Origin of the sequence: Phenylobacterium sp. (genome assembly GCF_036563385.1) — a bacterium.
Taxonomy (GTDB): domain Bacteria; phylum Pseudomonadota; class Alphaproteobacteria; order Caulobacterales; family Caulobacteraceae; genus Phenylobacterium.
Genome location: NZ_DATCML010000011.1, coordinates 387,814 through 495,073, shown reverse-complemented (window position 1 = coordinate 495,073; position 107,260 = coordinate 387,814). Strand labels below are relative to the sequence as shown.

The following is a 107,260-nucleotide window of genomic DNA, read 5'->3' as shown; positions in this document are numbered from 1 at the left end:
CTCGTGCTGATCGGCACCTGCACGCACCTGGGCTGCGTGCCGACCTTCGGCGGCGGCGACTACGGCGGCTGGTTCTGCCCCTGCCACGGCTCGCACTACGACACCTCCGGCCGGATCCGTAAGGGCCCCGCGCCGCGGAACCTGGAAGTGCCGACCTGGGACTTCCTCACCGACACCACGGTCAAGATCGGCTGATCCACAGATGAGCGGACATTCCACTTACGAGCCGAAGACCGGCTTCGAGCGCTGGCTCGACATGCGGCTGCCCATCGTCCGGATGGCCCACGACACCGCGCTCGCCTTCCCGACCCCGAAGAACCTGAACTACTGGTGGACCTTCGGCGGCATCCTGGCGGTCATGCTGGTGGTGCAGATCGTCACCGGCATCGTGCTGGTGATGCACTACGTGCCCCACGTCGACTACGCCTTTGCCTCGGTCGAACGCATCATGCGCGACGTCAACTTCGGTTGGCTGATCCGCTACATGCACGCCAACGGCGCCTCGATGTTCTTCGTGGCCGTCTACATCCACATCACCCGGAACCTCTACTACGGCTCCTACAAGGCGCCGCGGGAGATCCTCTGGATCCTGGGCTGCGTGATCTACCTCCTGATGATGGCCACGGCCTTCATGGGGTACGTCCTGCCCTGGGGGCAGATGAGCTTCCACGGGGCGGTGGTGATCACCAACCTGCTGGGCGCCCTGCCGATCGTCGGCGAGCCGATCACCACCTGGCTGTGGGGCGGCTTCGCGGTGGACAACCCGACGCTCAACCGCTTCTTCGCCCTGCACTACCTGCTGCCGTTCATGATCGCGGGCGTCGTCGCCCTGCACATCTGGGCCCTGCACGTGCCGGGGAACAACAACCCCACCGGCGTGAACGTGAAGTCGGTCGAGGACACGGTGCCGTTCCACCCGTACTACACGGTGAAGGATGGCTTCGCGATCGCGGTGTTCTTCCTGCTGTACGCCAGCTTCGTGTTCTACAACCCGAACATCCTGGGCCACGCCGACAACTACATCCCGGCCAACCCGCTGGTGACGCCCTCGCACATCGTGCCGGAATGGTACTTCCTGCCGTTCTACGCCATCCTGCGGGCGGTGCCGGACAAGCTCGGCGGCGTGCTGCTGATGTTCGGCGCCATCGGCGTGCTGTTCATCCTGCCCTGGCTGGACACCTCCAAGGTGCGCTCCATGCGCTACCGGCCGACGGCGCGCTGGTACTTCTTCATCTTCATGGTGGCGGCCCTGGTCCTGGGCTTCTGCGGCGCGAAGCTGCCCGACGACCCGGTGATCCCGGGCCTGGCCAGCTTCACGCTCTTCGACGCCGAGCTGAACAGCTACGTCTGGCTGAGCCGCATCGCCACGCTCTACTACTTCGCTTACTTCGTCGTGATCCTGCCCATCCTGGGCCTCACCGAGACCCCGCTGCCGGTCCCGGACTCGATCTCGGCGCCTGTCCTGTCGCATCCCGCCACCACGCCTGCGGGCGCCGTGGCGTCGCCTGAAAAGAGGGGTTGAGCCTAAGATGCTGCGCAAAGTTTCCGCGCTCGCGGCGTTTGGGCTTGCCCTGATCACGGCCGCCCCGGCGTTCGCCGCCGCCCAACCGGAGAAGCCCCACGACGTCACCTGGGGTTTCGAGGGGCCGTTCGGCCGCTTCGACAAGGCCCAGCTGCAACGGGGCTACAAGGTCTATCGCGAGGTCTGCGCCTCCTGCCACGCGATGAACATGGTGTACTTCCGCAACCTCGGGCAGAAGGGCGGGCCGTTCTACGACCCGAAGTACCCCAACCCGAACGACAACCCCTATGTGAAGGCGCTCGCCAAGGACATCCAGGTGGGCGACATCGACAGCGAGACGGGGGACGCGATGCAGCGCCCCGCGACCTCGGCCGATCGCTTCCCCTCGCCGTTCCCGAACGAGGCGGCGGCGCGGGCCTCGAACGGCGGGGCCTATCCGCCCGACCTGTCGGTGATCGCCAAGGCGCGCTCGGGTGGGCCGCAGTACCTCTACTCGCTGCTGGTGGGCTACGAGAACCCGCCCCCGGGCCTGACGGTGCCGCCGGGCCAGTACTACAACCCGTTCATGCCAGGTGACGTGTCCGCCTTCTACAAGGGCGACCATCACCACGTGCCGCCGGGCGGCTTCCTGGCCATGCCGCCGCCGCTGGGCACCGACAAGGTGACCTACGACGACGGCACCAAGTCGACCGTGCACCAGCAGGCCATGGACGTGACCGCCTTCCTGACCTGGGCCGCCGAGCCCAAGATGGAGGAGCGCAAGCAGTTCGGCCTCGGCGCGATGATCTACCTGCTGATCCTGACGGTCCTGCTGTGGTTCAGCTACCGCCGGATCTGGCGCAACGTCGCTCACTAGGCGGCGCGGCTGAAAGACCTGAGAAGGCCCTGGCGCAAGCCGGGGCCTTTTTCGTTGCGTGTCAGGGGGCGGGGGCCAGGCGAAGCTCGCCGGCCGGGAAGTCGAAGCGCAGTCGCCAGCGGTCCAGCACCGGCGCGCCCACGACGCCGGCGATGGCGTCCGGGGCAGGGGGCGTCAGGCCGGCAGGCACGGCGGCGGTGAGCGCGTCGCCGAAGGACAGTAGCGCCAGCCGCGGGCGCAGCACGCCGTAGGGCAGCAACTCGTCGGGCTTCGCGGCGCCCGGCACGGCGGCGAAGTCGCTGGAAAGGCGCACGGGGGCGTCCAGGCCCGTGGAGGGCACGAACGGGCCCCGGAGCGCGATCCTGCCGTCCGCGGCCCCGGCCATGACCACGGGCCGCCCTTCGGCCCAGGCGAGCGGCAGGGTCCGGCCCTGGAAGCGGGGCGCGCGCCCCGGTGCGGACAGGCGCACCCGGCAAGGCGCGAAGCTCACGTCCACCACCTGGCCCCTCAGGGCGTCGGCGCCGATGACGCCGGCGATGGGCGTGGGAAAGAGGCCGGTGCGCACGTCGAGGTCGGCCACGGCGATGGGCAGCGCCGGCAGGCTCGAGCCCGCGAGCGTCACGCGCCCCAGAACCTCAGGCTCAACGTAGCCCATCTCCAACGCCTGGGTCTCGGCCAGCTGGGTGCGGGCCTGGCCGGTGTCGAGGATGAAGTCGCCGACGAAGCCCGCCACCTCGGCGGTGACCACGACCACGCCGTTCTCGTACCAGCAGGCGGCCTCCCCCGCGCGGGCGGGCAGGGCGGCGGCTGCGGAGAGCAGCAGGGCGGGCAGGAGCGGCTTCACGGCGGCTCGACCATAGCCAGGACGCAGGCTGGCTGCGAGGGCGGTGCGGCCACACCTTCGCGGGCGCCTTACGCCCGCCGCAGGGCGCGCCAATATGGGGGCCATGGCCTACACGCGCGCCTGGACCAACTTCAAACGGATGCAGGACATCACCGTGGCTGTCGCCTCGCTGATCTACGCCGGCGCCGTGCTGCACGCCTTCCAGCGCCTGCCAGGCGGGATCGCGCTGATCGCCGAGCGCACGCTGGTCTGGCCCGGCGCCTTCCTGTTCTTCTCGCTGGCCATCCCGCTCGCCGTGGGACCGTTCCGACGGGGGCTGACCCGCTATGTCTGGATGAGCTTCCAGGCCGGGTTCGGCCAGACGGCAAGTTCGGTGCTCACCGGGGTTGGCCTTTTGGCCGGCGCGGCCCTGTTCATGTACTGGCAGGTGGCGGGGGCCGCGAGCGGCGGGCGCTATCCGGCGGGGGTGTTCTCGGGTTATGCGGCCGGGATCGGCATCCTGGCCGCCCAGGCGGCCCTGGTGCGGGTGCTGGAGCACGTGCCGGAGGTCCGCCGCGCCATCGAGCTTCGCGACTAGGTTCAGATCTCGCTGCGGCCTGCGCCGTTCAGGGCGAAGAGCTGCAGGGTGCGCAGCCGTCCCAGTCGGGCGCTGTCGGGGTGGTAGTCGGCCCGGCGGTCGGAATTGAAGCCGTGGCCGGCTTCATAGAGGTAGATCGGCAGATCCGGGTGCTTCTCCCGCATCTCGTCCACCTTCTCCATGGGGATCGAGGCGTCCGCCTTGCCGAAGTGCAGGATGGTCGGGCAGCGCGGCGTCTCGTCTACCAGTTCGCTGATCCGCCGGCCGTAGAAGGCCGAGGCTGCGGCCACGCCCATGCCGCGGCAGGCCACCAGCCAGGTCGCGGCCCCGCCCCAGCAGTAGCCGGTGACGAAGACGGGGGCCTGGAGGGCGTCGATGGCGGCCTGGGCGTCGCCCACCACCTGCTCCCAGGGCGTCGCCTGCGAATGCTGCACGCCCTTCTGGATCGCCTCGGGGCTGTAGTCCGCGGCGAAGCCGCGCTCCAGCCGGTCGTAGAAGGCCGGGGCTATGGTCTCGTAGCCGTCTTCGGCGAAGCCGTCGCAGAGCTCGCGGATATGGTCGGTGACGCCGAAGATCTCCTGGATCAGCAGCAGGCCGCCGCGCCGCGCGTCCGTCGGCTTGGCGTGGTAGGCCTCGAATTCGAAGCCGTCGAAGCGGCTGGTCAGCCGGATGGTCTCGCCCACGGCTCAGGCCCTGTCGAACAGCTCGAGGGTGCGGTGCCGGGCCAGGTCGGCGGCTTCCGCGTTGTAGCGCTCCGGGCTCTGGTTGTTGAAGCCGTGGCCGGCCCCTTCGTAGATGTGGACAGGCACGTTGCTGTGGTGCTGGGCGATCGCGCTCGCCACCTCGTCGGCGTCGATGCCGGGGTCGGTGCGGCCGAGGTGGACGACGGTCGGGCACTTCGGCGTCTCGGCGGCGAACTGCTTCACCAGGCTTCCATAGTAGCTGGCGGCGGCGGCGATGCCGTCCAGGCGACAGGCGGAAAGCCAGGTCAGCGACCCGCCGTAGCAGTAGCCCACGACGCAGACCTTCTCGCCGCGGGTCTTCAGGAAGTCGCGGCAGGCGACGATGTCGGCCAGGGCCTGGTCGAGCGGCGTGGCGCGGGCGTGGGCGACGCCCGCCTGGATGCCGGCGTCGTCGTGCTCGGCGTGGAAATCCCGCTGGCGGCGGTCGAACAGGGCGGGGGCGACCGCCTCGTAGCCCATCTTGGCCCAGCGCTCGACGTCGGCGCGGATGTGCCGGTCGATGCCGAAGATCTCCTGGATGATCACCACGCCGCCCTTGCGCGGCGTGAAGGAGGGCTCGTGGTAGGCGGTGAACTCGAAGCCGTCGGCCCCTGCGATCTTGATCGTCTCGCCCATGCGCGCCCTCCCGGGGTGTTCGTCAGACGTTGAAGCGGAAGTTCATCACGTCGCCGTCCTTGACGACATACTCCTTGCCTTCCGAGCGCAGCTTGCCTGCGTCGCGGGCCCCCGCCTCGCCGCCCAGGCGGACATAGTCCTCGAAGGCGATGGTCTCGGCGCGGATGAAGCCCTTCTCGAAGTCGGTGTGGATGACGCCGGCCGCCTGCGGGGCGGTGTCGCCCTTGTGGATCGTCCAGGCGCGCGCCTCCTTGGGCCCGGCCGTGAAGTAGGTCTGCAGGCCGAGCAGGTGGTAGGCCTCGCGGATCAGCTTGTTGAGCCCGGGCTCGGTGAGGCCCAGCGTCTCCAGGAACTCGGCGCGCTCCTCCGGCTCCAGCAGCGCGATCTCGCTCTCGATCTTGGCCGAGATCACCACGCTGTCGGCGCCGTCGCGGGCGGCCCGCTCCTGGACCTGGCGGGACAGCTCGTTGCCCTCGGCGGCCGAGGCCTCGTCCACGTTGGCCACATAGAGCGCGGGCTTGGAGGTGAGCAGCTGGAGCATGCGCCAGGCCTTCTCGTCCTCGGCCGAGATCTTGGCGACGCGGGCGGGGCGGCCCTCGTTCAGCTCGGCCAGGGCCACGTGGACCAGGCGCAGCGTCTGGGCGCTTTCCTTGTCGCCGGTCTTGGCCCGCTTCTCGAGGTTCGTCACCCGCTTCTCGAGGCTCTCCATGTCGGCCAGCATCAGCTCGGTCTCGATGGTGTCGAGGTCGGCGAGCGGGTCGATGCGGCCCTCCACGTGGGTGATGTCGTCGTCGATGAAGCAGCGGGCGACGAAGGCCACGGCGTCGCAGTCGCGGATGTTGGCCAGGAACTGGTTGCCCAGGCCCTCGCCCTTGGACGCGCCGCGCACCAGGCCGGCGACGTCCACGAAGTTCATGCGCGCCGGGATGATCTCCTTGGAGCCGGCGATCTTGGCCAGCGCCTCCAGGCGCGGCTCGGGCACCGCCACGTCGCCCACGTTGGGCTCGATGGTGCAGAACGGGTAGTTGGCGGCCTGGGCGGCCGCGGTCTGGGTGAGCGCGTTGAACAGCGTCGACTTGCCCACATTGGGCAGGCCGACGATGGCGACTTTCAGGGCCATGTAGATCGGGTTCCTCTAGGAGCCGCGGGACCTAGCACGAGCGCGCCGGAGGGACAAAGGCGGCGGGCTGACCGCCGGGCCGGGAGGTGATGTGCGGCGACGTCGTCAGCCCGCGCGTTCGTGTTTTGTTCGACTCTGGAGCTGAGCTGTGAGATAGTGTCGTTCTACGAGAGGGGGCGGCATGGCCAGAGCATACAAGGTGGGTCCCGACGAACTGGAGGGCGAGGCGCTCGCCCGTTGGTACCGACGGGCGCCGGCGGACCTGGAGGCGGAGCGGCAGCTCGCGGCACAGGCGGCGCATGATGAGTTCTTTGGCGGCGAGCGCTCGCCGCCTAGCTCCGGGAGCAGCCCGGCGCCGAATTGGCGCGAGGCGAAGGTCGGCGTCGCGCCGGCCAGGCCGCTGCAGCCGCCGCGCGCCGCAGACGCCGCCCCTGAGGGCGTCAAGCCGCCTGGCCCGGCCGTAGGCCGCTTCTTCGAGGGCGCGACGCGCGTGCCCGGCGGAGCCCAGGGGGCGGACGTGTACATCGGCCCGGCGTACCCGCTGAACCAAGTTGTTCCGATGTGGAACGGCCGGTTCCAGCTCGCCGACGGCTCCGTCGTGGACGGCGGGGAACTAGACAGGCTGTACGGTGAGCAGGTGGCGCAGCTCACAGGAACGGATGATCCCGAGCCCACGGGCCGGGTCCGTACCGTCGACCGCTGGAAGGACGGCGAGATTCCCCGCGCCGATCAGGTGGGCAAGAGTGAGCGGGAGCTTGACGCCACCTGCCACCCCGACGGCGGCTGGGAGGTGGATCCACAGTTTCCGTCCTACCCTCAGCATACGCGCGACTACGAGGTCCAGATCACGCGAGCTCCTGGCCTAGACTATGTGGTCCGCAGGACGGGGGAAAAGCCGGTGAAATTCGACGGCTGCGCCGTGTGGACGCCGGGTCACGAACTGCTGGAAGCCAAGGGGCCGGGCTTCGCCCGCCTCCTTCCAAGAGCCCTGCGCTGGGGGTTCGCCAAAGGCATGGCGGAGAAGTGGAACGGTCAAGCCGGTCGGCAGGCCCGTGCGGCTCAAGGGCGACCAGTAGAAGTTCACGTGGCAGAACGGGAGGCGGTCCCGTTCTTCAGGCAAAGCACGCATGTTCCGCCCCTGACGGTCGTGCACACGAGGCCGCAATGAACGAGCTCCCCCCGTTTGCCCATGACCCTCGACTGGGGGAGCGCACGTTCGCCTTCGGGTGGGGGGCCCGTCCGGCGACGGCGGACGACGTCGCGGCGCACCTGACGGAGACCGTCGAACGGCTCGCAGAGATCGAGCCCGCATGGGCGGAGGTGCGGTTCCTGTTCGAGATGCGAGCCCTTCGAGCGAGCGACCCCGGGCCTGTGCTGACCCTGGGCGACGATCTCGCGCGCCGCATCGATCGTCGAGGGCGCTTCGAGGCCCCTGCCGCGCCCCGCCCTGTCGGCCCATGGGGCTATTCGTTCGTTCTCGACAACCAGCGCAAGGAAGACGATCCCCTCTACGTCGCTCTGTTCATCGGCGCAGGGGCCACCGCCGAGGAGAAAGGGAATCAGGTCTACTTCAAGCTGCCAGCCCAGCACCCAATGTGGCGCGATGTCGAGCAAGGCCTCAGGGTGCTGCGCCTCGGCGCCGCGGTGTGGCGGGCCGATTGCGCCCAGGTTTCCGCGCTCGTGCCGGAGGGGCAATACCTTCCCCGCCCATGGCTCAACTGGACCCGCCACGGGGCCCCGCCGTTGCCTGTGCTATCGGGGAAATACCTCACCTATCCGGCCGAATATGAAGCCTTCCCGCACGAGACAAGGGAGGCCTTTGGCGGCCTGCTAAAGGTCTGGCCGTAGGGCTGCTGGCGTGGCCGCCCGCGGCTTCAGTCGCCGCGGGCGGCCTTCCGCGGGTCGGCTTTCTCGGCGGGCGCCAGGCGCATGACCTCGGCCTGGTACTTCTCGTCCTCGCCGACGGCGAGCAGGGGCAGGGCGTCCGCGCAGGCCTCGAGCAGGGGCTCCACCCACTTCATCTCGACCTTGTGGAAGTCGGAGAGCACATGGCCCTGCACCAGCTCCTTGTGGCCGGGATGGCCGGTGCCGAGCCGGGCGCGGCGGAAGTCCGGGCCCACCTGGGCGGCGACCGAGCGGATGCCGTTATTGCCGGCCGCGCCGCCGCCGGTCTTCACCCGGAAGCGGCCGGGGGCAAGGTCGATCTCGTCGTAGAAGACCACCAGGTCGGCGGGCTTCAGCTTGAAGAACTTCAGCGCCTCGCCGACCGCCCGGCCGCTCTCGTTATAATAGGTCTGTGGCTTCAGCAGCAGTGCGCGCACCGGACCCTGCGGGGTGTCGATGGCGCCCTCGGAAGCCAGGCTCTGAAAACGCGAACGCGCCGGTGAGAAGCCCCACCGGCGCGCGATCTCGTCAACGGCCATGAAGCCGATGTTGTGGCGGTTCTTGGCGTAGGCCTGGCCGGGATTGCCCAGGCCGGCGATGAGCAGCATCTCGCCCTCGCGCGAACCGCCCCGTGAGGCTTAGGCCTCGGCGCCTTCCGCGGCTTCGCCGTCGGCGGCCCCGACCTCGGCCATGGCGCCGGCGATGCTGGCCACCACGGTGTCGCCGTCGACGGCGGCTTCAACGCCGGCCGGCAGCTTCAGGTCGGCGACGCGGATGGTCGCGCCGATGTCCAGCGCCGCCACGTCGAACACGATCTCTTCCGGGATGTGGTCGGCCGCGCAGGCGACGGTCAGGGTGTGCAGGGCGATGTTCAGGGTGCCGCCGCGCTTCAGGCCCACCGAGTCTTCCTGGTTCTGGAAGTGCACGGGGACTTCGATCTTGATCTGTTGGTGCTCGTCGACCCGGTACAGGTCGAAGTGCCACGGCTCGTCCGTCACCGGGTGCATGTCCACGGCCTTGGCGATCACCGGCTGGGTCTCGTCGCCGTACTTCAGGGTCACCAGGTGGCCCAGCAGCTTGCCGGTGTAGAGCGCCTTGCGGAACTCGTTGGCCTTCACGGAGATGGCCACCGGGTCCTTGTCGCCGCCGTAGAGAATGCCCGGGACGAGGCCCGAGCGACGGGCGTCACGGGCGCCGCCGGTGCCGGTGCGCTCGCGCACTTGAACGTTCAGGATGATCTCGGCCATCGCCATGCCTCAAAACGAAGCCGCCGCGCGTGTGCCGCGCGGCGACGCAATCTGCGACCCGCAGGTCGAAAGGGTGCGCGTAGATACACAAAAGCCCCGCCCCATGCAACGGGGCGGGGCCGGTGTTTTCGTCCCCGCTCAGCGGGTGCGGGTGGAGGTCCCGGCGGCCTTCTTGTCCGAGGCCACGGGGGTGGTGGTCGCGCTGGTGGCGACCGCGATCCGGCCGTCGGTCGGCTCGGGCAGGCCGGACCCCTTGAGCAGGCACTTGCCGGTGTCGATCAGCACGTGCTGGCCCAGGCAGAAGACGTCCTCGTAGTGCGGCTTGGCCACGGCCAGGCACTGGTAGAGGTTCAGCTTGGACATGTTCAGGCACGAGGCCGAGGTCGGGTCGGCCAGCAGCGGCATGACCTGCTCCAGCGCCGCGTCGTCGCCGTAGCCGAGGTTGGCGAGGGCGGCCACGGCCATGGCGCGGATCACGACCGGCGAATACGGCGGGGCGGCGGGGGAGGCGACGAGGCTGAGGGCGGGCGCCCCGACGGCGGCGGCCTGGAGGCGCGAGGTCTCCCCCACGTCCGGCATGGACGGGGTGGCGGAGAGCTGCTTGGCGAGCATCAGGCGGGCCTCGCGGCCGGCCACGTCGGCCTTGGACCACGGCGAGCGTTGCACGTCATAGGCGGCCTGCTTCACCAGCCGGCCCTGCTCGAGCAGCTTCTGGCCGTCGCCGCCGATTGCGGCGATCACCTGTCCGGCGGCGCTGGCGGAGCCTGCAATGCCGACCACATAGGCCGGGTCCTTCATGATCTCGTAGGCGATGTTGCGGCGGCGCTCCGGGTCGGTGGCGTAGCTGCGCACCCCGGCCACGAAGGCCTGGTCCTGCATGGCCGCGACCGCGCCGTAGGCGATCGCCCCGCGGACCAGCTGCTGCGGCTCGTAGGCGGCGCCCGTGCGCACCGCGTCGGCCACCGACTGGCCGTTCGTGAACATCGGCGAGATCGCCTGGGCCTTCAGCACATAGGCGCGATAGGCCGAGGCCTGCTCGATGACCCGCGGCGAGAGCGCCGCGGCAGGCGGCGGCGGCGGGGCCTGCGGAGCGGGCGGCTCGGCGCACGCGGCGAGCACCGCGGCGGCGGCGAGCGCGGCGTGGGTGAGGGTCCGGCGGACCCGGAACGCGAACGACATGGACGGAGAGCCTTCCCCCTGAAGATCAGTGGAGCGGAACATACACGGCCCGCGGGCGAGAATGTGGCCCGTCATGGTAAACTCTTGCTGACCAAGCGTGGCCTTGGAGCCGCGCCAAAGTCCCTCAGTCGAAGAGTTTCGACACGCTCTCTTCATTGGCGATGCGGCGGATCGCCTCCCCGATCAGCGGGGCGCAGCTGACCACCCGGACCTTGCCGCTGCGCGACACGGTGTCGGTGGCCTCGATAGAGTCGGTGACCACAAGCTCGTGCAGGACCGAGTTGTCGACCCGCTCCACCGCCCCGCCGGACAGAACGCCGTGGGTGACGTAGGCCGAGACGTCGGTCGCGCCGGCGTCCTTCAGGGCCTGGGCCGCGTTCACTAGCGTGCCGGCGGAGTCGACGATGTCGTCGTAGAGGATGCAGTGGCGGCCGGCGACGTCGCCGATGATGTTCATCACCTCGCTCTGGCCAGGGCCGGAGCGGCGCTTGTCGACGATGGCGAGGTCCGCCCCCAGCCGGTTGGCCAGCGCCCGGGCGCGCACCACCCCGCCCACGTCGGGCGAGACGATCAGCAGGTCGTCGAGGTTGCGGTGCTTCTCGCGGATGTCCTCGGCCATGCGGCGCGAGGGCAGGAGGTTGTCGGTCGGGATGTCGAAGAAGCCCTGGATCTGGCCGGCGTGCAGATCCATCGTCAGCACCCGGTCGGCCCCGGCGCGGGTGATCAGGTTGGCCACCAGCTTGGCCGAGATCGGCGTGCGGCCGCCGGTCTTCCGGTCCTGCCGGGCGTAGCCGAAGTAGGGAAGCACCGCGGTGATCCGCACGGCGGACGCGCGCTTCAGCGCGTCCATGCAGATCAGCAGCTCCATCAGATTGTCGTTGGCCGGGTAGCTGGTGGACTGGATCACGAAGACGTCCTCGCCGCGGACGTTCTCGTCGATGGTCACGAAGACCTCGTTGTCAGCGAACCGGCGCACCTGGGCCCGCGTCAGGGGCACGTCCAGGTAGTCGGCGATCGCCTGGGCCAGCGTACGGTTGGAGTTGCCGGCCAGCAGCTTCATGAGGTCCCCCGCAGCGATGTCGCTTACGGGCGGGCCTTGTATCAGGGGAGCGGGATGAGTCTATCCCCTCAGGGCGTCAGCACGATGGCCGAGAGCAGCCGCCCGTAGTCCGGCTCGCCGAGCTTGAAGGCCCGCCGGTTGGAGAAGAACAGGTCGGCCTCGGCGCAGGTGTCGCGGCCCACCCACTCGCACTGCTCGACGCCGGCCGCGCGCAGGCGGGCGAGCACGAAGCCCGGAAGGTCGAACATCCGTTTGTCCGGCGTCGCGCCGGGGCTGAAGAAGCGGCCATAGGCCCGGTCGAAGTGGACGAAGCGCTCCAGGAACTCGACGCCCACCTCGTACGACGCCGGCGCGATGCAGGGTCCGATGGCCGCGCGTATGCGGTCCCGGGAGGCGCCCAGCTCCTCCATCCGGCCGACGGCGGACTCCACCACCCCGGTGAGCGCGCCCTTCCACCCAGCGTGGGCGGCGGCGACCACCCGGGCCTCCGGATCGGCCATGAGCACCGGCGCGCAGTCGGCGGCCAGCGCCCCGCAGACGACGCCCGCCGTGGCGCTGACCACGCCGTCGGCCTGAGGCGGGCCGGCCGGCCAGGGGCCGTCCGCCACCAGGGCGCTGGCGGAATGCACCTGATAGGCCGTGACCAGGGTCTCGGCCCCGAAGTGGGCGGCGCAGCGGCGGCGATTCTCCTGCACGGCGTCGGCGTCATCCCTGGAGCCGACGCCCACGTTCAGGCTGGCGTAGATCCCCTTGGAGACGCCGCCCTGGCGGGTGAAGAAGGCGTGCCGGACTCCCGGCAGGTCGAGCAGGGGCGAGGTGATCGCGGGCAGGTCCATGGGGGCGTGCTCTAGCGTGATCACGCCGGCGCGTCATGGCGCATGGGGCCCGCAAAGTGGGAAGGGAGGGTCTAGGCGTCCTCGAAGGCCGGGGGCTTCCAGCCCGGGGAATAGATGATCGCGGCCTTGAAGAGCTCGCCCATCTGGTCGGCGGCCACCAGGCGGTTCAGCTGGCGGCCGATGACCGCGGCCTTCTCGGGCCGGGCGCGGACCAGGGCCTCCGCGCGTTCGCCGACGCCCAGGCGGGCCAGGAACTCGCCCTGGGTCAGCAGGCCGGTCTCGGCGCCCTCCGCCCGGGCTGCGGAGAGCACCGCCGGGAAGTCGGCGTGGACGGTGAGGTCGGCCTCGCCCGGCGTTGCGAGCGGGTCGACCTTTTCGTGCCGGCGGAGCGCCTGCAGGGTGTCGCCGAAGCCGGGATGGGCGCGGCCGTAGTCGATCAGCAGGGCCGCGCCGCCGTCCTGCACGATGCGTGCGCCGATCTCGCGCCCAAGCGCGTCCTGGGCGGCGGACTGTTCCCAGACCGCGCCCACCGGCGCATCTGGGAACGGCAGTTGCGGGGCGTTGGCGAGGCCGAAAGCGAGCGCGCCTTCCGCGTCCAGCCCGACCACCTGTTCGGCCCAGCCGGTGGCGGTGCGCACGAACTGGCGGGCCGGCAGGCAATCGAGCAGTTCGTTGGCCACCAGCAGGAGCGGGACGCCTCCGGGGACCTCGGCGAGGGACCCGGCCCAGCGGACGGCCTCGCCGAGCAGCCGCGCCTGCCTGACGCGGAGCGGCTCGGAAACCTCCACCAGCCAGACCTCGGCGGCGGCCAGGAACGCCGGCGCCATGCGCGCGGCGCGCAGCAGGTCGCTCATCAGCGTGCCGTCGCCCGGGCCCATCTCCACCAGCCGGACCTTGGGCGGCGCGCCCAGCGCCTGCCAGGCGGCGACCGCCCACACCCCCACCAACTCGCCGAACATCTGGCTGACCAGGGGGGCGGTGATGAAGTCGCCGTCGGGGCCGAGCGCCGGCCGGGTGGCGTAGTAGCCGTGCTGCGGGTCATGCAGGCAGCGGGCCATGAACTGGGCGACGCTGATCGGCCCTTCCGCGGCGATCTCCGCGGCGAGCCGCTTACGCAGGCTCATCGGCGACGCGCTTGGCCTTGGCGTCAGGGACGCGGGCGTCCTCCGGCAGCGCCGGCGGCAGGGGCTCGTTCAGCCCGCGCCAGATCAGCCAGGCGCCCCACAGGATCATCGGGATCGAAAGCATCATTCCCATGGTCAGGCCGAGCGGGAAGTCCGGCATGTAGACGTCGGGCTCGCGGACGGTTTCCAGGCTGACCCGGATCAGGCCGTAGCCCGCCACGAACAGGCCCATCACCACGCCGCGGCGGTTCAGCAGCTTGGCGCGATAGACGGCCCAGGCGAGCACGAGGAAGAGCAGGACGCCTTCCAGAGCCGCCTCGTAGAGCTGGCTCGGGTGCCGCGGCTCGGGCCCGGCGGCCGGGAAGACGAAGGCCCAGGGCACATCGGTGGGCCGGCCCCACAGCTCACCGTTGATGAAGTTGGCGATGCGCCCGAAGAACAGGCCGATCGGCACCACTGGCGAGACCACGTCGCCCAGCCGCCAAAGGTCGATGCGGTTGCGCCAGGCGAAGATGATCATGCCGATGAACACGCCGATCGCGCCGCCATGGAAGCTCATCCCGCCCTTCCAGACCTGGAAGACCTGCACCGGGTCCTCGGCGATGATGCCGGGCGTGTAGAACAGGACGTGGCCGAGGCGGCCGCCGACGATGATGCCGATCGTCACCCACAGGATCAGGTCGTCGATCTGCTCGACGGTCACGGGCGGGGGGCGGTTGATCCAGAGGCGGCTGTCGCGGACGAGCGCCACGGCGTAGCGCCACCCCAGCAGGATGCCGGCCACATAGGCCAGGGCGTACCAGCGGATGGCGAAGGGTCCGATCTGCACCAAAACGGGGTCGAGATCCGGGAAGGGCACGTTTCTTGCGGCTCCAGCGTTCAGGTTACGAGGGTTTAGACGACAAGCCCTTCGCTTTCACCCCCCGCGGGGCCATATAGGAGACAAGGCGGCCGTCCCGGCCGCTGGCAGAGCGCAAGATGCAGACCCAGAATCCGTTCCTCGATGAAATGGCCAAGCTGACCTCCGCCGCCATGGGCCTGGCCCAGGCGGCCGGCGAGGAAGCCAAGGCCGCGCTCCGCTCCCAGGCCGACCGCGTGGCCGCCGAGTTCGACCTCGTGCGACGCGAAGACCTGGACGCGCTGCGGACGGAAGTGGCGGCGCTCCGCGCCGAGGTCGAGGCCCTGCGCGCCGCCGCCGGCGGGTCCCACGCGGCGCCTTCGCCGACGGACGTGCCCTGAGGCGCGGGCGCTGACTTACCCACAACTCATCACGCGAAAGCGGGTCGCCGGCCACAAGAACGTGGTGACGGCCCCGCTGCAAAGCGGACTACCTTCAGTATCGCAGGCGATTCGAGCGCGGTTATCCGTGTTCCGCCCCTTGCGAAAGGACCTCGGGTCTCATGGATATCACCCAGTCTGACGACAGCGTCCTCCTCGGGAACGATCCCCTGGACGTCGTTGAACATGTGCTGACGGCGGAAAACCTGCCGTTCGACCGTACAGAAGACGGGGATCTCGCCTTCGCCCTCGCCGGCGACTGGAAGGACTACGAACTCTGGTTCGCCTGGCGGCCGGAAGCCGATTGCCTGCAACTCTGCCTCTCCATGGATCTGGCGGTGGCCAAGGACCAACGGCAGGCGGCCCAGGAGCTGATCGCCCAGATCAACCCGCGCTGCTGGCTCGGCCACTTCGAGCTGTGGGAAGACGGCGAGATCATCTTCCGGCACGGCATGGCCCTCATGACCGGCGAGCAGCCGAGCCTGGCGCAGGCCGCGGCGATGATCGACGTGGCCGTGGAGGCGGGCGACCGCTTCTATCCGGCCTTCGATTTCCTGGTCCGTGGGGCCAAGTCGCCGCAGGACGCCATCGCCGCCTGCATGTTCGAGACGGTCGGCGAGGCCTAAGTCCGAGGTTGTCACGGTCGCGGCCCCCGTTAGGGTCGCGGCCATGATCACGCCCATCCTGATGCTGGGCGCCGGCCGAATGGGCGGCGCGGTGCTCGACGGCTGGCGGCGCGCGGGCGCCTACCAGGCTTCTGACCTCATGATCCGCGACCCGGCGCCGGGGCCCCAGGCCGTGGCGCTGGAGGCGGCGGGCGCGCGGCTCAACCCGCCCGACGCCGAGCTGGCGCGGGCCAAGACGGTGCTGCTTTGCGTGAAGCCGCAGCTGTGGCGCGACGCCGCCGCCGAGACCTCGCCGTGGCTGGCCTCGGACGCGGTGATCGTCTCGGTGGCGGCCGGCGTGAAGGCGCAGGATATCTCCAAGGAGTTCGGCGGCCGCTGCGTGGCCCGTGTGATGCCGACCACCGCGGCCGCGATCGGCCAGGGGACGGCCAGCCTCTATGCGGACGATCCTGCCGCGCTGGCCCGCGCCCATGCGCTGTTCGAGCCCTTGGGGGCGGTCGTCGATCTCGCCGACGAGGGGCTGATGCACGCGGCCACCGCCGTCTCTGGCTCGGCGCCCGCCTATCTGTACGCCTTCGTCGAAGCGCTCGAAGGCGCCGGCATGGCGGCCGGCCTGCCGGAGAAGGAGGCCCGCCGCCTGGCGCGCTCGACGCTCACCGGCGCGGCCGCGCTGCTCGCACAAAGCGGAGGGGAACCCGCGGAGCTCCGCCGGCAGGTGACCTCGCCGGGCGGCACCACGGAGGCGGCGCTGAACGTGCTGCTGGGCGCCGACGGCCTGCCGAGCCTGCTTCGCGAAGCCGTGGCGCGCGCCGTGAAACGCTCGAAGGAGCTCGGCGCCTAGCCGGCGCGGCGCCAGGTCTGCGCCCGGCAGATCATCAGCACGCAGCCCTCCAGCTTCAGCGTCCGATCAGGGTTCAGCCTGAGCTTGGAGTCGTAGGTCTTGCCGCTCTCGGGATCGTAGATCTTGCCGCCGGTCCAGCGGCCGGGATCCGCGCGCTTGAAGTCCCGCAGGAAGGGCAATCCCACCACGGGGCGGGCGCGCAGCTTCGCATCGGGATTGTGGATGTCCAACCGGGGCCGGCCGGTCGCCGGGTCATTCGGATCCTTGAGCGAGAGGATGGTCCCGCACAGCCGGTCGGCGGCGGCCGGGCAGGGCGCCAGCCGGATCCGCGCGCGGCCGCCTTCGCTCAGCCACTCGCCCTCGACGGGGTCTGCGGCGATGGCGGGAGCTGCGGACAGGAGGAAGCCCGTAAGGGCGGCGGCGGCGGCGCGCATTCGGGAGAGCTCCGGTGAACGAGCAGGACTTCGAACCTAAGGCTCGAGCCTGACCGAACGGCGCGAGCGGCGCAACTCAGCCGGGCAGGCGCAGCACGGCGCGGAGCCCGCCCAGAGGCGAGCGGTCGAGCAGGATGTCGCCGCCGTGGCCGCGCGCCACGTCGCGCGCGATCGCAAGGCCCAGGCCGACGCCCTTGGTGTTCTGGTTTCGGCTCTCGTCGAGCCGCCCGAAGGCCTTGAAAGCCTCCTCGTACTGGTCGGCCGGGATGCCGGGACCGTCGTCGTCCACAACGATCTCCACCCCGCCCGAAGGCCGCGGGCGTGCGGCCACCTGTACATGCTCGCCATGCACGGCGGCGTTCATCACGAGGTTGGACAGCGCCCGCTTCAGCGCGTTCGGCCGCACATTGGCGGTGAGCTCGGCGTCGGCCTCCAGACCCACCGCGGCGCCGGCCCGTCGGGCGCCTTCCGAGACCTCGTCGAGGAGGTCGCGCAGGCGCACGGTCTCAACGGCCTCGCCGCCCTCGCCGCGGGCGAACGCGAGATACTCGTCGATCATGTGCTCCATCTCGGCCAGGTCTGTCTTCATCGCCGCAGTCCGGGCTGAGGGCTCGGCCAGGGCCAGCTCGAGCTTCAGCCGGGTCAGCGGGGTGCGCAGGTCGTGGCTGACCGCCGCGAGCAAGGTGGTGCGCTGGTCGATGTGACGCTGAATGCGGCTGCGCATGTCGATGAAGGCGTGGGCGGCGCGGCGCACCTCCCGGGCCCCGTGCGGCTTGAAATAGGGCACGTCGGTCCCGCGCCCGAAGGCTTCGGCGGCGTTGGCCAGCCGCTCGATGGCGCGCACCTGGTTGCGGATGAAGACGATGGCGATGCCAGTCAGAAGGACGGTGGCCAGGGTCATCCAGAGCACAAAGATGTGCCCCTGGGTGGCGAAGGCGCGCTCGCGCGGGGCGAGCACGCGCATCACCCCGCCCGGCACGGCCACGCGGATGTCCACGTAGGCGGGGTAGCGGGTCGTGTCGAACCAGTAGGGGGCGTCGAGGCGGGCTTCCAGCGCACGCTCCAGCGAGCGGTCGATGGGGGCGAAGAACGGCTCGAGCGCGGCCGGCGGATCGCGCCGCCGCGCCGGCAGCTTGCGGCCGGGCTGCAGGGCGATCGACAGCCCCATCGACTCCTCGGCGCGCTCGGACAGGCGCGCGAACGCCTCGGGCCCGGGATCGTCGCCGTAGCTCTCCACGGCCCAGGCGATGTCGCCGGCCAGGCCTTCCGAGAGGCGGCTGGTGACGGTCTGCCAGTGGGCGTCGAAGAAGATCCACGTCACCGCGATCTGCATCAGGGCGACCGGCAGGACGATGATCAGCAGCGACCGGCCGAAGAGGGTCTTCGGCATCTGGCGCTTCAGCCAGCGGGCCAGCACGCGCGACGGGACGAGGCGCATCAGTCCGGGGCCAGTCGGTATCCGACGCCGCGCACGGTCTGGAGATAGCGGGGGGCCTTGGGATCGTCCTCGATCTTGCGGCGCAGGCGGGTGACCTGCACGTCCACCGCGCGGCCCGAGGGATCCACCGTGTCGCGGGCGAGCTCGAGCCGGTCCACCGGCTCGTGCGGCGTGCGGGCGAGCTGGCGCAGCAGGGCGACCTCGGCCTCGGTCAGGCGAACGGGTTCGCCCTCGCAGGTGAGCTCGCCCCGGTCGGGATCGAACTCGCAACGGCCGAGCGACAGCGGCCCCACCCCCGAGGGCTTGTCCCGCGCCCGGCGCAGGATCGCCTCGATCCGCAGCAGCAACTCCTCGGGCTCGAACGGTTTTGGCAGATAGTCGTCGGCGCCCAGCTTCAGGCCCTCGATCCGGTCGCCCGGCTCGCCCTTGGCGGTGAGCATCAGGACCGGCGTCTTGCCGGCCGGGCCGCGCTGGTCGCGCAGCCAGCGGGTGAGGGAGAAACCGTCCTCGCCCGGCATCATCACGTCGAACACGGCGAGGTCGAAGTCGAAGCTCTCGATCAGCTTGCGCGCCGGGACGCCGCCGTTCGCAGCGGTCACCCGGAACCCCGCCCGGGCGAGATACTCCTTGAGCAGTTCGCGGATGCGGTCGTCGTCGTCGACGATCAGCAGGTGGCGGCCCTTCCGGGCGGCTTCGGTCAGGGTGGTCATGCCATGCCTCCGCTCGATCCCGGGCTGCGGATCCGTCCGCCGGCCAGGGCGGCCAGGATGCGCCGGGCCCCCGCCACGCCGTCCAGTCCGGCTGTACGATACGCCCGCGCCAGCTGCCCCCGAAGCCGCTCGGTGATCGCCGCCTCGAAGGCCCGGCCCTCCTCGGTCAGGGCGGCGCTCCGCCGGCGGCCGTCCACGTCGGCGGCGGTCTTCTCCACCAGCCCCTTAGCGGCGAGGTCGACGACGATGCGGCTGGCGGCCTGCTTCGACAGGCTCGTGAGGTGGGCCAGATCCTGGACGCCCAGGCCGGGCCGCCGTCGCAGCAGAAAGGCGGCGCGCCAGTGCGAACGTCCGAGCCCCAGGCCGGCGGCCTCCAGACCCCCGTCGACGGCCGACCAGAGGGACGCCTCGGCGAGCATCAGCAGCTCCAGACCGGCGTCGAGCTCGTCCTCCCGGAGGATCAGCCGCGGATCGGCCGGCGCGTTCATGCCGCATCCCCAAATCGTTTGACGCGGCGGCGCGCGGCGGCTTCAAGGGGAACCCCACGAAAGGAGGTCGCACCCTCATGTCTCTCGTTCCCTTCGACGATCGCGACGGTTGGATCTGGCTGGACGGCCAGTTCGTGCCCTGGCGCGAGGCGAAGGTGCACGTACTGACCCACGGCCTCCACTACGGGTCGGCCGTGTTCGAGGGTGAGCGGATGTACGGGGGCGAGATCTACGAGCTGACTGCGCATACCGAGCGTCTGTTCAAGTCCGCCGAGATCCTGGACATGGAGATCCCGTTCACCGTGGCGGAGATCGACCAGGCCTGCAAGGACACCTGCGCCAAGAACGGGCTGACCGACGCCTACATCCGCCCGATCGCCTGGCGCGGCTCCGAGATGATCGGGGTCTCGGCCCAGAACACCAAGATCCATGTGTCCATCGCGGTTTGGGACTGGCCGAGCTACTTCAAGCCCGAGGAGAAGGCCAAGGGCATCCGGCTGACCTGGGCGAAGTACAAGCGGCCGAGCCCGGAGACCGAGCCGGTCCACGCCAAGGCGGCGGGCCTCTACATGATCTGCACCCTCTCCAAGCACGCCGCGGAGAAGGAGGGCTACACCGACGCGATGATGCTCGACTACCGGGGCTACATCGCCGAGAGCACCGGCTCGAACGTGTTCTTCATCCGCGATGGGGTGATCCACACGCCGGTGGCCGACTGCTTCCTGAACGGCATCACCCGCCAGTCGGTGATCAAGCTGGCGCGCGCCAAGGGCTTCGAGGTGGTCGAGCGCCACATCAAGCCGGAGGAGCTGGGCGGGTTCTCGGAGTGCTTCGTCACCGGCACCGCGGCCGAGGTCACCCCGGTGGCCCAGATCGGCGAATTCACCTTCAAGCCGGGCAACATCTCGCTCAGCCTGATGGACGACTACGCCAAGATGGTCCGCCGGGAGCTGGTGAGCGCGTAAGTCCAAGTCCCTCCCTTGATGGGGAGGGACGACTCGCGGAACGCGAGCGGGGTGGGGATCGAGACTCCAAGCTCCGAGCTTGGCCGCGACTTCCCCACCCGTCCCGGGCTGCGCCCGGTCCACCCTCCCCATCAAGGGGAGGGACGAAGGCCCTAGGCCAGCCAGGCGTGCGGCCGCGGGTAGGGCTCGTCGCGGGCCAGGTAGATGACGCCGAGGATGCAGCGGAGCGCCCACCAGACGCCCACGGCGGCCATGATGAAGATCCCGATGGCCAGGAACGGCAGGCCGATCAGGATGATGGAGAAGATGCCGCCCCAGACGACCAACGCCCCGCCGACGATCCACCAGACAATGGACATCCAGAAGGTGCGGATCAGGAAGGTGTAGTGGGTGCGGGTGCGCGCGCCGGCGCCTTCGCGCTGGGAATAGGCGATGATCAGGCCGATGAAGGCGGTGACCACCGTGGCGAAGGCCAGCAGGTAAAGCCCGTAGACCACGGCCGGCATCGTCCGGTCCTCGGTCGCCCCGTACTCCAGTCGATCGGTCATCCCGCCCTCCATCGGCTCAGGCGAGTCATGTGCCCCCGATTTGGCGGATTGCAACAGCGCCGCTCGCTCACCGGACGACGGTGATCTCTACTCCGGCTCCGGTGGCGTGCGGTGCGAGCGCCAGCGGCTTCTCCACCCGGACCCGGGCGCGGGTGACGCGTGGGTCGGCCAGGCAACGGCGGGCGACCCGCTCGGCGAAGGTCTCCACCAGCCCGATGTGGCCCTCGGCGGCCACCTCGCGGGCGGCCTGCAGGATCGTCTCGTAGTTCATGGTGTCCGCCAGGCGCTCGGCGCCGGCGGTGGGCACATCCAGCTCCACGTCGACCACCAGCGGCTGCAGGCGTCCGATCTCGTGTCGATAGACGCCGATCTCGGCCTGCACCTCGACGCCGGTGACGAAGACTTTGGTCATGACGACGCGCGCTTCGGGCGCTGGATCTTGCAGGGTTTCAGGGGCGGGGGAGGCGGCCATGGCGCGGCCCCTTTCAGCTCTTCCAGGCCAGGTGCTGGCCGGCGTCGACCGCGATCATCTGGCCGGTCACGGAGGGGGCGTCAATGAGGTAGCGCAGGGCGGCGGCGATCTCCGCCGGGTCCACGGGCCGCTGCATCAGGGTGGCCGCGGCCTCGGCGTCGAAGGCGGCCTGGTCCTGGTGGATGGAGGGCAGGGTCGGGCCCGGGCCAATGCCGTTCACCCGCACGCGCGGCGCGAGCGCCTGGGCCATCATCTTCGTGGCGTCCCACAGCGCGGCCTTGCTCAGCGAATAGGAGAAAAACTCAGGGGTGGGTTTCAGCACCCGCTGGTCGAGCAGGTTGACGATCAATCCGTCCTGGCCTGCCGGGAGGCGGCGGGCGAACACCTGGGCCAGCACCAGGGGCGCGCGCAGGTTGGTGTCGAGGTGCAGGTCCCAGGAGGCCCGGTTCATGTCGGCGAACGCGTCCTCCTCGAACACGCTCGCGGAATTCACCAGCAGGGTGACCGGCCCCAGCTCGGCCTCGGCCTCGCCGATCAGGGCGACGGTCTTGCCTTCCTGGCGCAGGTCGCAGGTGAGGAGGGCGGCGCGGCGGCCGCGGGCGCGGACCTCGCCGGCGGCGGCTTCCGCCTCGTCGTCGACGCTGCGGACGTGGATGGCGACGTCATAGCCCGCGTCGGCCGCCGCCCGGACCAGCGCCCGGCCGATCCGCCGCGCGCCGCCGGTGATCAGCGCCGCGCCGCGGCTGGCCACGTCGCGCGTCCCTTAGTCGAGGCGGCCGAACTCGAAGATGTTCAGCGCGGCCATCACCACGAGGAAGATGACGATGGACAGGATCCCGATCATGGGGCGGCTCCGCAAAAGACAGTCGTGCGGCCTTTAGCGAGGCTCCGCTTCGGCCGCAAGGACGCTTGTCCAACGGCCAAAGGCGCCGTCAAGCTTCCGAAAAAGGGGAGACGCCATGCCGCTCACACCTATTCCCACCTCGGCCTTCGAAAAGATCGCGCTCGGCATCGACCGTCCGGAGGACGTCGTGGTGGCCAAGGACGGCCGCGTGTACGCCGCCGACCACCAATGCGCGGTGGCCGAGCTGCTGCCGGGGGGCGCCTTCAAGCGGATGGGGCCGAAGGGCGGCGCGCCCAATGGCGTCAACATGGACGCCCAGGGACGGATCGTGATCGCCAACTTCGGCATCTACGATCGCGAGCCTGGCCCGCTGCAGCGGTTCGATCCGGCGACCGGCGTCCACGAGACCCTGCTCACGGAAGTGGAGGGCCGGCGGCTGACCTCGGCGAACTATCCGGTGATCGACCGGGCCGGAAACGTCTGGTGCGCCAACTCCACCCACGCCGAGACCTGGCCGCAGGCGCTGGACGGGCGGCCGGACGGCTTCCTCTTCGTCCTGCGCCCGGATGGCTCCGCCTCCGTGGTCGCCGAGGGCCTGAAATTCCCCAACGGCCTCGCCCTGTCGGCCGACGAGGCGCAGCTGTTCTGCGCCCAGACCAGCGCCGCCGACGTCCTGGTGTTCGACATCCTCGACGGCGCGCGCCTGGCGCCGGGACGCCGCTACGGGCCGGTGCTGGGCGAGCTGATGCGCCCGGACGGCCCGGCGCCCGATCCCTCCGACCTGGGCTATACCGACGGCGTCGGCCTCGACGCCGAGGGCAATCTCTGGGTCTGCCTGCCGGGCGCGAACAAGGTCGTGGCCATCACGCCCGCCCTGCAGGTGGTGACGTTGATCCACGATCCATCCGGCAAGATGGTCAACCATCCGACCAACGTGACCTGGGGCGGTCCGGACCTGCGCGACCTCTATATCGGCTCGATCCGGGCCGACTACGTGCTCAAGGCGCGCTCGCCGATCGCCGGCCAGCCGCAGATCCATCAACTCTGACCCTGCGGCGCCCCTTCCCTGCTTACCGCTGATCATTAAAATGCTTGTTTGAAGTCGGGCCGCCCTCGCGGCCCGACATGCCGGCTTGAAGCCACAAGCAAAGCGGTCCGGGAGGTCCCATGCGCGAATACCTCAAGTTCTATATCGACGGCCAATGGGTCGATCCGGTCGAGATGAAGACCCTCGACGTCGAGAACCCCGCCACCGAGGAAGTCGTCGGCCGCATCGCCATCGGCTCGGCCGCCGACGTGGACAAGGCCGTCAAGGCCGCCCGCAAGGCGTTCGCCACCTGGTCGCAGACCAGCCGCGAGGAGCGGCTCGAGGTGCTGCAGCGCATCCTGGCCGAGTACCAGAAGCGCTTCGGCGACCTGGCCACCGCGGTGACCGAGGAGATGGGCGCTCCCGCCAGCCTGGCGCAGCGCGCCCAGGTCCCGGCCGGCATGGGCCACCTGGCCACCGCCGCCCAGATCCTGAAGGACTTCAAGTTCGAGGAAGACCGCGGCGCGACCCTGATCGTGAAGGAGCCGATCGGCGTCTGCTCCTTCATCACCCCCTGGAACTGGCCGCTGAACCAGATCGCCTGCAAGGTGGCCCCGGCCATCGCCACCGGCTGCACCATGGTGCTGAAGCCGTCGGAAGTGGCGCCCTTCAGCGGGCACATCTTCGCCGAGATCATGCATGCCGCCGGCGTTCCGGCCGGCGTGTTCAACCTGGTCCACGGCGACGGGCCGGGTGTCGGCGCGGCGCTCTCGTCGCACCCCGAGGTGGACATGGTCTCGTTCACCGGCTCCACCCGGGCCGGCATCGAGGTGGCCAAGGCCGCCGCCCCGACCGTCAAGCGCGTCCACCAGGAACTGGGCGGCAAGAGCCCCAACATCGTGCTCGACGACGACGCCTTCTCGAAGAGCGTCGCCCGCGGCGTGCAGCACGTGATGACCAACTCCGGCCAGAGCTGCAACGCGCCCACCCGGATGCTGGTCCCGTCCAAGCGGATGGACGAGGCCGCCGCTGTCGCCAAGGCCACCGCCGAGCAGATCAGCGTCGGTGACCCGAACGGCAACCACAACCTCGGTCCCGTGGTCTCCAAGGTGCAGTGGGAGAAGATCCAGGGCCTGATCCAGAAGGGCGTCGACGAAGGCGCCACCCTGGTGGTCGGCGGCACGGGCCGTCCGGAAGGCCTGGAGAAGGGCCACTATGTGAAGCCGACGGTGTTCGCCGGCGTCACCCGCGACATGACCATCGCCAAGGAAGAGATCTTCGGCCCGGTCCTGTCGATCATGGGCTACGAGAGCGTCGACCAGGCCATCGAGATCGGCAACGACACGGAGTACGGCCTGGCCGGCTACGTGAACGGCGCCGACCTGGAGCAGGCCCGCAAGGTGGCCAGCCGCATCCGCGCCGGCCAGGTGTCGATCAACGGCGCCAGCGACATGACCGCCCCCTTCGGCGGCTACAAGATGAGCGGCAACGGGCGCGAGTGGGGCGACTTCGCCTTCCACGAGTTCCTGGAGACCAAGGCGATCATGGGCTACGCGCCCAAGGCCGCCGAGTAGGCTCGGACACCAAGAAGGGGCCGCCCGCAGGGCGGCCCCTTTGCTTTACGAGAGGCGTCGCATGAGCGTGATCGATCCGGACTTCCGCCTGTTCCTCGAGGCCCAGGCCGAGGCGCTCAAGGCCAGTCCCATGCCGCCCCTCGACCAGGTTCCGCCCGAGATGCTGCGCGCCGGCTACCGCATGCAGCGCCAGGGCCAGGACCAGAACGCGCCTCGGGAGCTGGACGTCCGCGACTTCGCCCTGCCCGGGCCGCACGGCGACATCCCCGTTCGCCTGTACGAGCCGCACGGTCTGGCGCGGCCGTCGGGCCTGCTGGTCTATTTCCACGGCGGCGGCTGGACGATCGGCGACCTCGAGACCCACGACGGCCACTGCCGCCGCATGGCCGCCTGGGGCGGCTGCCGCGTGATGGCGGTCGACTACCGGCTGGCGCCCGAGAACCCGTTTCCCAAGGGGCACGACGACGCCCTGGCCGCGGTGCGCTGGGCCTTTGACCACGCAGCGGAGATCGGCGCAGACCCGGCCCGCATCGCCGTGGGCGGCGACAGCGCGGGCGGCAATCTGGCGGCCTCGGTGGCGCTGGACCTGAAGGCTGATCCGCAGCGGAAGATCGCCTTCCAGCTGCTGCTCTACCCAGCCACCACGTCCGAGTGGAAGACGGAGTCCCGCAAGACCCTCGACGGCCCCACCCTGACCTTCGAGGTGATGCGCTGGTTCGAGAAGAACCTCGCATTCCCCGGCCACCCCCAGGCGCACCGCCTGTCGCCGCTGGACGCGGAAGACGTGTCGGGCGTGGCGCCCGCCCTGGTCGTCACCGCCGGCTACGACTGCCTGAAGGACGAGGGCTTCGCCTACGCCGAGCGGCTGAAGGCGGCCGGCGTCGAGGCCCGTCATGTGGAGTACCCGGCCCTGCCGCACGACTTCTACATCATGGCCGACATCTCGCCCGCCGTGGCCGTGGCGGCCCGCGAGACCGCCGAGGCGCTGAAGGCGAAGATCGGCTAGGCCTCGCGCCGGCGGGCGTTGCTCCAGGCCAGCACCGCCCAGCCCAGCAGGGCCGAGGCCAGCGATCCGGCGAGGACGCCGACCCGCACCTTGGCCTGGGCCAGCTCGTCGGTGGCCGGGAAGGCGAGCTCGCCGAGGTACAGGCTCATGGTGAAGCCCACCCCGCAGAGCACCGCCACGCCGTAGAGCTCCAGCCATTTGGCGCCTGTTGGCCGGCGCGCCAGCTTCAGCCCGATGGCGAGCGCGCTGGCGCCGAACACCCCCAGTTGCTTGCCCAGCAGCAGCGACAGGCCGACCCCGAGCGCCACCGGCGCAGTCGGCGTCTCGGCCGGCAGGTCGGCGAACGAGAAGCCGGCGGCGGTCAGCACGAACAGCGGCAGGACGAAATAGGCCACGTAGGGATGGAGCGCCGCGATCAGCTCGTCCAGGACGCCCTGGCCGCCCTGGCGCTTGGGCCGCAGCGGAACGCAGAACGCGGCCGCAAGGCCCGCGGCGGCGGTGTCGATCCCCGCCTTCAGGGTGAAGCCCCAGAGCAGCACGAACCCGACGGTCCAGAAGACGTAGGGCGCGGTGCGCCAGCGCCCCATGCCCGCCAGCAGGGCGAGCGTCGCGGCCGCCCCGCCGATCATCCACGGGCGAAGGTCGCCGGCGAACAGCACGGCGGCGAGCCCGATCGCCACCACCAACTCCACGAGCGTGACGGTCAGCAGCAGCACCCGCAGCGTCGGCGGCAGCCGGCGCCCGGCGATGGTCAGCACCGCCAGGGCCGCGGCGATGTCGGTGGCGGCCGCCGTGGGCCAGCCCTGGGCGACGCCGCCCTCGCCAGCGTTGATCGCCAGATAGATCAGGGCCGGGGCCAGCACGCCGCCGGCGGCCGCCAGCAGAGGCAGGGCGAGCCGTCGCGGGTTGGACAGCTCGCCGCGCACCGCCTCGTTCTTCACCTGAAGGCCCAGCACAAAGAAGAACACGGGCATCAGCGCGGTCTTGATCCAGCGGGCGAAGCTCATGGTCTCGCTGAACGGTCCGAACTGCACCGTAACCGGATGGGCGATCAGGCGAGCGTAGCTGTCGGCCCAGGGCGAGTTCGCCCAGGCCGTGGCGAAGAGGGCGACGGCCGCGAGCAGCAGGCCCGCGCCGGTCTCGGTTCTCAGGAAGGCCAGTCGGGCGCGCGTGGACACCGACCCTGCGTAGCAACGCTGGCGGCGGGCCGCCAACGAATCCGTGTGGCGCCCCGGCCCGCGCCCGCTAAGCTCGCGGCCACGGCCCGGCAGAGGCCAAGGGGAGAACCGCCATGAGATTGAGCCGGCCGCGCATCGCGCCGCTTTCCGACGACCAGCTGAACCCCGAGCAGAAGGAGGCGCTGGAGGCCTTCCGGCCCGGCCCGGTGCTCAACATCTTCCGCACCCTGGCGCACGCGCCCAAGGCGCTCACCCGCTTCAACGCCTGGGGCGGCTATGTGCTCTCCCGCCGCAACGACCTGCCGCCCCGCGAGCGGGAGATCGTGATCCTGCGGATCGGCTACCTCTGCCGCTCCGGCTACGAGTTCACCCAGCACACCCGCATCGGCCTGCAGTCCGGCCTGACCGAAGACGAGGTCGCCCGCATCAAGCAGGGCCCGGACGCCGGCTGGAGCCCGGCCGACGCCGCGCTGATCCGCGCCAGCGACGAGCTGCACCACGACCAGTTCATCACCGAGCCCACCTGGACCCAGCTTCGCCGCCACTTCAGCGAGAAGCAGTGCATGGACCTGGTGTTCACCGCTGGCCAGTACACCCAGGTCTCGATGATGCTGAACACGTTCGGGGTGCAGCTGGACGAGGGCCAGACCCTCGATCCCGAGCTGAAGGGCTACTGAGGTGGCGGGCCGGCTGGCCGGGAAGGCCGCGGTGGTGGTGGGCGCCGGCCAGACGCCGGGCGAGACGGTCGGCAACGGCCGCGCCATGGCCCTGCTGTTCGCCAAGGAAGGCGCCCGGGTCCTCTGCGTCGATCGGCACGGCGCGCGCGCCGAGGAGACCGCCGCCCTGGTGGCCCAGGACGGCGGCGAGGCCCTGGCGCTGGAGGCCGACATCGTCCGCCCCGCCGACTGCGCCCGCATCGTCGAGACGGCGCTCGCCCGGCTTGCCGCGCTGGACGTCTTGGTCAACAACGTGGGCATCGGCGGCGGCGGCGACGGGCCCGCCCACCGGCTGACCGAGGAGGCGTTCGACCGCATCCTCGATGTCAATCTGAAGGGCATGTGGCTGACCATCCGCGCGGCCCTGCCGGCCATGCGCGAGCGGGGCGGCGGCGCGATCGTCAACACCTCGTCGCTGGCCGCGGTCGCCGGCGGAAACCAGACCGCCTACGAGGTCTCCAAGGCGGCGGTGAACCGGCTGACCACCAGCGTCGCCCAGGCCAACGCCCGTCACCGGGTGCGCTGCAACGCCGTCCAGCCCGGCCTGATGGACACCCCCATGGCGGTGGCGGGCATCGCCCGCGGCTCGGGCCGCAGCGAGGCCGAGGTCCGGGCCGAGCGGAACGCACGCGTGCCGCTGGGCGAGATGGGCACGGCCTGGGACACCGCCTACGCGGCCCTGTTCCTCGCCTCCGACGAGGCCCGGTTTGTGACCGGCGCCATCCTGCCGGTGGACGGCGGCATGGGCGTGCGGATCGGCTAGCCGCCGCCTTCCCCGGCCAGGTCCGCCACCGGGTCAGAGGTCGGGACGCGGCCCTGCTTCTCCATCGCCCGCGCGCCGGCGAGGATGCCCTCCAGCGCGTAGTTCCCCTCATGGCAGGCGTACTCGTAGATCGGCCCCTTGGTGGCGTTCATCGCCACCTCGCCGGTGAACGGGGCGGTGTAGGTCGCCGGGTCGTCGATCGTGAAGCTGTAGAGGATCTGGTCGGGCGCCACGCGGGTGAACCGCTCGGTGATCTTCTGCGTCCCGCCGCTGGCGCCCCGCAGGCCCTGCTCGGGTCGCATGTTGGAGGTCTCCACCACCAGGGTGTCGCCCTCCCAGCGGCCGATGGAGTCGCCCATCCACTGCTTGACCGAGGCGGGCAGGGGCTTGGCGTTCAGCCGCACGATGCGAACGTCGTGCACCATCTCCACCAGGATGGCGATCTCGTCCTTCCCCTGCACGATCTGGTAGGTGTTGTTGTAGAGCAGCGGCAGCATCGGTGGGCCGGCGCTGGTGCCGAACGACAGGATGCAGCGCTCGCCAAGCGAGCGCATCTCGGGCCCGTCGAAGGCGCGCGGATTGTTCCGCCCGAACCGCTGGGCCATCCGCTGGCGCGCCGCCTCGGTCAGCGGCGGCAGCTTGCCATTGGGCGGGTCGACGATGATCGAGGACCGGGCCTGACCGCCGATGCGGATCACCCGCGTGCCGGGATCCACCCAGAAGCTGTTGTAGCCGCAATCGGTGCCGCGAAAGCCGCGGCCGCAGTCGACCGGCAGGTCGGTGACCTTGGCATTGGGGTCGGTGGGCTTCAGCCCCTCGGCGTTCTGCTGGGCGTTAGCCGCCTCCAGCTTCCGCGCCTCCGCCTCGGGGATGACGAGGCTGTTGAACTGCGCCGGCCGTTCCAGCGGCGTGATCGTGGCGTTCGTCCACACGCCCTGCAGGTCAGGCTGGCCCCAGGCGTTGCGCGGCGCCTTCCAGGCGGAGGCGGCGGGCGCCTGCGCCGCGGCGACGGGCGGGGCGGCGAGGGTGGCGAGCGCGGCGGCCGCCAGCGCGGCCGCAAGGCGTGAGGGTCTCATGGCAGTCCTCCCTGGGCGCGGTCTCCGCCGCGTCTCAGGGCTGAGCCTAACGCCGGTCCGCGGGCGTGGCCAAGGCCTCAGCCGCGGCTGGCGACCGGCCGCAGGCGGGTGCGCAGGAGTTCGCCGGCAGCTTCCAGCACCGGATAGGCGGCGCCCTCCACCAGGTGGGAGTTGACCCGCTTCAGGTCGCGCAAAGCGTCCAGATGCAACGAGCTGGTGTCGACCGTGTTGGCGTCGCCCGACTGCAGCCGGCCGAAGTGGGCGCGGACCGCGTCAGCCTCCACCTCGCGGAAGGACTCCTTCTCGGCGACCAGCAGACGGGCGGCGCTCGCGTCACCGCTGACGAAGGCCGCCGCCGCCAGCCGGACGTTGGCCATCAGCCGGTCCACGAGGTTGACGAGATCCGCCTCGCCCTCCGGCGAGAACACCACCCCGCGCTTCAGCTTGCGCGTGGCGACGCTCAGCAGGTTGCGGTCCACCAGGTCGCCGGCGTGCTCCATATTGGTGGCGAAGGTCAGGACGCGGGCCAGCCGGTTCGCCTCGTCCGGCGTCAGGCGCTCGGTGGGAATTGAGATCAGGTAGGCACGGATGGCGGTGTTCAGCCGGTCCAGGACGTCGTCCAGCTGCTTGGTGGCCTGGATCGGGGTGCGGCTGCCGGCGAGCAGCGCCTCGCGCAGGCCCTTCAGCATCTCCTCCAGGGTGTCGGTCATACGAAGCGCCTCGCGCGTGGCGGCGCCGAGCGCGACCGAGGGCGTGCTTCGCGCCTCCGGATCGAGGTACAGCGGCGCGCCGGGATCGGCGGCCGGCCGCGCCGGCAGCAGGCGCGCCATCAGCCGCGCATAGGCCCGCACCCAGGGCAGGAAGAGGACCGCCAGGCCCAGGTTGAACAGGGTGTGGAAGTTGGCGAGCGCCCGGCCGGCGTCCGGCCCCAGGCGGGCGACCAAGGGGGCGAGCAGGCCGAAGGCGCTCATCACGAGGGCCAGCCCCACCAGCCGGTTCAGCAGGTTGCCGAGCGGCAGGCGCTGCGCCGCGGGGTCGGTCCAGTCCGCGCCCTCGAGCAGCGGGTTCAGGGCCGAGCCCAGGTTGGCGCCCAACACCAGGGCGACGCCGGTCTCCAGCGGCACGACCCCCGCCGTGGCCAGGGACATGGCCAGCAGCACCGTGACCACGCTGGAGTGCGCCGCCCAGGTGAACACCGCGGCCACGATGACGGCCAGGGGCGTGTAGCCACCCACCTGTGCGAGGAAGGCCTGGGCGCCCGGCGCGGCGACCAGGGGCTCCAGCAGGGCGAGGAACTGGTGCAGGGCGGTGAGCACCAGGCCCAGGCCGATCAGCACGCGGCCGAAGTCGTGCGGCGCATCCTGGGCGCGCCGGAACAGCACCACGCCGGCCAGCACCAGGATGGGGGCGAGCGGCGCGATGTCGAAGGAGAGGGCCTGGACCACCAGGCTGGTGCCCACATTGGCCCCGAGCATCACCGCCAGGGCTGGGGCGAGCTCGACCAGCCCGCCAGCCTGGAAGGCGGTGAGCATCAGCGCCGTGGCGGTGCTGGACTGCAGGGCCACCGTCACGGCCGCCCCGGCGCCGAACGCCTTCAGGCGGTTGCGGATCGCCGCCGCCAGGAAGGCCTTCAGCTTCGGCCCGAACGTGCGCTGGACGCCGGTCTGCACCATGTGCACGCCCCACAGCAGAAGGGCGGCGAAGCCGGCGAGCTCCAGGAGGGTGAGGGTCAGGTCTATGGCTGTCGGGCTCCGTTGCGCCGGTAGTAGGCCGGACTCCCGATTGAGACTCCGTTCACGCCATACGGCAACGCCGACACGCGGCGGCTTCGGAGACTACTTGGGGCGAAACGCCGCGATCAGGCTCTGCAGCTCAGGCTCCGCGACCCGGGGGGCCGCATCGTCGATCGAGGTCCAGAGCTTCTCGCGCTGGCCCTTCTCGGGCCAGCTGTCGGCCTCCGCCTCCACACGCAGCGGATAGACGGTGACCTTCACATGCTGCAGCCGGCCGCTCGCGAGCCGCTTTTCGTAGTGGTAGACGCCCACCTTCTGCTTGCCCACGTCGCCGGTGACGCCCGCCTCCTCGTAGGCCTCCCGCGCCGCCGACTTCGGCGACTTCAGCCCCTTGATCGGCCAGCCCTTGGGGATCACCCACCGGCGGGTCTCGCGCGACGTGATCAGCAGCACCTCGACGGCGCCGTTGGCGCCGCGGCGCCAGGGCAGGGCGGCGTACTGTTCGCGCGGCTCGCGGTCGGGCTCGACCCGGATGTCCGCCTTGCGGCCCATCAGCCGAACAGCCGGTCGCCCAGGCGGGCGAGGAAGTAGAACGCCGCGCCCATGGCGCCCGCGGCCGGCAGGGTGATGATCCACGCCCAGACGATGCGCCCCGCGATGCTCCAGCGCACCGCCGACACCCGCCGCGCCGCGCCCACGCCGACGATACAGCCCGTGATGGTGTGGGTCGTCGAGACCGGGATGCCGAGGTTGGTGAAGAAGAACAGGGCGAGCGCGCCGCCGGTCTCGGCGCAGAAGCCCTGCTGCGGCGACAGCCGGGTGATCCGCGAGCCCATGGTGTGCACGATCCGCCAGCCCCCCATCAGCGTGCCGAGGCCCATGGCCAGCTGGCAGGTGATGACCACCCAAAACGGTACGTGGAACTCGCCGCCGAGGTGTCCATGCGAATACAGCAGGACGGCGATGATCCCCATGGTCTTCTGCGCGTCGTTGCCGCCGTGGCCAAGCGAGAAGAGCGAGGCGGAGACGAACTGCAGCTTCCGGAATGTGGAGTCCGCGAAGGCCGGGGTGCTCCGCAGGAACAGCCACGACACCAGCAGCACCAGCAGCAGGGCCAGCATGAAGCCCAGCGTCGGCGAGATGACGATGCCGCTGGCGGTCTTGATCACGCCCGCCCAGACCACCGGGTCGAGGCCGGCCTTGGCCATGCCGGCGCCGAGCAGGCCGCCGATCAGGGCGTGGGACGAGGACGAGGGGATCCCGAGCAGCCAGGTGATGACGTTCCAGGTGATCGCGCCCCCCAGGGCGCCGAAGATCACCGCGTCGGAGATGATTTCCGGGTCGATGATGCCCTTGCCCACCGTGTTCGCCACATGCAGCGGGAAGACCAGGAAGGCGATGAAGTTGAAGAAGGCCGCCCACATCACCGCGTAGTTCGCGGGCAGGACGCGGGTCGAGACGATCGTGGCGATGGAGTTGGCGGCGTCGTGCAGCCCGTTCAGGAAGTCGAACGCCAGGGCGACGACGACCAGGAAGACCAGGAGCAGGAACGGGTCCACGGCGGGTGCGGACCTAGAGGTGCTCGATCAGCACGCCGCTGATCGTGCTGGCGACGTCCTCGAAACGGTCCACCACCTTCTCCAGGTGGTCGTAGATCTCGGCGCCCACGATGAACGCCATCGGGTCCTGGCGCGCCGGCCCGCGATAGAGCTCGGACATGCCGCGGTCGTAGAGGCCGTCGGAGTCCTCCTCCAGCTTCGCAATCTGCTCGGTGATGCCGTTGATCTGGGTGGCGTTGTTGCGCAGCTGGCGCAGCAGCGGCACCGCCTCGGCGGTGAGGTCGGCGGACTTCACAATCACGTCGCCCAGCACCGGCATCAGCGGCTGGAAGTCGCGCTGTTCGAACAGGGTCACGGCCTTGGCCGTCTTGTGCATCTGGTCGATGGCGTCATCCATCGAGCTGATCAGGTTGCGGATGTCGGCACGGTCGAAGGGGGTGATAAAGGTGCGGCTGACGGCCAGCATCACCTCGCGGGCGATGCGGTCGGCCTCCTCCTCGTGCCGCGCCACAGCGGCGCAGTGCTCCGGCACGCCCGGGCCGCCCTCCAGCAGCTGGCGCAGGGAGCGTGCGCCGGCGCACAGCGTCCGCGCATGGGCCTCGAACAGGTCGAAGAAGCCTTCCTCGCGAGGCATCAGGGCCTGGAACCATCGGATCATGCGTCAGCGCCTCCCAGAGGATGCTGCGCTCTAGGCGCTTGTGACAGTTTTGTGAAGCCGCCCGCGGCGCTACCCGCCTAAACCGGCCGCGGCCCCGGTGGGTTCGCCTGCCGGCTCCCGAGGTCGCGCTTGTGCCTCAGGTCCACAGCCCTCATGTGGGCGGGATGCCGGTCTCGCCCGCCTACCGCCCCGACCCGATGTTTCCCCAGCTCGGCGCGGAGTTCGCCGATCCCGTCCAGGCGGAGGCCTTTCCCAAGACCATCCTGCGCTACCGCAACGATCGCGCGGCGGCGACCGTCGGGCTGGAGACCCTCACCGACGAGGAGTGGATCGCCCACTTCGGCCGCTTCACCCCCTTGCCGGACAACATCGACCCGCCGCTCGCGCAGCGCTACCACGGCCACCAGTTCCGGGTTTACAACCCCGAGCTCGGCGACGGGCGCGGCTTCGTCTTCGCCCAGCTCCGGGAGCAGGGAACGGGGCGCCTGCTCGACCTGGGGACCAAGGGGTCGGGCCGCACCCCTTGGTCGCGGTCCGGCGACGGGCGGCTGACGCTCAAGGGCGGGGTGCGCGAGGTGCTCGCCACCGCCCTGCTCGAGGCGCTGGGCGTGCCCACCTCCCGCTCGTTCTCCCTGGTGGAGACAGGCGAGGAACTGGTCCGCGGCGACGAGCCCAGCCCCACACGATCCTCGGTGCTCGTGCGCCTCTCGCACAGCCACATCCGGTTCGGGACCTTCCAGCGCCACGCCTTCTTCGAGCGGCCCGACCGGATCACGGCCCTGGTCGACCACGTGGTCGAGCACTACTACCCCGATCTCTCCGGCGAGACCGACCGGCCGGTGGCCCTGCTGCGCGCCGTCACCGCCCGGATGGCCCGGCTCACCGCCCGCTGGATGGCGGCCGGTTTCGTGCACGGCGTGCTCAACACCGACAACATGAGCCTGACGGGGGAGAGTTTCGACTACGGCCCCTACCGGTTCCTGCCGCGATCCAACCCGGCGTTCACGGCCGCCTACTTCGACCAGCAGGGGCTCTACGCCTTCGGCCGCCAGCCCGAGGCGGTGTTCTGGAACCTGCAGCAACTGGCCGGCTGCCTGACCTACGTCGCCGAAACAGATGCGTTGATCGAGGTTCTGAACGGCTTCGGCCCGGCCTACCGGCAGGAGCTGATGGCCGCCATGCTCGACCGGCTGGGCCTCGCGCCGCGCAGCGACGAGGAGGACGCTGCCCTCGTGCAGTCGGCGTTCAAGGGGCTTGCGGAGGGCGGCGAGGCGCTGCGCTGGGAGCCCTTCTTCTTCGACTGGTTCTGCAAGTCGCAGGACCGCGCCCTGTCCAGCCGCCGGGCCGACATCTACCGCGGGGAGGCCTTCGACGAGTTCCGCAGCCTGCTGGCGCCCTATGCGCCGGAGCGGCCCGAGCGGCTCTCGGCCGCCTACTTCCAGGGCCCGGAACCCGAGGAACTGCTCTACGACGAGATCGAGGAGATCTGGGCGCCCATCGCCGAGCGGGATGACTGGGAGCCCTTCGAGGCCAAGCTCGCCAAGCTTGAGACGGCGCGCGTCGCCTGGGGCCTGCCCGCGCAAGGAACCTGACCCGCGGCCCTGCCGTTCGCTCGGCAGGGACGTCTCCGGGAGACCGCCATGCGCGGGGCCCTTCGCTGGATCGCCACGGTGCCGCTGCCGATCCTGCTCGTCGTCTATGTCATGGGCCTGCTGGCGAGCCCGGGCTGACGCCGCGCGGCCGCGACGCCAACTGCGCCAGCACGACGCCGGAGAGCGCCACCGCGGCCCCCAGCGCCTGCAGCGGCCCCAGGATCTCTTGGAACAGCAGCCAGCCCAGTACAGCGGCCACCACCGGCTGGACCACCACCACCACCGAGGCGGTCGACGTCGGCAGCCGGCCCATGGCCCAGGCGATCGAGCCCTGCCCCACCACGTGCATCAGCCCCAGCCCGAGGCAGGCCGCCCAGCCGCCGGCGGTGGCCGGCAGCAGGCGCTCGCGGAACAGCAGCGCGGCGGCCAGCATCAGGGGCGCGCCCACCGCGCCTGACCAGAACATCAGCCGGCCGGTGGTCTCGCGCTTGCGACCCTCCCCCATGGCCAGCATGTAGAAGGCGTACCAAAGCGCGGTGGTCAGCGAGAGCGCGTCCCCTAGCGGCTCGTTGGGCCCCGGCCGCCCGGCGCCTTTCGACACCGCCATCGTCCAAGCGCCGGCCACCGCCAGGGCCACCGCGGCCAGGAACAGCGCGCGGGGCCGCTCCTTCAGGAAGATCCAGGCGAAGGCGGTGACCACCACCGGCGTCAGGTTGGTCAGCACCGTGGCCTTGGTCACCGAGGTGTAGCTGATCCCGTAGTGCCAGAATCCCAGGTCCAGGCTGAACATCACACCGGCGGCCAGGGCATAGCGCGAGGGGAGGGACGGACCGCCCGAGGTCCGCCAGGTCATGGCCAGCAGCAGGGGCAGCGCGAAGGCCAGCCGCCAGAACCCTGCCGCGGCTGGCCCAGCGTCGGCCAGCCGCACGAGGATCGGCGACAGCCCGATCACCGCCGCCCCGAACAGCAGCACGCCCAACGCCTGCCACCGCTCCGCCGCCGACGGCGTCCGTTCAGCCAAGCCCCATCTCCCGCTTAAGGTCCGCCGGGCTCATACCGCGTCCGCGCAGCTCGCGCAGCGTCTCGGCCCGGTCGCGCTTGGCGTAGCGCTTCCCGTCGGGCCCGGTCAGCAGCCGGTGGTGGCGGTAGAGCGGGACGGGAAGACCCAGCAGGGCCTGCAGCAGCCGCTGCACATGCGTCGCCTCGAAGAGGTCCTCGCCGCGGATCACGTGGGTGATCCCCTGCAGCGCGTCGTCGACCACCACGGCCAGATGGTAGGCCACGCCCACGTCCTTGCGGGCCAGCACCACGTCGCCTCCAACGGCCGGAGTCGCCTGGACTCGGCCGCGATGCTCGTCCGTGAAGTGGAGGTCCGCGAAGCCGCCGAGCACGCCGGCCGCCGCCTCGAGGGACAGCCGCCAGGCGAAGGGCTCGCCCGCCGCCAGCCGGCGGGCTTCTTCCTCGGCGGACAAGGGCGCGCCCCGGAACACCTCCATCGCCCCGTGCGGGGCCCGCGCGATCTCCTCGGCGATTTCCTTGCGCGTCCGGAAGCAGCGGTAGAGCAGGCCCCGCGCCGCCAGGTCGTCCAGGGCGCGCTGGTAGTCGGCCATGTGCTCGGACTGGCGTCGCACCGGCGTCTCCCACTCGAGGCCGAGCCAGGCGAGGTCCTCGAAGATCCCGGCCTCGTACTCCGGTCGGCAGCGTGTGCGGTCGATGTCCTCGATGCGCAAAATGAAGCGGCCCCCCGCGACGCGCGCGGCCTCGAAGGCGCTCAGAGCGGAGAACGCGTGGCCGCGGTGCAGCCATCCGGTGGGGGAGGGGGCGAAGCGGGTGACGAAGGCGTCGGTCACCCGGGCCGTGTATCAGGCCCGGTGCGCGCTCGGGAACAGCCCCATGTGGTTGAGCACCGCACGCAGGAAGGCCTCCTCGCCGCCGAGCGTGTCCTTCAGGTGGGTGAACTGCTTGAAGCCGGCCATCTCGGCGAGCCCATGGGCGGCGCACCAGGCCGCCACTGTGGCGAGTTCCAGGTCGACCTCGGCCACCGGGTCCGCGCCCAGCTCCACCATGGTGGTGCGCACCTTGCAGTAGGCGCTGTCCTCCCCGTTCTCCATCTGATCGGGCAGGGCTTCCTTGTCCCGGGCAGCGTCGTACATCACCCGGTACAGGGCGGGGTTGTCGCGCGCGAAGCAGACATAGGCGAGGCCCAGCGCCGTGAGCTTCTGGTGGCCTTCGGCCCGCGCCTTCGCCGCCGACATGGCCTCGTCCAGCTTCTGCCAGCCCTCCTGGGCCACAGCGTCGAGCAGTTCGCCCTTGTCCTTGAAGTGGTGGTAGGGCGCGGCGGGGCTCACCCCCGCCTCCCGGGCCACCGCACGCAGCGACAGGGCGCTGGGGCCGTCCGCCTCCAGGAGCCGCCGGGCGGCGTCCACGAGCGCGCGGCGAAGATCGCCGTGGTGGTAGGGCCGGGCTTCAGCGGCGTGAGATTCTCTCATCGGGCGTCACTGTAATTCTCAATCTGATCGCCGTAAAGATCATCTTGACGACGCTCAGATCGCTGTTATCTTAGCGATGTTCAAATAAGAAACGCCCCCGCTCCCCCGGGGTTCAAACTGAAAGGTGTGTGTCTCCATGTCTCTCGCAATCACCAGGTTCGAACGCCTCTTCGATCGCATCGCCCCAGCCATGCTGCTGTTCCTCGGCCTCACGGCCGCAGCCGCAACGGCCTCGCTCGGCAGCTGATCGCAGGCGCTCGGCCGACCGGAGAAGGGCCCCCTCCCCGGGGCCCTTTTTCTTTGCCGCCATGCGCAGAGCGCGGAGCGGCCCCACATGCAAAACCGCATACCGGTACAGCGTAAATCGTCATCTAGGCAGCGTTCAGATGCGTGCTATCTAAACATTGTCCAGATGGGCATGGCGGCCGGACGGTCCGGCCGCCGCAGAAAAAGGAATGAGAGATGTCGATCCTCTTCAACCGCACGCTCGACGTGGTGGCCTCCTTCGCCATCGTCGCCATGGGCCTCACCGTCGCCGGCGCCACCGCTGTCCTCGGCGCCTGACGTGCTCCGCAGCTAGCCCCGCCGCGCCTTCGGGATCGCTGGCGGGGCTTACGGCGTTCGAAGAGCGCCGTCATGGAGAAGTCGCCGAATCTTCGCTATCCTGGATCTCGCAGCCGTCACGGGCTGGCGCGTCACGCAACAAGGGGCTTGGTCTTCAGTCCACTCGCGTACGTCATAGGCGCCTTCCGGCGCCGCGGAGGGTCCGGCGATGCAGGTGCTTAGCCATCCGCCGTCGGGCTGGCCCGCCCTCGTGCTGAACGCGGACTTCCGCCCGCTCAGCTACTACCCGCTGTCCCTCTGGCCCTGGCAGGAGGTGATCAAGGCGGTGTTCCTGGACCGCGTCGACGTGGTCTCGACCTACGACCAGAAGGTCCACTCGCCCTCCTTCGAGATGCGCCTGCCGAGCGTCGTGGCGCTGAAGAGCTATGTGGCGCAGGACCGCCCGCCGGCCTTCACCCGCTTCAACCTGTTCCTGCGCGACAGCTTCAGCTGCCAGTACTGCAGCTCCACCGACGACTTGACCTTTGACCACGTGATCCCGCGCTCGCGCGGCGGGCGGACCACCTGGGAAAACATCGTCACCGCCTGCGCCCCGTGCAACCTGCGCAAGGGCGGCCGCACGCCCCACGAGGCCCACATGCAGCCGCACATGAAGCCCCGCCGCCCGTCCGCCTTCGAACTGCAGGAGCGGGGCCGCCGCTTTCCCCCGCACCACCTGCACGAAAGCTGGATCGACTACCTCTACTGGGACATCGAGCTCGAGGCCTAATAGACACGGCCTCCCATGGCCGACGAACTGCACCCCAACACCGCCCAGATGGCCTCGCCCTCCTATCGGCTGGCTGTCCACGACACCGACTTCCTGCTTTCCGACAGCATGCGCGGCGTGCGCTTCCTGCTTGAGTTCGCCAAGGCCGACCTGGCGCTGAAGGCCTGGGGCGTTCGCTCGACGATCGTGGTGTTCGGCTCCGCCCGGATCCGCGAGGACGGGGAGGGGCGGCACGCCAGCTGGTACGCCGCAGCCCGCGAGTTCGGCCGCCTGGCCTCGGAGCGCGGCGGCGCCTTCCTGGAGGGCGGCCCGGTGCGCGACAACGTCATCGCCACCGGCGGCGGGCCCGGGATCATGGAGGCGGCCAACCGCGGCGCGGCCGACGTCGGCGCGCCCTCGGTGGGCTTCAACATCACCCTGCCGCACGAGCAGGAGCCGAACCGCTTCTCCACCCCCGAGCTGACGTTCCGCTTCCACTACTTCGCCATGCGCAAGATGCACCTGGCGATGCGGGCCAATGCGCTGGTGGTCTTCCCCGGCGGCTTCGGCACCCTGGACGAGCTGTTCGAGATCCTGACCCTGCGCCAGACCGGCAAGTCGCCGCAGATCCCGGTGGTGCTCTACGACGAGGGCTACTGGCGCTCGATCCTCAACTTTGACGAGATGGTCCGGCACGGAATGATCGCCGAGAGGGACTTCGACCTGTTCGGCTTCGCCGAGAGCCCGGACGGCGTCTGGGAGGAGCTGCTCCGTCGGGGTTTGAAGCCGCACGCTGAGATCGAGCAGACCGCGCCGGGGCCCAGATAAACCAAACTCTTCAGCAGCCTATTTACCCGGCGCATGCGAAGTCCTGACCCAGTTTTGAGTTTTGGGTCCGGATCTCCGGAAGCGCCTGAATGCCCCTCCGCCGCCACTCCGTCCGCCGTCTTCTGCGCCGGCTGCACCGCTCCGAGCGCGGCAACGTCGCCATCGTTTTCGCCGTCGGTATGCCGCTGGTGGCGGCTGGCGCGGCGTTCTCGGTGGAGACGAGCTACCACTATTACCGCCAGGTGCGACTGCAATCGGCGGCCGACGCGGCCGCCTACTCGGGCGGACTGGAGCGCCTGCGCGGCGCGAGCACGGACACCATCCGTGGCGCGGCCACTGCGGCGGCGACCGAAAATGGCTGGCAGGCCACGGGCGGGGGGATCACCGTCAACACCCCGCCGGCCAGCGGCCCGAATGCCGGGGCCGATGCCGTGGAGGTGCTGCTCACCCAGTCCGAGCCAAGGTTCTTCTCCGCCGTTCTCACCGACCGACCGCTTCAGTTCCGGACTCGCGCCGTGGGCGTCTACCGCGTCGCCTCGAACGCCTGCGTCCTGGCGCTCAGCCGCACCGCCAGCCCGGCTGTCGACATCCGCGGAAGCGCGCGTATGAACCTCACCGGCTGCGACGTGGTGGCTAACTCCGGCGCCGACGACGCCCTCAACGTCTGGGGCGCGGCGCGGCTCGCCGCCTCGTGTGCGATCTCCGCTGGGGGCGTGGCCAACAAGGACGGCATCACCCTGAGCGACTGCCCCGCGCCGATCACCCAGGCGCCCCCGGTGCTCGATCCCTTCCGCGACGTACCCGAGCCGGCGCAACCCTCCGGCGGCTGCAAGAACGACAACGGCGCGGTGCTCCAGCCCGGCCGCTACTGCGCGGGCATGGACCTGAAGGACGAGGTGGAACTGCAGCCCGGGCTCTACTTCCTGTCTGGCGACTTCAAGGCGAACGCCAACGCGGTCATCAGAGGGACGGGCGTGACCATCTTCCTGGAAGGCAACGCCCGGGTGCGGATGAACGGCGGGGCGCACCTCACCTTGTCCGCGCCTACCAGTGGGACTTATGCCGGAATCCTGTTCTTCGGCGACCGGGACAACAGCCAGAACGCCGAGAACGTCTTCAACGGCGACGCCACCTCAAACCTGACGGGCGACCTCTACTTCCCGTCCCAGGCCGTCGCCTACCAAGGCAGCTATTCCGGCGCGGGCGGCTGCACCCACATTATCGCCAACACCGTCTCCTGGTCCGGCAACGCCTCCCTCCAGATGGACTGCAGCGCCCGCGGCATGGCCGCCATTCCGGGCCGTCAGGTGGTGAGGCTCGCCGAATGATCGCCCGCCTTCGCACTTTCGCAGGCGACCGGCGCGGGGTCACCGCCCTGGAGTTCGCCTTGATCTCGCCGATCCTGGCCCTGGTGGTGGTGATGGGCGTCGACGGCTGGACAGCGACGCGCCAGGCGCTCGACATGCGCACCGCTCTGCAGACCGGCGCCCGCTACTATCAGGTGGGCGGGACCGACGACGCTCAGGCTCGCGCCACGACGCTCGCCGCTTGGTCGCGCCGTTCCGACGACGGGGTGGTCACGGTCAGCCGCGCGTGCAAGTGCGCGACGACGGTCACGGTCTGCAGCGCCACCTGTTCGGGAGGACAGCCTCCGGCGGTGTTCGTGACACTGACGGCCAGCAGCAGCTTCGATGGCGCTGTGCGGCAGGCCGGCATGACGGAGCACGAGGTGATCCGTGTCCGCTGAGGTGTTGCAGCGCTTTCGCAGGGCCCAAGACGGGACGACCGCGGTGGAGACCGCGGTCATCGCGCCGGTGTTCTTCCTGTTCATGCTGGGGATCATCCACCTCGGTTGGGCGCTGCACTGTGGATCGACCGTGCGCTGGGCGCTGGAGCGCAGCGCGCGAACCATCGTGCTGAACCCCGACCTCACCGAAGCGCAGTTGGCGGCGGACGTGCGCGCCCGCGTCACGAGCATCGTAGGCGAGCGCACCGTCAGCGTAACGCTGGCGCGACAGGGCTCCGCGCCGCAGCTGGCCCGCGCCACGGCCGACTACAGCCATCCGCTGAGCATCCCCTTCGTTCCGGCGCGCACCCTGCAGTTCCACGCCGAGACGGTGGTGCCCGTGCTGCCGAGCTAAGGAAATCTTCGAGCGCGGCGAGGGACGGGCGCCCACGAACGCTTGACGCGGCGGTCTTCGCCTTCGATCGGTGGGAGGCCTCAGCGGAAGACGTAGATTCCGCCGGTCACACCCTGCGGCGCTTCCGAGAGGCCGCGCACCTCCAGCCGCACGCGACGCGCGCCGCAGACGCAGCGCAGCCGCCCTTCCAGGTTCTCCACCGGCTGGCGCGACAGGCCTTGCCCGATCCAGTGGGTGGGATCGATCGCCGCCACGTGACCGCAACGGCAGCGCGCCCAAAGGCTGGAGCGCGCCTGCGTCGCCTGCGCCAGCCGCGGCGCCGCATAGGCCGTCGCGATGTGAGTTGTCCCGTCCGCCATGGCGCGCCTCCGTGGGAAGAACAAAAACAGAACTCCTGCGCTTGCGCGACTCCCCGGAAGCTGTGCTTTCTGGCGAGTGCAACCTGAAGGGATGGAGCTCGGCTCCGGAACCTGCCGCGCCCTGCCCGGTTGAGGCAGGCCCCACGGGAGATGTCCGATGCAGAACCCCAGAGAGACCCGCACAAATGCGGCCGATTCCGCCCCCGGTGTCGATGACGGCCGGGTGCGCGCCAATGGCGCGCCTGTGAATTCCAAACCGGGCGGCCGCAAGGCCGTCTGGCTGCTGATTGCGGCGAGCCTGATCATCCTGATCGCCGTCTTCGTCGCCCGCCCGCGCGACAACGGCGGCTCCAGCGAAATGGTCGCCGCCGGCACGACAAACACCGAGGTGGAAGGCAGCCGTGCGCCGGGCACGCTGGCCGAAGCTGGCCGGCCGGCGCAGCAGCCCTAGCCGACGATCACCTGCTCCTCGCCGAACCACAGCGGCGAGCGCGGCAGGTCGATGAACTTTCGCTCGTCATCGAGCAGACGGGCGCCGGCGGCCCGGGCCTCGGGCCGCCGGCCGTTCTCGAGCAGGGCGTCGAAGCTGTCGAACCACAGCTCGGCGACACCGTCGTAGTCTTCGGGGCCCTCGCGGCTCGCGCGGATGCCGGCGTTCAGCTCGGCGGGCAGGCTGTGCAGCTGCACGTAACGGCGGATCTGCAGGGTCTCGGCGACGCTGGCGACCAGCGGGCCGTGGGTGTTCAGCCAGTAGTCCTGGAACTGCTCGCGGGTGAGGCTCGGCAGCCGCCTCAGGCAGAAGGTCAGCTTGATCATGCGGCGAGCCTGCGCCCGCGACGCCCCGTCGCCTAGGGGGTTCAGAGCTTCTCGCTGATCTTGATCGCCGCGCGGCAGCCGTTGCGGATCACCGCCGAGAGCAGGGCATAGCCGGGCGCCTCGCGCGCGCCCTCGTCGACGGCGAGGTCGCGGTGGAACAGCTCCTCCTGGCGGAATTGCTCCAGCTCGCCCGCCAGCTCGGGCTCCAGCTCAGCCAGCTCGGCCACCTGGCCAGCGTAGTGCTCCTCGATCACCGTCTCTACGGCCTCGGTGCAGGCGTGGGCGGCCTTCTCGCCCAGGAGGGCGGTGCCGGCGCCCAGCGCGAAGCCCGCCAGCCGCCACACGGGCGCCAGCGCCGTCGGGCGCACCCGTCGCTCGGTGAGCAGCCGGTCGAAGCGGGCCAGGTGCTCGGCCTCGTGGCCTTCCATCTCCGCGAGCTGGCCATTGATGCGCTCGCGTCCGGGCGCCTGGCCGAGCACGGCCCGCTGCCCGCGGTAGATGGAGACCGCGCCGAGCTCGCCCGCATGGTCGACCCGCAGGATCTCCGCCAGTCGCTGGCGCAACGCGCCTTGGCCGGGCCGAGGCGGGACCGGCTTGTCGCTCATCGCTTTGCCCTTTCGCGCAGCGCCGCCAGGACGCTCAGCACGACCAACCCCAGCGAAGCCAGCGCGTTCCAACCCGCCATCGACAGCCCGGCGAACACCCAGGCGGCCTCGTCGCAGGCCGGCGGCCGCACCTCGGCCCCGTTCAGGAAGGCCTGCATGTCGCCGAGGCTGACCCCTGCCGCGCCGCCGGACGAACAGGTCGTCGGCCCCGGCCAGAACTTCCATTCCACCCCGGCGTGGTAGGCGGCCACGCCCGCCCCCACCAGGAACACGAGGCCGAGCACCCAGCAGGTCGCCTCCCGCCACCGGGGACCGCCGGGCAGCCGGACCACCACCATGAACGCGAGTCCCAGGGCGAGCGCGGTCCAGTACACCTCCCGCTGGCGCAGGCACAGCGTGCAGGGGGCGTAGCCGCCGAAGGTCTCGAACGCATGGGCCGTGGCCAGCATGCCGGCCGACACGAGCAGGGCGACGAGCCGCCAGCGGTCCAAGAAGGGCTTCAGCATCGCGCGCGATAAGACCCCAAGCTGGCGGCTACAGGAAGACCTTCACGGCCAGGATGCCGCCGACCAGCAGGATCAGCAGCAGCACCGAGTAGAGGTTCAGCCGCCGCTCGAACTCCTTCAGCATGGCCGGGCCGGCGTACTTCAGGATCCCGGCCACCGCGAAGAACCGCACCCCGCGGGTGAGGACCGAGGCCCAGATGAAGGTGAACAGGTCGAACCGGGCGAAGCCGGCGCTGATCGTCACCAGCTTGTAGGGGATCGGGGTCAGGCCCTTGATCAGGATCACGCCCAGGCCCCACTGGTCGAACCAGCGCTGGAACTCCTCCCGGCCCTCCGGGTGCCCGAAGATCTTCAGGATGAACAGACCCACCGGCTCCAGGAAGACGCCGATGGCGTAGCCGAGCAGGCCGCCCAGCACGGACGCGATGGTGCAGATGCCGGCGTAGAGGAACGCCTTGTTCGGCCTGGCTAGCACCATCGGCCCGAGCATCACGTCGGGCGGAATAGGGAAGAAACTGCTCTCCGCGAACGACACGATGGCCAAGGAACGGGGCGCGTGGCGTGACGCGGCCAGCCGCATCACCCAGTCGTACATCTTTCGGAACATCGGCGGTCCGTGTGGGGAGGTCGCGCGTTGTTAGCAGGGGCCGCTGGCGCTGTCTCGCCTGCTGGAACAAACTCGTTTCAGATGATACGACCTCGGCCGACAGGAGGCTTGGCCATGAACATTCAGACGCCCGCTGAGACCCGCGATCTCTTCGAAAACCCGCTCGGCACCGACGGCTTCGAGTTCGTGGAGTTCACCTCCCCCGAGCCCGAGCGGCTGAAGGGCCTGTTCGAGCTGATGGGCTTCACCGCGGTGTCGAAGCACCGCTCGAAGAATGTGCTGCGCTTCCGCCAGGGCGACATCAACTTCATCCTCAACATGGAGCCGGCCGGCCAGCCCGCCGAGTTCCGCCAGGCGCACGGGCCGTCGGCCAACGCCATGGCCTTCCGCGTCAAGGACGCCGCCAAGGCGCTGAAGCTGGCGCTCGAACGCGGTGCGACGCAGGTGCAGGGGCCGGTCGGGCCCATGGAGCTGAACATCCCCGCCATCGAGGGGATCGGCGGCACCAACCTCTACTTGGTGGATCGCTACGGGGCGCAGGAGATCTACGACATCGACTTCGTGGAAATCCCGGGCGCGGCCGAGGCCGCGGCGAAGAACTCGGTGGGCCTGACCTACATCGACCACCTCACCCACAACGTCTTCCGCGGCAACATGGCCAAGTGGGCCGAGTTCTACGAGCGGCTCTTCAACTTCCGGGAGATCCGCTACTTCGACATCGAAGGCGCCCAGACGGGCCTCTTCTCCAAGGCCATGACCAGCCCGTGCGGCAAGATCCGCATCCCGCTGAACGAGAGCCAGGACGAGCACTCCCAGATCGAGGAGTTCCTCAAGGATTACAAGGGTGAAGGCATCCAGCACGTGGCGCTGGGCACGGCCGACATCTTCCACGCGGTGGAGACCATGCGCGAGCGCGGCGTGAAGTTCCAGGACACCCCGGAGACCTATTACGAGCAACTGGACGGCCGCGTGCCCGGCCACGGCGAGAACCTGCAGCGCCTCAAGGCCGACCGGATTCTCGTGGACGGCGCGCCGACCGAAGGCCAAGGCCTGCTGCTGCAGATCTTCACCGAGAACATGATCGGTCCGATCTTCTTCGAGCTGATCCAGCGCAAGGGCAACGAGGGCTTCGGCGAGGGCAACTTCAAGGCGCTGTTCGAGTCCATCGAGCTCGACCAGATGCGCCGCGGGGTGCTTCCGCCCAAGGAGGGGTGATGCGGGCGATCGGTCTGGTTCTTTCGGTAGCGGTGATGGCGATGAGTACGGCGGCGGAAGCGCGTCCCAAGTGGGCCCTGGTTGTGCACGGCGGCGCCGGCGTCATCGAACGGAAGGACCTGAAGCCTGAGCAGGAGAAGGCCTACCGCGAGGCCATGACCCGGGTCGCGAACGCCGGCGCCGACGTTCTGAAGCGCGGCGGCTCGGCCCTCGACGCCATCGAGGCGTCGATTCACCTCCTGGAAGACGACCCGCTGTTCAACGCCGGGCGGGGCGCGGTCTTCACCGCCGAGGGCAAGAACGAGCTCGACGCCTCGATCATGGACGGATCGAACCTGAAGGCGGGCGCCGCAGCCGGCGTCACGACCATTCGCCACCCAATCAGCCTGGCCCGGGCCGTGATGGAGAAGTCCCCGCACGTCTTCCTGATCGGCGAGGGCGCGGAGACCTTCGCCAAGACCCAGAGCCTGGAGCTGGTGGATCCCAGCTTCTTCTTCACCGAGCGCCGCTGGCAGGGACTGGAGCGCGAGCTGAAGCGCCAGGGGCTGCCGGTCCCGGCGCGTCCCGCCGGCGCGCCCAAGGCCTCGGCCGACACGGCGGACCTGGCGCACGACGAGGACGGCGGCCGCAACGCCAGCCTCCTGGACGTGAACAAGAAGTTCGGCACCGTGGGCGTGGTCGCCCTGGACGCCAAAGGCAATGTGGCCGCCGGCACCTCCACGGGCGGCACCACGGGCAAGCGCTGGGGCCGTGTAGGCGACGCCCCGATCATCGGGGCCGGCACCTATGCCTCCAACCGGTCCTGCGCCGTCTCGGCCACCGGGACCGGCGAGTACTTCATCCGCCTGACCATCGCCCGCGAGATCTGCGCCCTGGTCGAGCACAAGGGCATGAGCCTGCAGGCCGCCGCCGACCAGGTGATCCAGAAGGACCTGACCGCGCTCAAGGGCGACGGCGGCGTCATCGCCGTGGCCCCGAACGGCGACATGGCCTGGAGCTTCAACACCTCCGGCATGTACCGGGCCAAGGTCGCCGACGGCCAGCCGCTGGTGGTGGGCATCTACAAGGACGATCCCTGACATGGGCAACCGCAACTGGATTCCCGTCCGCGCCGCGCAAGGGGTGCATTCCCGGCAGGCGCACGCCGACCTGCCGGAGGGGACCTATGAGCGGGAGATCTCGAAGGAGGGCTTCTTCGGGCCGGCGGCCTTCATCCACCATCGCCGCCCGCCCACCGGCTGGACCAGCTTCGAGGGGCCCCTGCGCCCGCGCGCGTTCGACCTCGCCCGCCTGAACGCCGCCGAGCCCAGCCCGTGGGCGGCCGGCAAGGTGCTCTACAACGCCGCTGTCGAAGTGCGCTTCTGGAAGCTGGCGCAGGCCATGCCGGCGCTGGCCCGCAACGCCGACGGCGACCAGCTGCTCTTCGTGCACCAGGGGACAGGCGACCTCTTCTGCGACTATGGCCGGCTGGCGTACGGTCCCGGCGACTACCTCTATCTGCCGCGCGGAACCATGTGGCGGCTGGCGCCCGCCGAGCCCACCGCCGTCCTGATGATCCAGGCGACCAACACCCACTTCGGCCTGCCCGACAAGGGCCTGCTGGGCGGCCACGCCCTGTTCGACCCGGCGATCCTGGAGACGCCCGCCCTCGACGACGCCTTCCGGGCCCATCAGGCGCAGGAGGGCGAGTTCCGGGTGGAGATCAAGAAGCGCGGCGAGGTGTCGGTGGTGACCTACCCCTACAACCCGCTCGACGCGGTCGGCTGGCACGGCGAGCTTGCGCCGGTGCGCCTGAACGTGAAGGACATCCGCCCGGTGGCCAGCCATCGCTACCACCTGCCGCCCAGCGTCCACACGACGTTCCTGTCGGACCGCTTCGTGGTCTGCACCTTCACGCCCAGGCCGTTCGAGACCGACCCCGGCGCGCTGAAGGTGCCGTTCTTCCACAACAACGACGACTTCGACGAGGTGCTGTTCTACCACGCCGGCGACTTCTTCAGCCGCGACCACATCGAGGCCGGGATGATGACTTTCCATCCCTCCGGCTTCACCCACGGGCCGCACCCCAAGGCGCTGAAGAACATGCTGGTGCAGCCCAAGCCCGCCACCGACGAATATGCGGTGATGATCGACACTCGGGATCCGCTGGAGGTTGGCGAGGCCGCGGCTTCCGTGGAAAATCCAGCCTACGTGGACAGCTGGAAGACCCCGTGAGCGCCCCGGAAGCCATCGATCTCGCCGCCAAGTTCGCAGCCTTCTCGGACCACTGGCGGCCGAAGATCGCCGCCCAGCTGAACGGCCAGGACGTGCGCCTGGTGAAGACCCAGGGCGTCTTCCCCTGGCACAGCCACCCCGACGCGGAGGAGATGTTCCTCTGCTTCCAGGGCCGCTTCCGGGTCGAGTTCCGGGACCGTGTCGTCGAGCTGTCGCCCGGGCAGATGGTGGTCGTGCCCAGGGGGGTCGAGCACCGGACGGCGTCCGACGAGGAGGCGCACGTGATGATCTTCGAGCCTTCAGAGGTGGTGAACACCGGCGACTCCGAAGCGTCGGCCTTCACGGCGCCGGCCGGCGTGCGCGTGTGAGCCTGGACCGGTTCGAGGAGGACCTGCAGGCCGCCGCCCGCGAGGAGATCGAGCGCGCCTGCACCCTCGGCTGGCGACAGCTGCGCGACCACACCCCCTGGGGGGACACCTTCGAGGGCTTCACGCCCCTCGGCCGCGCCGTCTGTTTCGAGCGCAGCTACCTCTGGGACCAGGAGACGGGCGGCGACATCCGGGTCGAGGTCACCGTGTTCGAGCCGCACGCCTACGAAGAGGGCGTCAGCCTCGTGCGCACCATCCACCGCGAAACGGCGTAAGGAAGAGAACACAGATGAAGCTCGCGTCCCTGAAGGGCGGCCGGGACGGCCGTCTGGTGGTGGTGTCCAATGACCTGGCCTGGTTCACCGACGCGAGCCATGTGGCGCCCACCCTGCAGTACGCCCTGGACCACTGGTGGCGGCTGGAGCCGGACCTGCGGGGGATCGCCGAGAGCCTGGAGCATGGCGCCGTGCCCAAGGAGCGGTTCCACGAGCACTCCGCCGCCAGCCCGCTGCCGCGCGCCTACCAGTGGGCCGACGGCTCGGCCTATGTGAATCACGTGGAGCTGGTCCGGAAGGCCCGCGGCGCCGAGATGCCGGAGAGCTTCTGGACCGATCCCCTGATGTACCAGGGCGGCTCGGACGGCTTCCTTGGGCCGCGCGATCCCATCCCGCTGGCTGATGAGGCCTGGGGCTGCGACCTGGAGGCTGAGGTGGCGGTGATCACCGGCGACGTGCCGCAGGGCGTCAGCCGCGAGGAGGCGCTGTCGCACATCCGGCTGGTGATGCTCTGCAACGACGTGTCCCTGCGCAACCTGATCCCGGGCGAGCTCGCCAAGGGCTTCGGCTTCTTCCAGGCCAAGCCCGCCTCGGCCTTCTCGCCGGTGGCGGTGACCCCCGACAGCCTGCCCGGCTGGGCCGATGGCAAGCTCTCGGGCCGGCTGGAGGTGGAGTTGAACGGCCAGCCCCTGGGCGAGGCCGACGCCGGGGTGGACATGACCTTCGACTTCGGCACGCTCATCGCCCATGCGGCGAGGACCCGCAGCCTCGCGGCGGGCACGATCATCGGCTCGGGGACGGTGTCGAACCGCGGTCCCGACGGCGGGCCGGGCAAGCCCATCGCCCAGGGCGGCGTCGGCTATTCCTGCCTCGCGGAGCTCAGGACGGTGGAGACCCTGCTCGAGGGCGCGCCGAAGACGCCGTTCCTGAAGCCGGGGGACGTGGTGCGGATCGAAATGCGCGACGCCAGGCGCCACACCCTCTTCGGCGCCATTGAACAGGAGGTGCGCCCGGCATGAGCCGCGCCAAGGCGCAGGATGCGGAGGGGCAGGAGCTTCGGCTCGACGCCTATCTGCCCTACCGCCTGTCGGTGGCGTCGAACGCCGTGTCGGGCCTGATCGCGCGCGCCTACCAGGACCGCTTCGGCCTGACGATTCCCCAGTGGCGTCTGGTCTGCGTCCTCGCCGAGGACGGCGCCCTGACCCAGGGCCAGATCGTCGCCCGCACGGTGATGGACAAGGTGACGGTCAGCCGCGCCGCCCAGGGGCTGGCGAAGCGCCGGCTGGTCGACCGCACGGAGCACGCCGAGGATGGCCGCAGCCACGTCCTGGCGCTGACGGCGGAAGGCCGCAGCCTGCACGGCGAGATCGCCCCCCTGGCGCTGGCCTATGAGGCCGCCCTGATCGCGGGGCTCGCTCCTGAGGAGGTGACGCTGCTGAAGCGGCTGCTCGGCCGGCTGCAGACGGCGGCGGGACAGCTGGCGGGGGAGGCGGAGCCGCCCCGCCTGGCCTGACCCGGGCCTAGTGGATCATGGCGAGGTCGCGGCAACCCCAGCGGTGCGAGCCCTCGCCGAACGGCAGGTGGAAGCCGTACGCGGCGCGCCTGCGCTCATCCCGCCAGTTCTCTTCGAACGTGTGGATGAGGGCCGACTGCAGCTCCTCGGGAATTTGGCGGACATCGTGGCCCAGGGTGCGGGCCACTTGCTCGATCACCAGTGCCCGGTGCGCTTCGCCGCCGAGCATCAGGAGGACCTCACGAACATGCTTGGCGAGGTTTTGGGAGCCCCGCACAGGCTTCTTGCCGCTACGCGTGTCGGAGGAGTTTTCCAGGTCTTTTCCCATGGCCTAGACACCGTGCCACGAGGGAATTTACCCAGCCGTTAAACGGCAAGGCGAATGCGTGGTTAACGCAGCCTCTGGTTTCATCCCGGGAATCGCCCGGTGTGCCGGAGCGGCGCCTGGGCCATGGGATTCCCGCTTTGGAACGGGATCGGCGCACGCAATCTCGGCTGGCATGGCCCGCTGCAGGATCGGGGCCAACCGGCGGGCGGCTCAGCCCCAGCCCAGCGCCACCGCCGCATGGTAGACCGCGAAGGAGGCGAGATAGGCCAGCGCCAGCATGTAGCCGAACATCACGCCCATCCACGCCCAGGAGTTGGTCTCGCGCTTCACCACCCCCAGCGTCGCCACGCACTGCGGCGCGAAGATGTACCAGGCCAGGAACGACAGCCCGGTGGCGAGCGACCAGCTCTCGGCCAGGCGGGTGGCGAGGGCGCCGACGTTGGCCTCGGCGTCGCCCACCGCATAGACGGTGCCCAGCGCCGCCACCGCCACCTCGCGGGCGGCGAAGCCCGGGATCAGCGCCACCACCATCTGCCAGTTGAAGCCGACCGGCGCGAACAGGGGCTGGATCGCGTGGCCGATCATGCCGGCGAAGCTGTAGTCGATGGCCGGGCCGACGGCGCCTGCCGGCGGGCCGGGGAAGGTCGACAGGAACCACACCAGGATCATCAGCGGCAGGATGATCCGCCCGGCCCTGCCGAGGAAGATCTGCGCCCGCAGCAGCAGGTTGCGCGCCACGTTCTCGGCGCTGGGGGTCTTGTAGGTGGGCAGCTCCATCAGGAACGGCTCGACCGCGCCGCGCCAGAACACCTTGCGGATCACGAAGGAGACCAGCAGCGCGCTGACGATCCCCGCGGCGTACAGGCCGAACATCACCAGCCCTTGCAGGTTCAGGCCCGGCCCGACGGACCGCTCGGGGATGAAGGCGCTGATGATCAGGGTGTAGACCGGGATCCGAGCCGAGCAGGTCATCAGCGGCGCCACCAGGATGGTGGTCATCCGGTCCCGCTTCTGGTCGATCACCCGGGCCGCCATGATCCCGGGAATCGCGCAGGCGAAGCTCGAGAGCAGGGGGATGAAGGCGCGCCCGTGCAGGCCGGCGCCGCCCATGATCCGGTCCATCAGGAACGCGGCCCGGGCCATGTAGCCGAAGTCCTCAAGCAGGATGATGAAGAAGAACAGGATCAGGATCTGCGGCAGGAAGACCAGCACGCTGCCGACGCCGGCGATCAGGCCGTCGACGATCAGGCTCTGCAGCAAACCGTCGGGCAGGCCCTGGCTGATCAGCCCGCCGAGCCAGACAAAACCGGCGTCGATGCCGTCCTGCAGCGGCGCGGCCCAGCTGAACACCGCCTGGAACATCACGAACAGCAGGGCGAATAGCACCGCCAGGCCGGCCACCGGATGCAGCAGCACCGCATCGATCTTGCCGGTCAGGGTGTCCGGCCGCTCGGGCGGACGGACATAGGTCTTGAGGATGCGCTGCGCCTCGCGGTGCGCCTGGCGGATCTCGGCGGCGCTGGGTTCGCGCCAGGTGTTCTCGGCGGCCAGGGCGCCGGACGCGGCCAGGGCGTCGACTTTGGCGACCAGCTCGTCGACGCCGCGCTTGCGGGTGGCCACGGTGGTGACGATCGGGCAGCCCAGCTCGCGCTGCAGGCCCTCAAGGTCGATCCGCAGCCCCTGGCGCTGGGCGATGTCGTACATGTTGAGGGCCAGCACCATCGGCCGGCCGACCGCCTTCAGCTCCAGGATCAGCCGCAGCACCAAGCGCAGGTTGGTGGCGTCGGCCACCGCCACCACCACGTCCGGCGGGACCTCGCCCGACAACCGGCCGAGCACCGCGTCGCGGGTGACCGCCTCGTCGGGGCTGCGCGCGCGGAGGGAATAGGTGCCCGGCAGGTCCAGCACCGAAAGGCTGCGGCCCTCGGCGGTGGTCAGGAAGCCTTCCTTCCGCTCGACGGTGACGCCGGCGTAGTTGGCCACCTTCTGGCGGCTGCCGGTGAGCGCGTTGAAGAGGGCGGTCTTGCCGGTGTTAGGATTGCCGACCAGCGCGATGCGCGCGGCCGCTAGGCCGTGGCTCATTTCGACTCCAGCAGGACCCAGACGTCCTCGGCGTCGCGGCGGCGGAGCGCCACGCGCATGTCGTCCAGGCGCACCGCGATCGGGTCGCGGCGGATGGCGCCCTCGTGCAGCACCTCCAGCCGGGCGCCCTCGACGAAGCCGAACTCCAGCAGCCGGCGCTCCAGCTCGGCCTCGGCCACGCCGTGGGCCGCGCCGCCCGTCTCCACCCGCACGTCGACGATCACGCCCCTGGCGCCCGGCCGAAGCCCGCCCAGCCGCACCAGCCGGCCGTCGGCGTCCGCCCCGCTCAGCGTGCGGGCCTCGGTCGGATCGGCGAGCATGTCGTGCATGGGCGGCCCCTGAGGTCGTTCTTGCGAACGATTATCAGTTACGCGCGGCGGCGTCCATGTTGAAGGTCCGGCCGGTGCGCCAAGCCGCGTTGACCGGCGCCCGCCCATCGCTACATTCGCCGCCCGCCCTGTGCCCCAGTGGCGAAATGGTAGACGCGGCAGACTCAAAATCTGCTTTCCGCGAGGGAGTGCTGGTTCGAGTCCGGCCTGGGGCACCACGGGCGCGCCGCCGTCAGGCGTGGCGCCGGAAGACGCGGGTGCGGCCGCCCGGCAGCACCAGCAGGGTGTCGAAGGCCTCCCGACGGCCGTCGGGCTGCTCCATGCCCGGCGAGCCGGCCGGCATGCCCGGCACGGCGATCCCCAGCGCCTTGGGCTTCTCGGCGAGCAGGGCGCGCACGTCCTGCGGCGGGACGTGGCCCACCACGGCGTAGCCGGCCACTGTCGAGACGTGGCACGAGGCCAGCGTCTCGGGGACGCCCTGCCTGGCCAGCACGGCGCTCACGTCGTTCACTGATCTGACCTCGGCCGTGAAGCCCGCCCGGCGCATCAGGGTCACCCAGCCGCCACAGCAGCCGCAGGAGGGCGACTTATAGACGACGACGGCGGGCCCCGCGCCGAGGGCAGGCCCGGGCGCGGTCGCACCGGCGAGGAGGATCAGGGCGGCGCGGCGGGTCAACATGCGAAAGCTCCGGTGAACCCACAGGGTGGCGAGGGAAAGAGGCCCCAACCTTGTTCTAGCGCAAGGAAGGCGGTTTCGGGGCGTGCGACTCTCCCATGGTCAGCCGAAAGGCGCAGATCAGAGGTGAAGCACCGTCGAGACATGGATGATCACTCTCTCCCACACTGCGCCCCGCGTCTCCGCGGGGCGTTTTTCTTTGCGTGCGAAGCAACGGCGGTACTAATTTCTCGCGATTATTGCGCTGGCGCAAAGATCACTTCGCTGACACGCCTAAAACATCCCTCATCGGACGCCAACGTGGCGTCCTGGGGATAGACCAAGATGAAAGCGTTCACTCTCTTCGCCACCGCCGCCGTGATGGCGCTCGCCGCCGGCAGCGCAGCCCTGGCTGCCGACGCCGCGCCCCAACCAACGCCGGCCGTCGCCGACATCGTGCGTTCCGCAACCGACCTGCCGCCGCCGATCACCCGCCGCGAGCCCGCGCATGTGAAGGTGAACCTGGTCACCCAGGAAGTGGTCGGCCAGATCGCCGAAGGCGCGACCTTCAAGTACTGGACCTTCAACGGCAAGCTGCCCGGCCCGATGGTCCGGGTCCGGGTCGGCGACACGGTCGAGGTGACCCTGCACAACCCGTCCGACAGCATGAACATGCACAACGTGGACTTCCACGCCGTGACCGGTCCCGGCGGCGGAGCCGCGGCCACCCTGGCCGATCCGGGGGAGACCAAGACCTTCACCTTCAAGGCCCTGCAGCCGGGCCTCTACATCTACCACTGCGCCGCTCCGACGGTCGCCCAGCACATCGCCAACGGCATGTACGGGGCGATCCTGGTGGAGCCGGCCGAGGGCCTGCCCAAGGTCGATCGTGAGTTCTACGTCGTCCAGGGCGAGATCTACACGGAAGAGGACCATGACGCGAAGGGCGAGCTGACCGAGAGCATCGGCAAGCTGCTCGACGAGGATGCGGAGTTCTACGTGTTCAACGGCGCCTACAAGGCGCTCACCGGCGCCAAGCAGCTCGAGGCCAAGGTGGGCGAGAAGGTGCGCATCTACTTCGGGGTCGGCGGTCCGAACAAGACCTCCAGCTTCCACGTGATCGGCGAGATCTTCGACAACGTCTACAACATGGGCTCGCTGACCAGCCCGCCAATCAAGGACATCCAGACCGTCACGGTGGCGCCGGGCGGCGCCACGGTGGTGGACTTCAAGCTCGAGGTCCCCGGCAACTACATCCTGGTGGACCATGCGCTCAGCCGGGTTGAGCGCGGCGGGGCGGGCATCCTGCACGTGACCGGCCCGGAGGCGCCCGACATCTTCAAGGCGCCGCCGAACAGCAAGAAGGACAGCGGCCACTGAGGCGCTGTCAGGGGAGCGGCGCCCGGCGCCGCTCCCCTTTTTCTTTCCTCGATCAAGGACAAGTGAGATGACCACCCTGCGCGGGGCGCTCCTCGCGTTCACGGCGCTCGCCGGCCTGGCCGGCCCGGCCGCCGCGGAGACCGCACCCTCGGCCCTCAGCCTGCTGACCGACCTGCGGGTCCGCCACGAAACCTACGACGCCGGCGGCAAGGACGCCGAGGCGCTCACCGCCCGCCTGCGGCTCGGCGCCGAGACCCGCAAGGTGGCCGGCTTCTCCGCCCTGGCGGAAGTCGAGGCGATCGGCGCCCTCGTCGACGACTACGCCGACGGAGTTCGGCCGCGGCCGTGGGACGCTGTCATTCCGGATCCGGAAATCGTCGAGCTCAACCGCGCCCAGCTGACCTGGGCGCCGGACCCCGCGTTCAGCGCCGTGGTCGGACGCCAGCGCCTGGTTCTGAACAACGCCCGCTTCGTCGGCAACAGCGGCTGGCGTCAGAACGAGCAGACCTTCGATGCGGCCAAGGTTTCCTGGACCCCGGCGGCCTCGGTGTCCCTCACCTACGCCTATATCGATGACGTGCGCCGCTCCACCGGCCGCGACCACCCGCAGGGCGCCTGGCGCAGCGACAGCCACCTGCTGCAGGCCGACCTGGCCGCTGGGAAGGACGCCAGGCTCTCCGCCTACGCCTACCAGCTCGACTTCCGCAACGCGCCCGCTCAGTCGTCCAATACAGTGGGGGTCCGCGCGGCCGGCAAGCGCCCGCTGCGTCACGGCCTGGCGCTCAGCTGGGAGGCGGAGATCGCCCGCCAGACCGACGCCGGCCACAACCCCGCGGACTATCGCGCGGACTACGGCCTGCTGGCGGCGGGCCTGGCTGCAGAGCGGTGGAGCGCGGGCCTCGGGATCGAGCAGCTGGGCGGCGACGGCCGAAACGCCTTCCAGACGCCGCTCGCCAGCCTGCACGGCTTCCAGGGCTGGTCCGACGTGATCGGGGCCACCCCGGCGGACGGCCTGCGCGACCTCTACCTGCGCGGAGCGCGGACCTTCGCCGCCCCGCGGCCAGTGAAGCTCTCGGGCGAGCTCCACGAGTTCCGTGACGACACCGGGGCCCGGCGCTATGGCCGCGAACTGGATGCTGCGATCTCGGCGCCGCTGCGCAAGGGCGTCTCCGTCGAGGCGGGCGTCGCCCGCTTCGAGACCGACAGCCGGCTCTATCCCGACGCCACCCGCACCTGGCTCACCCTCGAACTCAAGCGCTAGCCACCACCGCACAAGGAGAGAGGCCCGCCGATCACGGCGGGCCTCTCGCTGCGCGCGCCGCTCAGGTCAGCCGCACTTCGAATAGCCGCAGTCGAAACAGGTGTCGCAGCCCTCCTTGCGCACCAGGCCGCCGCCGCCGCAGCGGGGGCAGAGCGCCCGCGGCGCCGCGGCGCCTGCGGTGGGCGCCGGCTCCTCCAACGCCTCGCAGACCGGCGCCGCCCGTCCGAGGTGCCGCTCGATGACGCCGCCGATCGCGGCGGGCAGCGAGGGCACGTAGCGGCCGGCGAGCCAGGCGCCGCCCTGCGGGTCGAATACCGCCTTCAGCTCCTCGGCCACGAACGAGACGTCGCCGCCCCGGCGGAACACCGCCGAGATCATCCGGGTCAAGGCCAAGGTCCAGGCGTAGTGCTCCATGTTCTTGGAGTTCACGAACACCTCGAACGGCCGCCGTTCGCCGCCCTCGCCCTGGTCGTTCACGGTCACATAGACCGCGTGCGCCGAATGCGGCCACCTGATCTTGTAGGTGGCGCCCTCCAGCGCCTCCGGCCGCGGTGAAAGGACGGGCGTGGCCGGCGCGGCCTGCGCCTGCGGCTGCGGCTGCGGCTCGGGCTCGGCCGGCGCCACCGACAGCACCGACCCGGTCACGGCGTTGGGCCGGTAGGTGGTCAGCCCCTTGCAGCCCTGCCGCCAGCCTTCCAGGTAGACGTCGGCGAAGGCGTCGAAGGCGATGTCCTCTGGGCAATTCACGGTTTTCGAGATCGAGCTGTCCACCAGCGCCTGGGCGGCCGCCTGGATGCGCAGGTGGTCGGCGGGCGTCAGCGTCTGGGCGGTGACGAAGACGTCGGCCGGCGGTTCGGCCGCGCCGTGCAGCCGTTTCCAGACGGTCAGCGCATAGTCCTCCACCGGCTCCTCGCGGTGCGATCCGTCCGGCTGCCGGACCTTGCGGGTGTAGGCGAAGGCGAACACCGGCTCGATCCCGGACGACACGTTCCCCGCCAGCAGCGAGGTGGTGCCGGTGGGGGCGATGGAGGTCAGGCAGCCGTTCCGCAGCCCGTGGCGGGCGATCAGGGCGCGGGTCTCCTCGTCCAGGCTCCGCAGGTTCGGCGCATCCAGCATCACCGGGTCGTAGAGCGGGAAGGCGCCCTTTTCGCCGGCGAGCTCGGCCGAGGCGCGGTAGGCCTCGCGCTTGATCACCTCAAGCCAGCGCGCGGTGAGCCCCGCGGCCTCCGGTCCTCCGTAGGGGACGCCGCAGAAGATCAGCGCGTCGGCCAGGCCCGTGACGCCCAGGCCGATGCGGCGCTTGGCCTTGGCTTCCGCCTCCTGCGCCGCCAGCGGGTAGCGCGAGATGTCGATCACATTGTCCAGGAAGCGCACCGCCGTGCGGGTCAGCTGCGCCAGCCGCTCCTCGTCCAGGGCTGCGCCGGCCTCGAAGGGCGAGGGCACGAGGCGGGCCAGGTTGAGCGAACCCAGCAGGCAGGCGCCATAGGGCGGCAGCATCTGCTCGCCGCACGGATTCGACGCGGTGATCGTCTCGCAGTGGCCGAGGTTGTTCCGGGCGTTCACGCGGTCGAGGAAGATCACGCCCGGCTCCCCGCAATCGTAGGTGGCCTGCATCAGGCGCCGCCACAGGTCCGCGGCGGGGACCGTCCGGTAGACGTCGCCTTCGAAGACCAGCGGCCAGTCGCCGCCGCGCTCGAGGGTCTCCAGGAACTCGTCGGTCACCAGGACGGACAGGTTGAAGTTCCGCAGCCTCGCCCCGTCGCGCTTGGCGTCGATGAAGGCCTCGATGTCCGGGTGGTCGATACGCAGGCAGCCCATCATCGCGCCGCGCCGCTGGCCCGCGGACAGGATGGTGCGGCACATCGAATCCCACACGTCCATGAAGCTGAGCGGCCCAGACGCGTCGGCGCCGACCCCGCGCACCGGCGCGCCGGCCGGGCGGATGGTGGAGAAGTCCATTCCGACGCCGCCGCCCTGCTGCATGGTGACCGCCGCCTCCTGGACGTGCCGGAAGATGCCTTCCAGGTCGTCGGGGATCGCGCCCATGACGAAGCAGTTGAACAGGGTGACGGTGCGGGCCGTGCCGGCCCCGGCGAGGATCCGTCCCGCGGGAAGGAACTGAAAGTCTTCGAGCGCGTCGAGGAACCGCTCGCGCCAGGCGCGCCGCGCCTTCGGCGCCTCGGCCTGGGCTATGGCGTCCGCCACCCGCGCCCATGTCGCCTCAACCGTCTGGTCGCCCGCCCCGTCGGTGGGGGTGAAACGGTACTTGCCCGACCAGATCTCGGCCGCGAGCGGATTGTCGAACGCCATGTCTTGCCTCCTTGAAGGCCGCGACGGTGTTCGATTCCCGGAGAGCTGAAGTTGTCGGCCGCCAAAGATGCGCGCGCCGACCGGTGGCTAGATTCGTCGCAGCCAGCCGAGGTGCCCATGCCCACTCTAGACCTGCCACCCCTCGAGCTCTCGCGAGCCCGCGAGCTCGACGACGAGAGCCTGATCCGCATCATCATGCAGTACCATGACGCCCACGTGCGGGACCTGATGACCGCTCTGGAGCTCGCGCAGGCGGTGAGCGCGCGCCACGCCGATTCGCCCGACCTGCCGGCGCGCCTGCCCGAGCAGATCGCTGACCTGCTGGAAGACCTTCGCGGCCATCAGGCGCGAGAGGAGTCGGTGCTGTTCCCGGTGATTCTCTGCGGCCGGGGCGAGACCCTGCGCTACCCGATCGCCGCGCTCGGCACGGACCACGACACCGTGCAGGTGCGGCTGGAGCAACTGGTGCGGCTCACCCGCGACTACACCCCGCCCGAAGGCGCCTGCGCCACCTGGCGGCGGCTCTACGACGTGTGCCGCAAGTTCGATCGCGAGCTGCGCGAGCATGTTCAGCTTGAGGAGCGCGTGCTTTTTCCGCGGTTCGCCTGAAGAAAACCGCGGAATTTGTGCTGGCGCAAAGTCGGCGCCCCAGACCGGCGGTAGGTTACTCAAGTAAGGCGGTCGAGCCGCCATAGATGACCTCAAGGGTAAGACAATGCTCAAGACTTTCCTGGCTGCCGGCGCCGTTGCCGGACTTCTGGCTGCCGCCGGTCAAGCCGGGGCCGCCGAGATCCAAGTCAAGATGCTCAACAAGGGTGCGCAAGGCGCGATGGTGTTCGAGCCCGCCCAGGCCAAGTTGAAGCCCGGCGACACCGTCCGGTTCATCCCGACCGACAAGGGTCACAACGTCGAAACGATCAAGGACATGCTGCCTCCGGGCGCCGAGCTGGTGAAGAGCCCGCTCAGCCAGGAGATCGTGGTGAAGTTCGCCAAGCCCGGCGTCTACGGCTTCAAGTGCACCCCGCACTGGGGCTTCGGGATGGCCTTTGTGGCCAAGGTCGGCGAGGGCCCGAACCTGGCCGCCGCCGAGGCCGCCGCCACCAAGGCGCCGCCCATGGCCAAGAAGCGCCTGACCCAGAGCTTCGCCGCCATCAGATAAGGCGACGGTGAAGGCCGAAACCAGAAGGGCGCGACGGTTGCGGGTCGCGCCCTTCTTCGTTGTGCGAGCCGCTGCAGCGCGCCGAGCGCCTGCGTCAGGGAGGTCAGTCGCCGCCCTGCTCGGCGATGTCCAGGAGGACGTGCAGCTTGCGCACCACGATGTGCCGCCGCGAGCTGGCGGTGATCTCGCGCTCGTCCCAGGCCGACAGGGTGCGGCTGACCGTGTGCAGGGTGGAGCCCGCCATCTCGGCCAGCTCCTGGCGGGTGATCGGGAAATCGATCTCGATGCCTTCGGCCGTCCGCCGGCCGGCCTGGCGGACCAGGCGCACCAGGGCCCGGGCTATGCGTTGTTCCACCTTCTCGCCGGAGAGTTCGCCGACGCGGTGCTGCAACTCGAACAGGCGGCTGCCGGCCGAAGCCGCAGAGCGGATCGCCACCTGCGGGAAGCGGGTCATCAGCTGGCGCATCACGGCGACCGGCCAGTAGACCTCGGTGCTGTCCAGCACGGCGACGGCGTCGGCCGGAAACGGCTTGTCCATCAGGGCGGCGACGGTGCCGTACATCTCGCCCGGGCCGATGAAGCGGATCACCGACTGCCCGCCGTCCGGGCGGGTCTGGACGATCTTCACCCGGCCCTCCAGCAGGGTGTGGCAGGTGGTCCCGGGATCGCCCTGGGAGAACACCACCTTGCCCTGCGGCAGGCGTCGCACGACGCCCGCCTGCAGCACCTCGCGGCGCCCGGGGGCGTCGAGCACGTCGAACATGTCGGCGCCTTCCAGCAGGGCCGGGTCGAGCTCGACGGTCATGGGCGGTCGTCCTTCTGGCGGAACGCGGGTCCGGCTCGACTAGCGGACGCGGCCTCCACCGTCGCCCTGGGGGAAATACTTAGGGGTGCGCCCCGAATTCTCCGGCTTGGCCCCCTCGCGTAACGGGAAACGGCAACGACGCCCGGGACCGCCATGACCGCCACCGCCACCCAGCTCCGCCACGCCAGCCGCAACCTGCCGCGCTACACCAGCTATCCGACCGCCCTGGCCTTCCAGCCGGCGGAAGGCGCCGACGCGCCGCTCGGCTGGTTCGCCGACGTGGACCCGGCCGACGTGATCTCGGCCTATGTGCACGTGCCGTTCTGCCGTCGGCTCTGCTGGTACTGCGGCTGCCACACCACGGTGGCGCACGAGTACGACCGGATCGACAGCTTCCAGCAGATCCTGGATCGGGAGATTGACCTCGTGGCGCGCGCGCTCGGCCCGCATGCCGGGGCCGCGCACCTCCACTTCGGCGGCGGCAGCCCCAATTCCCTTTCGCCCGAGCACTTCCTGAAGCTGGTGACCAAGCTGTCCGACCGGCTGCGCCTGCGGCCGGGCGCGGAAGTGGCCGTCGAGCTCGACCCGGCCCTGCTCTCCGACGAGTTCGTGGACGCGCTGGGCGAGGGCGGCGTGACCCGCGCCAGCCTGGGCGTGCAGACCTTCGATCCCGGCGTGCAGGAGAAGGTCAACCGCATCCAGCCCTTCGAGAAGGTCGCCGCCTCGGTCGAGCGCCTGCGCGCCCGCGGCATCGCCGGCCTGAACTTCGACTTGATGTACGGCCTGCCGGATCAGACGCCCGAGAACGTCACGTCGTCAGTGGAGCTGGCGCTGCGCCTGCGCCCGGACCGGGTGGCCGTGTTCGGCTACGCCCACGTGCCCTGGATGAAGAAGCATCAGGTGATGATCAAGGAGGCCGACCTGGCCGACGTCGCCGGACGCTGGGAGCAGGCTGACGCCGCCGACCGGGCGCTGACCGCCGGCGGCTACGTCCGCATCGGCCTCGACCACTACGCCCGGCCCGAGGATCCGCTGGCGCGCGCCCAGGCGGCCGGCCGCCTGCGCCGCAACTTCCAGGGGTACACCGACGACCCGGCCCCGGTCCTGATCCCGGTGGGCCCGTCCTCCATCGGCCAGTTCCGCGAGGGCTTCGTACAGAACGCCATCGCCACCGACACCTGGAGCGCGGCGATCCGCCAGGGCCAGCTGCCGCTCGCCCGCAAGCTCGTCCTGTCGCCGGAGGATCGGCTGCGCGCCGCCGTCATCGAGCGGCTGATGTGCGACCTCGCCGTGGACGTGGAGGCGGTCTGCCTAGACCACGGCTTCGCCGCCGACTCGCTGGACGAGTCGCTGCGCGGGGCGGCAGAGGCCGCCGCAGACGGCCTCTGCCGGGTCGATGGCCGACGCATCGTCATCCCGGAGGACGCGCGGCGTCTGATGCGCGTGGTGGCCGCCTGTTTCGACGCCCGGCTGCCGGTCGCTCAGACCCGCCACGCCAAGGCGGTGTGACGTCTCGCCACAGTATTGATCAAGAAGAGCCCGGGGTCCCCCGGGCTTTTTTTGTGCTCGGGCGCAGGAATTTGCGCTGGCTCAACGAAGATCGGCGGCCCCCGGGCGATGGAAGGGTCTCGGCCGATCTGGGGAGAGTCCCGCCGGCCGCTGGGGAAACGAGATGAACACCCGAAGATTATGGTTGGTCCTCGCCCTTGTGATGGCGGTGTCCTTCACCGCCCTCGGGCTGATGGGACGGGAGATTTATCGCCAGGCGCCGCCGATCCCGGCGCGCGTGGTCGAGCAGGCGTCCGGCGCGGTGCTGATGACCCGCGAGGACATCCAGAACGGCCAGCTCGCCTGGCAATCGATGGGCGGCCAGCAGAGCGGCTCCATCTGGGGCCACGGCGGCTACGTCGCGCCTGACTGGTCCGCCGACCAGCTGCACCGCGAGGCGGTGGCGCTGCTCGACATCTGGGCCAATCGCGAGCACGGCGTCGCCTACGCGGCGCTGAAGCCCGAGCTGCAGGGCAGCCTGCAGGCGCGCCTCAAGGCCGAGATGCGCACCAACACCTACGACCCCGAAACCGGCGTGATCACCGTGTCCGCCGACCGGGCCGCCGCCATGCGGCAGGTGAAGGCGCACTATCTCGAGCTCTACAGCGACGGCCCGGCGCTGGAGAAGCTGCGCGAGCAGTATGCGATCAAGAACGCCGCCGTGCCGGATCCGGCGCGCCGCGAGATGATCGCCAACTACTACTGGTGGTCGGCCTGGGCCGCCGGGACGAACCGTCCCGACGACACCGTCACCTACACCTCCAACTGGCCGCACGAGCCGCTGATCGGCAACGTGCCGTCGTCGGCCAACATGGTCTGGTCTATGGCCAGCATCATCCTGCTGATCTTCGGCGTCGGCGCGCTGGTCTTCTGGCACGCCCGCACCAAGCAGGAGGACCACGTCAAGCCGCCGGCCGGCGATCCCCTGGAAGGCTTCAAGCCGACGCCCTCCATGAAGGCTACCGGCAAGTACTTCCTGACGGTCATCGGCCTGTTCCTGCTGCAGGTCGGCCTCGGCGCCGTCACCGCCCACTACGCGGTGGAAGGCCACGAGTTCTACGGCGTGCAGATCTCCGACATCATCCCGTACGCCGTCACCCGCACCTGGCACACCCAGCTCGCCGTCTTCTGGATCGCGACCGCCTGGCTGGCCACCGGCCTCTACGTCGCTCCGATGATCTCCGGACACGAACCGAAGTTCCAGCGCCTGGGCGTCAACGTGCTCTGGGCCGCCCTGGTCTTCGTGGTGCTGGGCTCGATGGCCGGCGAATGGCTGGGCGTCCAGCAGGTCTTCGACATCCACACCAACTGGTGGTTCGGTCACCAGGGCTGGGAATACGTCGACCTCGGCCGCTTCTGGCAGACCCTGCTGTTCGTGGGCCTGATGCTCTGGCTGGTCCTGGTCAGCCGGGCCCTGTGGCCCGCCCTGCGCACGCCGTCCGAGAGCAAGCCGGTCCTGGCGGTGCTCTTCATGTCGACCATTGCGATCGGCATGTTCTACGCCGCCGGCTTCATGTGGGGTAAGCACACCCACGTCAGCATGGTCGAGTACTGGCGCTGGTGGATCGTCCACCTGTGGGTGGAAGGCTTCTTCGAGGTCTTCGCCACCGCGGTGATCAGCCTCCTGCTGGTGAACCTCGGCCTGGTGCGGGCCAAGACGGCCAACGTGGCGGTCCTGTTCGGCACCATCGTGTTCCTGTTCGGCGGCGTGCTGGGCACCGCCCACCACTGGTACTTCGCCGGCACTCCGGTGTCGGTGATCGCGGTAGGCTCGGTGTTCTCGGCCCTGGAAGTCGTCCCGCTCGCCCTGATCGGCGCCGAGGCCTTCGAGAACTGGCGGCACACCAAGGCCGCGCCCTGGGTCAGCGCCTACAAGTGGCCGATCCTGTTCTTCGTGGCCGTCGCCTTCTGGAACCTGCTGGGAGCCGGCGTCTTCGGGTTCATGATCAACCCGCCCGTCAGCCTCTATTACATCCAGGGGCTGAACACGACGGCGACCCACGCCCACGCCGCGCTCTTCGGGGTCTACGGCATGCTGGGCATCGGCCTGCTGCTCTTCTGCTTCCGCGGCCTGGCCCGCAAGGAAGCCTGGAGCGACGGCCTCCTGAAGGTGACCTTCTGGTCGCTGAACGGCGGCCTGGCGATGATGCTCTTCATGTCGCTGCTGCCGGCCGGCGTGGTCCAGGCGCTCGCCAGCATCGAGCACGGCTACTGGTACGCCCGCTCGCCGGACGTGATCCACTCGCCGCTGATGGAGACCCTGGTCTGGCTGCGGGTGCCTGGGGACATCGTCTTCAGCGTCGGCGCCTTCAGCCTGGCCCTCTTCGCGGCCAAGCTCCTCATCGGCGGCCGCAAGCAGCCGATCGTGGAAGAACCCAAGGTCGAGCCGCTGCCAATCGCGGCCGAATAGGCGAGGGGGGCTTCGCCGTTCGGCCACGCGACAGGGCCGGGCTCACGCCCGGCCCTGTTTGCGTGCGGGCAGATCATCAGTTTACGGCGCCCGCTTGAGCTAGGACAAAGCGGCCCCGCCCGCCGCGGCCTAACACGGATCTCGACAGGAGAACGCCCGTGTTGATGCTGCAGTCTTCCATTCTCCGCCACGCCTCAGTGGCGGCCCTGCTCACCGCCTCCGCCCTGGCCGCCGGCCAGGCCCGGGCCGCCGAGGCCGCGCCGCAGGACACGGCCTTCGAGGTGGGCGAGCTGGTGGTCACCGCCATGCCCTACGCCGCCCAGTCCACCGCCAACGTCTTCACCTCCATCGACCGCCTGTCGCCCGAGCTCATCGAGCGGCAGAACGTCGACAACGCCTGGGAGCTGTTCGGCCGCCTGCCCGGCGTCCTGCTCACTGACTTCAACCAGGGCACCAGCTCCGGGCGGTTCTCCATGCGCGCCTTCAACGGCGAGGGCGAGATCAACGCCGTGAAGCTGCTCATCGACGGCGTCCCGTCCAACAGCAACGACGGCGCGCCTACCTTCCTCGACGCGGTGTTCCCTCTGGAGATCGAGAGCCTGGAGACCGTGCGCGGCACGCTCGACCCGCGGGTCGGCCTCTACGCCATCGCCGGCAGCGCCGCGATCCGCACGCGCTCCCGCGGCGACTACGTCGACCTGCGGACCGGCGTCGGCTCCTGGGGAGCCCGCGAAGCGCAGGCCGCGGCGGGCCACCGCTTCGGCCGGCTGCAGGAGAACGTCTTCGCCGGCTTCCGCGAGAGCGACGGCTACCGCGACCATGCCCACCTGGAGCGGCGCGGCCTTTCGGGCAAGTGGACGTACGACCTGGGCGGCGGCGACAACCGCCTGACCGCCAGCGGCCGCTACTACGAGGCCGAGGCGCAGGAGCCGGGCTACCTGACCCGCGCCGACGCGCGCGCCACGCCGCGCCGCTCCTATGTCACCTCGGCCACCGACGGCGGCGAGCGGACGCTCTCCCAGTTCGCCCTGGCCTATGCCGGCTCCCCGCGAGCCGGCGTCTCGGCCGATCTTGCGGTCTACGCCAACAGCTTCGAGGACACCCGCTTCGTCCGCTTCTCCGCGGCCGTGGCCCAGCAGGAGAGGGTGGCGGACGAGGCCCAGCGCGGCGTCCGCGGCGCGATCCGCTGGGAAGCCCCCGCCGGCGCCCTGCACGGGCTGACCCTCGAGGCCGGCGGCGAGGTCCAGCGCCAGGAGGTGGTCAGCCGGCGCTACCTCACCGATGGGCGCATCCGCACGCGCCAGACCCGCGACCAGAGGTACGACCTGGAGAACGCAGGGGCCTATGTGCAGGCGGTGGTGGAGCCCACGGCGACCCTGAAGCTGATCCCCGGCTGGCGCGTCGACCGGATCCACGGCGACTACCTCGACCGCCTGACCGGCGTGCGCGCCGAGGCCTATCACTACGGGGCGATCCACCAGCCGAAGTTCAGCGGCATCTGGACCCCCACGCCCAACCTCATGCTCTACGGCAACTGGGGCCGCACCTTCCAGATCGGCGTGGGCTCCGGGGCCTACCTGATCCCGCCGAAGACCGCCCAGCTCGAGCCCTCGATCAACGACGGCTGGGAGCTGGGGGTGAAGCACACCTACGCCGAGCGCTGGCAGGGCCGGGTCGCCTACTGGGAGCAGACCGCGTCCGGCGAGGTGAAGCGCCGGCTGAACGACCCGCTGGGCGACTCCGAGAACCTCGGCAAGACACGCCGCCACGGCCTCGACATCCAGGCCTCCTACGCCGTGACGCCCGACCTGCAGGTCTGGGGCGCCCTGACCTTCCAGAAGGGCGTGGTCGAGACGCCGGATCCGGCCCTGCCGCAGGCCCGCGGCAAGCAGATCGACCACGTGCCCACCAGGCTCGCCTCGGGCGGCGTCGACTGGCAGGCGACCGAGGCGCTCAGCCTGTCCCTCTCCGCCCGCGCCCAGAACGCCTACTACCTGGAGCCCACCAACAGGACGCGCCGCTTCGGCGACTTCGTCCTGGCCGACGCCGAGGCCACCTGGCGGCTGTCCAAGCGGATCGACATCCAGGCGCAGGTGAAGAACCTGGGGGACGGCAGGTCGGAATACGTCTGGTGGGACGGGACCCAGACCCTGCATTCGCCCGGCGAGGCGCGGTCGTTCCACCTCGCCCTGATGGCGCGCTTCTGATCGGCGCGCTAGGGACGGCGGCATGAAGCCGGCCCGCGCCCAGGTCGTCCGCGGATCGTCCGCCAGCCTGCGCGGTCGGCTGCGCCGGTGGGCGGGCCTCGCGCACCTGTGGCTGGGCCTCTCGGCCGGCCTGGTGTTCGCCGTCGCCGGCGTCACCGGCGCGCTGCTGGTCTTCTACGTGGCCGCCGACACCGCCATCCACCCGCAGCTCAGGGCGCTGTCCGCAGAGCCGCCGCCGGCCGCCTATGAGCCGATCCTCCAGGCGCTGCAGCGGCATGCGCCTGACGGGCCCGGCGCCTGGCGGATCGAGGTCACCGAGCACGGCGGCGCGGTGCCGGTGCGCTACTACGACCCGCCAGAGACCCGCGGCCGGGGTTTCGCGCCCCTGATGGTGTGGGTGGATCCCGCCCGCGGCCAGGTGGTTCGGGAGGCCTTCTGGGGCGAGTACCTCGCCACCTGGATTTACGATCTCCACTACGCCCTGCTGCTCGGCGACCTGGGCAAGCAGCTGCTCGCCGCCATCGGGGTGCTGGTCCTGGTGCTGCTGGTGGGCGGCGTCTGGCTGTGGTGGCCGCCGCGCGGAAAGCTGCGCTCCGCCCTGACCCTCAAGCCGGCCGCCACGCCCCAGCGTCGGATCTACGACCTGCACAAGGTGGCCGGCATCTATGGGGTCGTCCAGCTGGCGATCCTGACCCTCACCGGCGTCGCCCTGGGCGCGCCGGACTGGGTCCGCCCTGGCTTGCAGGCCCTGGGACCCCTCTACCAGGCGCCGAAGCCCGCTTCGGTCCTGCCCGCCTCGCCGCAGCGGATCAGCGTCGACGTCGCGGTGGTCCGCGCCCGGGCGGTCTTCCCGCAGGCGCGGCTCGCCTGGATCGAGACTCCCGCCAGCCCGACCGGCGTGTACCGCATCAACCTGCAGCAACCCGGCGAGCCCAGCCGCCGCTTCCCGCGCACCAACGTCTGGATCGACCAGTACTCCGGCGCCGTGCTGGCGGTGCGCGATCCCCGGCGCGAGGCGGCCGGCGACGTGGTGCTGAACTGGCTGCACGCCGTCCATAGCGGCGAGGTTGCGGGGCTTGCCGGGCGGCTCCTGGTCCTGGTCTCAGGCGTGGGCGCCGCCGCCCTGTTCGCGACCGGGTTCGTCCGCTTCCTGCACAAGCGCCGCGCTCGTATCCTCGCGGGCCGCACGGGACGGCGCGCCGGGTTTGCGCTGGCGCAACGAAGCCGCCGCCCGACCGCCGCAGAGTAGGCCTCCCACCAAGGAGGTTCCCATGACCTGGCGACTGGACCGGCTGACGCGAGACGCCCGAGCCCTCGACGCGGCCGTGCGCGCCGAGACCGCGCGGCCGCTGCCCGACAGCCTCCGGATCATGGAGCTGAAGCGGCGCAAGCTCGCCACCCGCGATGAGATCGCCATGCTCGACGCCGGGCTGATCAGCCGCAACTGAGCCGGCGCTCGTGCTGATCTTCAGCGAGCGCACGCCCAACCCCGACGCGCTCAAGTTCAGCCCGCACCGCCGGCTGACCGACGGCCGCGGCTGGAGCTTCGAGCGCGCGAGCGCCGCCGCCGTACGCTCGCCGCTTGCCGAGGCCCTGCTCCAGCTCGCCGGCGTCGCGCGCGTGCACATCGGCGAGGATTTCGTCACCGTCGCCCGCCGTCCGGGCGGCGAGGACTGGACCACCCTGCGGATCCAGGTGATCGCCGCCATCGCCGACGTGCTGGGCGCCGGCCTCCCGGCGGTGGTCGCCCCCGACGGCGAGCCCGTCGCGGCCAGCCAGATCGAGGACGAGATCCGCCAGGTGCTGGGCGCCTACGTCCGCCCCGCCGTGGCCCAGGACGGCGGCGACATCGTCTTCGAACGCTTCGAGCCGGAAGCCGGGACACTGTGGGTGCGGATGGAAGGCGCCTGCGGCGGCTGCCCCTCCTCGCGCCGCACGCTGAGGGACGGGGTTGAGCAGATCGTGCGCCGCTACGTGCCCGAGGTGGTGCGGGTGGAGGAGGTCGCCGCCGGGGCGGAGGCGTCCAGGGCCCCGGCCTGGAAACGCTGGCTGCAGGCCGCAGGGGAGGGGGCCGGACCCCGGCGTCCGGTGTTCCGCCACAACGGTCGCGTCGTGCGGGATTGACGGCGCGCAACGTCGCGCCCGTGCATCGGGCGCAGGCTGTCCGTCGGGCGCGCGGTGCGCCCTTAGCAGACGGACCGAACCCATGGACTTCAGCCCCTCGGCCCAGCAGCTCTTCTGGCGCGACCGGGTGCGCCAGTTCATGCTGGCCCACGTCTACCCCGCCATCCCGACCTACCAGGAAGAGACCCGGCGCGAGGGCGCCGCACGGTGGACCGAGATCCCCATTGTCGAGGCGCTCAAGGCCCGCGCCTACGCCGAGGGTCTCTGGAACCTGTTCCTGGCGCCGTCCGAGCACGACGACGACGACTACCGCGGCGCCGGGCTCAGCAATCTCGAGTACGCGCTTTGCGCCGAGGAGATGGGCCGGGTGGGCTTTGCGTCGGAGGTGTTCAACTGCTCCGCGCCGGACACCGGCAACATGGAGCTGCTGCACCGCTACGGCACGGCCGAGCAGAAGGCCCGCTGGCTGCGCCCCCTGCTGGACGGGGAGATCCGCTCGGCCTTCCTGATGACTGAGCCGGACACCGCCTCCTCGGACGCCACCAACATCCAGACGGCCATCCGGCGTGACGGCGACCATTATGTGATCAACGGCCGCAAGTGGTGGTCCTCGGGCGTCGGCGACCCGCGTTGCAAGGTGGCGGTGGTCATGGGCAAGACCGATCCGGACGCGCCCCGCCACGCCCAGCAGACCCAGATCCTCGTGCCCATGGACACCCCGGGGATCGAGGTGGTGCGCATGCTGCCGGTGTTCGGCTACGACGACGCGCCCCACGGCCACGCCGAGGTGGTGCTGCGCGACGTGCGCGTCCCGGCCGAGAACGTCGTCCTGGGCGAGGGCCGTGGGTTCGAGATCGCCCAGGGCCGGCTCGGCCCCGGGCGCATCCACCACTGCATGCGCACCATCGGGGCCGCCGAGGTGGCCCTGGAGAAGATGGTCGAGCGCCTGCTGTCGCGGGTCGCCTTCGGCAAGCGCCTGGCCGACCAGTCGGTCTGGGAGCAGCGGATCGGCGAGGCCCGAATGGACCTGGAGATGACGCGGCTGCTCTGCCTCAAGGCCGCCGACATGATGGACAAGGCCGGCAACAAGGCCGCCCAGCTCGAGATCGCCATGATCAAGGTGGCCGCCCCGCGCACCGCCCTGAAGATCATCGACGACGCCATCCAGGCGCATGGCGCGGGCGGGGTGTCGGACGACTTCGGCCTCGCCAAGGCCTATGCCGGCGTCCGCGCCCTGCGCATCGCCGACGGGCCTGACGAGGTCCACCTGCGGGCGATCGCCCGGCTGGAGTTCGGGCGTCAGCCGGAGCGGATGGCCGCCTGGCGGGCGCGCCCGGGGCAGCCCATGCCGGCCTGACCGCCGCGCCGGATCCAAAGGAGCCCGCCGCCGGATCCCGGCGGCGGGCTTTTTCATGGCCTCAGCCGAAGAGCGCCTTCCGCTTCAGCAGCATGGGGGCGTAGGCGATGGCGAAGCCGGCGAAGGCGGCTGACCACAGCGTCACGGAGCCGACCAGGAGAAGCGGCTGGGCCGCGGGGACGAAGGGCGCCGCCACGCGCATCACCGCCGCCGCCAGTATGGCGAGGTAGATCCCCAGCGTGGCCCGGTCGGCGGCGAGCGGCCGGCCGCTGTGGCCGCGGGTGGCGCGGGTCATCACCGCGAGGGTCATAACCCCGATCGCCCCAGCGGTCAGCGCATGCACCCCCGCCGAGCGTGGAACCTCGGAGGTGAGCACCGTGGCGCCCAAGAGGCCGAGGCCGATCCCGAGCCAGCCGTACCCGAGGTGCAGAATCCACAGCAGCGGCTCGGGGCGCGTAGCCCAGCCCTGCCAGCGGCTCAGGCGAACGAGGTTCAGCAGGCCGGCGGCCAGCAGGATCCACCCGCTCGCGGTGGAGTCGGGCGCAAACGTCCAGGCCAGCGCCCCGGCCGCGGTGGCGGCCAGCGCCGCCTTGTCGGGAAGGCCGAACGCGGCGGGCTCGGCAGGCGCCTTGCGGGCCTTCAACCAGTTGCGGGTGAAGCTGGGCGTGATGCGACCGCCGATCAGGGCCAGCAACAGCATCGTGGCGGCGAGCGCCACCCGCTCGCCCAGGTAGGAGTAGCCCAGCACGCCGTTCAGGTGGAACGCCACATTGCCCAGCGCCAGCAGGCTGACCAGGCCGCAGACGGGCAGGTTGCGCCAGTTGCCGCCGGCCAGCACCTCGCGCCAGATCACCCCGGCGAACACCAGCAGGAAGGCGCTGTCGATCACCGGGGCCGCGGGACCTATGGCGAACTCGAGGAGCATGGCGACGCGCCCTGCGACCCAGAGCGCCACCAGCCCGCCCAATGGCGCGCCGATCACCGGCATGCGCCCGGTCCAGTTGGGCACGGCGGTGGTCAGGAAGCCGGCGACGATCGCCGCCAGGAAGCCGAACAGCATCTCGTGTACGTGCCAGTCGCGGTGAGCCGCCAGCTCGGAGCCTGACAGGTACATCCAGACCCAAAGCGGCGCGGCCAGGGCGGCCCAGACGGCGCCGAAGAAGAAGAAGGGGCGAAAGCCGAAGCTGAGCAGCGCCGGCCCCGTATAGGCGCGGCGTGCGGCGGCGGTGGCCATGGGGAGATCCTCTCGACACAGGGGAGCCGCACGCGGCTCCGTCACTCCCGTCTAGCGCCGCACGGCGGCGGGCTCCTTGTTTGGGCGCAAAGATCGGGGAACCCGCCCCACCTCCGGCGAGTCCTCCTGCTGAACCGACGGAGGACGACATGGCGGAAGCCGACACCCCGAACCAGAAGCAGCGTATCGGCGGCGGTCCGGAAGAGGACCGCAGCTTCGACGCCAAGCACGGCGCCCAGGGCGCGCCCAACGGCGCCCCGCGCGACCGCGGTTCGCGCGAGGGCGACCCGGACGCCGACAGTGTCATGCCGGGCCGTGAATTCGGCGCGGGCGGTCAGGTCGACGACGGCCCGGACGAGACCGCCGGGGCCGGCACAGGCGGCGGCTAGGCGCGCCGCCGGCGACAGGCGGTTGTCACCCGCACGCCGATGCGCCTACGGATAGGTGGCCGGGGCCTGATGCTCCGGCTTGCGAGGTTGCGGGACTATGGACGGGGTCCTGATCACCGGAGCGAGGGATGGGGCGCAGCCGCGCGTCTCCGCGGTCGTCTGCGCCTACAACGAGGCGGCGCGGATCGCTCGCGTGCTGGCGGTGCTGGCCGGCCATCCCCGGCTGCACGAGGTGATCGTCGTCGACGACGGCTCCACTGACGCCACAGCGGCCATTGTCGCGGCCCATCCGGGGGTGCGGCTGATCTCCTACGCGCCGAACCGCGGCAAGGCCCACGCGCTCGCCCAAGGCGTGGCCGCGGCCTGCGGGGACTATCTGCTGCTGGCTGACGCCGATCTCAGCGGGATGGATGCGGGCCACGTGGACGCCCTGGTGGAGCCGGTGCTGAGCGGCTGGGCCGACGCCACGCTCAGCCTGCGCGCCAACACCCTGTGGCTCTACAGCCTGATCGGCCTGGATTTCGTCTCGGGCGAGCGCGTGCTGCCGGCCTGGCTGCTGCGCGAGGCGCTCGACGGCCTGCAGGATCTGCGGCCGTGGGGGGCCGAGGCCTACATCAACGACCTGATCATCCGCGAGCAGCTGCGGATCGCCGTCGTCGACTGGCCGGACGTCCGTCATGCGCCCAAGACCGAGAAGGTCGGGCCGCTGAAAGGGGCGGTCGAGGACCTCAAGATGATCCGCGACGCGGTCACCACCCTCACCCCCCTGGGGGTCGTGCGCCAGAACGTCTCGCTGCTCCGCCTCAAGACGGCTGGCGCCCGGCCGCCGAGCTAGTGCTCGATGAAGCTCTTGAAGCCGCCGAAGATCATCCGTTTGCCGTCGAACGGCATGCCGGCGGGGTCCATCTTCAGCCGCTCGTCGGCCATGACCTTGGCGTTGATCTCGTCACGGGCCTCGCGGCTCTCGTAGGTGATCCAGGAGAACACCACCACCTCGTCGTCCTTGGCCATCACGGCCCGCGGAAAGGACGTCAGTTCGCCGTAGGGCGTGTCGTCGCCGATGCATTCCACGTACGACAGCGCGCCGTGCGACATCCAGACCTCGCCGCCCAGGCGGGCCATCTCGCGGTAGGCGTCGAGCTTGTCCTTCGGAACCGCCAGCACGAAACCATCGACATAGGGCATGTGAGCCTCCTTCTCGTCTCCGTCGGTCCCTAGGACGTGCGCGGGGCGGCCGATCCGACACCGGGCGTCGGAAAAAGTGAAGGCTGGCGAACTGGATCGGCCCTGGGCGGATTGGAGGGAAATGGCCGGCCCCCCGCGCGAGCGCACCCTGGACGCCACACTCGCCCTGCTGCGCGAGGGCTATGGCTTCATGGCCCGGCGCCAGGCGGCGCTCGGCTCCGATAGCTTCCGAACCCGCCTCATGGGCGGCCAGGACGTGCTCTGCATCAAGGGTGAGGCCGCCGCCGAGTTCTTCTACGCGCCGGACCGGTTCACCCGGAAGGGAGCGCTTCCGCCCACCACCCTGCTGTCCCTGCAGGACCTCGGCAGCGTCCAGCGCCTCGACGGCTCGGCCCATCGCTGGCGCAAGCGGCTGTTCCTGCAGGTGCTCTCGCCGCCGGCGGTGACGCGCCTCGGCGACCTGTTCGACGCCGAGTGGGACGCCCGCGCGGCCCTGTGGCGCGAGCGCGGGGAGGCGACCCTCTACGTCGAGATGGGCCAGGTCCTGACCCGCGCGGTCTGCACCTGGGGCGGCAGCCCCCTGGGCGACCATGAGGCGGGCCGCCGCGCCGCCGAGTTCCAGGCGATGATCGAAGGGGCCGGCGCCGTCGGTCCGCGCAACTGGAAGGGCCTGGCGCTGCGCAGCCGCACCGAGCGTTGGGCGCGCCGACAGGTGGCGGACGCCCGGGCCGGGACCCACGCGGACAGCCCGCTGGCGGCGGTGGCCTTCCACCGCGACGAGGCCGGCGAGCTGCTGCCAGAGCGCACCGCGGCCGTGGAGTACCTGAACCTGCTCCGCCCCACGGTCGCCGTGGATCGCTTCGTGGTGTTCTGCGCCATGGCCCTGCACGACCAGCCCGAGTGGCGCGAGCGCCTCGCGGGGGCCGACGGGGCGACCTACGCCGCCTTCGCCCAGGAGGTGCGTCGTTTCTATCCCTTCTTCCCCGCCGTCGGCGGCCGAGCCCTGCAGCCGTTCGAGTGGCAGGGGAAGCGTTTTAAGCGCGGCGCCTGGGTGCTGCTCGACACCCACGGGACCAACCGCGACCCCCGCGCCTGGCGCGAGCCGGAGCGGTTCGATCCCGGCCGTTTCCTGCGCGACGAGGCCAACGCCTTCAACTTCTGCCCCCAGGGCGCGGGCGACGTGAGCACAGGCCACCGCTGCCCGGGCGAGGCGGCGGTGGTCGAGCTGATGGCGCGCGCCACCCGCCGCCTGGTCGCCATGGCCTACGAGGTTCCGCCGCAGGATCTCTCCATCGACGCCGGCCGCATGCCCGCGATTCCAAAGAGCCGCTTCGTCATCCGCCTTGGCCGTTGAGCCCGCCCGCCGCTCGGCCCTATCCTAGGGGCAACCCCGGCGCAGACCGGACCAACGGGAGGGAAGACATGCAACTTCGAACGAAATTGGCGCTCGGCGCTCTCGCGGCCGCGGCGTGGACCGCGCCGGCCGCCGCCAAGGACATGGCGGGCGTCGCCTGCGCCAACCCGCCGCCGGCCCGCTGCGTGGGCGAGGCCTGCGCCACAGGCGGCGCGCTCGCCGACCTCGGCAACGCCACCGACGCCAAGACCGGGCGCAAGTTCTTCCTCGACTACCCCTGCGACCTGAAGCCGGGCGAGAAGTTGGTGTTCATCCTGAACCTTCATGGGGCGGGCTCGGTCGGCAACTGGCAGCGCCACTACTTCCCGGCGGCCGACTACAAGGACAAGCACCGCCTGGTGGTCGCCACGCCCACCGCGGCGACCCTGGGGACCATGGGCTCGGGTCCCGGCGTCCGGCGCTGGGACGCCGCGGCCGACGACGAGCACCTGAAGAACATCACCGAAATGGTCCTGCAGGGCTTCGGCCGCTCGAACATCAAGAGCTTCTGGCTGGCCGGCCACAGCCAGGGCGGCTTCACCTCGGCCCGGATCGTCTGCAACGACTATTTCAAGGACAAGGTCGACGGCTGGCTCAGCCTCTCGGGCGGACGCGTCGGCCAGGCGCCCTTCGTCGCCCAGTTCGGCCCGCCGCTGGCCGACGGCTCGCCGCCGCCCGCCCGCGCCCGGCCGCCGATGCCGAACACCCCGCCGGCCTGCGACTTCTCCCACATCTTCACCGTCGGCCAGTACGAGATCGATGCGCTGCCCACCACCTCGCCCTTCGCCGAGCGGTTCGGCTGCGGTCCGCGCGTGCGCCGCCAGGACATCGTGGACGACAAGCCCGGCTACGTCTGGGACTACGCCCGCGCCGGCTACCGCGTGTGGGGCACGAAGGCGCGGCCGGGCAGGGCGGAGGCCTATGTCTTCCCCAACTGCCGCGACGGCCGGGTCGTGGCCGACGTGGTGCGGATGGACAAGGGCCACACCGAAGGGCTCGAGCCCAAGGTCACCGAGGAGCTGGTCAAGCTGATGGTGCAGGCCCGCGGCGGCAAGCTGCAGCAGGCCAACGCGGCCGACTGAGCGCGCGGCAGGACGCCCGGCGTGGGGCGGGTTGACCCGGCGGTCGGCCCGTCCCACACGGTCGCCCGTGTCCGCCCCCACGCCCAACGTCGCGCTCGGCATCGCCTACCGCGTGCTGGCCATGGCCTGCATGGCCTGCCTGTCCGCCCTGGTGAAGTGGACCGGGTCGCGGGGAATCCCGGTCTTCGAGATCATCTTCTTCCGCAACGCCTTCGCCTTCGTGCCGCTCGGCCTCTACATCTGGCGAACGACCGGCTTCGAGGTGCTGAAGACGAAGCGTCCGGTGGGTCACCTGGTCCGCTCGGCCGTGGGGCTCACCGGCATGGTCTGCGGCTTCTCGGCGGTGCAATACCTCCCGCTCACCGAGGCCACGGCCCTGCAGTTCGCCTCGCCCCTGTTCATGACCGCGCTCTCCGCCCTGATCCTGGCCGAGCCGGTGGGCCGTCACCGCTGGGGCGCGGTGATCGTGGGCTTCGTGGGGGTGCTGATCATGGCCCGGCCGCAGCCCGGCCACTTCAACCTGCCCGGCGTCAGCTTCGGCCTGATGAGCGCGCTCGGCGCGGCCGGCGCCATGGTGGCGATCCGCCAGATCGCCGCCACCGAGCGCGGCCCGACCATCGTCTTCTACTTCACCCTTGGCGGTACGGTGCTGGGCCTGGTGGGCTCCACCCTGGTCGGCTGGACCGCGCCCGACCCCATGACGCTGGCGCTGCTTGTGGTCGCCGGCCTGATCGGCGGCGTCGGCCAGCTGTTCCTCACCGAGGCGCTGCGCGTCGCGCCCGTGGGCGTGGTCGCGCCGTTCGACTACACCCAGCTGGTCTGGGCTGCGGTGATCGGCCTGCTGGTCTGGGGCGAACTGCCCCGGTTCACCACCCTGGTGGGCGCCGTCATCGTCGCGGCCAGCGGCGTCTACATCCTGCACCGCGAGATGCGCCGCTTCCGCGCCCCCGATTGACACGGCCCGGCCGTGGGAGGACCCTCCAAGGGAACGCCGGTCCGCGGCGGCGCTCCGTGCGCGGCCGGATGCGGTGGAGCCTGATCATGCACAAGCGGCTGAACGGATGGCTGGCGGCGGCGACCGCCGTGGCCGGGGTGTTCCTGGCGGGCGAGGCGCGCGGCGCCGGCGCGGTCACCGTGCTCGGCGGCGGCCTGGCCGAGGCCTGCTCCGAGGCCGCCCGCGCCGGCGATCGCGCCCTCGAGGACGAGAAGACCTGCACCTTGGCCCTCGAGACCGAGGCGCTCAACCCGCGCGACCGCGCCGGCACCTATGTGAACCGCGGCGTCCTGAAGCTCCGCCGGCTCAGCTGGGACAGCGCCACCGCCGATTTCAACCAGGCCCTGCGCATCAAGCCCGACCTCGCCGAGGCCTTCGTCAACCGGGGCGCCGCCGCCATCGGCGCGCGCCGCTACGCCGAAAGCCTGCCGGACATCAACCGCGCCCTGGCGCTGGGCGTCGATGAGCCGGCGAAGGCCTACTACAACCGCGCCCTGGCCCACGAGGCGCTGGACGACCCGAAGTCCGCCTACTTCGACTACCAGAAGGCCATCGAGCTGAACCCCGAATGGGGCCTGCCCAAGGAGCAGCTGGCCCGGTTCACCGTCACCCGCCGCTAGCGCGCCGGGGCAAGAGGCCCCATCTCAACGGGCGAAGGAGCTCCCCATGCGCGCCGCCCCGCTCGCCGCCGTCCTCGCCCCGGTCCTCGCCCTCGCGTCCGCCGGACCCGCGGCCGCCCAGGTCAACACCGACGCCATGCGCTTCCAGGAGCTGCAGATGCAGCAGGAGATGATGCGCCAGCGTATGCTCAGCCAGGAGCTGGAGCTCAACGCCCTGGACTCCCGCCTGCGCACCGAGCAGGCGATCCGCGACGTGCAGACCCAGCGGACCCTGCCGCCCCTGCCCCTGCCGCCGCCGGCGGCTTCGCCCCGGGCGGCCGTGCCCATCGACACCTCGAAGCTGGCCAGCATGCCCGACGACCGCCTCGCCGCCTCCAACGACGCGGTGCGAGAGGCCAGCCGCAGCCGGCCCTAGGGAGCCCCTCGCGCCCCGCGGCGTTATCGCGTCCGGCTTTTGATCGGAAGCGGAGAGATCCATGCGCTGGGCAGGCGGACGCGGCGGCGGCAACATCGAGGATCGCCGGGGCCTCGGCCCGGCGGGCGCCGTGGGCGGCGTCGGCGCCGGTGGGGTGATCCTGGCCCTGATCGGCTACTTCGTGTTCGGCATCGATCCCTCCACCACCATGAGCGTGGTGGGCGGCGGCGGCGGCCCGGTCCAGCAGCAGGAAGGCGTCCGCGGGGCCCCGGCCGACGAGGCGGGCCGCTTCGTCGACGTGGTCGCCACCAACGTCGACGACGTCTGGACCCAGGTCTTCCAGCAGAGCGGCCAGCAGTATCGCAAGCCCGACGCGGTGGTGATCTACGACCGCGCCACCGGGACCGGCTGCGGCATGGGCCAGTCGGCCATGGGGCCGTTCTATTGCCCCGCCGATCGCAAGGTCTACCTCGACCTGACCTTCTGGCAGGACATGGAGACCCAGCTGGGCGCCCGCGGCGAGGCGGCCCGCGCCTACGTCATCGCCCACGAGATCGGCCACCACGTCCAGAACCTGACCGGCGCCATGGAGACGTCGCGCCGGATGGGCGCCAAGGGGGCGGAAAGCGGCGCCGTGCGCCTGGAGCTGCAGGCAGACTGCTACGCCGGCGTCTGGGCGGCCCATGCGGCGCGCGTCTCGGGCGGACAGGTGGTCCTGGATCCCCGCGACATCGAGGACGGCCTGCGCGCCGCCGCGGCCGTCGGCGACGACACCCTGCAGCGCAAGGCGCAGGGCCGGGTGATGCCCGACGCCTTCACCCACGGCTCGTCCGAGCAGCGCATGCGCTGGTTCCGCACCGGGGTCCAGGCCGGCGATCCGGCGGCCTGCGACACCTTCCGCGCCGCTCGGCTCTGATTTTGAGGGAGGTGGGGCGGCCCCCGGGTCCAGGGACCGCCCCGTGCCCCCAATGCGGCCGCAGTGGCGCTGAGGGGACAGCCGTCCGGCAGCGCGACCAGCGTCCGCCGAATGACCTCGTGACCGCTCTCCAGCCGGTCTGGGCGGAGGGATGCGCTTTCGCGGATGACCGTTCGATGAACCACGGCGTCGCTTCCCGCGACCGCCGGCGGAACCGGGCCGGCCGTCGCGGGCTTGGCTTCGCGCACAGTCCGGAGGCCCGATGCCGCTTGACCTGACACACCGCTCGCCCCTGGTCCTGGAGCGCATCCGGCATGTGGAGGTGGAACTCGCCGAGTGGGCGGCCAAGGCGCCGGCCTTCGACTTCGAGGTCGAGGGGACCGAGCTCTTCCGGATGATGGAACTGCTCTACGCCTACGCCAAGCGCGCCGACGACCTCGCCGCCTCCACCAAGGCCATGCTCTACCTGGACCGGCTGACACCTGCGGTGCTGCTGGCCCGCGCGTTGATCGAGACCACGGCCATGGGCGCCTTCTACGTGGCTGAGATGTTCCGGCTGATCGACCACGGCAAGCTCGAGAACCTGCAGGACCGCTTCCGCAAGTTCTACGAAGGCCGCATGGGCGAGGAGGTCTCCGGCGTCCACGTCAACGACGCCTTGCGCCACCTGGAGGCGCTGGACAACGCCGGCCCGGTCGCTGCCGAGCCGCCCGAGGCGGCGGCCGAGATCGCGGAACAGGCGCAGGAGATCGGCGGCCTCGACCTGGCCTCGCCCAACTTCGTGGAGACCAGCTACGGGGCGCTCTGCGAGGTCGCCCACCCCAGCTGCATCGGCACCCACCTCATCTATCCGGCGCCCGGCCAGCCCGACGCCGCCGAGGCCAAGCAGCGCCTGGCCTTCGCCTGTGAACTCGCCATCTGGCAGGCCCAGTACCTGCTGACCGCGCTCTATGAGGGAGAGGGGATCCCCGCCGCCTACCGGGCGAAGTTCATGCCGGGCTGACCCGACCTCCCCCGCGAAGCGGCGGGCGGTGGAGGGGGCGAGCCTCAAGCGCACGCCCTGACCGCCGCGGCCGCGAGAAGCTGCTCGCCCAGGGTGATCCCGTCAGTGCCCAGAAAGTGAGCCGGATAGCTATGCGAACTCTAACAACCCCGCGGAAATTAAGCACAATTTCTTAAGTTCCGCGACGTCAGCATCGGGGCCTGATTCGGGGGGTTCGATGCGTCTGAGTATCCGTGTTCGGCTGGTCGGTTGTGTGATCGGCCTGGTGGTGGCGCTGGGGGTGGTCGGCGCAGCGGGGCTGGCCGGGATGAACACCGCCCAGCGGAAGATCCAGACCATCCTGGCGGACCGGGTCGCCCCGATGGAGCAGCTCAAGACAGTGGCGGACGCCTACGCCGTCAGCATCGTCGACACCGCCCAGAAGGTGAACACCGGCCAGCTGGGGTGGAGCGAGGGGCTGCAGTCGGTCCGCGGCGCCCGCCAGACGATCCAGACCAACTGGCAGGCCTACATGGCCACCCAGATGACCGAGGAGGAGAGCCGCCTCGCCGCCAAGGTCGCCGAGCGGATGCCGGCCGGCGACCAGGCCAGCGAGAAGCTCGAAGGCCTGCTCCAGGCCGGCGACGCCGCCGGTCTCACCCAGTTCACCGCCTCGGAGCTCTACCCGGCCATCGACCCCGTCGGAACCGCGGTGGGCGAGCTGGTCGCCCTGCAGATCAAGGTGGCCGCCCAGGAGGCGGCCGCCGCCCAGGCCGAGCACAAGCGGTTCCAGGGCCTCATGCTGATGATCGGCCTGGTGTCTGCGGTGGTCGCGGCCGTCGCCGTCTTCACCGTGCTGGTGAAGGTCGTCGGGCCGCTGCTCGCCATGACGCGCGCCATGAAGGCCCTCGCGGGCGGCGACAGCACGGTCGAGCTGCCAAGCCAGGATCGCCAGGACGAGCTGGGCGACATGGCCCGCTCGCTGGCCGTCTTCCGGCAGGCGGCGCTCGACGGCATGCAGCGCGAGCGGCTGGAGGCCGAGGCCGAGGCGCAGCGCCAGGCGGCCGAGGCCGAGCGCCGCAGCAACGAGAGCCAGCGCGCCCGCGCCGCCGCCGAGCTGAACCGCGTGGTGAGCAGCCTCGCGGCCAGCCTCGACCGGCTCTCCAGCGGCGACCTGACGGTCCGGCTCGAAGAGGCGTTCGCCGAGGAGTACGAAGGGCTCCGGCGCGACTTCAACGCCACGGCGGGCAAGCTCGAGCAGGCCCTGGCCTCCGTCGTCGAGGCCGCCAACAGCATCGGCGTCGGCTGCGAGCAGATCAGCCACGCCAGCGACGACCTTTCCAAGCGGACCGAGCAGCAGGCCGCCAGCCTGGAGGAGACCGCCGCGGCCCTCGACGAGATCACCGCCACCGTGCGCAAGACCGCCGAAGGCGCGAACCACGCACGCGACGTGGTCAACACGGCGCGCGCCGATGCGCAGCGCTCCGGCGAGGTGGTGCGTCAGGCGGTCGCCGCCATGAGCGAGATCGAGCGCTCGGCGGGCGAGATCAGCCAGATCATCGGCGTCATCGACGAGATCGCATTCCAGACCAACCTGCTGGCCCTCAACGCCGGCGTCGAGGCCGCCCGCGCCGGCGACGCCGGCCGGGGCTTCGCCGTGGTCGCCTCGGAAGTCCGCGCGCTGGCCCAGCGCTCGGCCGAAGCCGCCAAGGAGATCAAGACGCTGATCTCCGCTTCGAGTGAACAGGTGGGCCAGGGCGTGGCCCTGGTGGGCCAGACCGGCGACGCCCTGAACCGCATCGTCGAGCAGGTGGCGGACATCACCACGGTCGTCAGCGAGATCGCGGCGTCCGCCCAGGAACAGGCGACCGGCCTGCACCAGGTGAACACCGCCGTGAACCAGATGGACCAGGTGACCCAGCAGAACGCCGCCATGGTGGAGGAAAGCACCGCGGCCGGGCATTCGCTGGCCAACGAGGCGCTCGCGCTGAAGAAGCTGACGGCGCAGTTCCGCACCTCGGCCAACGGCCAAGGCACGGCCGCGCCCTCGCCCGCCCGCGCGCAGCAGAACCGCCTCGCCGCCGCGTTCTCAGGCCGCTAAGCCGCGCCGCTCACGCACTCGGGCTTGCCCGCCGCTACGGCAGCGGGCGAGGCTGCTGGAAAGCAGACCGAGCGGAGGGCGCCATGGCCATCGACTTCGAGATCCCGGAAGAGGCCAAGGCCGTCCGGCAGAAGGTGCGCGAGTGGGTGCACGACGAGTGCATCCCGGCCGAGAAGCGCCTGATGGACGGCGCCGACTACAAGACCCTGCTGGCCGAGCTGCGCGCCAAGGCCCGGGCGCGGGGCCTGTGGTGCCCCTTCATCCCCAAGGAATACGGCGGCATGGGCCTCGGGCCGCTCGCCAATGCGCTCGTGCAGATGGAGCTGGGCGAGAGCTACCTGGGAGCGCTGTCGATGAACACCCAGGGGCCGGACGACGCCACCATGATGACAATCCTGGCGCACGGCACCGACTTGCAAAAGGAGAAGTACCTCAAGCCGCTGCTGAACGGCGAAAAGCGCGTCTGCTACTCGATGACCGAAAAGGCCGCCGGCGCCGACGCCACCGGCATGCAGACCCGCGCGGTGAAGCAGGGCAACGACGCCTATGTGCTGAACGGCGAGAAGTGGTTCTCATCGGCCGCCAGCGTCGCGGACCTGGCGGTGGTCATGGCCATGACTGACCCCGACGCTCCGCGCCACCAGCGCTATTCCACCTTCATCGTCGAGCTGCCCAACCAGGGCTACACCATCAAGCGCGACATCCCGACCATGGCCCTGGAGGGCCCGCTGACCCACGTCCTGGGCGGCGGCCACTCCGAGGTGGAGATCAAGGACCTCGTCGTCCCCGCCGAGAACCTGCTGGGCGGGGAGGGGAACGGCTTCAACATGGGCCAGCACCGCCTGGCCTACGGCCGCCTGCGCCACGGCATGCATAACGTCGCCATGGCCCAGCGGGCGCTCGACATGGCCACCGAGCGCGTCATCGGCCGTGAGACCTTCGGCAAGCCGCTCGCCGAGCGCCAGGCGGTCCAGTTCATGCTCGCCGAGTGCGCCACCCAGCTCTACATCAGCCGCCTGATGCTGCTGCACATCGCCTACAAGGCGGAAAACGGCCTCGACCTGCGGCAGGAGAACGGCATCGCCAAGGTCTACCTGGCCAACATGGTGCACCACGTGGTGGACACCGCAATCCAGCTGCACGGCTCCCTGGGCTACAGCCTCGATACCCCGCTCGCCCGCTGGTACACCCACATCCGCTCCCAGCGCCTCGTGGACGGCCCGGACGAGGTCCACCGCTGGACCACCGGCCGCAACGTGGTGAAAGCGTTCAAGGCGCACGGCACCACCGCCCCCGCCGCCGGCGGCGACCTGCTTTAGGGGAGCGGGCTTTCGTCACTCCAACGGGATCGTCATCCCCGGGCTTGTCCCGGGGACCCATGATCACGACGCTCGGAGTCTTCGCGCGGCGGGCTGCCCTCCTGCGCGGACCGGGCCCAGCTGAACGAGCTTGTTCTGACCCTGGGCGCTGCCGCCTGACGAGCGCCCGCGTCTCCAAGGCGCGGCGGGAAGAGCCTACCGCTTCGGGCTGGAGAAGACCTTCACCACCTGGTCTTCGAAGGACTCCAGCGGATCAACCTCGAAGGTCGGGTCGAAGGCGGGCGCGTCCCAGCGGTCCACCAGCTTTTCCGCCATATCGAACCAGCTCTCTTTGCGGAAGTTCTCCCGCAGGTCGCCCGGCTTGCCCATGAACTCGTAGTAGTAGGCGCCCTGGAAATCCTGGTGCCAGTAGATGGCCTTGTAGATGTCCTCGCTCACGTAGGGCTTCAGCATCTCGGCCGCGATCGGGCCGTGGTTCGGGATCGACAGCACCTTGCCGATGTCGTGGCAGAGGGCGGCGACCACCTCCTCGTCGCTTGCGCCGTCCCGGCGGGCGAGCGTTCCGGCCATCAGGCTGTGGGTCAGCTGGTTGGCCGCGAAGCCCAGCTGCATGGGCTCCAGACGGCGCAGGGTGTCCATGATCTGCATCGGGGCGGCGGACTGCTGGTGCACGCGGTGCTCCGCGCCGATCACCTTCCAGTGCTCCTGGGTCCCCTGGCGCATGTCGACGAACATGTTGCTCTCCCTGCAGATCTTTGGCTGCAGGGTACGCGGGAAGCGGCCTTCCGGTCCACCTTCCACAGGACCCGATGTTCGTGCGCTTCCGTGCCGCATGGCGCGGCCCGGCGGCCGCACGCTATCAGTGGGGCCTGCAATCATTTTCCGCACCAAGCGCTGGGGGCGTCGCCATGAACATCTCGTCGAAGGAAGCGGCCGAGTGGGGTTCCGCCATCCTGGTGTTCGCCTCCGGCGGCATGGCCGGCCACTATGCGGCGCTCGGCATGAGCCCCATGCAGTGGGCCGGGGCCGCCGCCGCGGTGCTGGGTTCGGTGACGCTCGCAGTCTGCGTCCGCGTGTGGCCCGCCCCGCAGAAGGCCAAGGCCAACGCCAAGGACTGAGGCCCGCCTCGTCCGCCAGACCGACAGGGCCCGCTCCGGCGGGCCTTTTTTCGTCGTGGCGCAGGCCCTCTCCCGATCGCGGAGAGGAGGAGGGGGCGGGTAGGGCGAGACCCGGGGCCTCGCCGCTCCGCCGCTCCGGTCTGCTCGCGGCTACTCCGCCGGTTCCGGCGCTGCCGGCGCCACGGGCGCCACCGGCACCAGGATCTCGCCGCCGGTCTCGCGGAACCGCTTCGACATCTCCGCCATGCCGCTGTCCACCTCGGCGTCCGACAGGTTCTGCGCCCGGGCCGCCTGGCGGATGTCCTGGCTGATCTTCATCGAGCAGAACTTCGGCCCGCACATGGAGCAGAAGTGGGCCGTCTTGAACGCCTCCTTCGGCAGGCTTTCGTCGTGGTAGGCGCGCGCCGTTTCGGGATCGAGGCCGAGGTTGAACTGGTCCTCCCAGCGGAATTCGAAGCGGGCGCGGCTCACCGCGTCGTCCCACATGGCGGCGCCCGGGTGGCCCTTGGCCAGGTCGGCGGCGTGGGCGGCCAGCTTGTAGGTGATGACGCCGGTCTTCACGTCGTCACGGTCGGGGAGCCCGAGGTGCTCCTTCGGCGTCACGTAGCAGAGCATGGCGGTGCCGTACCAACCGATCATCGCCGCCCCGATGGCGCTGGTGATGTGGTCGTAGCCCGGCGCGATGTCGGTGGTGAGCGGGCCGAGCGTATAGAACGGCGCCTCGTGGCAGTGCTTGAGCTGCTCCTCCATGTTGGCCTTGATCTTGTGCATGGCCACGTGGCCGGGGCCTTCGATCATCACCTGGCAGCCGTGCTTCCAGGCCACCTTCGTCAGCTCGCCCAGGGTCCTGAGCTCGGCGAACTGCGCCTCGTCATTGGCGTCCGCCGTGGAGCCGGGCCGCAACCCGTCGCCCAGGCTGAACGACACGTCGTAGGCCCGCATGATCTCGCAGATCTCTTCGAAGTGCTCGTAGAGGAAGCTCTCGCGGTGGTGCGCCAGGCACCACTTGGCCATGATCGAGCCGCCGCGCGAGACGATGCCCGTCACCCGCTTGGCGGTCAGCGGCACGAAGGGCAGGCGAACGCCGGCGTGGATGGTGAAGTAGTCCACGCCTTGTTCGGCCTGTTCGATCAGGGTGTCGCGGAACACCTCCCAGTTCAGGTCCTCGGCGATCCCGCCCACCTTCTCCAGCGCCTGGTAGATCGGCACCGTGCCGATCGGCACCGGGCTGTTGCGGATGATCCAGTCGCGGATGTTGTGGATGTTGCGGCCGGTGGACAGGTCCATGACCGTGTCCGCGCCCCAGCGGGTGGCCCAGACCAGCTTGTCCACCTCGTCGTCGACGGTGGAGAGCACCGCCGAGTTGCCGATGTTGGCGTTGATCTTCACCAGGAAGTTGCGGCCGATGGCCATCGGCTCCAGCTCCCCGTGGTTGATGTTGGCCGGGATGATGGCGCGTCCGCGGGCCACCTCCTGGCGCACGAACTCGGGCGTCACGAAGTCGGGGATCGAGGCCCCGAAGTCCTCGCCGTCGCGGACGCAGGGGCTGGACTGCTCGCGGCGCAGGTTCTCGCGGATCGCCACATATTCCATCTCGGCGGTGATGATGCCGGCCCGGGCGTACTCCAGCTGGGTGACCAGCTTGCCGGGCTTGGCGCGGTAGACCCTGCGGCCGGTGTCGGGGAAGGCGGGCGCCAGGTGCTGGCCGCTCGCGCCGCCGTTGTCCTCCGGCTTCACCTGCCGCGGCTCGGCCACCACCTCCACGTCGCCGCGGGCCACGACGAAGGGCTCGCGGGTGCGGGGCAGGCCCTTGCGGATGTCGATGCTCGCCGCCGGGTCGGTGTAGGGGCCCGAGGGGTCGTAGATCGTCACCGGCGGCTCGTTGGCGCTCGGGTGGACCGCCACCTCGCGGAACGGGACCCGCAGGTCCGGGAACAGCTCGCCCGAGGCGTAGACCTTGCGCGAGCCCGGGCGCTCCCCGGTGGGGATGGCGGCGTCGAGCTTTCCGGCGGGCTTGTTCATGGCGCGTGGTCTCCGTGTGGCGGACGGATCACGGGCGTCAGGTCGGACGGAAAGCGCCTTCCCTTCGCCGGCATGACCCGGATCAGGTTCGACGGGTCGTGGGCTCGCCCACCTCTCAGCCGCCTGCGCGCGGCCCCCCGAGGACGCCGGCGACGCTACGCCTGAAGGCCCGGGCGCGCCAGACCAAATGCGGGGCGGAACGCCGTTCAGCGTGGCAAGTTGAGCCAGCAGGAGGAATGCCCATGAAGCTCGCCCTGGTTCTCGCCGCGGGCGCCGCCGCCGTCCTGTCCGGCTGCGCGCCCAGCTCCTATCCGCCCCCGCCGCCGCCCGGCGCGATGATGCCGCCGCCGCCGCCGCCGCCTCCGGCCGGCGCCTTCCTGGCCGGCGGCGACTGCTTCCGCACCTCCGACATCCGCAACCACACCATCGGCGACGATCGCACCCTCTACCTCGACGTCCAGGGCCGCGGCGCCTATCGGGTGGGGATGTCCGGCGCTTGCCTGGCCGGCGCCAGCTCCAGCGACCCGCTGGTGATGCGCCAGCCGCCCGGCAGCCCGATCGCCTGCCGGCCCATTGACCTCGACATTTCCATCAGCCGCAGCGGCTTCCGCAGCCCGTGCATCGTTGAGTCCATCGTCCGGCTCACGCCCGCCGAGGTCGAGGCCCTGCCGCCGCGGTTGCGGCCGTAGGGATTGAGGTCTAGGGCGGGGGCATGCACCTCGCCCGCTTCAATCCCGTCCGCTTCGCCCATCTGCCCACCCCGCTGGAGCCGCTGCCCCGGCTGACCGAGGCGCTCGCCGGCTCGCCCGGCGGCGGCCCGATGGTCTGGATCAAGCGCGACGACGCCACCGGCCTGGCCGGCGGCGGCAACAAGACCCGCAAGCTCGAGTACCTGCTGGGCGACGCGCTGGCCAACGACGCCACCGTCCTGGTGACCCAGGGCGCCGTCCAGTCGAACCATGTGCGCCAGACCGCCGCCGCCGCGGCCCGCTTCGGCCTGGGCTGCGAGGTGATCCTGGAGCACCGCACGGGCTCCGAGGCCCACGACTACAACCGCTCGGGCAACGTCCTGCTGGACGAGCTGCTGGGCGCGCGCATCCGCACCGTCCCCGGCGGGACCGACATGAACCAGGCGCTCGCCGAGGTGGCCGCCGAGGTCGCCGAGCGCGGCGAGCGACCGTACGTCATCCCCGGCGGCGGCTCGAACATCATCGGCGCCCTCGGCTACGCCGAGTGCGCCCTGGAATTGGTCAACCAGGCCAATGAGTTAGGTCTTGAGGTCGACCGCATCGTCACCGCCACGGGGTCGGCGGGGACCCATGCCGGCTTGGTCGCAGGCCTGGCGGTGATGGGCGCCGACATCCCGGTGCTCGGCATCGGCGTCCGGGCGCCCAAGGACGTCCAGGAAGCCAACGTCTTCCGCCTGGCCCAGGACACCGCCGACCTGCTCGGCCACCGCGACCGCGTCACCCGCGACATGGTGGTGGCGAACACCGACTACGTCGGCGAGGGTTACGGCCTGATCGACCAGGCCGTCATCGACGCCCTGACGCTCGCGGCCCGCACGGACGGCATCCTCCTGGACCCGGTGTACTCCGGCAAGGCCATGAAGGGCCTGATCGACCTGGCCCGGAAGGGCGAGTTCGACGGCGAGACAGTGGTCTTCCTGCACACCGGCGGCGCCCAGGGCCTGTTCGGCTATCAGACCGAGCTGGAAGGGCGGATGGGATGAGGGAGAGCCTGACGCTCGGCGTCCTGGGTGGCATGGGCCCGGCGGCGACGCTGGACTTTCTCGCCAAGCTGCAGGCCTACACCCCCGCCGAGCGCGACCAGGACCACATCCGCGTGCTGGTCGACATCAACCCCAAGGTGCCTGATCGCAACGTGCCGGGCTCCGGCGCCGGCGCTGTGCTGGCCGAGATGGCCGGCGCGCTGCAAGGCGCGGGCGCCGACGTGCTGGCCATCGCCTGCAACACCGCCCACGCCCACGCCGCCCTGATCCAGCGCGCCTCCGGCCTGCCGCTCATCGACATGATCGAGACGGGCGCCCGCGCCGCCCGCGAGACCGGCGCCATGCGCGCGGGGGTCCTGGGCACCAAGGGCGGCATCCGCCTCTACCGCGAGTACCTGGCCGCCCAAGCGATGAGCCCCGTCGTCCTGTCGCCGGAACGGCAGGAGGCCTTCATGGAGGTGCTCTATCGCATCAAGGCCGGCGACCTCGGCGACGACGTGCGGACGGCGATGAAGGCGTTCGCCGACGAACTGGTGTCGCAAGGGGCGGAGGTGGTGGTGGCCGGCTGCACGGAGGTGCCGCTGGTGCTGCGGCAGGACGATCTGCGGGTCGATTTTGTGGATCCGGGCGACCTGCTGGCGCGCCGCTGCGTGGCCATCTGCCTGGGCTACGAGCCGGTCCCGCAGGCGCTGGGCGCCTAGGCCCGGGTCATCGTGAACTGGGCGGGCTTCAGAGCGCGGGGCGTGAAGCGCGCCACGGCCAGTCCCCCGCGGAACCAGTCGACCCGGTTCATGCGCACCCCGACAGACGTGCGTCCCGGCCCCTGGGCCGTGAAGGCCACCTGCGCCTCGGCCTGCAGCTCGCCGTTGACGAAGCTCGCGTAGCGGCGTCCGTCGCAGACCTGGGCCACGTGACACCACCGCCCCAGCGGGTGGACCTTCTCCGGCGCGATGAGCGTCTGGTTGTAGCCCGGCCCCTTGATGAAGGCGTCCAGGTACCAGCCGGCGTCCGTAACCCGCACCTCGAACAGCATGCGCGTGCCGCCCGACACGTCGGCCGAGGCGGGCAGGGCGGGCTCTTCCGCCAGGTGCAGCCAGCGCTGCTCGAACCGCCCGCCGTCAGGGCGCACGATCGCCTCGATCGTGAAGGCGCGGGCGCCCGCGAGCGGGTGGTGCGGCAGGACCAGCCCGTCATCCATGCCGTCGAAGGCGAGGGCTCGCCCGAACGGCCCGGCCGTGAAGGCAGGCGCGCCCAGCACCTCCGGCCTCAGGCCGGCGAGCGCCTCGAGATTGTTGAACCGCCAGGTCTGGGCTCGGGGCGCGGCAGGCTGTGCGAGGGCGTTGGAGGACGCCAGGGCCGCGCCGGCCCCGAGCAGCAGATCGCGGCGCCGAGGCCGGCGGGCGGTGGAGGAAACCATGCCGAATGCCAGGCCGGGCGGCGATCGCTGTCAAGTTGCCGTTTCGGCGACGCGGCTCAACGGCGCAGCTCGATGATGTCGAGCGTCGACTCCACCTTTGGGAATGGCAGCACCAGCCGCCAGCGCTGCGGACCGATCCGCTCCACCACGCCGATTTGGTCGCGCTCCGGGTCCCGCCCGTACACCGCCGGACCCTCGTCACCCCAGGCTACGGCTCCGAGGTAGACGAGCCGGCGGCGGTTCTCGGGATAGAGGTTGCCCATGGGCCGTTGCGAACCCGTCGTCTTGGTGAGCGTGAGGTCGCCTCCGGGCGAGAGCGCGACCTTGCAGGTGAACCAGCCGTAAGCGATCACGCCCGCCCCGCTGCCCGTTTCGCCGGAGCCCAGCTTGATGGTCCGGCATTGGTAGGTCCCCGGCGTCGGTTCCGGGCGCGAGGGCAGGGCTGCGCGCGGATCTGCGACTGGCCCCAGGGCCTTCAGCTCGCGGGAGTGTCTGACCCGGGCCTGCGCGAGCGCCTGGCGCCAGGCCTCATCCAGGCCGCCGAGCCGCCGCCTGTCCTCTCGGGTGGCGTCGCTTCTCCAGTCGGCCGAGGCGGCCAGGACCACAGCCGGCATGGACAGCACGGCGATGGTCAGGGTGAACGGCAGCAGCGGATGGCGCATCGAGGGACTCCAGATATGCGAGAGCTATCCGCGTCCAGCTGAACCTCTGATGACGCCGTGCCTCAGCCGGCGACGTGGATCACGGCCTGAACGACAACGCTCCAGAACGCGGCGCAGACCGCGAGCGCGGCGGCGAGGCCAAGCAGCCGCCGCGGCCGGAAGCCGGTGCGGCGGCGTGGTCTCGGACCTTCCATGGCGCAAGCGGCCAGCACTTGCGGCGCGACTGAGGGTCGGTGGCTGAACGCGCGAGCGCCTCGGGGGTGCGGAGCGTTGAGAGAGAGGGTCATGCGTCCATCCTCCGGGTGGGTGGACGTGCCATATGGCTCATCGGAGGCGCGGTGGCGCTTCCGCAAAACTACAGTAGCGCCGGCGACGGCCTACATCTCGATTTCCACCGGCACCGCGACCCGGCCTCAAGCCGCGACGGGCCCTCCGTGCGGCCTCCATAGCGCATCGTGTGGAAAGGGCGGCTCCGTCGCCGGAGCCGCCCCTCTGCTATCCCGATGGAAGGCGTGTTTACGGCTGGGTGGTGGCGTCAGCCGGGGTTTCCGCCGCGCCCGAAGGGTCCGAGCCGGTCTCCGTTTCCGCGGGCAGGGTCGGCGGCGTGGCCGGAATGGCGGGGGCAGCCGTCGCTTCCGGCGTCACCGGCGCGCTGGCGGCCGGGGCCGCCGCGCCGCCGCTCACCGCCGAATAGGGCTGCGGCCCGGTGGGCAGGGTCGCGGTGGTGCTGGCGTTCACGCCCACTTCACCGGCCGAGGCGGCGACCGCCGGGCGGGTGCGCGTCGTGGCGCGGGCCGTTGTCGGAGTGGTGCGGCGCTCGCTGACGGCGGCGCGCTCGCCGGACCCGGCGTTCACGGCCGGCGGGGCGCTCTCGTTGGCGGCCATCTGGGTCGGCGCCGTCGAAGCCATCGGGGCCGCGGCCGAGGTCGCGGCGGCCATCTCGGACGGCTCGCCTGGCGCGAGCTCGGCGACGCCCTGCTCGTTGGGTTGGCTGGCGTACCAACCCCCGGCGGCCAGGCCGCCCAAGGCCACTACGCCGGCGGCCAGGGCCGCGGCGGGGACGCCGCCCTTCTTCTTGGCGGTGGTCGTACGGGTCCGGGTCGGCGCGGCCATCATGGGTTCCGAGGCCGTGGTGGTGGCGGTGTGGTTGGCGCTGCTATGGCCGGAGCTGATCGGCCGGTCCATGGCGCTGCCGAGACCGACGCTGGCGGCCGCGCCCATCGCGGGACCTGTATGCGTCGAGGTCATTGGGCGCTCGCTCGTCGAGCCAACGGTGTGCTCGGCTGTGGAGGCCGTGGGGGTCGAGGTCGCTTCGCTGCTGGTCGAGGCGCCGCCAGACGCGGCCGGCGCGCTGCGGCCGAAGCCGCTGCGGCGCTTCTTGCCATTGCGCTCCCAGACCGGCGTCGCGGCGAACAGGGAGTCCCCGCTCTCGGTCGGTCCGCCAGGAGTCTGGGAAGACGGCGTGTAGTTCATGGACATGATCAGTCCCTCCAGGAAATCTCGTGGACCCGGAAACTCACCCATGCCCAAGCCGGTTCCGCAATCGTGATGAGTCGAGCTTGGCCATTGTAGACTAGGTGGTGACTGTCCGGCGCGTCGATGCCTGTGTAAGGCCACCGGGTTTACTTTGCGATACAGTGGCCTAGTCGATCCATTGCCTCCCGCTTCTGAGCCAAGAAGGCGGAAATCTGGCCAGCGTCGCCGTAGAAAGACCTTATTCAGGCGGGGGTCGGGGTCCGGCGCCCTGCTGACGAGATCCCCTGCCTTGAGCTCGCCTGTGGCGCGAACGTCGCGCCCTTCGCTTCGCCGCGCAGGTGTGACCATCCGCGCGCTGCCGATTGCTTGACCCGCCCCGGCGGCGTTCGCCAAGGTCCGCGCTCCAGGTCGGAGGGGATGATGCGCCTTAAGGCAAGGCTTCAGCGCGAGTGGCGTTTCGTGCGTGGGCTGAACCGGACCCTGAAGCGCGTGAAATCTGTGGCGCCCGACAGCGCCAATCTGATCTGCGATGACCTGCAGGCGGCGGTGGAGCGGTTCAGGGAGCGGCCGGCGATCACCTTCGAGGGGCGCACGGTCACCTTCGGCGAGATGGACGCTATCGCCAACCGTTTCGCCCACTGGGCCAAGGGGCTGGGCATCCGGCGCGGCCAGACGGTGGCGCTCTTCATGCCGAACCGGCTGGAATACTTCTGCGTCTGGTACGGACTGTCCAAGATCGGGGTGGTCACGGCGCTCATCAACAACCAGCTCGCCGGACTCCCGCTGGCCCACTGCCTGAACATCTCGCAGGCCAACCACGTGATCGTCGACGCTGAGACGTCGCCGGCGTTCGCGGCGGCGCGCGACCTGCTCGAGCGCACGGTGCAGCAGTGGGTGCTCGGGCCCGCCACAGGCGACCAGCGCGACCTGGTTCAGGCGCTGAAGAGCTGCTCGATGCTGCCGCCGGACCGCGGGGTGCGCGAGGACGTGCGCGCGCGGGACACGGCCCTGCTGATCTTCACCTCCGGGACAACCGGCCTGCCGAAGGCGGCTCGGGTGACCCATCAGCGCGCGCAGCTCTACATGCGCGGCTTCGCAGGAGCCACGAACGCGCGCGCCACAGACCGCATCTATGTCACCCTGCCGCTCTACCACGCCACCGGGGGGCTCTGCGCCTTGGGCGCGGCTTTCCTGAACGGGGGCTCCGTCGTGCTGCGGCGCCGCTTCTCGGCCAGCCATTTCTGGGACGAGGTGGCGGCCGAGGGGTGCACGATGTTCGTCTACATCGGCGAGCTCTGCCGCTACTTGGTGAACGCTCCCGAGCACCCCGACGAGGCGCGGCACAAGATCCGCCTCGCTTTCGGAAACGGGCTCCGCCCCGACGTCTGGCCTGAGCTGAAGCGCCGCTTCCGCATCCCGGATATCCTCGAGTTCTACGGCTCGACGGAAGGCAACGTCAGCATGTTCAACTTCGATGGCCGGGAGGGGGCGATCGGCCGGGCGCCCAAGTGGCTGCGAAAGCGGTTCAACATCCGCCTGGTGCAGTTCGACGTCGACACCGAGCAGCCGATCCGCGGCCCGAACGGCTTCTGCATCGAGTGCGGGCCAGGCCAGATCGGCGAGTGCATTGGCCGCATCGGCACGGACGCGCGCTCCGACTTCACCGGCTACGTCGACCGCGCCGCGTCCGAGAAGAAGGTGCTGCGGGACGTCTTCGAGAAGGGCGACCGCTGGTTCGCCACCGGCGACCTGATGCGCATGGACGGAGACGGCTACCTCTATTTCGTCGACCGGATCGGCGACACCTTCCGCTGGAAAGGCGAGAACGTGTCCACGAACGAGGTCGCTGAACGGCTGCTCGCGGCCCCCGGCGTTCTCGAAGCCAACGTCTATGGTGTCGCAGTGGACGGGGCGGACGGCCGTGCGGGGATGGCCGCGCTGGTGGTGTCGCCCGAATTCGACATCAAGACGCTCGGCGAGCACGTGTCCCGCGAGCTGCCGTCCTACGCCCAGCCTCTGTTCATCCGGATCCTGCCGGAGCTCACCACCACCGGCACCTTCAAGCTGCGCAAGGTGGACCTCGTGTCCGACGGCTACGACCCCGGCAAGATCAAGGGGCCGCTCTTCTTCCACGATCCCAAGAAGGGCTACGTGAAGGTCACCAAGGCCGTGTTCGAGAAGATCGGGTCTGGCGGAGTCAAGGTCTGACCGAGGCGCACCAAACCGCCTGACCCGCGCAAGACGCCCGGCGTGAGGCCCGCCGACGGCGTCTGCGAAACGTCGCGCTCACACCTGGCCCGAAGCGTCCTATATGTGCGCCATGCTCGCTTCTCCGGCCCTCAAGGGCGCCGCCCTGATCAAGGATGAGGTCAAACGCCTGCCCGACCGGCCCGGCGTGTACCGCATGGTCGGCGAGGATGGTGAGGTGCTCTACGTCGGCAAGGCGCGGAGCTTGAAGAAGCGGGTCCTCCAGTACGCCCAGGGGCGCTTCCACACCCAGCGGATCGCCCACATGGTCGATCTGACGCGCTCGATGGAGTTCGTCACCACCCAGACCGAGACGGACGCCCTGCTGCTCGAGATCAATCTGATCAAGCAGCTGAAGCCGCGCTTCAATGTTCTTCTGCGCGACGACAAGAGCTTCCCCGAGATCGTCATCCGCCGCGATCACGAGGCGCCCCAGCTGCGCAAGCACCGGGGCGCGCATACGATCAAGGGCGAGTACTTCGGTCCCTTCGCCAGCGCCTGGGCGGTGAACCGCACGCTCAACACCCTGCAGAAGGCTTTCCTTCTGAGGTCGTGCTCGGACAGCGTCTACGACACCCGCACCCGGCCGTGCATGTTGCACCAGATCCGCCGCTGCTCGGCGCCGTGCACCGGCCTCGTCAGCCTGGAGGACTACAACGGCCTAGTCGACCAGGCTCAGGCCTTCCTGCGCGGCAAAAGCCGGGCGGTGATGTCCAAGCTGGCGGAGGAGATGCAGGCGGCGTCGGATGACCTGGAGTTCGAGCGCGCCGCGCGCCTGCGCGACCGGATCCGGGCGCTGGCCTCCATCGCGCAGGAGCAGCAGATCAACCCCGAGACGGTGGACGAGGCCGACGTCTTCGCCCTGCACGCCGAGGGCGGCCAGGCCTGCGTGCAGGTGTTCTTCTTCCGGGCCGGCCAGAACTGGGGCAACCGCGCCTACTTCCCGCGCGTCGACAGGACGGATGAGGACGTGGACGTGATGAGCGCCTTCCTCGGCCAGTTCTATGACGACAAGCCGATCCCGCGGATGATCCTGGTGAACATCGAGCCCAGCGACTGCGCCCTGCTGGCCGAGGCCTTTTGCCAGAAGTCGGGCCGGCGGGTGGAGATCAGCCGTCCGCAGCGAGGCGAGAAGAAGAAGCTGGTGGACCACGCGCTGACCAACGCGCGTGAGGCGCTGGGCCGGAAGATGGCCGAGAGTTCGGCGCAGTCGAAGCTGTTGGCCGGCGTCTGCGAGGCGTTCGGCCTTGAGGGGCAGCCCGAGCGGATCGAGGTCTACGACAACAGCCACATCATGGGCACCAATGCGGTCGGAGGCATGATCGTGGCGGGCCCGGAGGGCTTCCAGAAGAACCAGTACCGGAAGTTCAATATCCGTTCGACGGAGCTCACCCCCGGCGATGACTACGGGATGATGCGAGAGGTGCTGCGCCGCCGCTTCTCGCGCCTGGTGAAGGAAGAGGAGGAGGGCAACGAGGCCATCCGCCCCGACCTGGTGCTGATCGACGGCGGCGCGGGCCAACTGGCCGCGGCTGTGGAGATCATGGCCGACCTGGGCGTCGACGACGTCCCGGTGGTCGGGGTGGCGAAGGGGCCAGATCGGGACGCAGGGCTGGAGAGGTTCTTCATCCCGGGCAAAGAGCCGTTCATGCTCGAGCCCAAGAGCCCGGTTCTCTACTATCTGCAGCGTCTCCGCGACGAGGCGCACCGCTTCGCCATCGGCAGCCATCGCACACGTCGTGCGATGGACATGAAGAAGAACCCCTTGGACGAGATCGAGGGCGTCGGACCCGGGCGGAAACGAGCCCTGTTGCACACGTTCGGTTCGGCGCGCGGCGTCTCGCGGGCTTCGGTCGAGGACCTCGCCAAGGTCGAAGGCGTCAGTCTGCCTCTGGCTCAGCGGATCTACGCCTTCTTCCATAAAGCCTAGGGCGTGTGAGGGCAAACGGCTAAGCTTGACGGGAACGAAGCACAGGCCGGATACGCTCAAGCCCGCATGAAGTCGCTGCCGAACATCCTAACGTCGCTGCGCCTGGTCCTGGCGCTGTTCATGTTCCTGGCGCTGGCCGCCGCGGCGGGAGCCATCCCGGTCATATCGGACGACCTGCCGCCGGAGACCCAGTTCGCCCTCGAGCGTTGGGCGGTCTACGCCTTCGTCATTGCCGCGGTCACTGACTTCTTCGACGGCTGGCTGGCGCGCCGGCTGAACGCCACCAGCGTCTGGGGCGCCATCCTCGACCCGATCGGCGACAAGGTGCTGGTCTGCGGCGCGGTGCTGGGCCTGCTCGCACTCGGCCCCCAGCCAATGGTGGTGGTGCCAGCCGGCCTGATCCTGTTCCGCGAGTTCACCGTCAGCGCGCTGCGCGAAGTGGGCGCTGGCCGCGGCGTGAAGCTCCCGGTCACCCTGCTCGCGAAGTGGAAGACCACGCTCCAGCTCACAGCGCTGGCGCTGGAGCTGGTCGTGGCGTCGTGGGGCGCCTTCAGCTTCCCCGCGGAGTGGCAGGTGGGCTTCGCCCTCTTTGCGCACGGCCTGTTCTGGCTGGCCGCGGTGGTGACGCTGATCACGGGCGCCCAGTACTGGGAACAGACCCGGAAGGCGCTTGGCGCCTAGGCGGTGCCCTTGGGCGCCTTGGCGACTTGCTCCTCGCGCCAGGATTTCTCCTGGTCCATCACCTCGTCGGAGACGTAACCCTCGAAGTCCTCCGGCTCGTGGAACGGGCGCAGCTCCACTTCCCCGTCATCAAAGGGAATTCGGCGGGCCCACGACAGAGCCTCATCCATGTCCTTGCACTGGATGATCCAGTACCCGGCGATCAGTTCCTTCGTCTCAGCGAAGGGGCCATCGGTGACGACGGTGTTGCCGCGGCCTTCGAAGCGTACCCGCTTGCCGGCCGAGCTGGGCTTCAGGCCGGCGCCGTCCAGCAGCACGCCAGCGGCGATCAGTTCATTGTTGAACTCGGCCATCTCGGCGAACATCCGTTCAGCGTCAGGCGGGAACTCGCCGGCTTCCGAGAGCGGCGTGGCCTTCACGATCATCAGGTAGCGCATCGTCGTTCTCCCTGGTCCTCGGTGGTGGTCTCTCCGAAGGACGAACGACAGTCCGGCCTTCCGACAACCGCCGTCAACATTCCGCGAGATTGACCGCCAGGCCGCCGAGCGAGGTCTCCTTGTAGATGGCGCTCATGTCCTCGCCGGTGCGCTTCATGGTGGCGATCACCTTGTCGAGGCTGACGGTGTGGCGGCCGTCGCCCAGCAGCGCCAGGCGGGCGGCGTCGATGGCCTTCACCGCGCCCATGGCGTTCCGCTCGATGCAGGGGATCTGCACCAGGCCGCCGATCGGGTCGCAGGTGAGGCCGAGGTTGTGCTCCATGGCGATCTCGGCGGCGTTCTCGATCTGGGCGTTCGAGGCGCCCATGGCGGCGGCGAGCCCGGCGGCCGCCATGGAGCAGGCGACGCCCACCTCGCCCTGGCAGCCCACCTCGGCGCCGGAGATCGAGGCGTTGGTCTTGTAGAGGGCGCCGATGGCTCCCGCGGTGAGCAGGAAGGTGCGGCGCTTCTCGGCCGTCCCCTGGTGGAAGCGGTCGTAGTAGCGCAGCACAGCGGGCAGCAGGCCGGCCGCGCCGTTCGTGGGGGCGGTGACGACGCGGCCGCCGGCGGCGTTCTCCTCGTTCACCGCCAGGGCCCAGAGGTTCACCCAGTCGAGGGCCGCCAGAGGATCGGCGATGCGGCGATCGGCGTCGGCCATCAGGTTCTGCCAGACCTGGTTGGCCCGGCGCTGGACCTTCAGCCCTCCGGGCAGCACGCCGTCGACGCGCAGGCCCCGGTCGATGCAGGCGTACATGGCGGCGGCGATGGCATCGAGGCCGTCGTTGATCTCCTGCTCGGAGCGCAGCGCCTTCTCGTTCTGGAACATCAGCTCGGCGATGGAGAGGCCGGCCATGGCGGCCCGCTGGAGGAGCTCGTCGCCGGAGGCGAAGGGGTGGGGGACTTCGGGGCCGGAGACGGTGGGGGTGTTCTGCCCCATCTCGTCCTCGTCGCGGATGAAGCCGCCGCCGATGGAGAAGTAGGTCCGCTCGGCGATGAGGGCGGACTCGGCGTCGTAGACCGCGAACTTGAGGGCGTTGGGGTGCTGGGGAAGGCGGGTGCGGCCGGCCCAGACGAGGTCGCGGGCCTCGTCGAAGGCGACCTCGTGGCGGCCCGCGAGGACGAGGCGGCCCTCCTGGCGGATGGCCGCCAGGGCCTGGTCGGCGGCGTCGGGGTCGAGGGTGCGGGGCTCGAAGCCCGCCAGGCCGAGCAGGACGGCGCGGTCGGTGGCGTGACCGCGGCCGGTGAGGGCCAGGGAGGCGTAGAGCGTGGCTTCGACGCGCTGGACGCGGCCCAGGCGCTCGCCCAGCCAGTCCAGGAAGCGGGCGGCGGCGGTCATGGGGCCCATGGTGTGCGAGCTGGAAGGCCCGACGCCGAGCTTGAAGAGGTCGAAGACGCTGACGTTCATCCGCCCCATAAACGCGCAATCCGCGCAAGGCTCAACCGCCGTCAGGCCGGCGGGCGGAAGGTTCTTGCGCGCCGCCTCAGCTCATGGGGTTGGGCGGCGGCGCCGGGTCGCCGGGCAGGGGGATGAACTCGGCGTCGTCGGCGTCCGGCAGCTTCATTCGGCCGGCGCGCCAGTCGGCCTTGGCCTGCTCGATTCGCGCCTTGGACGAGGACACGAAGTTCCACTCGATGAAGCGCTCGCCGACGGGTTCGCCGCCCAGCAGCATGACCATGGCGGGCGTCACGGCGGTGAACAGCACCGGCTGGCCCGGCGCGAAGACCAGCATCTGGCCTTCGTGGAATTGGCGGCCGTCCACCTCGACGACCCCTTGCGCCACATAGGCCGCGCGCTCGGGATACTCGGCCGGCAGCTGCGCCTGGGCGCCGGCCTGCAGCCGCCAGTGGACGTAGAACATGGGCGAGCGCACCGGCACGACCGACTTGGCGCCGAACGCCTCGCCAGCGATCAGCCGCGCCCAGAGGCCGCCGGCTTCGTAGGTGGGGAGGCCTTCCGGGTCGTGGTGGCTGAAGCCCGGGTCGATTTCCTCGTCCTCCCGGGGAAGGGCGATCCAGGTCTGGATGCCGTTCATCCGGCCCCCGTGGGCGCGAAGGTGCTCGAACCGCTCGGAGTGGGTGATGCCGCTGCCGGCCGTCATCCAGTTGACCTCGCCCGGCCGGATCGGCTGGACCGCGCCCACGCTGTCGCGGTGGGTCATCTCGCCCTCGAACAGGTAGGACAGGGTGGAGATGCCGATGTGCGGGTGAGGCCGCACGTCCACCTCGCGGCCGAAGCCGGCCTGGAACTCGGCGGGGCCCATGTGATCGAAGAAGATGAAGGGGCCGACCATGCGCCGCCCGGCGTAGGGCAGCACACGGCCGACCTCGAAGCCGCCGAGGTCCTTCCGCCGCTGGTCGATGACAAGCTCGATCATGGTCGCTCCGACGCTCCATTCGTACGCAATCTGGGCCGCGTCCCTGGCCATGCCGCCGGTTCGTTGCCGTGGCCAGCGGTTTCGCTAAGGTCGCCGTCCATTTCGGGGGACGTACCATGAAGCGTGCAGCGGGTCTGGCGGCGATGCTGGCTCTGGCGGCCGGTGGGGCCAGCGCCCAGGGCTGGCCGGTGGCGGCCGACATCCCGAAGCCCGCGCCCGTGGCGCTTGGCCTGGCCGGCGAGGGCGTGGACATCACGCGCTACCTGCTGGTCCGGGGGGCCAGCGCCTTCGACCTGTCGGCGGACGGTCAGACCGTCTTCTACACCACCAACGTCACAGGCGACCCGCAGCTGTGGAGCGCGCCGGCCGCGGGCGGTTGGCCCACTCAGCTGACCTTCGGCTCGGGTATCGACTCGATGCTGGCCCTGCCGGACGGCGGCGTGGTCTACGGCGCCGACACCGGCGGCGACGAACGCCAGGGCTTCTATGTGCTGTCGCCGGACGGCCGGCGCGAGCGAGTGCTGATCGCCAAGTCGGAAGCCTTCCGCGAGATCGGCGACGTGTCCCACGACGGGCGGGTGGTCTACGCCTCGACCGAGCGCAACGGGCGCGACTTCGACATCTATGTGGCCGACCTCGCCACCGGGGCTTCGAAGCGGGTTTACGAGGGCTCGTTCGGCTTCCTGCCGCGCGCCTGGCAGCCCGGCGGGCCCCACGTGGTGGTCACCGAGGTGCGCGGCGAAGACGGCGCCGACCTGCACCTGCTGAATGTCGACACCGGCAAGATGGAGCTGCTGTTCCGGCCGAAGCAGGCGGCCAACTTCGACGGTTTCGAGTGGCTGCCGGACGGCTCCGGGTTCTTCCTGGTGTCGAACCTGGATCGCGAGTTCCAGAACCTGGCCTTCTATGACCTCAAAACCCGCAAGATCCGCTTCCTGGAGGCGGAGTCGCACGACGCCACGAACGTCTCGCTGAGCGGCGACGGGCGCTACCTGGCCTGGGTGAGCGAAGTGGAGGGCTACAGTCGCCTGTCCGTGCTCGACCGTCAGACCAATCGCAAAGTGGATGCGCCGGCCCTGCCGCGCGGGGTCTACGACATGCGCTTCGCCGAGCACGCGCCGGTGCTGGGCGTCCGGGTGACCGGCGCGCAGGCGGCCGGGGAGGTGTTCACCTGGAACGTGGCGACGGGGGCCTTGTCGCGGCCGGTCGCCACCAGCTGGGCTGGCCTCGACCCGGCCACGATGGTCACGCCCGAGGCGATCACCTTCAAGGCGCGCGACGGCGTGACGGTGCGTGGGCTGTTCTATGCGCCGAAAGCTTCCCCCGGCGGAGGCAAGCCGCCCCTCGTTCTGCATGTCCACGGCGGGCCGAGCGCCCACGCCGTGCCCGGCTTCTCACCGCACCTGCAGTACTTCGCGGCCCGCGGCATGGCGGTGCTGGACCTGAACTACCGCGGCTCCACCGGCTACGGAAAAACCTACGCCCACCTGAACGACAAGCGGCTGCGGGTGAAGGAGCTGGGCGATCTGGCAGACGCGGTGGCCTACATGCGCAGCACAGGCCGGGTGGACCCCGCGAAGGCGGCGGTGATGGGCGGCTCCTACGGCGGCTACCTGACCAATGCCGCGCTGGGCGCCTATCCAGACCTGTTCGTGGCGGGGGCCTCGTTCGTGGGCGTCAGCGACTGGGTGAAGGCCTTGGAAGGCGCCTCGCCGGCCCTGAAGGCCTCCGACCGGCAGGAGTATGGCGACATCGACGACCCGAAGGACCGGGCGTTCTTCGCCTCGATCTCGCCAATCAACAACGCCGGCAAGATCCGCACGCCGCTGCTGGTTGAGCACGGGGCCAACGATCCGCGCGACCCGGTGACCGAGTCGGATCGGTTCGTGGAGGCGGTGCGCAAGGCCGGGACCGAGGTGGTCTACCTGCGCTTCCCCGACGAGGGGCACTCGGTGGTGAACCTGGCCAACCGCGTGCACATGTGGCGCCGCGTGGCCGCCTTCCTGGAGGAGAAGTTCGGGATGGCGCGGCCTTAGGGGCCGCCAGCTCTCCTCACGAACCAACGCCCCCTGAGGCCGCTCTTCCCGGGGGGCGGCTTCGGGCTCAGCTTGGGCCCCGGCTTTCGCCGGGGTGAGCGGAACGGGGGAGGGAGCCTGCCTCAGCCTTGTGCGGAGACGTACGGGCTGACGAGCCCAAGCGGCGCGGCCGTCGTGTGCTTCACCGAGCGGATGACGATCCGGCTCTCGATGTTGGAGACGAGGCCCAGCGACAGGATCTTGTCGCGCAGGAAGTCGTCGAACGCGTGCATGTCGCGGGTCACGATACGCAGCTCGTAGTCCGCGGCGCCGGTGACGGTGGCGCACTGCACCACCTCGGGCAGCTTGCCGATGGCGGTCTCGAAGGCGTCGAGGTTGTCCTTGGTCGGTAGGGAAAGCTTGACGGTGCAGTAGACCTCGAAGCCGAGCCCCAGGCGCTCGCGGTCAAGGATGGTCACCCGGCGCTGGATCACGCCGGCGTCCTCCAGGCGTTTGATGCGCCGCCAGCAGGGACTGGACGACAGGCCGACGCGCTCGGCGATCTCGGCGACGGACAGGCCGGCGTCGTGCTGGATCAGGTCCAGGATCTTGGCATCCACGGCGTCGAGCACCTCGGACAAGTTTTCCTCCTTCTCTCGGGGCCAAGCTGCGTCTTTCTTGCCCCGGAACCCGAGGGCAGGGGCACGCTTTTGGCAAGCAATTGCTTCGTTCTTATATGATCTTCTAACTCCTTAGGGAGCCCTCGAAGGATAAAAATTGCAATGCGCCACCAGGAAGTGACGCTCGACGACAAATTTCTGCTCACCGAGGGTCGGGTTTTCATCACCGGGGTGCAGGCGCTGCTGCGCGTCCTGATGGACCAGCACCGGCTGGACCGCGCCGCCGGCCTCAACACCGCAGGATTCGTCTCCGGGTACCGCGGCTCGCCGCTCGGCGGGCTTGACCAGCAGGCGGCCCGCGCCGCCAAGCACCTGAAAGCCGCCGAGGTGGTCTTTAAGGAAGGCCTGAACGAGGACCTGGCCGCCACCGCCGTCTGGGGCTCGCAGCAGGCGAACCTGTTCCCGGGCGCCCGCTACGACGGCGTGTTCGGCATGTGGTACGGCAAGGCCCCGGGCGTGGACCGCACCGGCGACGCCTTCAAGCACGCCAACTTCGCCGGGGTCTTCCCGAAGGGCGGGGTGCTGGCGGTGGCCGGCGACGACCACAACTGCAAATCCTCAACCCTGCCGTCGCAGTCCGAGTTCGCCTTCCAGGACTTCGAAATGCCGGTGCTGGCGCCGGCCGACGTGCAGGAGGTGCTGGACTACGGCCTGCTGGGCTATGCCCTGTCGCGCTTCTCGGGGCTGTGGGTCGGCCTGATCGCAGTGGCCGACACCATGGATTCCGGCGTCACGATCGACGTCAGCCTGAAGCGGCACCAGTTCGTCACCCCCGAGAACTTCCGCATGCCCCCCGGCGGGCTGGGCATCCGGCTGAAGGATCAGCCGCTCGACAAGGAGCGGCGCCTCCGGACGCAGAAGCTGCCGGCGGCGCTGGCCTTCGCACGCGCCAACCGCATCGACCGGGTGGTGCTGGGCTCATCGCGTCCGCGGCTCGGGATCGTCTGCCAGGGCCAGGCCTACAAGGACGTCATCGAGGCGCTGTCCGCCATGGGCATCAGCCAGCGGGAAGCGGCCGACCTGGGGATCGCCATCTACAAGGTGGGCATGCCGTGGCCGCTGGAGCCCACCGGCATCCGCGCCTTCGCCGCGGGCCTCGAGACCCTGATGGTCATCGAGCACAAGCGGCCGCTGATCGAGACGCAGGCGCGCGCCGCGCTCTACGACCTGCCCGCGCACGCCCGTCCCCGGATCATCGGCAAGGTGGACGAGCAGGGCCACCCGCTGCTTTCCGAGCTGGGTTCGCTGTCGGTGGCCGAGATCGCGCTCGCCATCTCCGACCGGCTGCCGGCCGGCCCTCACATGGAGCGGGTGCACGACTACCTGAACCGGGTATCGGCGGCGTCCATGGCGGCGGTGACGCTGTCCAGCGACCAGCAGCGCAAGCCGTTCTTCTGCTCGGGCTGCCCGCACAACTCGTCCACCCGCCTGCCGGAAGGCAGCCGGGCGCTGGCGGGGATCGGCTGCCACTACATGGCGAGCTTCAACGACCCGAACACGGACCTCACCAGCCACATGGGCGGCGAGGGCCTGACCTGGATGGGCGCGTCTCCGTTCACCGAGGAGAAGCACGTCTTCGTCAACCTGGGCGACGGGACCTATAATCACTCGGGCTCGCTCGCCATCCGCGCGTCCGTCGCGAACGGCTCGAACATCACCTACAAGCTGCTGTTCAACGACGCCGTGGCCATGACCGGCGGCCAGACCGCCGAGAGCGGCTTCACCGTCCCGCAGATCACCCGTCAGCTCGCCTCGGAAGGCGTGAAGAAGATCGTCGTCGTGGCCGCCGAGCCCGAGCGCTACGAGGAGGTCACCGACCTGGCCCCCGGCGTCGAGGTGAAGCCCCGCGCCGACCTGATCGCCGTGCAGAAGGAGCTGCGCGAGGTCGAGGGCGTCACGGTGCTGATCTACGACCAGGTCTGCGCCACCGAGAAGCGCCGCCGGCGCAAGCGCGGCAAGATGCAGGCGGCCCCGCGCCGTGTGGTCATCAACCCGCTGGTCTGCGAAGGCTGCGGCGACTGCTCCAAGACCAGCCACTGCGTGTCTGTGGAGCCGCTGAACACCGAGTTCGGCCGCAAGCGCAAGATCAACCAGTCGAGCTGCAACCAGGACTACACCTGCCTGGAAGGCTTCTGCCCGTCCTTCATCACCCTGGAAGGCGCCGAGAACCCGCACAAGGAGGCGATGCCGGCGCTGACCGCCGACTCCACCCCGCTGCCGGAGTTCGAGGCCTTCACCGGCGTCAAGAACATCCTGTTCACCGGCGTCGGCGGCACGGGCGTGACCACGGTGGCCTCGATCCTGGCCATGGCCGCCCACGTGGATGGCCGCGCCGCCTCGGTGGTGGACATGACGGGCCTCGCCCAGAAGGGCGGGGCGGTGTTCAGCCACGTGAGGATCGGGGAGACCGAGGAGAGCGTGGTCGGCGGCCGCGTGCCGGCGGCGAGCGCCAACGTGCTGATCGCCTGCGACCTGCTGGTGGCGGCGGGGGCCGACGCCCTGGCGCTGTACGCCAAGGACCGGACCGTGGCGGTGGGCAACGCCGACTTCTCGCCCACGGCCGACTTCGTCACCGACCGGGACGTGCGCTTCGACGCCGACGCCCAGGCCCGGCGCATCGCCGCGGCGGTGAAGTCCTACGACGCCATGCCGGCCCAGCACCTGGCGGTGAACAACCTGGGCGACGCCATCTACTCCAACATGATCATGCTGGGCTTCGCCTGGCAGAAGGGCGTGGTGCCGATCTCCAGCCGGGCGCTGTATCGGGCCATCCGGCTGAACGGGGTGGACGCCGAGGCCAACCTCCAGGCTTTCGAACTGGGCCGCAAGGCGGCGCACGACCCGGCGAGCCGGGGCCTGCGCGAGGACGACGTGCCGACGCCGGAGACCATGCCGGTGGAGGAGCTGATCACCCATCGGGCGCGTGAACTGGAAGCCTACCAGAACCGCGCCTACGCCCAGCGCTACCTCGACAAGGTGCGCCAGGTGCAGGAGGCGGAGAGCCGGCTGGGCTCAGACCGCCTGACCCGTGCGGTGGCGTCCAACCTCTACAAGCTGATGGCCTACAAGGACGAGTACGAGGTCGCCCGCCTGCACACCGACCCGCGCTGGCGCGAGTACCGCAACTCGATCTTCAAAGGGGGCAAGGAGAAGGTGTGGCTGGCCCCGCCGATCCTGTCGCCCAAGGACAAGGACGGCCGCCCGAAGAAGATCGCCTTCGGCGGCTGGATGAACGACGTGGCGTTCCCCGTCATGGCCAAGATGAAGGGCCTGCGCGGCACGCCGCTGGACGTGTTCGGCTACAGCGCCGAGCGTAAGATGGAGCGCAACCTGATCCGCGACTACGAGGCGGGTGTCGACCGGCTGCTCTCCCAGCTGGACGCCGAGCGCCTGCCGGTGGCGGTGAAGATCGCCGCCGTGCCCCAGCAGATCCGCGGCTTTGGCCACATCAAGGAAGCGAGCCTCAAGCCTGCGAAGGCGGAAGAGGCCCGGCTCTGGGCGGAGTGGGAGAAGGCGGGCGCGCGGGAACTGGCGTAGGCAGCGCCTTTCCACCGCTCGTCCCGCCGCCGGCAGACTCGGCTTGGGTCCCGGCATTCGCCGGGATGAGCGGAGTTTGTGGTGCGCAAGTCGGCATCCGTTGGATGCCGGAGAGCCAGCGAAGTCTAGGTCACCGCTACGGAGACCTTCCCGTCAGCCTGCTCCACCACCTCGATGCGGGCGGCGGGGTCGATCTCACCGAGGTCGATCTCGTCCTTGGGGGTGATCACCCAGGCGCGGCGGCCGGCCACCGCCATGACCACCTTGCCCGTAGCCCAATGGTCTTGGGCGTATCCCTTCAGCGCCGCGTAGATGGGGTTGCGGCGCCAGGCGAGCGGGTTTGCCGGGTCGCAGCGGGCGACGAGGCGACGGCCTTCGTGGTCCATGTCGAGCACCACCTTCGTCTGGTCCGGGCGGAAGCGGTGCGGCATGTCGGGGTCCATCAGCCAGACGCATTCGAAGGCGCGGCAGCCCTGCGGGCGGCTCTCGTAAATCCCGCAGCCGCGGCCGGTGCGGGCGTGGGCGCACAGCGCGCCGCCGGGCTTGGCGAGCTCGGAGACGCCCATCACCTTGCAGCAGAGGGTGCAGGGGCCGCAGGACTTCGCGCGCGGGATGTCGGGCCGCTGGGCCATGGCGCTCCTTCGGCCGCGGTGTCAGGGCGCGGCCGGCGCGAACACCTCCACCGCCGCATGGCGAACCGTCAAGACCAGGGGCGTTTCGGTGGCAAGCTCGCCGTCGAGGTTGACCGGCATGGGCGCGGGCGTGCGGATCTCGATCTGGCGCCCCTCGGCCGTGCGGACCTCGCGCCAGTGGGCGTGGCGGCCGCGGCGGAACAGGGGGGCGAGCAGGACCACCTTCCACAGGCTGCCGGGCTCGAGGCTGTAAAGGACAAGGCGGCCGTCATCGATCTGGGCGTCCTCCCGCACCGCCGCGCCGCCGCCGTAGTAGCGGCCGTTGCCGATGGCGATCTGGTAGGTCCGGGCGCGCACCGCCTGGCCCTGGGCCGCGATGGCGGCGCGGAAGGGCTTGGCGCCGAACAGCACCTTGAGCGCGGCCAGGGCGTAGGAGAAGCGGCCGAACCGGTGCTTGGCGCCCTCGCCGAGGTTGGCCGCCAGCTGGGCCGAGAGGCCCAGGCTGGCCACGTTGAAGAACGGCTTGCCGTTGGCGATGCCGAGATCGATGCGGCGCGTCGCGCCCGCCGCGATCACCTCGGCGGCGGCGTCCACGTCCAGGGGCAGGGCGAGGGTGCGGGCGAGGTCGTTGGCCGTGCCGAGCGGCAGGACGCCCACGGGCCTGCCGGCCTCCAGGAGGGCCGGGGCGACGCCGTTGAGGGTGCCGTCGCCGCCGGCCACCACGATCAGGTCCGTGTCGGAGGCCCCGCGGCGGATCGCGTCGCAGGCGGCGTCGCACGAGGCGGTGGGGGTGTCCACGAGCTGGACGTCCGCCTCGGCGAGGCGGGCGATCACGCCTTCCACCCAGTCGTCCGGCTTGCTCCCGTTGCGGACCAGGAGCCCGCGGCGCGGCGGCGGGGTCAATGTTGCGGCTCCGTCATGCGGGCGAAACGACCGGGGCTCACAGAAAGATCAATTGACGCCCGATCGGGGGAGGGCGTTCCTCGGTGGTCCAGGACCATTGCCGGACGCGTCCCGAATTCGTAAGTTCGGTATGAACGCCGCCCGGGAGTCGGCGAAAAGTCTTGGGGAGCCCATCGTGAAACGCGCCGCCTTCTACCTCGCCACCGCCCTGTGCGCCGCGCCGCTGGCGCTGGCCGCCGTTCCCCTGGAGGCCGCGGCCCAGCCGAAGGCCGCCGCCTACAAGGCGCCGCGCACGGCCTTCGGCCAGCCGGACCTGGGCGGCTTCTGGTCGAACTCGACGCTCACCCCCATGCTCCGCCCGGCCAAGTACGGCGATCGCCTCGTCCACACG

General features: G+C 70.4%; 112 protein-coding genes, 1 tRNA gene and 1 riboswitch (2 of these 114 running past the window's edge). Of the genes, 62 read left to right on the top strand and 51 right to left on the bottom strand.

From position 1 onward, the window contains the following. The 3 genes in view from petA to VIL67_RS10595 are tightly spaced (at most 7 nt apart) and all read left to right on the top strand, a layout consistent with a single transcriptional unit that may run on beyond the window. A protein-coding gene (gene petA, locus VIL67_RS10605; RefSeq protein ID WP_332048850.1) for a ubiquinol-cytochrome c reductase iron-sulfur subunit crosses the window boundary here: on the top strand, positions 1–195 show its end. 360 nt of this gene lie to the left of the window's left edge; only the last 195 of its 555 coding nucleotides appear in the window; its start codon lies beyond the left edge, outside the window; its stop codon occupies positions 193–195. A gap of 7 nt (positions 196–202) precedes the next feature. Beyond that, positions 203–1,522 (top strand): cytochrome b, encoded by a 1,320-nt coding sequence (locus VIL67_RS10600; protein ID WP_332048849.1) that lies wholly within the window; start codon positions 203–205, stop codon positions 1,520–1,522. A gap of 7 nt (positions 1,523–1,529) precedes the next feature. Then, on the top strand, positions 1,530–2,378 hold the full coding sequence (locus VIL67_RS10595; protein ID WP_332048848.1) for a cytochrome c1: 849 nt from the start codon (positions 1,530–1,532) through the stop codon (positions 2,376–2,378). A 61-nt stretch (positions 2,379–2,439) separates the two neighbouring features. On the opposite strand, the gene VIL67_RS10590 is transcribed toward VIL67_RS10595, so the two are convergent. Then, positions 2,440–3,222 (bottom strand): pepsin/retropepsin-like aspartic protease family protein, encoded by a 783-nt coding sequence (locus VIL67_RS10590; protein WP_332048847.1) that lies wholly within the window; start codon positions 3,220–3,222, stop codon positions 2,440–2,442. 103 nt (positions 3,223–3,325) lie between these two features. On the opposite strand from VIL67_RS10590, the gene VIL67_RS10585 reads away from it, so the two are divergent. Continuing rightward, positions 3,326–3,799, top strand: a complete 474-nt coding sequence (locus tag VIL67_RS10585; RefSeq protein ID WP_332048846.1) for a hypothetical protein — start codon at positions 3,326–3,328, stop codon at positions 3,797–3,799. A 2-nt stretch (positions 3,800–3,801) separates the two neighbouring features. Here the strand turns inward: VIL67_RS10585 and VIL67_RS10580 are convergent, their stop codons facing one another. From VIL67_RS10580 to ychF, 3 genes are read right to left on the bottom strand one after another with little or no spacing between them, the layout of a single operon-like run. After that, positions 3,802–4,482: a dienelactone hydrolase family protein gene (locus tag VIL67_RS10580; RefSeq protein ID WP_332048845.1), complete on the bottom strand. Its 681-nt coding sequence runs from the start codon at positions 4,480–4,482 to the stop codon at positions 3,802–3,804. Positions 4,483–4,485: 3 nt separating this feature from the next. Then, on the bottom strand, positions 4,486–5,157 hold the full coding sequence (locus VIL67_RS10575) for a dienelactone hydrolase family protein (protein ID WP_332048844.1): 672 nt from the start codon (positions 5,155–5,157) through the stop codon (positions 4,486–4,488). Between the two features lie 22 nt (positions 5,158–5,179). Then, positions 5,180–6,277: a redox-regulated ATPase YchF gene (gene ychF, locus VIL67_RS10570; RefSeq protein WP_332048843.1), complete on the bottom strand. Its 1,098-nt coding sequence runs from the start codon at positions 6,275–6,277 to the stop codon at positions 5,180–5,182. A gap of 181 nt (positions 6,278–6,458) precedes the next feature. Between ychF and VIL67_RS10565 the strand changes: the two genes are divergently transcribed. Then, positions 6,459–7,445 (top strand): hypothetical protein, encoded by a 987-nt coding sequence (locus VIL67_RS10565; protein ID WP_332048842.1) that lies wholly within the window; start codon positions 6,459–6,461, stop codon positions 7,443–7,445. Continuing rightward, entirely contained in the window at positions 7,442–8,125 is a 684-nt protein-coding gene (locus tag VIL67_RS10560; RefSeq protein WP_332048841.1) for a hypothetical protein, read from the top strand. Before VIL67_RS10565 ends, VIL67_RS10560 begins: the two co-directional genes overlap by 4 nt. Positions 8,126–8,151: 26 nt before the next feature. Here the strand turns inward: VIL67_RS10560 and pth are convergent, their stop codons facing one another. From pth to lgt, 7 genes are all read right to left on the bottom strand, one after another. Further along, entirely contained in the window at positions 8,152–8,769 is a 618-nt protein-coding gene (pth, locus tag VIL67_RS10555; protein WP_332048840.1) for an aminoacyl-tRNA hydrolase, read from the bottom strand. Positions 8,770–8,799: 30 nt separating this feature from the next. Beyond that, the gene (locus VIL67_RS10550; protein ID WP_332048839.1) at positions 8,800–9,408 is read right to left on the bottom strand and encodes a 50S ribosomal protein L25/general stress protein Ctc; all 609 of its coding nucleotides are present in this window, start codon (positions 9,406–9,408) and stop codon (positions 8,800–8,802) included. 138 nt (positions 9,409–9,546) lie between these two features. After that, on the bottom strand, positions 9,547–10,587 hold the full coding sequence (locus tag VIL67_RS10545) for a hypothetical protein (protein ID WP_332048838.1): 1,041 nt from the start codon (positions 10,585–10,587) through the stop codon (positions 9,547–9,549). A 124-nt stretch (positions 10,588–10,711) separates the two neighbouring features. Next, positions 10,712–11,647: a ribose-phosphate pyrophosphokinase gene (locus tag VIL67_RS10540; protein WP_332048837.1), complete on the bottom strand. Its 936-nt coding sequence runs from the start codon at positions 11,645–11,647 to the stop codon at positions 10,712–10,714. Between the two features lie 68 nt (positions 11,648–11,715). Continuing rightward, entirely contained in the window at positions 11,716–12,483 is a 768-nt protein-coding gene (gene pgeF, locus VIL67_RS10535; RefSeq protein WP_332048836.1) for a peptidoglycan editing factor PgeF, read from the bottom strand. A 71-nt stretch (positions 12,484–12,554) separates the two neighbouring features. Further along, positions 12,555–13,607 (bottom strand): class I SAM-dependent methyltransferase, encoded by a 1,053-nt coding sequence (locus VIL67_RS10530; protein WP_332048835.1) that lies wholly within the window; start codon positions 13,605–13,607, stop codon positions 12,555–12,557. Further along, positions 13,594–14,466 (bottom strand): prolipoprotein diacylglyceryl transferase, encoded by an 873-nt coding sequence (gene lgt, locus VIL67_RS10525; RefSeq protein ID WP_332048834.1) that lies wholly within the window; start codon positions 14,464–14,466, stop codon positions 13,594–13,596. The genes VIL67_RS10530 and lgt overlap by 14 nt, the downstream gene beginning before the upstream one ends. Before the next feature lie 119 nt (positions 14,467–14,585). Here lgt and VIL67_RS10520 point away from each other — a divergent pair, with 119 nt between their 5' ends. The 3 genes from VIL67_RS10520 to proC all read left to right on the top strand — a co-directional run bounded on the left by VIL67_RS10520 (position 14,586) and on the right by proC (position 16,352). Further along, positions 14,586–14,846 carry an accessory factor UbiK family protein gene (locus VIL67_RS10520; protein ID WP_332048833.1) on the top strand — a complete coding sequence of 87 codons (261 nt, stop codon included), beginning with the start codon at positions 14,586–14,588 and terminating at the stop codon, positions 14,844–14,846. 161 nt (positions 14,847–15,007) lie between these two features. Then, positions 15,008–15,511 carry a type III secretion system chaperone family protein gene (locus VIL67_RS10515; protein ID WP_332048832.1) on the top strand — a complete coding sequence of 168 codons (504 nt, stop codon included), beginning with the start codon at positions 15,008–15,010 and terminating at the stop codon, positions 15,509–15,511. Between the two features lie 46 nt (positions 15,512–15,557). Continuing rightward, on the top strand, positions 15,558–16,352 hold the full coding sequence (proC, locus tag VIL67_RS10510; RefSeq protein WP_332048973.1) for a pyrroline-5-carboxylate reductase: 795 nt from the start codon (positions 15,558–15,560) through the stop codon (positions 16,350–16,352). Here the strand turns inward: proC and VIL67_RS10505 are convergent. From VIL67_RS10505 to VIL67_RS10490, 4 genes are all read right to left on the bottom strand, one after another. Beyond that, positions 16,349–16,786 (bottom strand): DUF2147 domain-containing protein, encoded by a 438-nt coding sequence (locus VIL67_RS10505; RefSeq protein ID WP_332048831.1) that lies wholly within the window; start codon positions 16,784–16,786, stop codon positions 16,349–16,351. The two genes, proC and VIL67_RS10505, sit on opposite strands and share 4 nt — an antisense overlap. Positions 16,787–16,862: 76 nt before the next feature. Further along, positions 16,863–18,224, bottom strand: a complete 1,362-nt coding sequence (locus VIL67_RS10500) for an ATP-binding protein (protein ID WP_332048830.1) — start codon at positions 18,222–18,224, stop codon at positions 16,863–16,865. After that, positions 18,224–18,934, bottom strand: coding sequence for a response regulator transcription factor (locus tag VIL67_RS10495; protein ID WP_332048829.1), 711 nt, complete (start codon positions 18,932–18,934; stop codon positions 18,224–18,226). Before VIL67_RS10495 ends, VIL67_RS10500 begins: the two co-directional genes overlap by 1 nt. Then, positions 18,931–19,422, bottom strand: coding sequence for a MarR family winged helix-turn-helix transcriptional regulator (locus VIL67_RS10490; protein ID WP_332048828.1), 492 nt, complete (start codon positions 19,420–19,422; stop codon positions 18,931–18,933). The genes VIL67_RS10495 and VIL67_RS10490 overlap by 4 nt, the downstream gene beginning before the upstream one ends. A gap of 77 nt (positions 19,423–19,499) precedes the next feature. On the opposite strand from VIL67_RS10490, the gene VIL67_RS10485 reads away from it, so the two are divergent. Further along, positions 19,500–20,387, top strand: a complete 888-nt coding sequence (locus tag VIL67_RS10485; protein WP_332048827.1) for a branched-chain amino acid aminotransferase — start codon at positions 19,500–19,502, stop codon at positions 20,385–20,387. A 152-nt stretch (positions 20,388–20,539) separates the two neighbouring features. Here VIL67_RS10485 and VIL67_RS10480 read toward each other — a convergent pair whose 3' ends face one another. The 3 genes from VIL67_RS10480 to VIL67_RS10470 all read right to left on the bottom strand — a co-directional run bounded on the left by VIL67_RS10480 (position 20,540) and on the right by VIL67_RS10470 (position 22,158). Further along, positions 20,540–20,935, bottom strand: coding sequence for a DUF4870 family protein (locus tag VIL67_RS10480; protein ID WP_332048826.1), 396 nt, complete (start codon positions 20,933–20,935; stop codon positions 20,540–20,542). 67 nt (positions 20,936–21,002) lie between these two features. Continuing rightward, complete coding sequence (folB, locus tag VIL67_RS10475; protein ID WP_332048825.1) at positions 21,003–21,347, bottom strand: dihydroneopterin aldolase; 345 nt, start codon at positions 21,345–21,347, stop codon at positions 21,003–21,005. Between the two features lie 73 nt (positions 21,348–21,420). Then, entirely contained in the window at positions 21,421–22,158 is a 738-nt protein-coding gene (locus VIL67_RS10470; protein ID WP_332048824.1) for an SDR family oxidoreductase, read from the bottom strand. 208 nt (positions 22,159–22,366) lie between these two features. On the opposite strand from VIL67_RS10470, the gene VIL67_RS10465 reads away from it, so the two are divergent. The 3 genes from VIL67_RS10465 to VIL67_RS10455 all read left to right on the top strand — a co-directional run bounded on the left by VIL67_RS10465 (position 22,367) and on the right by VIL67_RS10455 (position 25,858). Further along, positions 22,367–23,299, top strand: coding sequence for an SMP-30/gluconolactonase/LRE family protein (locus tag VIL67_RS10465; protein ID WP_332048823.1), 933 nt, complete (start codon positions 22,367–22,369; stop codon positions 23,297–23,299). A 119-nt stretch (positions 23,300–23,418) separates the two neighbouring features. Beyond that, complete coding sequence (locus VIL67_RS10460) at positions 23,419–24,852, top strand: aldehyde dehydrogenase family protein (protein WP_332048822.1); 1,434 nt, start codon at positions 23,419–23,421, stop codon at positions 24,850–24,852. A gap of 61 nt (positions 24,853–24,913) precedes the next feature. Beyond that, on the top strand, positions 24,914–25,858 hold the full coding sequence (locus VIL67_RS10455; protein WP_332048821.1) for an alpha/beta hydrolase: 945 nt from the start codon (positions 24,914–24,916) through the stop codon (positions 25,856–25,858). Here the strand turns inward: VIL67_RS10455 and nhaA are convergent. Continuing rightward, positions 25,855–27,036 carry a Na+/H+ antiporter NhaA gene (nhaA, locus tag VIL67_RS10450; RefSeq protein WP_332048820.1) on the bottom strand — a complete coding sequence of 394 codons (1,182 nt, stop codon included), beginning with the start codon at positions 27,034–27,036 and terminating at the stop codon, positions 25,855–25,857. The two genes, VIL67_RS10455 and nhaA, sit on opposite strands and share 4 nt — an antisense overlap. Before the next feature lie 113 nt (positions 27,037–27,149). Here nhaA and VIL67_RS10445 point away from each other — a divergent pair, with 113 nt between their 5' ends. Continuing rightward, positions 27,150–27,713 (top strand): carboxymuconolactone decarboxylase family protein, encoded by a 564-nt coding sequence (locus VIL67_RS10445; RefSeq protein WP_332048819.1) that lies wholly within the window; start codon positions 27,150–27,152, stop codon positions 27,711–27,713. 1 nt (position 27,714) lies between these two features. Then, positions 27,715–28,515: an SDR family NAD(P)-dependent oxidoreductase gene (locus VIL67_RS10440; protein ID WP_332048818.1), complete on the top strand. Its 801-nt coding sequence runs from the start codon at positions 27,715–27,717 to the stop codon at positions 28,513–28,515. Here VIL67_RS10440 and VIL67_RS10435 read toward each other — a convergent pair. From VIL67_RS10435 to VIL67_RS10415, 5 genes are all read right to left on the bottom strand, one after another. Beyond that, complete coding sequence (locus tag VIL67_RS10435) at positions 28,512–29,591, bottom strand: hypothetical protein (RefSeq protein WP_332048817.1); 1,080 nt, start codon at positions 29,589–29,591, stop codon at positions 28,512–28,514. The two genes, VIL67_RS10440 and VIL67_RS10435, sit on opposite strands and share 4 nt — an antisense overlap. 77 nt (positions 29,592–29,668) lie before the next feature. Beyond that, positions 29,669–31,309, bottom strand: coding sequence for a Na/Pi cotransporter family protein (locus VIL67_RS10430; protein WP_332048972.1), 1,641 nt, complete (start codon positions 31,307–31,309; stop codon positions 29,669–29,671). A gap of 117 nt (positions 31,310–31,426) precedes the next feature. Further along, complete coding sequence (locus VIL67_RS10425) at positions 31,427–31,876, bottom strand: NUDIX hydrolase (protein WP_332048816.1); 450 nt, start codon at positions 31,874–31,876, stop codon at positions 31,427–31,429. Continuing rightward, the gene (locus VIL67_RS10420; RefSeq protein ID WP_332048815.1) at positions 31,876–32,883 is read right to left on the bottom strand and encodes an inorganic phosphate transporter; all 1,008 of its coding nucleotides are present in this window, start codon (positions 32,881–32,883) and stop codon (positions 31,876–31,878) included. Before VIL67_RS10420 ends, VIL67_RS10425 begins: the two co-directional genes overlap by 1 nt. Positions 32,884–32,896: 13 nt before the next feature. Continuing rightward, positions 32,897–33,541: a DUF47 domain-containing protein gene (locus tag VIL67_RS10415; protein WP_332048814.1), complete on the bottom strand. Its 645-nt coding sequence runs from the start codon at positions 33,539–33,541 to the stop codon at positions 32,897–32,899. 164 nt (positions 33,542–33,705) lie between these two features. Here VIL67_RS10415 and VIL67_RS10410 point away from each other — a divergent pair, with 164 nt between their 5' ends. Then, the gene (locus tag VIL67_RS10410) at positions 33,706–35,133 is read left to right on the top strand and encodes a protein adenylyltransferase SelO (RefSeq protein ID WP_332048813.1); all 1,428 of its coding nucleotides are present in this window, start codon (positions 33,706–33,708) and stop codon (positions 35,131–35,133) included. 109 nt (positions 35,134–35,242) lie between these two features. Here the strand turns inward: VIL67_RS10410 and VIL67_RS10405 are convergent, their stop codons facing one another. Genes VIL67_RS10405 through VIL67_RS10395 form a run of 3 tightly spaced genes read right to left on the bottom strand, consistent with a single transcriptional unit; the run spans position 35,243 to position 37,622 of the window. Next, positions 35,243–36,154: a DMT family transporter gene (locus tag VIL67_RS10405; protein WP_332048812.1), complete on the bottom strand. Its 912-nt coding sequence runs from the start codon at positions 36,152–36,154 to the stop codon at positions 35,243–35,245. Then, positions 36,147–36,983 (bottom strand): tRNA glutamyl-Q(34) synthetase GluQRS, encoded by an 837-nt coding sequence (gene gluQRS, locus VIL67_RS10400; RefSeq protein ID WP_332048811.1) that lies wholly within the window; start codon positions 36,981–36,983, stop codon positions 36,147–36,149. The genes VIL67_RS10405 and gluQRS overlap by 8 nt, the downstream gene beginning before the upstream one ends. A gap of 12 nt (positions 36,984–36,995) precedes the next feature. Then, on the bottom strand, positions 36,996–37,622 hold the full coding sequence (locus VIL67_RS10395) for a TetR/AcrR family transcriptional regulator (protein ID WP_332048810.1): 627 nt from the start codon (positions 37,620–37,622) through the stop codon (positions 36,996–36,998). Between the two features lie 772 nt (positions 37,623–38,394). Here VIL67_RS10395 and VIL67_RS10390 point away from each other — a divergent pair. The 5 genes from VIL67_RS10390 (at position 38,395) to VIL67_RS10370 (ending at position 41,903) form a co-directional block, all read left to right on the top strand. Further along, positions 38,395–38,955 (top strand): HNH endonuclease, encoded by a 561-nt coding sequence (locus tag VIL67_RS10390; RefSeq protein WP_332048809.1) that lies wholly within the window; start codon positions 38,395–38,397, stop codon positions 38,953–38,955. A 15-nt stretch (positions 38,956–38,970) separates the two neighbouring features. Further along, the gene (locus tag VIL67_RS10385; RefSeq protein WP_332048808.1) at positions 38,971–39,762 is read left to right on the top strand and encodes an LOG family protein; all 792 of its coding nucleotides are present in this window, start codon (positions 38,971–38,973) and stop codon (positions 39,760–39,762) included. Positions 39,763–39,851: 89 nt separating this feature from the next. Next, positions 39,852–41,090, top strand: coding sequence for a pilus assembly protein TadG-related protein (locus VIL67_RS10380; protein WP_332048807.1), 1,239 nt, complete (start codon positions 39,852–39,854; stop codon positions 41,088–41,090). Beyond that, the gene (locus VIL67_RS10375) at positions 41,087–41,509 is read left to right on the top strand and encodes a TadE/TadG family type IV pilus assembly protein (protein WP_332048806.1); all 423 of its coding nucleotides are present in this window, start codon (positions 41,087–41,089) and stop codon (positions 41,507–41,509) included. Before VIL67_RS10380 ends, VIL67_RS10375 begins: the two co-directional genes overlap by 4 nt. After that, positions 41,499–41,903 carry a TadE/TadG family type IV pilus assembly protein gene (locus VIL67_RS10370; RefSeq protein ID WP_332048805.1) on the top strand — a complete coding sequence of 135 codons (405 nt, stop codon included), beginning with the start codon at positions 41,499–41,501 and terminating at the stop codon, positions 41,901–41,903. The genes VIL67_RS10375 and VIL67_RS10370 overlap by 11 nt, the downstream gene beginning before the upstream one ends. An 80-nt stretch (positions 41,904–41,983) precedes the next feature. On the opposite strand, the gene VIL67_RS10365 is transcribed toward VIL67_RS10370, so the two are convergent. Next, complete coding sequence (locus tag VIL67_RS10365; protein WP_332048804.1) at positions 41,984–42,262, bottom strand: hypothetical protein; 279 nt, start codon at positions 42,260–42,262, stop codon at positions 41,984–41,986. 157 nt (positions 42,263–42,419) lie between these two features. Between VIL67_RS10365 and VIL67_RS10360 the strand changes: the two genes are divergently transcribed. Further along, positions 42,420–42,713 (top strand): hypothetical protein, encoded by a 294-nt coding sequence (locus VIL67_RS10360; RefSeq protein ID WP_332048803.1) that lies wholly within the window; start codon positions 42,420–42,422, stop codon positions 42,711–42,713. Here the strand turns inward: VIL67_RS10360 and VIL67_RS10355 are convergent. The 4 genes from VIL67_RS10355 to VIL67_RS10340 are packed head-to-tail and all read right to left on the bottom strand — an operon-like array spanning position 42,710 to position 44,796. Further along, positions 42,710–43,078, bottom strand: a complete 369-nt coding sequence (locus VIL67_RS10355; RefSeq protein ID WP_332048802.1) for an EthD domain-containing protein — start codon at positions 43,076–43,078, stop codon at positions 42,710–42,712. The genes VIL67_RS10360 and VIL67_RS10355 overlap by 4 nt on opposite strands. Positions 43,079–43,119: 41 nt before the next feature. Then, positions 43,120–43,683: a demethoxyubiquinone hydroxylase family protein gene (locus tag VIL67_RS10350; RefSeq protein ID WP_332048801.1), complete on the bottom strand. Its 564-nt coding sequence runs from the start codon at positions 43,681–43,683 to the stop codon at positions 43,120–43,122. Further along, positions 43,680–44,189: a disulfide bond formation protein B gene (locus tag VIL67_RS10345; protein WP_332048800.1), complete on the bottom strand. Its 510-nt coding sequence runs from the start codon at positions 44,187–44,189 to the stop codon at positions 43,680–43,682. The genes VIL67_RS10350 and VIL67_RS10345 overlap by 4 nt, the downstream gene beginning before the upstream one ends. A gap of 28 nt (positions 44,190–44,217) precedes the next feature. Continuing rightward, entirely contained in the window at positions 44,218–44,796 is a 579-nt protein-coding gene (locus VIL67_RS10340) for a YqaA family protein (RefSeq protein WP_332048799.1), read from the bottom strand. A 114-nt stretch (positions 44,797–44,910) separates the two neighbouring features. Between VIL67_RS10340 and hppD the strand changes: the two genes are divergently transcribed. From hppD to VIL67_RS10305, 7 genes are read left to right on the top strand one after another with little or no spacing between them, the layout of a single operon-like run. Then, positions 44,911–46,011: a 4-hydroxyphenylpyruvate dioxygenase gene (gene hppD, locus VIL67_RS10335; RefSeq protein ID WP_332048798.1), complete on the top strand. Its 1,101-nt coding sequence runs from the start codon at positions 44,911–44,913 to the stop codon at positions 46,009–46,011. Next, positions 46,011–47,090 (top strand): isoaspartyl peptidase/L-asparaginase family protein, encoded by a 1,080-nt coding sequence (locus VIL67_RS10330; RefSeq protein ID WP_332048797.1) that lies wholly within the window; start codon positions 46,011–46,013, stop codon positions 47,088–47,090. Before hppD ends, VIL67_RS10330 begins: the two co-directional genes overlap by 1 nt. A 1-nt stretch (position 47,091) precedes the next feature. Beyond that, positions 47,092–48,225, top strand: coding sequence for a homogentisate 1,2-dioxygenase (locus VIL67_RS10325; RefSeq protein WP_332048796.1), 1,134 nt, complete (start codon positions 47,092–47,094; stop codon positions 48,223–48,225). Beyond that, the gene (locus tag VIL67_RS10320; protein ID WP_332048795.1) at positions 48,222–48,593 is read left to right on the top strand and encodes a cupin domain-containing protein; all 372 of its coding nucleotides are present in this window, start codon (positions 48,222–48,224) and stop codon (positions 48,591–48,593) included. The genes VIL67_RS10325 and VIL67_RS10320 overlap by 4 nt, the downstream gene beginning before the upstream one ends. Beyond that, a complete protein-coding gene (locus VIL67_RS10315) occupies positions 48,590–48,868 on the top strand; it encodes a hypothetical protein (protein ID WP_332048794.1) in 279 nt (92 codons plus the stop codon). The genes VIL67_RS10320 and VIL67_RS10315 overlap by 4 nt, the downstream gene beginning before the upstream one ends. A 14-nt stretch (positions 48,869–48,882) precedes the next feature. Then, on the top strand, positions 48,883–49,887 hold the full coding sequence (locus tag VIL67_RS10310) for a fumarylacetoacetate hydrolase family protein (RefSeq protein ID WP_332048793.1): 1,005 nt from the start codon (positions 48,883–48,885) through the stop codon (positions 49,885–49,887). Continuing rightward, complete coding sequence (locus tag VIL67_RS10305) at positions 49,884–50,381, top strand: MarR family winged helix-turn-helix transcriptional regulator (protein ID WP_332048792.1); 498 nt, start codon at positions 49,884–49,886, stop codon at positions 50,379–50,381. The genes VIL67_RS10310 and VIL67_RS10305 overlap by 4 nt, the downstream gene beginning before the upstream one ends. Before the next feature lie 7 nt (positions 50,382–50,388). On the opposite strand, the gene VIL67_RS10300 is transcribed toward VIL67_RS10305, so the two are convergent. The 3 genes from VIL67_RS10300 to VIL67_RS10290 all read right to left on the bottom strand — a co-directional run bounded on the left by VIL67_RS10300 (position 50,389) and on the right by VIL67_RS10290 (position 53,120). Further along, positions 50,389–50,709, bottom strand: coding sequence for a hypothetical protein (locus VIL67_RS10300; protein WP_332048791.1), 321 nt, complete (start codon positions 50,707–50,709; stop codon positions 50,389–50,391). Positions 50,710–50,919: 210 nt separating this feature from the next. After that, positions 50,920–52,791 carry a ferrous iron transporter B gene (gene feoB / locus VIL67_RS10295; protein ID WP_332048790.1) on the bottom strand — a complete coding sequence of 624 codons (1,872 nt, stop codon included), beginning with the start codon at positions 52,789–52,791 and terminating at the stop codon, positions 50,920–50,922. Then, complete coding sequence (locus tag VIL67_RS10290; RefSeq protein WP_332048789.1) at positions 52,788–53,120, bottom strand: FeoA family protein; 333 nt, start codon at positions 53,118–53,120, stop codon at positions 52,788–52,790. Before VIL67_RS10290 ends, feoB begins: the two co-directional genes overlap by 4 nt. Positions 53,121–53,252: 132 nt before the next feature. On the opposite strand from VIL67_RS10290, the gene VIL67_RS10285 reads away from it, so the two are divergent. Next, positions 53,253–53,338, top strand: a tRNA-Leu gene (locus tag VIL67_RS10285). Positions 53,339–53,352: 14 nt separating this feature from the next. Here the strand turns inward: VIL67_RS10285 and VIL67_RS10280 are convergent. Further along, positions 53,353–53,799 (bottom strand): DUF411 domain-containing protein, encoded by a 447-nt coding sequence (locus VIL67_RS10280; RefSeq protein WP_332048788.1) that lies wholly within the window; start codon positions 53,797–53,799, stop codon positions 53,353–53,355. Positions 53,800–54,120: 321 nt separating this feature from the next. On the opposite strand from VIL67_RS10280, the gene nirK reads away from it, so the two are divergent. Both nirK and VIL67_RS10270 read left to right on the top strand, forming a co-directional pair. Beyond that, positions 54,121–55,155, top strand: a complete 1,035-nt coding sequence (gene nirK / locus VIL67_RS10275) for a copper-containing nitrite reductase (protein WP_332048787.1) — start codon at positions 54,121–54,123, stop codon at positions 55,153–55,155. Between the two features lie 67 nt (positions 55,156–55,222). Then, positions 55,223–56,416, top strand: coding sequence for an alginate export family protein (locus VIL67_RS10270; RefSeq protein WP_332048786.1), 1,194 nt, complete (start codon positions 55,223–55,225; stop codon positions 56,414–56,416). A 66-nt stretch (positions 56,417–56,482) separates the two neighbouring features. Here VIL67_RS10270 and VIL67_RS10265 read toward each other — a convergent pair whose 3' ends face one another. Next, a complete protein-coding gene (locus VIL67_RS10265; protein WP_332048785.1) occupies positions 56,483–58,726 on the bottom strand; it encodes an adenosylcobalamin-dependent ribonucleoside-diphosphate reductase in 2,244 nt (747 codons plus the stop codon). Between the two features lie 117 nt (positions 58,727–58,843). Between VIL67_RS10265 and VIL67_RS10260 the strand changes: the two genes are divergently transcribed. Together VIL67_RS10260 and VIL67_RS10255 are read left to right on the top strand one after the other, a co-directional pair. Then, positions 58,844–59,335 (top strand): hemerythrin domain-containing protein, encoded by a 492-nt coding sequence (locus tag VIL67_RS10260; protein WP_332048784.1) that lies wholly within the window; start codon positions 58,844–58,846, stop codon positions 59,333–59,335. Between the two features lie 193 nt (positions 59,336–59,528). Continuing rightward, positions 59,529–59,885 (top strand): pseudoazurin, encoded by a 357-nt coding sequence (locus tag VIL67_RS10255; RefSeq protein ID WP_332048783.1) that lies wholly within the window; start codon positions 59,529–59,531, stop codon positions 59,883–59,885. 103 nt (positions 59,886–59,988) lie between these two features. Here VIL67_RS10255 and VIL67_RS10250 read toward each other — a convergent pair whose 3' ends face one another. Further along, positions 59,989–60,690 carry a Crp/Fnr family transcriptional regulator gene (locus tag VIL67_RS10250; protein ID WP_332048782.1) on the bottom strand — a complete coding sequence of 234 codons (702 nt, stop codon included), beginning with the start codon at positions 60,688–60,690 and terminating at the stop codon, positions 59,989–59,991. A 153-nt stretch (positions 60,691–60,843) separates the two neighbouring features. Between VIL67_RS10250 and hemN the strand changes: the two genes are divergently transcribed. From hemN to VIL67_RS10215, 7 genes are all read left to right on the top strand, one after another. After that, on the top strand, positions 60,844–62,199 hold the full coding sequence (gene hemN, locus VIL67_RS10245) for an oxygen-independent coproporphyrinogen III oxidase (protein ID WP_332048781.1): 1,356 nt from the start codon (positions 60,844–60,846) through the stop codon (positions 62,197–62,199). Positions 62,200–62,383: 184 nt separating this feature from the next. Beyond that, positions 62,384–64,648: a nitric-oxide reductase large subunit gene (locus VIL67_RS10240; protein ID WP_332048780.1), complete on the top strand. Its 2,265-nt coding sequence runs from the start codon at positions 62,384–62,386 to the stop codon at positions 64,646–64,648. A gap of 164 nt (positions 64,649–64,812) precedes the next feature. Further along, positions 64,813–66,855 (top strand): TonB-dependent receptor, encoded by a 2,043-nt coding sequence (locus VIL67_RS10235; RefSeq protein WP_332048779.1) that lies wholly within the window; start codon positions 64,813–64,815, stop codon positions 66,853–66,855. 22 nt (positions 66,856–66,877) lie between these two features. After that, on the top strand, positions 66,878–68,104 hold the full coding sequence (locus VIL67_RS10230; protein ID WP_332048778.1) for a PepSY-associated TM helix domain-containing protein: 1,227 nt from the start codon (positions 66,878–66,880) through the stop codon (positions 68,102–68,104). Positions 68,105–68,126: 22 nt separating this feature from the next. After that, positions 68,127–68,303, top strand: a complete 177-nt coding sequence (locus tag VIL67_RS10225) for a YdcH family protein (protein WP_332048777.1) — start codon at positions 68,127–68,129, stop codon at positions 68,301–68,303. 10 nt (positions 68,304–68,313) lie between these two features. Further along, a complete protein-coding gene (locus VIL67_RS10220) occupies positions 68,314–68,979 on the top strand; it encodes a NifU family protein (RefSeq protein WP_332048776.1) in 666 nt (221 codons plus the stop codon). A gap of 82 nt (positions 68,980–69,061) precedes the next feature. Then, a complete protein-coding gene (locus VIL67_RS10215; protein ID WP_332048775.1) occupies positions 69,062–70,336 on the top strand; it encodes an acyl-CoA dehydrogenase family protein in 1,275 nt (424 codons plus the stop codon). Positions 70,337–70,397: 61 nt separating this feature from the next. Here the strand turns inward: VIL67_RS10215 and VIL67_RS10210 are convergent, their stop codons facing one another. After that, positions 70,398–71,570 (bottom strand): NnrS family protein, encoded by a 1,173-nt coding sequence (locus VIL67_RS10210; protein ID WP_332048774.1) that lies wholly within the window; start codon positions 71,568–71,570, stop codon positions 70,398–70,400. A gap of 149 nt (positions 71,571–71,719) precedes the next feature. Between VIL67_RS10210 and VIL67_RS10205 the strand changes: the two genes are divergently transcribed. Both VIL67_RS10205 and VIL67_RS10200 read left to right on the top strand, forming a co-directional pair. Further along, positions 71,720–71,959, top strand: coding sequence for a hypothetical protein (locus VIL67_RS10205; RefSeq protein WP_332048773.1), 240 nt, complete (start codon positions 71,720–71,722; stop codon positions 71,957–71,959). 97 nt (positions 71,960–72,056) lie between these two features. Further along, a complete protein-coding gene (locus tag VIL67_RS10200; protein WP_332048772.1) occupies positions 72,057–72,794 on the top strand; it encodes a glycosyltransferase family 2 protein in 738 nt (245 codons plus the stop codon). On the opposite strand, the gene VIL67_RS10195 is transcribed toward VIL67_RS10200, so the two are convergent. Beyond that, positions 72,791–73,144: a DUF1428 domain-containing protein gene (locus VIL67_RS10195; RefSeq protein WP_332048771.1), complete on the bottom strand. Its 354-nt coding sequence runs from the start codon at positions 73,142–73,144 to the stop codon at positions 72,791–72,793. The genes VIL67_RS10200 and VIL67_RS10195 overlap by 4 nt on opposite strands. 121 nt (positions 73,145–73,265) lie before the next feature. Between VIL67_RS10195 and VIL67_RS10190 the strand changes: the two genes are divergently transcribed. The 9 genes from VIL67_RS10190 (at position 73,266) to VIL67_RS10150 (ending at position 82,966) form a co-directional block, all read left to right on the top strand. Continuing rightward, complete coding sequence (locus VIL67_RS10190; RefSeq protein WP_332048770.1) at positions 73,266–74,498, top strand: cytochrome P450; 1,233 nt, start codon at positions 73,266–73,268, stop codon at positions 74,496–74,498. Positions 74,499–74,566: 68 nt separating this feature from the next. Further along, positions 74,567–75,619 (top strand): hypothetical protein, encoded by a 1,053-nt coding sequence (locus VIL67_RS10185; RefSeq protein ID WP_332048769.1) that lies wholly within the window; start codon positions 74,567–74,569, stop codon positions 75,617–75,619. Between the two features lie 67 nt (positions 75,620–75,686). Continuing rightward, positions 75,687–76,574, top strand: a complete 888-nt coding sequence (locus VIL67_RS10180) for a DMT family transporter (RefSeq protein WP_332048768.1) — start codon at positions 75,687–75,689, stop codon at positions 76,572–76,574. Positions 76,575–76,660: 86 nt separating this feature from the next. Continuing rightward, positions 76,661–77,233: a tetratricopeptide repeat protein gene (locus tag VIL67_RS10175; protein ID WP_332048767.1), complete on the top strand. Its 573-nt coding sequence runs from the start codon at positions 76,661–76,663 to the stop codon at positions 77,231–77,233. 46 nt (positions 77,234–77,279) lie between these two features. Continuing rightward, positions 77,280–77,648 carry a hypothetical protein gene (locus tag VIL67_RS10170; RefSeq protein WP_332048766.1) on the top strand — a complete coding sequence of 123 codons (369 nt, stop codon included), beginning with the start codon at positions 77,280–77,282 and terminating at the stop codon, positions 77,646–77,648. Between the two features lie 61 nt (positions 77,649–77,709). Then, positions 77,710–78,564, top strand: a complete 855-nt coding sequence (gene ypfJ / locus VIL67_RS10165; protein WP_332048765.1) for a KPN_02809 family neutral zinc metallopeptidase — start codon at positions 77,710–77,712, stop codon at positions 78,562–78,564. Between the two features lie 262 nt (positions 78,565–78,826). Next, on the top strand, positions 78,827–79,567 hold the full coding sequence (locus VIL67_RS10160; protein WP_332048764.1) for a hypothetical protein: 741 nt from the start codon (positions 78,827–78,829) through the stop codon (positions 79,565–79,567). Positions 79,568–79,784: 217 nt separating this feature from the next. Further along, on the top strand, positions 79,785–81,647 hold the full coding sequence (locus VIL67_RS10155) for a methyl-accepting chemotaxis protein (RefSeq protein WP_332048763.1): 1,863 nt from the start codon (positions 79,785–79,787) through the stop codon (positions 81,645–81,647). 83 nt (positions 81,648–81,730) lie between these two features. Further along, entirely contained in the window at positions 81,731–82,966 is a 1,236-nt protein-coding gene (locus VIL67_RS10150; RefSeq protein ID WP_332048762.1) for an acyl-CoA dehydrogenase family protein, read from the top strand. A gap of 195 nt (positions 82,967–83,161) precedes the next feature. Here the strand turns inward: VIL67_RS10150 and VIL67_RS10145 are convergent, their stop codons facing one another. Continuing rightward, complete coding sequence (locus VIL67_RS10145) at positions 83,162–83,701, bottom strand: HD domain-containing protein (RefSeq protein WP_332048761.1); 540 nt, start codon at positions 83,699–83,701, stop codon at positions 83,162–83,164. A 173-nt stretch (positions 83,702–83,874) separates the two neighbouring features. Here VIL67_RS10145 and VIL67_RS10140 point away from each other — a divergent pair, with 173 nt between their 5' ends. Then, positions 83,875–84,084 carry a hypothetical protein gene (locus VIL67_RS10140; RefSeq protein WP_332048760.1) on the top strand — a complete coding sequence of 70 codons (210 nt, stop codon included), beginning with the start codon at positions 83,875–83,877 and terminating at the stop codon, positions 84,082–84,084. Positions 84,085–84,234: 150 nt separating this feature from the next. Here VIL67_RS10140 and thiC read toward each other — a convergent pair whose 3' ends face one another. After that, positions 84,235–86,106, bottom strand: a complete 1,872-nt coding sequence (gene thiC, locus VIL67_RS10135; protein ID WP_332048759.1) for a phosphomethylpyrimidine synthase ThiC — start codon at positions 86,104–86,106, stop codon at positions 84,235–84,237. 42 nt (positions 86,107–86,148) lie between these two features. Further along, positions 86,149–86,256: riboswitch (TPP riboswitch) on the bottom strand. 92 nt (positions 86,257–86,348) lie between these two features. Here thiC and VIL67_RS10130 point away from each other — a divergent pair. The 3 genes from VIL67_RS10130 to cuyB are packed head-to-tail and all read left to right on the top strand — an operon-like array spanning position 86,349 to position 88,539. Further along, complete coding sequence (locus VIL67_RS10130) at positions 86,349–86,795, top strand: hypothetical protein (RefSeq protein WP_332048758.1); 447 nt, start codon at positions 86,349–86,351, stop codon at positions 86,793–86,795. A 23-nt stretch (positions 86,796–86,818) separates the two neighbouring features. After that, entirely contained in the window at positions 86,819–87,838 is a 1,020-nt protein-coding gene (gene cuyA, locus VIL67_RS10125) for a D-cysteate sulfo-lyase (RefSeq protein ID WP_332048757.1), read from the top strand. After that, on the top strand, positions 87,835–88,539 hold the full coding sequence (gene cuyB / locus VIL67_RS10120) for a cysteate racemase (protein WP_332048756.1): 705 nt from the start codon (positions 87,835–87,837) through the stop codon (positions 88,537–88,539). The genes cuyA and cuyB overlap by 4 nt, the downstream gene beginning before the upstream one ends. Here cuyB and VIL67_RS10115 read toward each other — a convergent pair. The 3 genes from VIL67_RS10115 to VIL67_RS10105 form a co-directional block, all read right to left on the bottom strand. After that, positions 88,536–89,255, bottom strand: coding sequence for a LamG-like jellyroll fold domain-containing protein (locus VIL67_RS10115; RefSeq protein WP_332048755.1), 720 nt, complete (start codon positions 89,253–89,255; stop codon positions 88,536–88,538). The two genes, cuyB and VIL67_RS10115, sit on opposite strands and share 4 nt — an antisense overlap. A gap of 56 nt (positions 89,256–89,311) precedes the next feature. Continuing rightward, the gene (locus VIL67_RS10110; RefSeq protein WP_332048754.1) at positions 89,312–89,917 is read right to left on the bottom strand and encodes a DUF4893 domain-containing protein; all 606 of its coding nucleotides are present in this window, start codon (positions 89,915–89,917) and stop codon (positions 89,312–89,314) included. 516 nt (positions 89,918–90,433) lie between these two features. Next, complete coding sequence (locus VIL67_RS10105) at positions 90,434–91,396, bottom strand: hypothetical protein (RefSeq protein WP_332048753.1); 963 nt, start codon at positions 91,394–91,396, stop codon at positions 90,434–90,436. A gap of 417 nt (positions 91,397–91,813) precedes the next feature. On the opposite strand from VIL67_RS10105, the gene VIL67_RS10100 reads away from it, so the two are divergent. The 3 genes from VIL67_RS10100 (at position 91,814) to pgsA (ending at position 96,251) form a co-directional block, all read left to right on the top strand. Beyond that, on the top strand, positions 91,814–93,601 hold the full coding sequence (locus tag VIL67_RS10100) for a long-chain-acyl-CoA synthetase (RefSeq protein ID WP_332048752.1): 1,788 nt from the start codon (positions 91,814–91,816) through the stop codon (positions 93,599–93,601). A 103-nt stretch (positions 93,602–93,704) separates the two neighbouring features. After that, positions 93,705–95,570 (top strand): excinuclease ABC subunit UvrC, encoded by a 1,866-nt coding sequence (uvrC, locus tag VIL67_RS10095; RefSeq protein WP_414696198.1) that lies wholly within the window; start codon positions 93,705–93,707, stop codon positions 95,568–95,570. Between the two features lie 66 nt (positions 95,571–95,636). Then, a complete protein-coding gene (gene pgsA / locus VIL67_RS10090; protein WP_332048750.1) occupies positions 95,637–96,251 on the top strand; it encodes a CDP-diacylglycerol--glycerol-3-phosphate 3-phosphatidyltransferase in 615 nt (204 codons plus the stop codon). Here the strand turns inward: pgsA and VIL67_RS10085 are convergent. From VIL67_RS10085 to VIL67_RS10075, 3 genes are all read right to left on the bottom strand, one after another. After that, complete coding sequence (locus VIL67_RS10085) at positions 96,248–96,688, bottom strand: YciI family protein (protein ID WP_332048749.1); 441 nt, start codon at positions 96,686–96,688, stop codon at positions 96,248–96,250. The two genes, pgsA and VIL67_RS10085, sit on opposite strands and share 4 nt — an antisense overlap. A 73-nt stretch (positions 96,689–96,761) precedes the next feature. Then, a complete protein-coding gene (locus VIL67_RS10080; RefSeq protein ID WP_332048748.1) occupies positions 96,762–98,132 on the bottom strand; it encodes an L-serine ammonia-lyase in 1,371 nt (456 codons plus the stop codon). A 76-nt stretch (positions 98,133–98,208) separates the two neighbouring features. Continuing rightward, positions 98,209–99,102 (bottom strand): pirin family protein, encoded by an 894-nt coding sequence (locus VIL67_RS10075; RefSeq protein WP_332048747.1) that lies wholly within the window; start codon positions 99,100–99,102, stop codon positions 98,209–98,211. A 116-nt stretch (positions 99,103–99,218) separates the two neighbouring features. Here VIL67_RS10075 and VIL67_RS10070 point away from each other — a divergent pair, with 116 nt between their 5' ends. Further along, the gene (locus tag VIL67_RS10070; RefSeq protein WP_332048746.1) at positions 99,219–101,138 is read left to right on the top strand and encodes a S9 family peptidase; all 1,920 of its coding nucleotides are present in this window, start codon (positions 99,219–99,221) and stop codon (positions 101,136–101,138) included. 122 nt (positions 101,139–101,260) lie between these two features. Here VIL67_RS10070 and VIL67_RS10065 read toward each other — a convergent pair whose 3' ends face one another. Next, the gene (locus VIL67_RS10065) at positions 101,261–101,758 is read right to left on the bottom strand and encodes an Lrp/AsnC family transcriptional regulator (protein WP_332048745.1); all 498 of its coding nucleotides are present in this window, start codon (positions 101,756–101,758) and stop codon (positions 101,261–101,263) included. A gap of 141 nt (positions 101,759–101,899) precedes the next feature. On the opposite strand from VIL67_RS10065, the gene VIL67_RS10060 reads away from it, so the two are divergent. Beyond that, on the top strand, positions 101,900–105,334 hold the full coding sequence (locus VIL67_RS10060; protein WP_332048744.1) for an indolepyruvate ferredoxin oxidoreductase family protein: 3,435 nt from the start codon (positions 101,900–101,902) through the stop codon (positions 105,332–105,334). A 125-nt stretch (positions 105,335–105,459) separates the two neighbouring features. On the opposite strand, the gene VIL67_RS10055 is transcribed toward VIL67_RS10060, so the two are convergent. Together VIL67_RS10055 and VIL67_RS10050 are read right to left on the bottom strand one after the other, a co-directional pair. Then, positions 105,460–105,966: a YkgJ family cysteine cluster protein gene (locus tag VIL67_RS10055; protein ID WP_332048743.1), complete on the bottom strand. Its 507-nt coding sequence runs from the start codon at positions 105,964–105,966 to the stop codon at positions 105,460–105,462. Positions 105,967–105,987: 21 nt separating this feature from the next. Beyond that, a complete protein-coding gene (locus VIL67_RS10050) occupies positions 105,988–106,869 on the bottom strand; it encodes a lipid kinase (RefSeq protein WP_332048742.1) in 882 nt (293 codons plus the stop codon). A gap of 175 nt (positions 106,870–107,044) precedes the next feature. Here VIL67_RS10050 and VIL67_RS10045 point away from each other — a divergent pair, with 175 nt between their 5' ends. Beyond that, positions 107,045–107,260, top strand: partial view of a hypothetical protein gene (locus VIL67_RS10045; protein WP_332048741.1) — the 5' end (the start) only. 897 nt of this gene lie beyond the right edge of the window; only the first 216 of its 1,113 coding nucleotides appear in the window; it begins with the start codon at positions 107,045–107,047; the stop codon falls past the right edge of the window.

Excerpts from the sequence above, each read along its gene's own strand:
- VIL67_RS10600 (WP_332048849.1), top strand. The coding sequence starts at position 203 with ATGAGCGGACATTCCACTTACGAGCCGAAGACCGGCTTCGAGCGCTGG.
- VIL67_RS10595 (WP_332048848.1), top strand. The coding sequence starts at position 1,530 with ATGCTGCGCAAAGTTTCCGCGCTCGCGGCGTTTGGGCTTGCCCTGATC.
- VIL67_RS10585 (WP_332048846.1), top strand. The coding sequence starts at position 3,326 with ATGGCCTACACGCGCGCCTGGACCAACTTCAAACGGATGCAGGACATC.
- VIL67_RS10575 (WP_332048844.1), bottom strand. The coding sequence starts at position 5,157 with ATGGGCGAGACGATCAAGATCGCAGGGGCCGACGGCTTCGAGTTCACC.
- ychF (WP_332048843.1), bottom strand. The coding sequence starts at position 6,277 with ATGGCCCTGAAAGTCGCCATCGTCGGCCTGCCCAATGTGGGCAAGTCG.
- VIL67_RS10565 (WP_332048842.1), top strand. The coding sequence starts at position 6,459 with ATGGCCAGAGCATACAAGGTGGGTCCCGACGAACTGGAGGGCGAGGCG.
- VIL67_RS10560 (WP_332048841.1), top strand. The coding sequence starts at position 7,442 with ATGAACGAGCTCCCCCCGTTTGCCCATGACCCTCGACTGGGGGAGCGC.
- pth (WP_332048840.1), bottom strand. The coding sequence starts at position 8,769 with ATGCTGCTCATCGCCGGCCTGGGCAATCCCGGCCAGGCCTACGCCAAG.
- VIL67_RS10550 (WP_332048839.1), bottom strand. The coding sequence starts at position 9,408 with ATGGCCGAGATCATCCTGAACGTTCAAGTGCGCGAGCGCACCGGCACC.
- VIL67_RS10545 (WP_332048838.1), bottom strand. The coding sequence starts at position 10,587 with ATGTCGTTCGCGTTCCGGGTCCGCCGGACCCTCACCCACGCCGCGCTC.
- VIL67_RS10540 (WP_332048837.1), bottom strand. The coding sequence starts at position 11,647 with ATGAAGCTGCTGGCCGGCAACTCCAACCGTACGCTGGCCCAGGCGATC.
- pgeF (WP_332048836.1), bottom strand. The coding sequence starts at position 12,483 with ATGGACCTGCCCGCGATCACCTCGCCCCTGCTCGACCTGCCGGGAGTC.
- VIL67_RS10530 (WP_332048835.1), bottom strand. The coding sequence starts at position 13,607 with ATGAGCCTGCGTAAGCGGCTCGCCGCGGAGATCGCCGCGGAAGGGCCG.
- VIL67_RS10520 (WP_332048833.1), top strand. The coding sequence starts at position 14,586 with ATGCAGACCCAGAATCCGTTCCTCGATGAAATGGCCAAGCTGACCTCC.
- VIL67_RS10515 (WP_332048832.1), top strand. The coding sequence starts at position 15,008 with ATGGATATCACCCAGTCTGACGACAGCGTCCTCCTCGGGAACGATCCC.
- VIL67_RS10505 (WP_332048831.1), bottom strand. The coding sequence starts at position 16,786 with ATGCGCGCCGCCGCCGCCGCCCTTACGGGCTTCCTCCTGTCCGCAGCT.
- VIL67_RS10500 (WP_332048830.1), bottom strand. The coding sequence starts at position 18,224 with ATGCGCCTCGTCCCGTCGCGCGTGCTGGCCCGCTGGCTGAAGCGCCAG.
- VIL67_RS10495 (WP_332048829.1), bottom strand. The coding sequence starts at position 18,934 with ATGACCACCCTGACCGAAGCCGCCCGGAAGGGCCGCCACCTGCTGATC.
- VIL67_RS10490 (WP_332048828.1), bottom strand. The coding sequence starts at position 19,422 with ATGAACGCGCCGGCCGATCCGCGGCTGATCCTCCGGGAGGACGAGCTC.
- VIL67_RS10485 (WP_332048827.1), top strand. The coding sequence starts at position 19,500 with ATGTCTCTCGTTCCCTTCGACGATCGCGACGGTTGGATCTGGCTGGAC.
- VIL67_RS10480 (WP_332048826.1), bottom strand. The coding sequence starts at position 20,935 with ATGACCGATCGACTGGAGTACGGGGCGACCGAGGACCGGACGATGCCG.
- folB (WP_332048825.1), bottom strand. The coding sequence starts at position 21,347 with ATGACCAAAGTCTTCGTCACCGGCGTCGAGGTGCAGGCCGAGATCGGC.
- VIL67_RS10465 (WP_332048823.1), top strand. The coding sequence starts at position 22,367 with ATGCCGCTCACACCTATTCCCACCTCGGCCTTCGAAAAGATCGCGCTC.
- VIL67_RS10460 (WP_332048822.1), top strand. The coding sequence starts at position 23,419 with ATGCGCGAATACCTCAAGTTCTATATCGACGGCCAATGGGTCGATCCG.
- VIL67_RS10455 (WP_332048821.1), top strand. The coding sequence starts at position 24,914 with ATGAGCGTGATCGATCCGGACTTCCGCCTGTTCCTCGAGGCCCAGGCC.
- VIL67_RS10445 (WP_332048819.1), top strand. The coding sequence starts at position 27,150 with ATGAGATTGAGCCGGCCGCGCATCGCGCCGCTTTCCGACGACCAGCTG.
- VIL67_RS10435 (WP_332048817.1), bottom strand. The coding sequence starts at position 29,591 with ATGAGACCCTCACGCCTTGCGGCCGCGCTGGCGGCCGCCGCGCTCGCC.
- VIL67_RS10425 (WP_332048816.1), bottom strand. The coding sequence starts at position 31,876 with ATGGGCCGCAAGGCGGACATCCGGGTCGAGCCCGACCGCGAGCCGCGC.
- VIL67_RS10415 (WP_332048814.1), bottom strand. The coding sequence starts at position 33,541 with ATGATCCGATGGTTCCAGGCCCTGATGCCTCGCGAGGAAGGCTTCTTC.
- VIL67_RS10410 (WP_332048813.1), top strand. The coding sequence starts at position 33,706 with ATGCCGGTCTCGCCCGCCTACCGCCCCGACCCGATGTTTCCCCAGCTC.
- VIL67_RS10395 (WP_332048810.1), bottom strand. The coding sequence starts at position 37,622 with ATGAGAGAATCTCACGCCGCTGAAGCCCGGCCCTACCACCACGGCGAT.
- VIL67_RS10390 (WP_332048809.1), top strand. The coding sequence starts at position 38,395 with ATGCAGGTGCTTAGCCATCCGCCGTCGGGCTGGCCCGCCCTCGTGCTG.
- VIL67_RS10385 (WP_332048808.1), top strand. The coding sequence starts at position 38,971 with ATGGCCGACGAACTGCACCCCAACACCGCCCAGATGGCCTCGCCCTCC.
- VIL67_RS10380 (WP_332048807.1), top strand. The coding sequence starts at position 39,852 with ATGCCCCTCCGCCGCCACTCCGTCCGCCGTCTTCTGCGCCGGCTGCAC.
- VIL67_RS10375 (WP_332048806.1), top strand. The coding sequence starts at position 41,087 with ATGATCGCCCGCCTTCGCACTTTCGCAGGCGACCGGCGCGGGGTCACC.
- VIL67_RS10365 (WP_332048804.1), bottom strand. The coding sequence starts at position 42,262 with ATGGCGGACGGGACAACTCACATCGCGACGGCCTATGCGGCGCCGCGG.
- VIL67_RS10360 (WP_332048803.1), top strand. The coding sequence starts at position 42,420 with ATGCAGAACCCCAGAGAGACCCGCACAAATGCGGCCGATTCCGCCCCC.
- VIL67_RS10355 (WP_332048802.1), bottom strand. The coding sequence starts at position 43,078 with ATGATCAAGCTGACCTTCTGCCTGAGGCGGCTGCCGAGCCTCACCCGC.
- VIL67_RS10350 (WP_332048801.1), bottom strand. The coding sequence starts at position 43,683 with ATGAGCGACAAGCCGGTCCCGCCTCGGCCCGGCCAAGGCGCGTTGCGC.
- VIL67_RS10345 (WP_332048800.1), bottom strand. The coding sequence starts at position 44,189 with ATGCTGAAGCCCTTCTTGGACCGCTGGCGGCTCGTCGCCCTGCTCGTG.
- VIL67_RS10340 (WP_332048799.1), bottom strand. The coding sequence starts at position 44,796 with ATGTTCCGAAAGATGTACGACTGGGTGATGCGGCTGGCCGCGTCACGC.
- hppD (WP_332048798.1), top strand. The coding sequence starts at position 44,911 with ATGAACATTCAGACGCCCGCTGAGACCCGCGATCTCTTCGAAAACCCG.
- VIL67_RS10330 (WP_332048797.1), top strand. The coding sequence starts at position 46,011 with ATGCGGGCGATCGGTCTGGTTCTTTCGGTAGCGGTGATGGCGATGAGT.
- VIL67_RS10325 (WP_332048796.1), top strand. The coding sequence starts at position 47,092 with ATGGGCAACCGCAACTGGATTCCCGTCCGCGCCGCGCAAGGGGTGCAT.
- VIL67_RS10310 (WP_332048793.1), top strand. The coding sequence starts at position 48,883 with ATGAAGCTCGCGTCCCTGAAGGGCGGCCGGGACGGCCGTCTGGTGGTG.
- VIL67_RS10305 (WP_332048792.1), top strand. The coding sequence starts at position 49,884 with ATGAGCCGCGCCAAGGCGCAGGATGCGGAGGGGCAGGAGCTTCGGCTC.
- VIL67_RS10300 (WP_332048791.1), bottom strand. The coding sequence starts at position 50,709 with ATGGGAAAAGACCTGGAAAACTCCTCCGACACGCGTAGCGGCAAGAAG.
- feoB (WP_332048790.1), bottom strand. The coding sequence starts at position 52,791 with ATGAGCCACGGCCTAGCGGCCGCGCGCATCGCGCTGGTCGGCAATCCT.
- VIL67_RS10290 (WP_332048789.1), bottom strand. The coding sequence starts at position 53,120 with ATGCACGACATGCTCGCCGATCCGACCGAGGCCCGCACGCTGAGCGGG.
- VIL67_RS10280 (WP_332048788.1), bottom strand. The coding sequence starts at position 53,799 with ATGTTGACCCGCCGCGCCGCCCTGATCCTCCTCGCCGGTGCGACCGCG.
- nirK (WP_332048787.1), top strand. The coding sequence starts at position 54,121 with ATGAAAGCGTTCACTCTCTTCGCCACCGCCGCCGTGATGGCGCTCGCC.
- VIL67_RS10270 (WP_332048786.1), top strand. The coding sequence starts at position 55,223 with ATGACCACCCTGCGCGGGGCGCTCCTCGCGTTCACGGCGCTCGCCGGC.
- VIL67_RS10265 (WP_332048785.1), bottom strand. The coding sequence starts at position 58,726 with ATGGCGTTCGACAATCCGCTCGCGGCCGAGATCTGGTCGGGCAAGTAC.
- VIL67_RS10260 (WP_332048784.1), top strand. The coding sequence starts at position 58,844 with ATGCCCACTCTAGACCTGCCACCCCTCGAGCTCTCGCGAGCCCGCGAG.
- VIL67_RS10255 (WP_332048783.1), top strand. The coding sequence starts at position 59,529 with ATGCTCAACAAGGGTGCGCAAGGCGCGATGGTGTTCGAGCCCGCCCAG.
- VIL67_RS10250 (WP_332048782.1), bottom strand. The coding sequence starts at position 60,690 with ATGACCGTCGAGCTCGACCCGGCCCTGCTGGAAGGCGCCGACATGTTC.
- hemN (WP_332048781.1), top strand. The coding sequence starts at position 60,844 with ATGACCGCCACCGCCACCCAGCTCCGCCACGCCAGCCGCAACCTGCCG.
- VIL67_RS10235 (WP_332048779.1), top strand. The coding sequence starts at position 64,813 with ATGCTGCAGTCTTCCATTCTCCGCCACGCCTCAGTGGCGGCCCTGCTC.
- VIL67_RS10230 (WP_332048778.1), top strand. The coding sequence starts at position 66,878 with ATGAAGCCGGCCCGCGCCCAGGTCGTCCGCGGATCGTCCGCCAGCCTG.
- VIL67_RS10225 (WP_332048777.1), top strand. The coding sequence starts at position 68,127 with ATGACCTGGCGACTGGACCGGCTGACGCGAGACGCCCGAGCCCTCGAC.
- VIL67_RS10215 (WP_332048775.1), top strand. The coding sequence starts at position 69,062 with ATGGACTTCAGCCCCTCGGCCCAGCAGCTCTTCTGGCGCGACCGGGTG.
- VIL67_RS10210 (WP_332048774.1), bottom strand. The coding sequence starts at position 71,570 with ATGGCCACCGCCGCCGCACGCCGCGCCTATACGGGGCCGGCGCTGCTC.
- VIL67_RS10205 (WP_332048773.1), top strand. The coding sequence starts at position 71,720 with ATGGCGGAAGCCGACACCCCGAACCAGAAGCAGCGTATCGGCGGCGGT.
- VIL67_RS10200 (WP_332048772.1), top strand. The coding sequence starts at position 72,057 with ATGGACGGGGTCCTGATCACCGGAGCGAGGGATGGGGCGCAGCCGCGC.
- VIL67_RS10195 (WP_332048771.1), bottom strand. The coding sequence starts at position 73,144 with ATGCCCTATGTCGATGGTTTCGTGCTGGCGGTTCCGAAGGACAAGCTC.
- VIL67_RS10190 (WP_332048770.1), top strand. The coding sequence starts at position 73,266 with ATGGCCGGCCCCCCGCGCGAGCGCACCCTGGACGCCACACTCGCCCTG.
- VIL67_RS10185 (WP_332048769.1), top strand. The coding sequence starts at position 74,567 with ATGCAACTTCGAACGAAATTGGCGCTCGGCGCTCTCGCGGCCGCGGCG.
- VIL67_RS10175 (WP_332048767.1), top strand. The coding sequence starts at position 76,661 with ATGCACAAGCGGCTGAACGGATGGCTGGCGGCGGCGACCGCCGTGGCC.
- VIL67_RS10170 (WP_332048766.1), top strand. The coding sequence starts at position 77,280 with ATGCGCGCCGCCCCGCTCGCCGCCGTCCTCGCCCCGGTCCTCGCCCTC.
- ypfJ (WP_332048765.1), top strand. The coding sequence starts at position 77,710 with ATGCGCTGGGCAGGCGGACGCGGCGGCGGCAACATCGAGGATCGCCGG.
- VIL67_RS10160 (WP_332048764.1), top strand. The coding sequence starts at position 78,827 with ATGCCGCTTGACCTGACACACCGCTCGCCCCTGGTCCTGGAGCGCATC.
- VIL67_RS10155 (WP_332048763.1), top strand. The coding sequence starts at position 79,785 with ATGCGTCTGAGTATCCGTGTTCGGCTGGTCGGTTGTGTGATCGGCCTG.
- VIL67_RS10150 (WP_332048762.1), top strand. The coding sequence starts at position 81,731 with ATGGCCATCGACTTCGAGATCCCGGAAGAGGCCAAGGCCGTCCGGCAG.
- VIL67_RS10145 (WP_332048761.1), bottom strand. The coding sequence starts at position 83,701 with ATGTTCGTCGACATGCGCCAGGGGACCCAGGAGCACTGGAAGGTGATC.
- VIL67_RS10140 (WP_332048760.1), top strand. The coding sequence starts at position 83,875 with ATGAACATCTCGTCGAAGGAAGCGGCCGAGTGGGGTTCCGCCATCCTG.
- thiC (WP_332048759.1), bottom strand. The coding sequence starts at position 86,106 with ATGAACAAGCCCGCCGGAAAGCTCGACGCCGCCATCCCCACCGGGGAG.
- VIL67_RS10130 (WP_332048758.1), top strand. The coding sequence starts at position 86,349 with ATGAAGCTCGCCCTGGTTCTCGCCGCGGGCGCCGCCGCCGTCCTGTCC.
- cuyA (WP_332048757.1), top strand. The coding sequence starts at position 86,819 with ATGCACCTCGCCCGCTTCAATCCCGTCCGCTTCGCCCATCTGCCCACC.
- cuyB (WP_332048756.1), top strand. The coding sequence starts at position 87,835 with ATGAGGGAGAGCCTGACGCTCGGCGTCCTGGGTGGCATGGGCCCGGCG.
- VIL67_RS10115 (WP_332048755.1), bottom strand. The coding sequence starts at position 89,255 with ATGGTTTCCTCCACCGCCCGCCGGCCTCGGCGCCGCGATCTGCTGCTC.
- VIL67_RS10110 (WP_332048754.1), bottom strand. The coding sequence starts at position 89,917 with ATGCGCCATCCGCTGCTGCCGTTCACCCTGACCATCGCCGTGCTGTCC.
- VIL67_RS10105 (WP_332048753.1), bottom strand. The coding sequence starts at position 91,396 with ATGTCCATGAACTACACGCCGTCTTCCCAGACTCCTGGCGGACCGACC.
- VIL67_RS10100 (WP_332048752.1), top strand. The coding sequence starts at position 91,814 with ATGCGCCTTAAGGCAAGGCTTCAGCGCGAGTGGCGTTTCGTGCGTGGG.
- uvrC (WP_414696198.1), top strand. The coding sequence starts at position 93,705 with ATGTGCGCCATGCTCGCTTCTCCGGCCCTCAAGGGCGCCGCCCTGATC.
- pgsA (WP_332048750.1), top strand. The coding sequence starts at position 95,637 with ATGAAGTCGCTGCCGAACATCCTAACGTCGCTGCGCCTGGTCCTGGCG.
- VIL67_RS10085 (WP_332048749.1), bottom strand. The coding sequence starts at position 96,688 with ATGCGCTACCTGATGATCGTGAAGGCCACGCCGCTCTCGGAAGCCGGC.
- VIL67_RS10080 (WP_332048748.1), bottom strand. The coding sequence starts at position 98,132 with ATGAACGTCAGCGTCTTCGACCTCTTCAAGCTCGGCGTCGGGCCTTCC.
- VIL67_RS10075 (WP_332048747.1), bottom strand. The coding sequence starts at position 99,102 with ATGATCGAGCTTGTCATCGACCAGCGGCGGAAGGACCTCGGCGGCTTC.
- VIL67_RS10070 (WP_332048746.1), top strand. The coding sequence starts at position 99,219 with ATGAAGCGTGCAGCGGGTCTGGCGGCGATGCTGGCTCTGGCGGCCGGT.
- VIL67_RS10060 (WP_332048744.1), top strand. The coding sequence starts at position 101,900 with ATGCGCCACCAGGAAGTGACGCTCGACGACAAATTTCTGCTCACCGAG.
- VIL67_RS10055 (WP_332048743.1), bottom strand. The coding sequence starts at position 105,966 with ATGGCCCAGCGGCCCGACATCCCGCGCGCGAAGTCCTGCGGCCCCTGC.